We start from the raw sequence: 112,238 nt of genomic DNA, 5'->3' as shown, positions 1-112,238 counted from the left end.
AGCAGGAAATATCTCCTCCACATCCCGGTCCCCCGCCATATAGCGACGGATCATGTTACTTGTCTCCGTAATGGATTCCCGCACTTTTTTCGCTGACTGGTAGCGCGCCGTCAGATGAACGGCGACGATGCAGATGAGGACCACCAGGATCAGCGCCTGCAGAAGAAGAACCTTGACACTGCCCCAGTCTGGCTGGTAGATATAAAAATCATCCTTCGTCATATAGGGGGTCGTATAATTCGCGGTAAACCAATCTATAAACATACCGTTAAAAAATACATCCACCATATTGTAGAGCCACAGGCAACCCACTACCGCCGCAATCGCGATCAATATTATTTTTGGCGTCCGTATCTTTTTATCCTTCAATTTTATAACCGCACCCCCAGACTGTTTTTATGTACTTCGGATTTTCAAAGGAATCTCCCATCTTTTCCCGCAGGTGACGGATATGGACCGTGATCGTGTTGCTGCTTTTCGTGAAGTATTCCTCCTTCCAGATCTGGCGGAACAGCTCCTCCGAGCTTACAACCTTTCCCCGGTTCTGACAGAGGATCTGCAAAATGGAAAACTCGGTCGGCGTCAGCTCCAGCGGCTTCTCATTCAGCCTGCACTCATGCGTCGTCACATTCAGCACCAGTCCGCCGTACTCAAACACGTCTGCCTCCGGCTGCGCGCCCACATTGTAGCGCTTATAGCGACGGAGCTGCGCCTTCACGCGCGCGACAAGCTCCAGCGGCAGAAACGGCTTTGTGATATAATCGTCCGCGCCGAGCGTCAGACCAGTGATCTTATCGACCTCTTCGCCCTTCGCCGTCAGCATGATGACAGGATAATTGTATTTTTCGCGAATTTTCCGGCAGAGCGAGAAACCGTCCATATCCGGAAGCATCACGTCCAGGATCGCCAGATCGAGCTTCTCCTTCTCAATACATTGCAGCGCATCCGCCGCACAATAGTATTTGTACACATGGAAATTTTCATTCCCAAGATATAATCCCACCAGATCCGCAATTTCCCGCTCGTCGTCCACGATCAAAATGTTCTCACTCATAGCTGTCCTCTCTGTTTTCACGGGAAGTACAAAATGACTCCCCTGTTTGATTTCTATTTGTTATTACTAAAATACAGGCTCAATATCCTCCTAAAAAATTACTCCGCTTCTCTCTAAATAAAATCTAAGTGAAATAACATTTCCAGTATAACATCCTCCGGCAAGGTTGTAAACCTACGGGAGCTGCCACAAGCAGCTCCCTTCGGATGCATGGCAACGCAAACAGGCGCAGAGCTTTTTCGTCTCTGCGCCTGCTGTATGAACTTTTTTTGTTTTATCGCCATTCTTCCAGGCTCTTAGCCCTCGATCGTGATGTATTTGCTATTCTCCACTGCCGGTTTTTCTTCCTGCTTCGGAACAAAGAGCTTCAGGGTGCCATCCTCAAATTTCGCCTTGATTTCCTCCTGCTTTACTTCCTCGCCTACGTAGAAGCTTCTGCTGCAGGTGCCGAAATGACGCTCTCTGCGGATGTATCTGCCGTTGCTGTCCTTTTCATCATTGCTGGTATTGGCGCTTGCCTGAATGGTAAGGTAGCCGTCCTTCAGCTCTGCCTTTACATCTTCTTTCTTCACACCCGGAATGTTCATCGTGATCTCATAGCCGTGCTCCAGCTCTTTGATATCAGTCTGCATCATGCTTGCTTTTACCACCTCATGCGGTCTCACTGCCTCAAACGGATATCCAAAAAAGTCATCAAACATATCTCTTCCAAAAATACTCGGCATCATCATAAGTCATCTCTCCTTTTCACAAAATATTGTGTCCATTTTTCTATTTTTAAAACATCTGGAAAGGATTCTTGTTTTATTCCGTCCTCTCTATCTGTTCTATATGTAATATAGCACACATTTTAGCACTCGTCAAGTGAGAGTGCTAATAATTTTGTGAAAATTTTGTGAACAAAAAGCTCTTCCGGTTTCCCAGAGGAGCTTTCCAAACCAATTCTTTATTTTCCAACCGCTTCCTTCACCGCGCAGGCAATGGAAGTGTCTACTCTGTGATACGGGATCAGCATGGACTGCAGTGCGTGGTAAATGTCGGATTTGCCCGGCCAGACAGTTCCGAGAAGCTGGTTGTGCTCATCGAGCTGATGGAACCAGGAGCCGTTTACATGATCCAGCACAGTCTCATCAAGATACTGCATAAATTCTGCATAGTTGTCCGCATATTGCTGCTTTCCGGTAACACGGTACAAAACAGCGGAGGTGTTGATCGCTTCCGCCAGCGTCCAGTGCATTCTGTCGTGTACGCATGGCTTGCCGTTCCAGTCTGTCGTGTAAACGATGCCCGGCGCGCCGTCCACATTCCATGCATCCGCGATCGCGCGGTTGAAAAGATTTTCTGCTGCTTCCACATACGGCTGTGCCTTTTCCTTCTCATTTTTATAGGTAGACAGCGCCCAGTGCGTGATCAGACGCGCCCACTCAATGCCGTGTCCTGGCGTTGCGCCGTACGGCTTAAACGGATCATCCGGCTTTTCCTTATTTTTTTCCAGATCCAGATCCCAGTCCTTCGTGAAGTGCTCCGGGATTCTCCATTCGTTGTCCTTCGCCCATGTAATTACATGCTCGACGATGCGTCTCGCACGCTCGCGGTAATTTTCTCTGCCAGTCGCATCAGCAACCGCAAGGAATGCCTCCACCGTGTGCATATTTGCGTTTACACCGCGGTAATCATCCAGCACCGTAAATTCTGTGTTCCAGGTATCGCAGGAAAGCCCTTCCGCCTCGTTCCAGAAACGCTTATCGTATAATTCCAGCGCTTCCTCCAAAAGCTTTTCTGCACCCGGTCTGTTTGCCAGCATGGAGGAGGTCGCCGCCAGGATTACAAATGCGTGCGCATAGCACTGCTTGTCCGGCAAAATTCCGCCCTCCGGCGTGCGACCCGGATACCAGCCGCCGTTTTCCGTATCCTTCAGCTCTCCGTTTAAGCCCTTCAGCGCAGCGTCAACAAGCTTCTCGCTTCCCTCATGTCCGAGCAGGCAGCCGATGCTGTATACATGCGCCATACGACAGGTGATCCATGTCTCGCGGTTGCGGTCCGTCCACGGCGTGCCGTCGTCTCCCAGATACCAGGAGCTTCCCTCCGGCGACGGGAATCTGTGCCCGAAGCGGAGCAGATCGTCTGCAAGCTCCTGTAAAAATGCCTTGTTTTCCTCTGTGTCGATCTGATACTTTTTGATCATGTCCTCCATCCCTTTCTGACTGCTCTTTTGCAGTCCGCTTTTCCTCGTTTAATGGTATATTTAATTTACTATTATTATAGCAAGTATAGAAGAGATGTCAAGACTGCTTTTACAAAATATAACTGCTCAGCTCTCCCTTAAACATCTGATTCACCACGTTGCACGCCGCCCCGATAAGCTGCGCCTCTTTCCCGAAATAAGCCTTTTTCACCGGCAGGGGACTCTGGTCGTGCACCACCTTCCGCTCATTTACCAGTTCCTCCAGCCTGCGGACATGACGCTCATCCCAGTCGATGCAGTCATGTCCGAGCACGATCATTTCCGGGTGCAGGATATTCACGCTGGTGACAAGGACGGCGCTGACGTCCTGAAGCATTTCCTCAAAGACCGCCTCTGTTCCTGTGGTCGGCGGCATACGGCAGAAGTCAGCGAAAGAGGCGGTTTCCGGCGTTCCTGAAGGATCGTCCGCGCCTGCTCCCTCCCCGGCTGCCGCCCGCAGTTTCTTTAAAACAATATGTGTATTTGCGTACAGCTCCAGGCATCCCCGGTTGCCGCAGACACACAGAGGCCCTCTGCGATCAATACTGATGTGACCGATCTCCGGCGCGATTCCACGATGGCTGTGGTAAAGCTCGCCGCCGCTGACGATTCCGGAGCCGATACCGTTTGAGATACCGAGAAACAGAAAATCCTGCACATTTCTTCCAATACCGAACAGCCGCTCCGCAAGCGCCGCGCTGTTGTTATCGTGATCAAAAAAAACAGGATACGCATATCTTTCCTTCAGCACCTCTAAAATCGGTACATTGCGGATGCCGTAAAACCGCGGCGGATTCAGGATCACGCCCTTCCAGATATCCACCGGACCGATCGCCGCCACGCCGATACCAAGAATATATTTCTCCTTTTCGAGCAGCCGGTCGATCACCGCAAAGCAGTGTTCATATAGCTGCTCCTTTGTCAGCGAATCAAACTGAATACTCTCCGTTGCCAGCGTCTTCATGGAGATGGTGCACAGCACGGCCTCTATGCGGTCGCGGAAAATCAAAAGCCCGATCACCTTCGGCGCTTTCGGCGAAATCTCCAGCAGGATCGGATTTCTGCCGCATACTTCCGTCTGCTCTTCCTCGCACTCTGCGACCAGATTCTGCTGCATAAACTCCGAAATAATATTCGTCACGGTCATCTTCGTCAGCCCGGTGGCTTTCGAAAGCTCGATGCGCGTCCGGCAGACCTTTGTCGCGATCAGCTTCAGCAGAAGTCCCCGGTTAAACTGCTTCGAGGTAATGTTATTTTTTCCTGTCATACGGGACATCCGTCCGCCTCCTTCCGATACTGCAGATAATCAGGAAATCACTCCACCGCCAGTGACGCCGTCTTTGGGCTGCGCAGGGCAGCACCGACACCAGGCCATCACAGCGTTCGGACAGCCCGGATTACAATACCCGCCGCAGCGTCTCCATATCCGCATCTGTCGTGGACCAGCTCGTTACAAAACGGACAACAGTGTGCGTGTCGTCGAGATTTTCCCAAAAGCTGAATTTTATCTCCTTCTTCAGCTCCTCCATTCGTTTATTTTCCAGAATGATAAACTGCTGGTTTGTGGGAGAGGCCAGATAAATATCAAGATTCTTGCTGCGGAAAATCTCTTTCAGCTCCTCCGCCTTCCCGATCGCATAGCGTCCGATCTCAAAATACAGATTGTCGGTAAACAGCGCGTCAAACTGCACGCCAAGCAGGCGTCCCTTCGCAAGCAGCGCGCCCCGCTTTTTCACAGACGTCAGAAAATGCTTCGGCTTGTTTCCCTTCGTAAAAACCACCGCTTCGCCGCAGAGCGCGCCCACCTTGGTGCCTCCAATGTAAAAGACATCGCAAAGCTCTGCCAGTTCCGGCAGAGTGACGTCCGTCTCATGACTCATCAGCCCGTAGCCAAGGCGCGCGCCATCCACAAAAAGCGGCATCTGATATTTATGACACACCTCTGCGATATCCTGCAGTTCCTTCTTAGAATAAAGCGTGCCATACTCCGTGGGGTGCGAAATATAAACCATGCCCGGAAATACCATATGCTCAAAATTTTCATCAGCATAATACATTTCCATATACTTTTGCAGCGTTTCCGCCTGAATCTTTCCCTCTTTCTGCGAAATTTCCAGCACCTTGTGCCCGGTATACTCGATCGCGCCCGCCTCATGCACGCTCACGTGACCGGTTTTCGCTGCAACCACGCCCTCGTAATCCTTCAGCATAGAAGCGATCACAACGGCATTCGTCTGCGTGCCGCCCACCAGAAATTCTACCTCTGCCTGCGGACATCCGCACGCCTCGCGGATCTTTTTCTTTGCTCTTTCGCAGTATGGATCTGTCCCGTAGCCGGAAAGCGGCTCCAGATTCGTCTCCATCAGTCTTTTCAATACCCTAGGATGCGCCCCGGCAATATAATCGCTCTCAAATGAAACCATAATTTTCCCTCTCTGCGTATTTTCTGAACGGGCGGTATCCGTCCGCTTTTTCTATCAAATCATTCTATCTTATTTTTCTAAGATCCGCAACATTGCGTTCAATCAATTTTAAAACGCTTGTTGAAATTTCCGGCAGGCAATGCTAGAATAAGCCTTAGGATCCCAGATTATCTCCGGCATCCATAAATTTTGAAAAGAGAGGTGAGATTATGGACGGCAGCAGCGGTGGACGAAGTAGCGACAGGGCAGTTATCCGGCGGAAAGTTTTCAGACGCACGCCGTCTGTTTTCTGACCGTTTTTATAGCTGCCATTGTCTGTTTGAAAACTGCGCTACATCATCAGCAGAGCCGGGTGTAGAGCATATTACTGACGGCAATGGTTTTTTTGTGCTCTTTTTGCCGGTCGGTATCTCAGCGCCTGTCTTTGCTCAGTCAATATGACAATTCTTGAGTAAGGGAGGATACAGACAATGACGACAAGAAAAAATATTTCAGGCGGCGCCGCAGCCGCAATGCAGCACCCGGATTATGACCGTGAAATTATTACCGTGATCCGAAGCGGGCTGACGCCGAAGCTTCTGCGGGAACGCCTGCATGAATATCACGAAAAGGATCTCGCGGAAGCGCTGGAGCTTCTGCGCAGGGATGAGCGCCACAGGCTTTACAGTATTCTGGATACGCAGACGCTTGCAGATATGCTGGAGTATTCGCCGCAGCGCAATCTTTATCTGGAAGAAATAAGCATGCGCAGGCGCGTCGCGGTTCTCTCCGCCTTTGACGTCACATCGACAGTGGAATATCTGCAGCAGCTCGATAAAGACCAGCGCGACACGATAATCGATCTGATGGAGGACGATCTGAAAAAGGAAATCGCACTCTCCAGTTCCTTCGGCAAAGAAGAAATCGGCAGTCGGATGACCACCAACTATATTTCTGTTGTCGAGGGCGCCGGCGTGCGCCAGGCAATGAAGGAGCTGATAGAGCAGGCGTCAGAAAATGATAATATTTCCACTATTTACGTACTGGACGGGGACGGCGTCCTGGTGGGCGCGGTGGATTTAAAGGATCTTATCATCGCCCGCGAATCGACGCCGCTGGAGACGATCACTACCACCTCGTACCCCTATGTCTACGCGAGCGAGCTGATTGAAGACTGTGCGGACCGCATCCGCGACTATTCCGAGGATTCCATTCCGGTTCTTGACGAAAACAATCGTCTCGCGGGCGTACTGACCTCGCAGGATATGATAGACATCGTCGACGATATTCTGGGCGACGATTATGCGAAGTTCGGCGGTCTTTCCTCGGAGGAGGATCTGCAGGAGCCGGTGAAAAAAAGTATCACCAAACGCCTTCCATGGCTGATCATCCTGCTCGGGCTTGGCATGGTAGTGTCCGGCACCGTCAGCCTGTTTGAGTTTGTTGTCGTACAGCTTCCTCTGCTCGTGAGCTTCCAGTCGCTCGTGCTCGACATGGCCGGAAACGTCGGAACGCAGTCGCTTGCTGTAACGATCCGTGTGCTGATGGACGAGCAGCTCACTGCAAAGCAAAAGCTCTTTCTTATAACCAAGGAAGCACGCATCGGCTTTCTGAACGGCGCCATCCTGGGCGCACTCTCCTTTGTGTGCATCGGCGGCTATCTGATGCTATTTAAAGGGCAGACAGCACTGCACGCGTTTTCCATCTCACTTTGCACCGGAATCGCACTGCTGACAGCCATGGTGCTCTCCAGCATCGCCGGAACCGGGATTCCAATCCTGCTGAAAAAAATAAAGGTCGATCCTGCGGTGGCTTCCGGTCCGCTTATCACTACCATCAACGACCTCGTCGCCGTGGTCACATATTATGGACTTGCCTCTGTTTTACTGTTAAAGCTTGTGCCTGGGATGGTCGGATAATGCCAGACGGACGCCGGATTTTCCGACGCCCGTCTGTTTTTCATTTCACCGGATCGCACTCACCACGGCATCCGCGGCGATCACCGCCAGCCCGGTCGTCGCGGCAATGTCCGCCGGTTTTCTGTGATCCATGTAAAACTGTCGGATGCGCGGCTCCGCTTCCTTCAGCATCAGCACTCCGAAGAAGCCCCATATAAGGGAAAACAGCGGACTTACACGCGTGCCGATGCTGAAAGGTATCATAGAGTAGTCCCACAGCAGCCTGTGGAATATGGTTTCAAACGCAAAGGATACAACATATTCCAGCACCGACGCCAGCACGAAGATTTCCAGAAAAGAAACCCATTTCTTTTTATGATTGCAGAAAAGCGTGACGGCGACCACACCGAAGCCATAGATCGGGCAGTACGGACCGTACAAAAATCCCGGAATCACTAATTTTCTGCAGAACAGCGAACGGAACGGAACCTCGATGCACCACCCGGCAACGCTGATCGTCACAAACAAAAACACCAAATAAAGCACCATCATCCTGTCATGTGTTCTCATTTTCTCATCTCCCCTTTTTCGGCAGCAATTTTTTTGCTGCCGGAGCGCCATGCTCATTTCCCCTTGCGCACGCACCCACAGCCTTTTTATATTCCCTGATACTTTTCTGCCGTCATATTTCCAAACGGCTACGACTTGCTTATTTTGAACCACCTGCGCAGCATTCAAGCTGCACGGCGGTTTCTACGTGAACGCTCATTGGAAACTGGTCGACCGCCCGGCAGCGCTTCAGCGTGTAGCCGTTATCGCACAGAATCCGCAGATCACGCGCCAGCGTAGCGCTGTCGCAGCTCACATACACTACGCGCTCCGGCCGCATCTCAATAATGGTAGAGAGCAGCGAATCGTCGCAGCCCTTGCGCGGCGGGTCGACCACGATCACCTCCGCGTGAATGCGGTGCTTCCGATAGACCTCCGGCAGGATTTCCTCCGCTCTGCCCACAAAGAACTGCGCGTTTGCAATGCCGTTGATCTTCGCGTTGCGGCAGGCGTCGTCGATCGCCTGCGGAATGATCTCAACGCCGTACACCTGACGCGCCTTCTGCGCCAGAAACAGCGAGATCGTTCCGATGCCGCAGTACAGATCCCACACCGTCTCATTTCCGGTCAGCCCCGCGTATTCCAAAGCCAGCGAATACAGCTTTTCCGTCTGCACCGGATTCACCTGGAAAAACGAGAGCGGCGATATCTGGTAGCGGATGTTTCCAATATAATCTTCGATGTACGGTTTTCCCCAGAGGACCCGCACATCCTTTCCCATGATGACGTTCGTCTTTTCGCGGTTCGTGTTGATGGAAATACTGGTCATGTTCGGTATCTTTGTCAACGCCTCCACCAGCTTTTCCTCCTTCGGGAGCGTGCGTCCATTAACCACGATGCACACCATCACTTCCTTCGTCGTAAAGCCGCAGCGGATCAGCACATGGCGCACCAGCCCGCGCCCGGTCGTCTCGTCATACGGACTGACAAGCTCTTTTTCCATGTAGGAAATGATGATATTTAAAATTTCCTCGTTTACCTCTGCTCCAAGGAAACACTTGCGGTTGTCAACGATGGAATGCGTGCGTCCCGCATAAAATCCGGCAACGATGCGTCCGTTTTTGTCCCTCCCGATAGGAAACTGTGCTTTGTTGCGGTAGTAAAACGGCTGCTCCATGCCGATGATCGGCTCCATCGGGATATCCGTGAATTTTCCGATACGCTCCAGATTTTCACGCACCTTTTTCTCCTTGAACCGAAGCTGCTCCTGATAATTCATCTCCTGGATCTGACAGCCGCCGCACTGCCTTGCCACCGGGCACACCGCCGGTACCCGGAAGGGCGAGGGAGTAAGAAGCTTCATCAGACGGGCGTAGCCATACGTCTTTTTCAGCTTCATGACCTTTGCCTCAATCTCATCACCCGGTATCGTATCCTTCACAAAGAGAACCATATCCTCCGCGCGTCCGATGCCGAAGCCCTCGGCGCTGATATCTTCGATTGTCAGTTGTACCATATCGTCTTTCTTCATAGATCCTTCAAAATCCTCCCTCAACCATGCACGCTGTCCTCTCCGATCAAATCCAGCGCTATATTAAACACTCAGCCGCCGCTCCATAATCCAGCCGGCCGCCAGATACATCACAACAATTTCAATAAATAATGCTCCGATCGTCAGACCGTACTGCAGCATCTCATTTGCCATGGATGCCGGAATGCATTTGTCTACAATCCAGCCGCACACCCATCCGAGCAGCAGATAAAGGATAAAACTCACTACGCCGCTGAAGCGTCTGCCCGCCAGAACCGTAGCGGAGAGGGTGATTGCCAGATAGCCCGTCACCACCAGCATCAGCCAGGAGACCAGGATGGAGAAAAATCCCATCGCAAGACTCTGTGCGGAAATATTGATTTCCAACTGGAGGTTAATCATCAGATCATGCAGCATATCCAGAAACTGTTTTACGCCGCCGATGTAAATGACGCCGACGGTAAAGTCGAGCGCTGCAAGCGCGGCAAAGCAGGCGCCGGTAAGCAGAATGGATATGCCGTTTTCGAGCACCTTTGCGCCGAGCACCTGGTAGCTGTTCGTCGGCGTGAGAAACAGCATATAACTCTGCTTGGTATTCAGGTCGCGGTGAAACACCAGCAGGCTTTCGATACCGATATAAAGGATGCCGAACATAGCGCAGCACAACAGACCAATAATCCCAATCACAAGCCCTTTGTCCCAGTCGAAGAATACGCCGATGAGATAGGCGATTTCCACAACTGCCGTTATAATCAGAAGAATAAATTTTGAAAACATCGTTTTGCGCAGTTCGTATTTCATTAATTTCAGCATGTTGTTTCCCCTCCATGTCCATAAATTTCCCGGTACAGATCTACCACAGATTTTCCGCGCTCCTCGCGCAGCTCCTCCACGCCGACCATTTCCACCAAGTGACTTTCTTTCATAAAGATAGCGCAGTCTACCACCTTTTCCAGTTCATCGACCAGGTGGCTTGAGATCACCAGCGTGGTGTCCTCGCCCGCCGACTCCAGCACGCTGCGGATAATCTCATCGCGCGCCAGCAGGTCGATGCCGTTTAGCGGCTCATCCAGCAAGTATACCTTTGCTTTTCTCGCCATGGTGACGGCTATTTTCAGCTTCGCCATCATGCCGGAGGAAAGGCTCTTCGTCTTCATCTCCGGCGAAAGCTCCATCCGTCCGATCAGACGCTCGTAGTGTTCCATGGAAAAGTCCTCGAAAAAGTCGTCGTAATATTTGCCAACGTCCTTAATCGTCATCCAGTTGTAAAAATACGGCTCCGTGGACATGTAAGCGACCTCCCGGCGGCTCTTCGGACCGACCGGCTCTCCATTGTAGAAGAAGCCGCCGCTGCTCGGCTTTACCAGCCCGACCGCCATTTTCATCAGCGTGGTCTTTCCGCTTCCGTTCGGACCGAGCATCGCGTAGATCCTGCCCGGCTCCAGCTTAAAGGAAACATTGTCCACCGCTGCTTTTCTTCCGTAAAGCTTTGTGATTTCCCTGCATTCTAACATATTTATTCTCTCCTTCTTTTAATTGTTGTCTACTGCGCTTTGTCGCCCGCCGCTTCCGTTTTTGCCTGGTAGCGCCCGAGCAGCTCCACCGCCTCTTCCCCGGAGATGCCAAGACGCTTCATCCCCCCCAGAAATTGGCTGATAAGGTCACCTGCCATTTCTTCTTTCATCTGTGCCGCCTTTTCCTTATCCTCCGTCACAAAGGTTCCCATGCCGCGTTTTGTAAAGCATACCCCCTCGCTCTCCAGCTCCTTGTACACTCTGCCTGCCGTATTGGGGTTGATGGTATACTGGATCGCAAGATCGCGGACAGACGGCATCTTCTCGCCAAGCGCGAGCCTTCCGGCGACAATATCATGCTTGATAGCCGTCATCACCTGTAAATAAATAGGGAGTGCCGGATTGTAGTCCATAATTTCCTCCTTCTTTTAAGTGTATCTGTGTACTAGATATATAGTACACTAAGTTGCTAGATATGTCAATAGTCTTTTTTAATATTCTAAACAAAAAAAGAGACATGCGGATAAAAATCTGCATATCTCTCATTTGACTTTCTGCTATTTTTCGTGCTCAGATTTTACAGCAGCAGGCTCCCGCATCAGTCCTTGCAGTTTCCCTGCCACGCCTGTCAGCGGCTTGTCCTGCGCACGTTTGAATCAAAAATGCGGTTAAATCCAAGCCAGCCATTATTGTCGCCCGCGCCTTTGATGATCTCCTTAAAAGATTCCAGCTTGGCGTCGGTGTTGTCCGCCATGGTCAGCGCCACCGCCTCGATCAGCGCCGGCTTTTTGGGCGAACCGTACTCCAGCTCCCCGTGGTGAGCGAGGATGCAGTGGCACAACTCCGCGGAAAGGCGCTTCGGGAAATTCGGGATGCGGCGGATGCTCGCGCGCACCAGCTCGGTTCCCATGTAAATATGTCCGAGAAGCTGCCCGTCGTCCGTGTAGTCATTTTCCGGGAACACGGAAAGCTCCTTCATTTTCCCGATGTCATGAAATGCCGCCGCTGTCAGCAGAAGGTCGCGGTTCAGATCAGGGTACTGTCTGCAGTAAAAGTCGCAGAGCTTCACCACTCCGAGCGTATGCTCCAAAAGCCCTCCCACAAAGCCGTGATGCACCGCTTTTGCAGCGGAGTGGAACTTAAACGCCTTCTCAAACGCCTCGTTATTCTCAAAATACATGGCGAGAAGCTGCTCCAGATACGGATTCTGCACCGTGCCAAGGATCTGCTTCAGCTCGCCGTACATTTCGTCCACGTCTTTTTCGGAAACCGGAAGGTAATCCTGCGGTTCGTACTCGCCCTCCTGCGCTCTGCGGACGCGCTTGATGGAAAGCTGCAGCGCACCCTGGAAGTTGCTCACATCTCCCACGACGTCCACGTAATCCATCGCCTCAAATTCCTCTATGCCGCCCGAATTCGGCTCCCATATTTTCGCATCGATGGTGCCGGTCTTATCCTGCAGGATCACGTTTTCATACGGCTTGCCGTTCTTCGTCATTGCCGCCTGCTTGTACTTGCACAGATAAATATCGCTGATACGGTCTCCCTCTTTAAAATTGCCGATAAATTTCATATAAATTGCTCCTCATTCTATCTTCACAAAATCACAGTTTCTGTTTTATGTACGGTTCCTCCGCAGCACGCGGAGGCTCCTTCGGAGCTATTATACTAAAACCGCCCGCCAATAACAAGATAAATTTGCAGATTGCCTTATTATGTGATAAACTAATGTTACTGTGCACTCCGTTCACAGCAAACCAGAGTTTCACTGTTTATACGCAATAAGGAGGTTTTCATGAACACAAAAGTGCTGAAAACATTAGAATATCATAAAATCATCGACCGTCTGACGGAGCTTGCCGGTTCCGTGCTCGGAAAGGAGCTTTGCAAAAATCTGCTGCCCTCCTCCGACATCGAAGAGATCCGTATGCTGCAGGCGGAGACCAGCCTGGCGCTGGCCATGCTCTACCAGAAGGGACATGTCTCCTTCTCCGGTATCACCGACATCCGCGGCTCGCTGAAGCGTCTGGAGGTCGGAAGCATTCTCGGTCCGTCCGAGCTGCTTGCCATTTGCCATCTTCTTGAGGTCTGCAGCCGCGTAAAGGCTTACTCCCGCAAGGAAAACACCGACGCAGAGCCAAGCACCCTGGACGTGATGTTTGACGCGCTGCAGCCGCTCACACCGGTTGCAAATGAGATCCGCCGCTGCCTGCCCTCCGAGGAGGAGGTCAGCGACGACGCAAGCCCCACGCTTCGCAGCATCCGCCGCGCAATGCGCCAGATGAACGACAAGGTACACGCCCAGCTCAATTCCATGGTAAACGGTTCCTCGCGCACCTATCTGCAGGACGCCGTCATCACCATGCGAAACGGGCGCTACTGCCTGCCGGTAAAAGCAGAATACCGCGGACAGGTGCAGGGCATGATCCACGACCAGTCCTCCACCGGCTCCACGCTGTTCATCGAACCGATGGCAGTCATTAAATTGAATAACGAGCTGCGCGAGCTGGAAATCAGGGAAGAAAAAGAAATTGAAGTGATCCTCGCAAATTTAAGCGGGCAGGCAGGCGCCGAGCTGGAAGCCCTGGAGAGCGATCTTACGCTGCTCACAAAGCTGGATTTTATTTTTGCACGCGCACAGCTTTCCAAATCCTATAACGGCAGCGAGCCGGTCTTAAACGACAAAGGCATCATCAACATCAAGAAGGGACGTCACCCGCTGCTCGATAAAAAGAAGGTCGTTCCCATCGACATCCGTCTTGGAAAAGAATTCGACCAGCTTATCATCACCGGCCCGAACACCGGCGGAAAAACGGTTTCTCTGAAAACCGTAGGGCTGTTCACACTGATGGGGCAGTCCGGTCTGCACATTCCGGCGTTCGACCAGTCGGAGCTTGCTGTTTTTGAGGAGGTATTCGCGGATATCGGCGACGAGCAGAGCATCGAGCAGAGCCTCAGTACCTTCTCGGCGCATATGACAAATATTGTATCTATTTTAAATGAAGCAAACGAGCGCTCGCTGGTGCTCTTCGACGAGCTGTGCGCCGGGACCGATCCGACGGAGGGCGCCGCGCTTGCTATCTCTGTGCTTTCAAACCTGCACCGCGCGGGCATCCGCACAATGGCAACCACGCACTACAGTGAGCTGAAGGTTTATGCGCTCTCCACCCCCGGCGTAGAAAATGGCTGCTGCGAATTTAATGTCGAAACTCTGTGCCCCACCTATCGCCTTCTGATCGGCATTCCCGGCAAGAGCAACGCATTTGCCATCTCCGCAAAGCTCGGATTGTCGGAATATATTATTGAAGAAGCGCGCGGGCAGCTCTCCCAACAGGATGAGGATTTCGAATCGCTCATCAGCGACCTGGAGACAAGCCGCGTGACGATCGAGCGCGAGCGCGAAGAGATCAATCATTATAAAGACGAGATCGAGCGGCTGAAAAAACGGCTGGAGCAGAAGCAGGAAACGCTGGATGCAAGCCGCGAGCGCATTCTGCGCGAGGCAAACGAGCAGGCGCACGCGATTCTGCGCGAGGCGAAGGAATACGCCGACACGACCATCAAAAACTTCAACAAATTCGGGAAACAGGGCATTGACTCCAGAGCGATGGAGCAGGAGCGCTCCCGTCTGCGCGAGAAAATGTCCTCCGTAGAAAAAAATATGACGCTGAAAGCACAGCGCGCACCGTCGAAGGAGCTTCAGCCAAAAGATCTGCACCTCGGCGACAGCGTGCGTGTGCTGAGCATGAACTTAAAGGGAATCGTCAGCACGCTTCCGGACGCAAAGGGAAATCTCTTCGTACAGATGGGCATTCTGCGCTCGCAGGTAAATATTAAGGATCTGGAAAAAATCGCCGACATCGAGGCAGCGACGCCCTACAAGCGTCAGACTGGCAGCGGAAAAATCAGAATGTCGAAATCCGCTTCCGTTGGCATCGAGATCAATCTGCTCGGAAAGACTACCGACGAGGCGATCGCTGAGCTGGACAAATACCTGGACGACGCCTACCTCTCCCACATGCCGAGCGTGCGCATCGTACACGGAAAGGGAACAGGGGCGCTTCGAAAAGCGGTACACAATTATCTGCGCCGCCAGAAGCATGTGGAATCCTACCGGCTCGGAGAATTTGGGGAAGGAGACGCCGGGGTGACAATTGTGACTTTCAAAAATTAACAGGAGGTAAGCATGAACAGCCCACAAAAACTGATGCTTGTGGAACAGGATATACAAACTGCCCGCACGCTGCGGGATGCTTTAAAAACCGGATTTTCAGAGGTGCAGGTGGCTTTTGACGGAGCCACCGCCGCCAGAGAGCTTGCCGCACGGCAGGCAGATTTTATCGTGGTGGACAAGGACACCGTACCGCGCATTGATTATGCCGATCTTTTCCGGGAGCTGCGCCCGGCCAGGAGCACGCCGCTGCTGGTTCTTTCCAGCAGCAGGGATGTGCTGGAAAGGGTGCGGGCGCTGGACGCCGGAGCGGATGATTTTCTGGAAAAGCCGATTGACACGCGCGAGCTGATTTCCAGAATCCACGCCATCTGGCGCCGCACGCTGACGCCGCCGCCCACCGCTGCGAAGCGGTCGCTCCCGAAATATGTGGAATATCCGCAGCTTATCATCAGCCTTTCCAATTATAGCGTGACCTGCGATGGCGAGACAGTGGACATGCCGCCCAAAGAGCTGGAGCTGCTTTACTTCCTGGCATCAGCTCCCAATCAGGTGTTCACGCGCGAACAGCTCCTCGACCATGTCTGGGGCTACGATTACATCGGGGACGCCCGGACGATCGACGTACATATCAAACGCATCCGCGAAAAAATAAAAGACCATGAAACATGGTCTTTGGATACGGTATGGGGCGTCGGCTATAAATTCCGCGCGGCAGAAGCGCTGTAAAATATGCATTCCCTGCGTCAGTATCCTTTCGCGCCGGTCTGTGCAAAACTCTGCCGCCCATTTTACCTCCAGTCGTATTTTGTGAGGTGCCCAGTCAGCTCCATCTGAGCGAACCGGTTCTGACGCAGAGCCTCGTAGAGTACGATCGCCACCGCATTGCTTAAATTTAAAGAGCGCGTCTCCCCGATCATCGGAATGCGCACTGCCGTCTCCTGATGCTCCAGAAGGATTTCCTCCGGAATGCCGGCGCTCTCTTTCCCAAACATCAGATAACAGTCCGGCTCATAATGCACCTCTGTGTAGGTCTGCGGCGCTTTCGTCGTTGCCATGTAGATTTTCGCTCCCGGATTTTTCTCCAGAAATTCCTCGAAATCAAGATAACGCGTGACATCAAGCTCCTTCCAGTAATCCATCCCTGCCCGTTTGATCGCCTTTTCACTCAGGCTGAAGCCAAGCGGCTCGATCAGATGCAGCCGCGCTCCGGTCGCCGCGCAGGTTCTGCCGATATTCCCTGTGTTTGACGGAATTTCCGGCTCAAATAATACAATATTCAACCTGCTCATAACATGCCTCTCTCCTTCCAGATCTCATCCTGCGCGGGACGATCGAGAAAACGCCGCTCCTCGCCGTTTATCAGTATCCGGTCGTTGGACTCTGTCAGCTTTCCAATAATTGCCGCCGGAATACCGTGCCCCGCAAGCTCCATTTCCACCCGCCGTCCGTCCGGTGCCGCGATCAGAAGCGCGCCGCCCGAAAGCAGGCAGTAGGGATGACAGCCAAAATATTCACAGATCTCAATCGTCTCCTGGCGGATAGGGATTTTTCGAAGCTCCGCTGTCAGGCCGCACTTTGCGCCCTCACACAACTCCCACAGTGCTCCAAAAATGCCGCCCTGCGAAGCGTCGTGCAGCGCCGCCGCGCCGCAGTCCTTTGCAATGCGCGCCGCCTGCAGAATGCTGATGCTTTTCCCGAAGCTCTTCGCCTGCTCCACAAATGTCACTGGGAACCGCTTCTTTAATTCCTCTTCGTGCGCCCATGCAAGCAGCGCCGTCCCCTCGCGCCCGATCGTGCCTGCCACCAGAAGATCCATGCCGGGCAAAGCATTTTTCGCACAAAGTACAGCGTCCGCATCAGTCCCGGCATCTGCCGCACGCCCGGCGTCTACGGTTCCAAGCGCCGTCACCGTCAGCACGGGAAGCTTCACTGCCGGATTTACCTCCGTATGCCCGCCGGCGATCTGTATTTTTAATTCTTTGCAGACGGCTTCCGCCTCCCGCATGATTTCTTTTAAAAGCGCTTCCTCCGCTTCCCTGGGCAGCAGCACAGTCAGAAGCGCCGCCGTCGGCTCCGCGCCGGAGCACCCCAGATTATTTACCGCATGTTCCACGGCAAAACGCACCTTTTTTATGGTATCCAGCATCGCAGGATGCACAGAACAGGAAACGGCAGATTTCTCTGCCGTTAAAATGACTGCGCAATCACCGCCGCTTTCGGCGCCCTGCAACACTGCCGGATGCGTGCCTGTACATTGCTTCAAAACGGAACGCTTTAAAACTGATTCCGAAATTTTTCCTGTTTTCATACTTTTTCTCTCTTTAATCTGAATTTCCTACTCCCAGATCACAACTCCGTCTCCCGCGCCCGTATCATATCCGGCGTTGGGATCGACATAATCCGTTGCCAGTGTTTCCGTAGCAACCGTATCGGTCGCCGGTGTTTCTGTGGTAACTGTATCGGTAGCCGGCGTCTCCGTCGCAACCGTATCCGTTTCTGTGGTCTCCGTCTGCGTGGTAACTCCCGCTGCCGCCGCCTGCGCCGCCGCCAGATCGTTTAACGCGATCGCATTCAGCAATGCGTCCGAGGCTCCACTCGTTCCAACCTCCCAGCTCGCCGGTGTTGCCTGGTAGTAGCTGGTGTTCACAAGCTCTGTCGTCGTCTCACCGTTGTACGTTATCTCTTTCCAGCACTCCGCGCTCACACCGCTCATCGCCGACTGCACCTGGTTAAAGTATCCGACCGGCTGATCCGGCGCCGCATAAAGCGCTACGCCTTCCGGGTACGTTTCACTGATCGTATTGCTGTAATAATAGATAAAGCGGTCTGCCGGACGCGTCTCCTTGCCCCAGATACTAAAAGTCAGCTCGCCGCCGTAGGCATAGCCGGAGATCAGGATCGGCGTATCCAGATTATTGCGGAACACCAGATCCATGCTGCCCTCAGCGATCGCCGCATCCATCGAATACGGAACGTAGGACACCGTCATTGTGTGATTATGCCGCTCGACAATTTCAAGCTCCGCCAGCAGCAATGCGTTGTACAGCGTTGTGGACACCTGGCAGATACCGCCGCCGTAGCCCTGTACAACACGCCCCATCGCATATTCCGGCGCCAGCTCGTAGCCGTTTTCCGCCGTAAACGGTACCAGATGATCGCATACGGAGAAGGTCTCACCCGGATAAACAATATGATTATTGATCAGCTCCGCACCGCGCTCTACATTCATATTTCGCCCGGCGGTGGAACCATAAGGCGTCGTATACGTGCCAAGGCAGTCTGTAATGGATTCCAGATCCTCCTCGCTTCCGCGCGGCTCATCCAGCTCGACAGCCAGCGCAACCGTCCCCTCTCCGCCCTGCCATTCGTTTGCAATGTAGTCCTGCACCGCTTTTACCGATTCGTCTACGTTGATAACCTGACCGGTAACGCCCGGCTGTATATTGATTCCGCCGCTGCCGTCGGCGCTGACGGATACCTCCTGCGCTTCCTTCTCAAACTGCTTGCATTTTTCTTCGATAAAATCTCTCACCGCATTTGCGTTCGCACTGAATTTCAGCGGGAGCACCTGTGTTTCCTGTCCAAGATTTTTCCTGTCCTTGTAGCGCTTTATCGGATTGCCGGAATTGCCAAGATCGATGGCGTCCTGCACCACGTTTCTGTTATCCCACTGCAGCCCAAGCTCGCTTGCCGTCGCTTCAACGCTGTCCTCTCCCACCTGGACAGTGATCACCGCCGAGCGTGCCTGCGCGATCCGCTGCTCCACCAACGTATCCGCCTCGCTGTATGTCATGCCGGACACATTGATATCGCTAATATAGATACCATCGCCAACGCGCACCTGCTCCTCTGCAGATGCACAAAAGACGCCCATCGCCGCAAATGCGAAAATAAGCGTAATCAGAAACCTCTTTTTTAATTTCATTTTATACCCCCGGTCTTTCTTATAAAAACGCGCCGATAATCGTCGTGACCACCATCGCCAGGATCAGCAGAATTGCGATCACTGCGGCAATTACACGTCTTCTATCGTCCTTCTTTTTCATGTTCGCCATATTTATCACCTCTTATCCTCAGCCTGTTAATAGCTATCCGATGCTATGTCTATTCTATGCTATTTTGCCAAATCTATCAAGTAAATTTTATGTGAACAGTAATGCTGCTTCCTTTCTCTTACAATACCACCTCGCAGGCAGCCGCTTCCTGTGTCAGCGGACTGCGCTTCTGATAATCAAACAGGATCCAGCGTGTCCCCTCCCGGCAGTCCCCGCATACATTGTAATGAAACCGCTCCAGATGCGTCATGTTCATCATCTGCTTCGCACTGCGCCCCTCATAGCCCGCGAGCAGACTGCGTTTTTCCTCCTCCCTTCGGAAAAACGCCAGCATCTCCGGTTTGTCGGCGTTCTGATCCCCCGCCCATGCCGGGCGGCTCTTGCTGTTTTCGCGCAGATACAGATCAAAAATCAGCAGCTCATCATAAAGCGCAGCGTCCGTTTTTGTGCGGATAAAATCGCGTAAAATATCAAAGCGCGCCATCCGCGTGTGCTTCTTTCCGGCATTCCCGCTGCGCTCGTAATACTCTGCCAGCTCCAGATACATTGCGAACGGATGCGCAAATTCCCCCTCCAGACGGCCCATGGTGTGCGCAAACTGTCCGCTGTTGTAGTAGACCTCCACCATCTCCTCGACCATTTTCAGCTTCAGAAGCTCGCCGTAGGAAACCCAGCGGGTATGCAGCACCTCGTAAACCGGCTGCCTTCGGTAGCAAAGCCCGTAATCCGCCGCCCTCCGGTGCATCTTCGATCCCTTTAAGACCTTCAGAAAGCCAAGCTGAAGCTGCTCCGGGTGCAGTCCGTACACATCATTAAAAGAACGCACAAAGCTTTCATAATCCTCACAGGGCAGCCCGGCGATCAGGTCGAGATGCAGGTGGATATTTTCGCCGCTCTGCAGCCTTCGCACGATCGCAGACAGTTTTTCAAAATCAGAAATCCGATTGATTTCCGCCAGTGTCTTCGGATTCGTCGACTGCACTCCGATCTCCATCTGTGCCAGCCCCGGACGGAAGGTATTTAAAAGCGCCAGTTCCTCTTCACTCAGCAGCTCAGCTGCGATTTCGAAATGAAAATTTGTCACACCGTTGTCATGTTCTCTGATAAACCGCCAGATTTCCATTGCGTGGCTGTGACGGCAGTTAAACGTCCGGTCCACAAACTTCACCTGCGGAACCTTCTGCTCCAGAAAAAAAGCCAGTTCGCGCTTCACCTTTTCCGTACTGCGGAAGCGCACACTTTTATCTATAGAAGAAAGACAGTAGCTGCACGAAAACGGACAGCCGCGGCTGCTCTCATAGTAAATGATGCGGTTTTCAAAATCTTCCAGGGAATCGTACAGAAACGGCAGTTTATCCATATCAAGACACGGACGCGGCGCAGTGGTATGGACCGCTCCCATTGTATCCCGAAACACGATTCCACGGATATCCGGCTGCCCGCTCTCACGGCAGGAATACCAGGCGGCAAGTTCCGCAAAGGTTTCCTCTCCCTCGCCCACCATGACGCCGCGCACCTGCGGATGGTTCGCAAGAAACGCCTCCGCATCATAGGATGCCTCCGGTCCGCCAAGCCATAACTCCGTCTCCGGCAGGATATGCGGCAGATCATCAAGAAGCTCTTCCACCTTCCTGAGATTCCAGATGTAGCAGGAAAACGCCAGTACATCCGGCTTCTTTTTGTAAATCCCGCGCAGGATTTCGTCCGTCTCCTGGTTAATTGTAAATTCTGCGATTTCTATCCCGCAAAAAGCAGGCGTTCCTTTCCCGCCGCTTTGCCGCGGCGCCGCCGTATCTTCACAGGCTGCGTGCCCGCCCTTTTCCTTCAGGAAACGCTCCGCGTATGCTTTCAGACTATACACCGCCGGATTGGAATGTATATATTTTGCGTTGATGGCCGCCAGTAAAATCTTCATGATGTTCCTCTACATTAATTCTTTCATCAGGTATCCGTAAATCTGCTGGCTCTTCTTTTTCCAGTTATCGCAGAGAACGATCGCCTGCTGCTCCAGAGGCACCGTAAGCGCCACCTCCACCAGAATATTCTCCTTCTCCTTCACCTGGAGCTTCGCCGTAAATTCATTTCCACTTGTCCGGTAATAATCTGCGATCACCGCGTTGTCATTTCGCATCTGCAGCTTATTCTTGCGGAAATACGTTTCAATATCGGCTTTTATCCCGTCGGAAACATCATTTCCAAAATAAGCAAGCGTCTCCTTCCCGCTCTCGGTCATCACATAGCGCGTGCTGTTGCGGATCGTTTTTGCCTCCAAAAGACCGGATTCTATCATGTCCGCCAGCGTCTCCTGCACGGTAAAGTAATCCGTGTACTGCTCTTCCAGTATAAACGCCGTGATCTGGCTGTTCGTAAGCTCAAATTCCACCTTGTCCAGCATAGATAAGATAATCAATTTGTAAAGTGTATGCACATCCTGCATGTGCGATCCCCCTCTCACGTATTGCCGGAGTCTGCTGCCCCTTCTATCATTGCTCTGAAAAATATTTCCCCTGCCAGATTGCCTCTTCCCTCATCCGGCTGTGAATGGTGTTCAGCACCGTCCGCTTTTTGCTGCTCCAGAGCGGAGCTAAAAGAAGCTCTTTCGGGCCGTCCCCTGTCAGCCGATGGATCGTGATATCCGGCGACAAATGCACCACACAATCCAGGATCAGGTCAATGTAAGCGTCCATAGACAGAACCTGTATCGCAGGCTGCTCCGCCGCATCGTTTGCATCCGGTATTTCATCGCAGCCGCGCGCGCCGTGCATCTGCCGCAGGTACAGTTCCCCGAGATCCGTGCCGCGCAGAATGTGCAATAGCTGCAGCTTGATGCCCTGGATGTCTGCCCGATTCAGATAGTCTATCGTCTCCAGTATTTCTTTTCGTCCCTCTCCCGGAAGCCCCAGAATGGTGTGTACGATCACTTCAATATTGCGGCTGCGCAGCCCGCGCACCGCCTCCTCAAAGCAGGAAAGCTCATAGCCTCTGCGGATAAAGCGCGCCGTCTGCGGATGTATCGTCTGCAGCCCCAGCTCTACCCACACGGGCTTTTTGTGATTCAGTCGCCCAAGAAGCTCCAGCACTTCTTCGGGCAGGCAGTCTGGTCTTGTGGCTACCGAGAGCACCGCCACCTCGTCATCCCCGATTGCTTCCGTAAAGATTTTTTCCAGATATGCCGCAGGCGCGTACGTGTTTGTGTATGCCTGAAAATAGGCGATGTATTTTCTCGCCGGCTTCTTTTTACGCAATGCTTCCTTCTGCCAACGAATCTGCTCTGTAATCGACAGACTGCGGTCGGCGGCAAATTCCCCGCTCCCGCCCGCGCTGCAGAAAATACAGCCGCCCGTTCCCACGGTTCCATCGCGGTTCGGGCAGGTCATTCCTCCGTTCAGAGAAAGCTTATACACTTTTTCGCCAAACTGCTCCCGCAGTCGGAAATCCAGAGAGCGGTACGGCTTTTCACCCCACATGCGTCTCTGCGTTTCTGCCTGGTCCTGCATTTTTCCTCCGCTCCCTTTTCCAAATTACCTATTTATAGATTATAGCTTCCGCTGCATTTCCTGTCAACAAGGCGCGGCTACCTCTTCCCCTTTTTCCTTCTGTGTGGTATACTGGTGGAAAATAAAAACTCATTTATTCAAAAAGGAGTACATAATGAATTTAACCCAGGATCAACAGGAAAAGCTTACGCTCGCTATCCAGGCGGCGATCGGCGTACTTGTTATCGGGCTGTCCGTGAGAAACACCGCCCGGATACAAACCGCCGAGATGAAAAAGCTTGCCAGAAAGGACACGAAGCAGCAGGCACGTATGCAGAAAAATGAGTATGCTATGAAAAATAAGCTGCTGAAGCAAAAGTACCGCGCAAAGCTCAGACGCGCCAGAAATTCCGGCAGACGCAGCCCGCTTTTTACTGCGGGCAGAAAGCCGCGGTCCGGCAAGGAAGCCCTTTTCTCACGCCTCATGTAACCAGTCCATATATTTCCGGATCTGCTTTTCGTATCCATTTTCGGATGGATGATAGAATACCTGGTCTTTGATCTCATCGGGCAGATACTGTTGCCGCGAAAAGTGTTTCGGGAAGTCGTGCGCATACTCATAGCCAACGCCGTGGCCGAGCTTTGCCGCTCCTTTATAATGGGAATCCTGCAGATGCACCGGCACGGTCGCCTTGAAATTTTTCACTGCCTCCGCCGCCGAGAACACCGCGTTGCAGGCGGCATTGCTCTTTGGCGCCGTGGCAACGTACAGGACCGCCTGTGAAAGAATGATCTGCGCCTCCGGCATTCCGACGCGCTCTACCGCCTGCGCCGCGGCAACCGCCACCTGCAGAGCCTGCGGGTCTGCGTTTCCCACATCCTCCGATGCGCAGATCATGATACGGCGCGCAATAAACGTCACGCTCTCACCCGCATACAGCATCCTCGCAAGATAATAGACCGCCGCGTCGGGATCAGAGCCGCGCATACTCTTGATGAACGCCGAGATCGTATCGTAATGATTGTCCCCTGTTTTGTCATAACGCACCGCCCGTTTCTGAATGCACTCTGACGCTACGTCAAGCGTCAGATGAATTTTCCCATCACTGCCGCGCTCTGTTGTGAGAACGCCAAGCTCCACTGCGTTCAGCGCTGCCCGGGCGTCTCCGCCCGCCACATCCGCCAGAAAATTCTTTGCATCCTCATCGATCACCGCGCCGTAATTGCCCATCCCGCGCTCTTTATCGTACACCGCGCGGTCAATTAACTTGCAGATGTCCTCCTTCGCGAGCGGCTTCAGCTCAAACACGACGGAGCGGGAAATGAGCGCGCTGTTCACCTCAAAATACGGATTCTCCGTCGTCGCTCCGATGAGGATCAGTGTGCCGTCCTCCACAAACGGCAGAAGATAATCCTGCTGCCCCTTGTTGAAGCGGTGAATCTCATCCACGAAAAGAATCGTCTTTCTTCCATACATGCCAAGGCTGTCCTTCGCCGCCCTCACCACGTCCTCCATGTCTTTTTTCCCGGCAACCGTCGCATTGATCTGCTTAAAATCGGCGCTGGTCGTGTTGGCGATCACCTTCGCAAGCGTTGTTTTCCCCGTGCCGGGCGGTCCGTAAAAAATCAGCGAGCTCAGCTTATCCGCCTTGATCGCACGGTACAAAAGCTTTCCCTCCCCGATGATCTCCTGCTGCCCGACCACCTCCTCCAGTGTGCGCGGGCGCAGGCGCGAAGCAAGCGGCGCTTCACGCTCCATGGTATTTTGTCTCATATAATCAAATAAATCCATCGTATTTCCTTCCTGTTCTTCCTTTGCCGGTTACTGTTCACGTCGTTCACAGTAACATTCGCAAATCCATTTAAAATTCGCTCCGCGAATGGGATTTGCTCACACCTGTATCACTTTCTTACGGACTTTGCCCACAGGACTAGCTGCGCGTCGCAGTGAATGCAAAGTCCTGACCTGAACAGTAACCTTTGCCGGACCATTGCCGTTCACACCATTCACAGTTTGAGACCGGCGTCAACGGTAACGCTGCGCCCCTGTTTATTCCAGCAGCAGCTCCTCCACCGTCACGAACACAAAACCGCGCGCCTGCAGGATATCCACGATCTGCAGCGCCGCTTCTACAGAAGATTCGTAGTAGTCGTGCAGCAGAATGATGTCGTTGTCGGATGCCTTTGTCACTACTTTGTCGACAATCTGTGCGGTGTTTGCCGTCGTCCAGTCTAAGGGATCGATCGTCCAGCGCACAGGGATCATCGAGATGAGGCAGTCCAGATTATCGTCCCAGTTGCCGAACGGCGGGCGCACGTAGGGCGTCGCCTCCCCGGTGATTTCTTCCACAAGGTCACTGGTTTTCTGCAGCTCCTCGCACACCTTTTCACTGCTCATTTTGCTGACGTCCGCATGGTCATAGGTGTGATTTCCGATTAAATGTCCGTCCTCCGCCATCTGCCGTATCAGCTCCTCCCGCCCCGGGATGTTCTCTCCAACTACAAAAAACGTGGCTTTCACGCCACGCTGCCGCAGCCCCTCCAGGAGCTTCTGCGTGTACACCGGATGGGGACCGTCGTCAAAGGTGAGCGCAATTTTCTGCGGCATACTATCTTCTTCTATATCTGACTGCGCGGCTGCATCTTGGGAATCCGGCTGTACATTTTCCGCTCCCGCATCCGGCTGCGCGCCGACCGCCTGTGTTTCCTGCTGCTTTTGTACGTAAATGCTGAAAAAAATCATAAATGCGAACAGCACGAACATCCACCGTCCGCCGCGGATCATCGTTTCCTTCATAGGCACACTCTGCTGATTTCTTGTTCCTATCGTATGCGTGCGTCCGCGGATTTATTCCCGCGCGCAACGAGCCCGGCATATGCCCGCACATCCATTTGGCAATTGCCGCGAGGGTCAGATCCCCGTCCCTTTTGGCGGAAAGAACAAGCCAGGTCATCCCCGCGGCCTCCTGCGGGGCATTTGACTTCCTGCGCTCTATGCCTCTCCGTCGCTTTCCTGCTGCTCCGTCACCATTTGACCTGCTGTCTGGTCGTCTGCCCGCTCCGGCGCTGTTTGACCTGCTGTCTGGTCGTCTGCCCGCTCCGGCGCTGTTTCGCCTGCCGCTTCGTCTTTCCCCGCCGCTTCGTCTGTCTCCTCTGATATCTCCGGTTCCGTTTCCTTCACACCGTGATAAAAAACGTCCTGGCTGTCACGCTTTGGCTTCATGGTGATCACGTAGATCATCGCGCCCACAATACCGTTTCCGCCTGCATTTCCCATACTGTACAGGAAATATGCGATTCCGGCAAGTCCGGCAAAATCAAGCGCAATAAACTTCATATAAGCCGTTTTCTGCTCCTGCGTGATCCCTGCGAACCGCTTCATCACGACTGGCTCGACAATATCCGTTAAAATCCAGAAGATCAGCAGCGAAGCCGTGATCAGAATATCCGACTGCCGCCCCGTCAGCTTTTTGGAAAATGTGCCGTATGTCATGATCGCCACCGCGATCGCGAGCTGAGCGAGCGCCAGATACGTCACCCATGGTCTTTTTTTCTTGTCTTTCTCCATAAATCTTTCCTCCGCACAGGATTTCTTTCGCTTAGTATACTGCGATCTGCGCTGTTCATGCAAATACGAGCACGCAGATCATTTTCAGTATAAACGATTTTTCCCTCTTTTGCAAAACATTTGTAGACAAACAATATTTACCCTGCTATACTTAGAAATTACTTAGCCACGATATCTTCAGATTGAGTGGCTACTTATACGTAAGGAAGAAAGGAAGAAACACATGCAACAAACCCAGGTAAAAGAAAACAAAATGGGCGTCATGCCTATCCCGAAGCTGCTGATCTCCATGTCGCTGCCGATCATGCTCTCGATGCTGGTGCAGGCGCTCTACAATATCGTAGACAGCATTTTTGTATCCAGAATCGACGAGTATGCGCTGACCGCCGTTTCGCTGGCGTTCCCCGTGCAGAATCTGATGACAGCGGTTGCATCCGGCACCTGCGTCGGCATAAATGCGCTGCTTTCGCGCAGTCTTGGCGCAAAGAACGAGCGCGACGCCAGCCTTGCAGCCAACAACGGCATTTTTCTCGGCATTCTCAGCTATATCGTGTTTGCGCTGATGGGGATTTTCGGCTCCCGGTTTTTCTTCGCCGTCCAGATAAAAAAAGCGTCCGAGGCACTTATTATCGAATACGGTACGCAGTACCTCACCATCATTCTCACCTGCTCGTTCGGCGTTTTTATGCAGTTTACCTTCGAGCGTCTCCTGCAGGCGACCGGAAAAACCTTTTACACCATGATCACCCAGGGACTCGGCGCGATCATTAACATTATCCTCGATCCGATCATGATCTTCGGTCTCTTTGGAATGCCGAAAATGGGCGTTGCGGGAGCGGCAGTCGCCACCGTCATCGGACAGATCATTGCCATGCTGCTCGCCCTGTTTTTTAATCTGAAGAAAAATTCTGAAATCCATATCACGCTGAAGAGATTTCGCCCCAACGGACGCATTATCCGCACCATTTACGCGGTCGGCGTTCCCTCCATTATCATGATCGCGATCGGCTCGGTAATGAATTTCTGCTTCAATAAAATTCTGCTGATGTTTACCTCGACGGCAACCGCGGTATTCGGCGTTTATTTCAAGCTGAACAGCTTCGCGTTCATGCCGGTGTTTGGTCTGAACAACGGCATGATCCCGATCATTGCCTACAACTATGGTGCCGCAAATAAAAACCGCATCAAGGATACTATAAAGCTGAGCGTCTTCATTGCCGTCGCTATCATGATCCTTGGTCTGCTGGTGTTCCAGCTCATACCGGATAAGCTTCTGCTGCTCTTTAACGCATCGGAAAATATGCTGGAGATCGGCGTGCCCGCGCTGCGCATCATCAGCCTGAGCTTCTTGTTTGCCGGATACTGCATTGTGATCAGTTCCGTGTTCCAGGCGCTCGGCAACGGCGTTTACAGTCTGATCGTATCGGTGGCTCGTCAGCTCCTGGTGCTTGTGCCGGCGGCATATCTGCTCGCCGTCACGGTCGGTCTAAACGCGGTATGGTGGAGCTTCAATATTGCCGAAATCGTTTCGCTGATCTTAAGTACCATACTTCTCAAAAAAATCTACAAAGAAAAGGTACAGCCGCTTACGGCTCAATGATACATAATATAAGGGCAGATTTCTCTGCCCCCGTCTTATAAAAACTTATTCAGTTGGGCGTCGTATTCATAGCCGACGCCCTTTAATTTTTCCACCAGCTCATCTTTATCCAGCTCCAGCCCCTCCGCGAGCGCGTCCAGGCTGGGATAGAAATCGCGAAGCTGTGTATTGACATAGCTTAACAGCATCATCGGATCCTTCGGTATCATGCGCGCACCTCCGCCGTCAGCCTGCCGTCCTTTACGTCAAGCGTGATCACATCGCCGCCGCGCACATCGCCGGAAAGGATCTCCCGCGCCGCCATCGTCTCCACATTTTTCTGCAGGAACCGCTTCAGCGGTCTCGCGCCGTACATCGGATCGTAGCCGCCGTCAATGATGAATGCCTTCGCCGCGTCCGTGAGCTGCAGAGAAATATCCTGGGCTTCCAGACGTTTATTGAGATCCGCCATCATCAGATCTACGATATGTCCGATGTTTTCCTTCGTCAGCGGCTTGAACATAATGATCTCGTCAAGACGGTTCAGAAACTCCGGACGGAAATGTGCCCGCAGATCGTTCATCACCAGCTCCTCGCATTCCGGTCTGATCGTGCCGTCGTCCTCGATGCCCTCCAGCAGATAAGAGGAACCGATGTTGGACGTCATGATCAGAATGGTATTCTTAAAGTCGACCGTTCTGCCCTGGGAATCGGTGATGCGCCCGTCGTCCAGCACCTGCAGAAGCACGTTGAACACATCCGGGTGCGCCTTCTCGATCTCGTCAAACAGTACGACCGAATACGGCTTTCTGCGCACCGCCTCCGTAAGCTGACCGCCCTCCTCGTAGCCGACATATCCGGGAGGCGCTCCGATCAGACGCGATACGGAGTATTTCTCCATGTATTCACTCATGTCGATACGCACCATATTCTGCTCGTCGTCGAACAGGCTCTGTGCCAGTGCCTTCGCCAGCTCCGTTTTGCCGACACCGGTCGGTCCCATAAACAGGAAGGAGCCGATAGGCTTGGTCGGATCCTTGATACCCGCCTTGGATCGCAGTATTGCGTCCGTCACCTTCTGCACGCCGTCATCCTGTCCGACCACGCGCTTGTGCAGCTCGCCGCTTAAATTCAGAATCTTACTCCGCTCGCTCTCGGTAAGCTTTGCCACCGGAATACCCGTCCAGCGGGAAATAATCCGGCTGATCTCCTCCTCGGTAACGCTCTCGTGTACCAGGGACAGATCTTTATTTTTCACCTTTTCTTCCTCGATTGCAAGCTGCTGCTGCAATTTCGGCAGCTCGCCGTACTGAAGCTGAGCCGCCCGGTTCAGATCGTACTCACGCTGTGCCTTCTCGATTTCTTTATTCATCGCCTCGATCTGCTCACGCAGCTTCGACAGGTTTTCCACAGCGCTCTTCTCGTTATCCCACTTTGCCTTCATGTTGGCAAATTCGTCCTTCAGCTCCGCCAGTTCCTTCTGCAGATTTGCCAGACGATCCTGACTGAGCTTATCGGTCTCCTTCTTCAGCGCCGCTTCCTCGATTTCCATCTGCATGACGCGGCGGCGCAGCTCATCCAGCTCTGTCGGCATGGAATCCATTTCCGTCTTGATCAGCGCGCACGCTTCATCTACAAGGTCGATCGCCTTATCCGGAAGGAACCGGTCGGAAATATAGCGGTCAGACAGCGTTGCCGCCGCCACCAGAGCACTGTCGGTGATCTTGACGCCATGGTAAACCTCGTAGCGGTCCTTCAGACCACGCAGAATGGAAATGGTATCCTCCACGGTCGGCTCATCCACCAGCACCGGCTGGAAACGACGCTCCAGCGCCGCGTCCTTCTCAATGTACTGGCGGTACTCGTCAAGCGTGGTCGCACCGATACAGTGCAGCTCGCCGCGCGCCAGCATCGGCTTTAACATATTTCCGGCGTCCATCGCGCCATCCGTCTTACCTGCGCCAACGATCAGATGCAGCTCATCAATGAACAGGATCATCTCTCCGTCGCTCTTGCGCACGTCCTCCAGCACCGCCTTCAGACGTTCCTCAAACTCGCCGCGGTACTTGGCGCCTGCCACCAGCGCGCCCATATCCAGTGAGAAAATCTTTTTATTTTTCAGTCCCTCCGGGACATCGCCGCGCACGATACGCTGCGCCAGCCCCTCCACGACCGCCGTCTTGCCGACGCCCGGCTCTCCGATGAGCACCGGATTGTTTTTCGTCTTTCGGGACAGGATACGGATGACGTTCCGGATCTCGGTATCACGCCCGATGACCGGATCAAGCTTCTGCTGGCGCGCCTTTTCCACCAGCTCCTGCCCATATTTTTTCAGCGTATCGTAGGTTGCCTCCGGGTTGTCCGAGGTGACGCGCTGGTTGCCGCGCACGGTGGACAGTGCCTGCAGGAAACGCTCCCGGGTAATGCCGAACTCCTTGAAAAGCTCCTTCACAGCCTTGTTCGGATGGCGGATCAGCGCCAGGAACAGGTGCTCAACAGAAATGTATTCATCACCCATCGCCTTCGCCTCGTCCTCCGCAGACACCAGCACCTGGTTCAGGTCGTTTCCGATATATACCTTGCCGCCCGAAACCTTTGTCCGTTTTTCCAGCGCCGACATAATCGCGTTTGCAAAATACTGCGGCTGAATCTCCATCTTTTCGATCAGCTTCATGATCAGACTGTCGTCCTGGTTCATGAGCGCATACAAAAGATGCTCCTGTTCGATTTCCTGGTTTCCGTATTCATAAGCGATCTTTTCCAGGTCGTTGATCGCCTGCAAAGATTTTTGCGTAAATTTATTGATATTCATAACATTCCCCTCCTCTTCTCAGAGAATTTTGCAACAAATGGATTTTTCGTTTTCATTTGTTCTATAACTACTATAACACAGCTTTTTAAAAAAGCAAGTACTTTTTTCAAAATCCGAGGAAATTTTTTGTATGATACCCGCTTCTCATTTTCGCAGGCGTCTGGCGACGGGCACAGACATTTTTGTTTTTCCGTTTCCGGCATTGCAGGAAACGCGGCATGAAGCTGTTCTCTTTTCGGGATTGATTAGCAGATTTCTCTTAGCGGCATATGATAGTAAAAAAGGATAGGAGAGACACCATGAGCACACAAAGCAACGATTGTGAAAGACAGCAGCATGTCCATGAGATCACGGGCATTACCGAGGTCGTCAGAAACTGCCACGACTGTCATAATCATAGATTTGCCACGGTTTCCGGCGAAGCGATGCCGATTCCGGGCAAGCAGGATCATTACCATGAGGTAAAGTTCCGCACTGATTTTGCTGACGGTCATTACCATGAATTCTGCGGTAAATCCTCCGGTGCGATTAACGTGGGCGGCGGCAAGCATGTGCATTTCGCAAAAGCCTGCACCGAAGAGGCCGACGGTCACAGACACGAGTTCCAGGTTGCATCGCTGATCGACAGCCCGACTGATTTCGAATGCAAATAAGCACACAAAAATGTGCAAAGGCGCTCCGGCATCTGCCGGGGCGTCTGCCTAAACAAGTGCTTTCCACTCCTCTTTTGTGATGCAGTTCACATGTTCCACTCTGTTCTCACCCAGCTGCCCCACCCATATTGACTTGTTTGTGTGATGATACTGTCGGTAATTCCTCCGCAATAATGTCCGCCACATATACGCCGCTTGCCGATGCGTGGGACAGGGAGTGCGTAACGCCACTGCCGTCGCCGATCACATACAGGCCTTTGTGTATCGTTTCCAGACGGTCGTTCAGCGCTACTTCCATGTTATAGAATTTCACTTCCACACCGTAGAGCAGCGTGTCGTCGTTGGCTGTGCCAGGCGCGATCTTATCAAGCGCATAGATCATCTCGATGATGCCGTCCAGGATCCGCTTCGGAAGCACAAGGCTTAAATCGCCAGGCGTAGCGGCAAGCGTCGGCTGCACCAGCCCCTCTTCGATCCTGGATCTCGTGCTTCTGCGTCCGCGCTCCAGATCGCCGAAACGCTGCACGATCACACCGCCGCCCAGCATATTTGACAGTCTCGCGATGCTCTCGCCATAACCATTGCTATCCTTAAACGGCTCGGAAAAATGCTTTGCAACCAGCAGCGCAAAGTTTGTGTTTTCTGTCTTTTTAGACGGATCTTCGAAGCTGTGCCCGTTCACCGTCACGATCCCGTTGGTGTTTTCGTTCACGACGATACCGTTCGGATTCATGCAGAAGGTACGCACATTATCCTCAAATTTTTCAGTGCGATACACGATCTTGCTCTCATAGAGCTGGTCTGTCAGATGGGAGAAGATCACCGCCGGCAATTCCACCCGGACGCCGATATCCACACGGTTCGACTTTGTAGGAATCTTCAGCTCCCCGCAGATTTTTTCCATCCATTTACTTCCGCTCCTGCCCACGGAAATAATGCACTGACGGCATATAGCCGTCTCATCTCCCGCAAATACCCGATAGCCGCCTTCTTCTGTCATCTCAATCCGGTCCACCGGCGTGCGGAATCTAAAATCTGCCTTATCCTTCAGCTCGGCGTACAGATTTTCAAGCACCACATAATTAATATCTGTCCCCAGATGACGCACAGAAGCATCCAGAAGCTTTAATTTGTTTTGCATGCATAGCTTCTTAAATTCGCTCCCGGCAGTGGAGTACATCTTCGTCTGTGCGCCGCCGTAAGACACATTGATCGCGTCCACATACTCCATCAGTTCAAGCGCTTTTTCTTTCCCAATATACTCATACAGCGTACCACCGAAATCATTTGTGATATTGTACTTTCCGTCAGAGAAAGCGCCTGCTCCGCCAAAGCCGTTCATGATCGCGCACGGCTTGCATTTTATGCAGCTTTTTACCTTTTTTCCGTCGATCGGACACTTCCGTTTTTCCAGCGAATTGCCGCTCTCGAACACCGCGATTTTCAGATCCGGTCTTTTTTTCACCAGCTGATACGCTGAAAATATACCGCCCGGTCCTGCTCCGATAATAATCACATCATATTGTGTATCCTGCATTTTGCCCATTGTAATACCTCCCCATAAAAAACACTCCGATCACTCGGTACTCTGCAGATATGCCAGCGCCTTCTGATATTTTTTACATCGCTTATAATCCCGCTCCCCCGGATTCGGGATCCTCGAAAGATCGAGATTATGCATGATGTCTGATATTTTCACCGCGCGCGCAATCGGATTCTTTTTTACCGAAAAAATATAATCCCGATATGACATTTCGTCCTCTTTGTTATGTGTCAGCACGCAGATTGCTTCCACCAGCTCCGGCGGAAAACCTTCCGCAAGCAGATCCTGCGCCGTCACACTGCTGTCCTCCAGAACATCGTGCAGCAGCGCCACAATTTTCAGTTCGTATCCCTGCACGCCCGCCGCTACCGCAAGCGGATGATTGATATAAGGATTTCCGCCCTTGTCCACCTGCCCTGCATGCGCACGGATCGCTATCTCTTCTGCCCGTCTGTATAATGCCTCAAGATTCTTCATAGCTCCTGTAAATCTCCCACAATGCTTTCCCATTCTCCGCTGCCAGTTTTACCGCACTTTCATATTCCGGATAGACGCGTTCCTCTTCTCCCAGATAAACCCTCTTTGCATCCATTTCCCCGCACGGTGTGTTTACCCGCACCTGTTCTCTTTTTAATATGCTGCGTGCTTCTATGCGCCTGCGAATGCCGATCGTTGTAGTGTGCCGGAATATCAGCCGCTCCATGTGCGCCCTGTCCTGCGGCTTTGCAAGAACTGTCAGCCGGTACGCCGGGCGGTTTTTCTTCATAAAAACGGGAGTGTAAAACACATCCAGCGCGCCTGCCGCCAGGAGCGTTTCCATCGCAGCTCCAAGCATTTCCCCGGTGCAGTCGTCCAGATTCGCTTCCAGAACCATGATCTCATCCTGCATATATGGCGTATCGAATCCACGACTGCCGCCTTTTTCTGCAGCAGATGTTGGCTCAAAATCGGTACCCGCGTAAACCCGCAGCACATTCGGTATCGACAGATTTTTTGTACCGGCTCCCCAGCCGATTTTTTCTATCCGCATTTGCGGCATTGTGCCAAACGTTTCTGCCAGCTCTGCAATGATCGCCGCGCCCGTCGGGGTGACAAGCTCTCCTTCAATATCAATCTGCATAAGCGGCGCGTCTGCTGCTGCCAGTACTTCCGAAGTCGCCGGTACCGGAACAGAAAGCAGGCCATGCTGGCATCTCACAAAGCCGTTCCCCTCGTGGAGCACCGACGCGCAGACTGCATCCGGCTTTATCATATCGATCAGGATAGCACAGCCCACGATATCAATAATAGAATCCACCGCGCCGACCTCATGGAAGTGTACTTCCTCAATGGATTTTCCATGTACCTTCGCCTCCGCTGCCGCTACGCGCCCGAAGATCCGCAGAGCCAGGTCCTTCACGTTTTCGTTGAGGCCGCTCTGTCCGATTATCCGGCGGATGTCCGCAAAATTGCGATGCGGATGCATGTGCTCATGCGTATGGGCTTCGCCATGCATATGACCGTGCTCATGTGTGTGGACTTCGCCATGTATGTGACCTTCATCATGTGTATGGATCTGGCCGTGCATGTGGCCATCATCATGTGTATGGACTTGGCCGTGCATGTGGCCATCATCATGTGTGTCGGTTTCGCCATGCATATGACCATGCTCATGTGTATGTACTTCGCTGTGCATATGACCGTATTCATGCAGACTCACATTTTCACTTATCTCCGGCACACCGTCCACACATACTGTTACGTGTTTTGCGCGGATGCCGTTTTTCTCTGTTTCTTCTATTGCAATGTGATATCCTTCCAGATGCAGCTTCTCCAGTTCCCGTAAAAACTGCTGCTCATCCGTCCCCAGATCCAGCAGGGCGCCGAGCGTCATGTCTCCGCTGATGCCGGATGCACAATCGAAATATAAGATTTTCCTTGCCAAATTATTTCCTCCCTTTTCCGTCAATACCCAGGCAATATCTTTCTGCCAGCGTGCTCTCACATTGTTGCTGTTCACTCCGTTCACAGCAGCTTTCGCAAATCCATTTAAAATTCACTCCGCTTTCCCGCCAGGCAATTAATACTGTGCGCCATATAGCCAGCGCCGAAGCCATTGTCAATATTCACCACGCTTGTTCCGCTCGCGCAGCTGTTCAGCATGGCCAAAAGCGCCGCAAGACCGTTAAAGCTTGCACCGTATCCAACGGACGTTGGCACCGCGATCACCGGCTTGTCCGTCAGACCGCCGATCACCGACGCCAGAGCGCCCTCCATGCCCGCCACCGCGATCACAACATTTGCGCGGGCGATCACGTCCACCTTTGCAAGCAGGCGGTGAATCCCGGCAACGCCCACATCGTAGACCTCTTCCACTTCATTTCCAAGGAAACGCGCGGTCAGCGCCGCTTCCCTTGCCACTGGCAAATCTGAAGTCCCGGCGCATGCAACCAGGATCATGCCGTTGTTCAGCGGCTGCGCAGGCCTGCCGCGGCTGATGATCCGCGCCGTCTCATCGTACTCCATATCCGGACACACGTTAAGAACCGCCTCGTATTTCTCACGGCTGCATCGTGTCCCGAAAATGTGCTCCGCCCCGTGCGCCAGCATATTTTTCACAATTCCGCAGATCTGTTCTTTTGTTTTCCCAGCACAGTAAATAATTTCCGGCACGCCGGTGCGTACCTCGCGGTGATAATCCACCTTGGCATAGCCAAGCTCCTCAAACGGCTCTATTTTAAGCATTCTCTCCGCTTCCTGCGCATCGATCTGCCCTGCTTCCAGCTGCTTTAAAATTTCCAATGTATTCACAAAACAAGTCTCCTTTCAATCGAACACGCCGCTGCGGATCCCTTCCAGATCAAGCGTCACAAACGAAAATCCCAATTCTTTTATTTTCTGAATCTGCCCGGTAAGCGCCACGATTTTTTCCATATCCTCCCGCGGCACTTCAATGCGCGCAATTTCACCATGTACACGCACACGGCACGCCGGAAATCCGGCATCATGCAGGATTTTTTCCGACGCCCCCACTTTCTGCAGCTTTTCTGCCGTCAGATGCGTATTGTATGGGAAACGGGACGCCAGACACGCCTGCGACGGCTTATTCCAGATGGCGATCCCCCACTCCTTTGCGCATACACGGATGTCTGCTTTTGTAAAACCGCACGCAAAAAGCGGCGAGACAATGCCAATCTCCTCCGCTGCCTGCGCTCCCGGACGATACACCCTCGCATCGTCCGCGTTTTTTCCGTCCGCCACTGTCTGAAATCCATTTTCTGCAGCGCACTTCTGTATCCTGCTCATCAGATGCTTTTTGCAGAAATAGCAGCGCCGCTTATCGTTCGCTGCAAACTCCGGAATCGCAAGTACATCCACATCAAGGATACGGTAATCCGCTCCCATCTCTTTTAAAAGCGCTTCCGCCTCACACACCTCCGCCTCCGGCATCATCAGCCCCCGGCAAAGCACTGCCAGCACGCTGTCTCTTCCAAGCGCACGCAGTGCCGCCGCCAGCAAAAAATGCGAATCAATTCCTCCGGAATACGCAACCGCAAGTCTGCCTTTTTCCTGCAGAAGCCGCTGCAGTTTTTCTGTCTTTTCTGTCATATCCACTGCTCCTTCAAATTAATGGCCCAGCACTTTCTGCGCCATCCGCTTACTCGATTATGCGAAATTCTTCACATGTCATAGCCGCCCGCTTACTCCTTGTCAGATTACCCGAGATTTCCACATACAGCCCCTTTTCATGCGCTTCAATTGCTTTATCATAATCGCTTTTCTCAAGCTGAACTGTCGTAATCCGTTTTTTATCATTTTCATCAAGGTAAACGACCGTAATCTTCCCCTCTTTTCTTTTTGTAACATCCGGGGATGACTCTAATTTATTTATCCTTCCAACAATTTTAGTTGAAGTTTTCTTCTTTTCCTTCAATTTTTCCGCTGCAATCGCTATCGGTTGACAGTAATCATGTGTAAGCAATATCCTGCCTGGCACATCACGTTTATTTTTCACTGCCGGAGACCACTCAGCGATAAACTCCACATTAGCTCCCTCCGAATCAAGGTTTAGACCATTTAGCGCCTCGTAGAAATTGGCGCTTATGACATTCTCCCCGCTTTTCGAAAGCAGTCCTTCTAAATTGTCCTCATCTATATACATTTTAATCTGACAGATATTTTCCATAACACGATTTGTAACCTGTCTGGTCAAAGAAGATGCGCATTGCTCCTCACCGGAAAAAATACTCAATTGTCTATAGCTTTCTTTCTCATCCAATTCAGCAAATGGGCAGACAACAGAAACCACATAGCTTCCGATTTCTGTCTGACCAAAGCGACATCCCGCCAAAAAATGTGAAACAACATCATCTGTGCATCCCTGGTGATATTTTCTCGGATGCAGTATATCCAGTGCTGCTGCCGCCAGTAATTTTTTTGCATTCTCATATATCCGGATAGCATCGTCAAACAGAATGCTCCCCGCTTCTATATTCTTTCTCTCCAGTCTGATCTTCAAAATATCTGTATTCGGATTCAGCAAATAAAGCATTACCTGCTCGACCGCCTTATTCTCTGCCTCTGCAACAGTCATGATCGCCTTATACATCGCCTCTTTGTAATCTGACAGATGCTTTTCCATAGGTATTACCACCTGATAAAAATTACCCTGCTTCTCATACTGATAAATTCTCACATATGTTTTTTTGCTGGGATATAACCTCCACCCCATATCTTTTAAATACTTTGCAAAGGCAAGGGGATTAATCTTTTCTGTCAAATTCAAAAAGTCCACTGAATAAATCACGGCCATTCCTCCCTTGCAACCTTTTCTAAAATAAGAAGCAGCATTTCCGTATTCAGTACATTCTTTTTTTCTATTCGGACGCTTACCGTACCAATCTTAGATGATTCCTGCTCCCCGGAAAATTCTGCCCAATACATACATCCTTTTAAGAGCAATTCTTCCCGGCTCCAGGACAACCACTCCTCATCCTTTTCCGGCAGCACCAGTAGCCCAAGAATAATCGGCGATGTAGCCGGCAGGCATAAATCATTATAATTCTTTACCTTTAGCTTATATGTTATGGCGTCATCCTTTTCTGCATACTGGCTGACGGATGATGTACATTTTAGCTGTATTCTCAATTCAGCATTATATTTTCTCTGACCATCCAAAGTAATTGTCTTTTTAAGTATCCCATCTGTACTGTCCGCATCATGCCGGGTGATCTCATATGCTATGCCAGCATGTGCGCACAATGCAGAAATATAACTGATACTAATGTCTTCTTTTCTCTTTGTTATCTGCATAGCATACCTCCTTTTGCATCATTATATCTCATATGCTATGATTATGTCCACATAAAATTTATGAATTAAGTGTGAATTTCAAAGAGAAAGGTGTTTGAGGCTGGCGTGAACAGCAACAAGAAAATCTCAATGTTCATACCGGCTGCGGAGCAGCGCGATCTCCCGCGTATAGCCCTCGTCATCGTTCGGCGTCTCCAGAATAAACGGGAGATGGCAGAGCTTCGGATGATTGATCACGCGCACCAGCGCCTCCAGCCCGATCTGCCCTTCGCCGATCCTCGCATGGCGGTCTTTGTGACTGCCGAGCGGGTTCATGCTGTCGTTTAAGTGGATCGCACAGAGATGCTCAAGACCGATGATGCGGTCAAACTCCTCCAGAACGCCGTCCAGATTTTCAGCAATATCATAGCCGCCGTCCCACACATGGCAGGTGTCCAGGCAGACGCCCATCTTTTCCTGCAGCTCCACCTTATCCAGAATGGCGCGCAGCTCCTCAAAATTCCGCCCGATCTCGCTGCCCTTGCCTGACATCGTCTCCAGCAGGACCGTCGTGCTCTGCTCCTTTGTGAGCGTTTCGTTTAACATCTGCGCCGTATAGGCAATTCCAACTTCTGCCCCCTGTTTCACATGACTGCCCGGATGAAAATTGTAGTAATTTCCCGGCGTGTATTCCAGCCTTTTCAGATCGTCTGCAAAGGTATTTTTCGCAAATTCCCGCAGATGCGCGTCCGCCGAGCAGGGATTTAAGGTATAAGGCGCATGCGCCACCAGCTTTGCAAAGCCCTGTTCCTTCGCAAGCTCAAGAAACGCCGCCGCGTCCGCCGGATCGATCTCCTTTGCCTTTCCGCCGCGCGGATTTCTGGTAAAAAACGCGAAAGTATTCGCGCCCAGCTTTATCGCCGTTTTCCCCATCGCAAGATACCCCTTCGAGAAGGACAGATGATTTCCTATTTTCAGCATAACAATTCCTCTCTATCACAAAATACTGTGCTTCAGAAAAGCAGGTTCACAAAGCCGATCACCGCACCGAGCAGACCGCCGATCCACACCAGCGCGTTCAGCTCTTTGCGTGAGATCTCCATGATCAGCGCCTCCAGCTCCTTTATATCAAACTCGTTGATCTTATCCTCGACAATACCAGAAACATCCAGCCGCTCGATAAAGCGCCCGGATTTCTTTTCCAGTATCTCCAGATACAGATTCCATATCTTTTCCTTGAACATATCTTTTTTCTGCCAGAGCCAGATGGCGGCCTCCTTTATCGGCTTGTCCATCCATTTCCGGTATTCATCGTCGATATAGCCCTTAATGATTTCCGGACACTGCTCCCCGATCACCTCGTCGATCCGCTGCGCAATCGTCTCCTGTGACTTGCGGATCGCCGGCTCCGCTACCATTGCCACCATGGTGTTTAAATTCGACAGAACCTCCTCGATCGCGTACTCCAGAATAGTATCCCCGATCTTCTGGGATACGAGCCGCTCCGTCACATAAGCAGACACATTATCTCCCACATATTCCACGGCGGAATCAACCGGAAGATACAGCCCTTTCTGTTCCAGAAATTCATGCACCGTCCCCTCTTCGTGACCGAGCTTTTCTATCACGCTGTCCACCTTTTTGTCAAAAGCGCCGTGCAGTGTATCCGACGCGAGCGCTTTCTGCAGCGTGTCTTTATCAAGCAGTTTATCCCCGATTACCTTGCCGATCGCTTTTGCGATGCGGGGCTGCTCCTTTGGGATCAGTCCCGGCGTAAACGGCAGGGTAAATTTGCCGATTTTCACCGGATGGAACGGGCGGAACAGCATTTTGATCGCAATCCCGTTCGTGATAAGACCGATCAGGCCGCCGATCACCGGCGCGGCAATTATTTTTAAATCTATCATTCCAACCACTCTTTTTCTATTGTTTCCTTTAGCGTTCCAGACATCTGATAAAAGTGTTCCTTCGTTTCCATAAAGCACCTCTGTTAGCTATCATACCATATTTCACAGGCTGCTGTCCATGAAATTATCCCCGTCCGGACAGCATTCAACGAATACGATAATTTCAGACTTCTTTTCTGGTTTCCCGCATGAATTTTCCGACTCTGCACACACTATTTTTTGAAAAATCAAATGCCTCGCGGGAGTCGCCAAATGGATACCTGGGCCCGTTGCCCGCGGGACTAATTATGATGTTGGGGCCAAAATCCCCGACTATGATGCGTTTACACGAAAGGAGACGTTACGTATGAAGAGAAAAGAAACGAACGAGACGATTATCGAGTCCTACGATTACCTTGGAAAGTCCGCTTCCCGGACAGACTGCACCGGCCTGATCCCCTCAGCGCTGCAGAGCGATTACGAATTGGAATCTTATGAAAGTATCTATCCGTTCCGTCCGCCGCACATCGCTGGCGAGACGGAATCAGATGCCGTTTCCGGCAGAGCAGAGCCAAACGCAAAGTCAGCTGCTATTCACTCCGTTCACAGCGACCTTCGCAAATCCATTTAACCAAAGTGAGACTTTTGTAAAGAGTAATACAAAATCCACTTGTACGAACCACCTCCTGTGATATATAATAAACTACGAGTAAAAATTATTCACAGGAGGTACATAATGGAAAAGTCAAAGGTTTATTTTACCAACCTGCGCACAGACGGAAACCACACTCTGCAGCAGAAGCTTGCGCATCTGATTAAAAAAGCGGGCATCGCCAACATTGATTTTGAGAATAAATATACGGCAATTAAAATCCACTTTGGCGAGCCGGGCAACCTTGCCTACCTGCGCCCGAATTACGCAAAGACGGTGGTCGACATCGTGAAGGAGCTGGGCGGCAAACCGTTTCTGACGGACTGCAACACGCTCTATGTCGGCGGACGCAAAAATGCGCTGGATCATATCGAGAGCGCTTATGTGAACGGATTCTCCCCGTTTTCCACAGGTTGTCACATTCTGATCGCCGACGGTCTGAAGGGCACGGACGACGTGCTGGTCCCGGTAGAAGGCGGCGATTATGTAAAGGAAGCGAAGATCGGACGCGCCGTGATGGACGCCGATATCGTCATCAGCCTGAGTCATTTTAAAGGACATGAGGCGACCGGCTTCGGCGGCGCTCTGAAGAATCTCGGCATGGGCTGCGGTTCCCGCGCCGGAAAAATGGAAATGCACAGCGCCGGAAAGCCGTCTGTAAATGCGGACGCCTGCGTGGGCTGCGGAGCCTGCACACGGATCTGCGCGCACGGAGCCGCTGTTGTGACAGACAGAAAGGCTTCCATCGATCACAATAAATGCGTAGGCTGCGGCAGATGCATCGGCGTCTGTCCGAAGGATGCGGTAGAAGCGGCAAGCGACGAGGCAAATGATATCTTAAACTGCAAGATTGCCGAATATTCCAAGGCAGTCATCGACGGCAGGCCGAATTTCCACATCAGCCTAGTGATCGATGTTTCCCCGAACTGCGACTGTCACGCGGAAAACGATCTCCCGATCGTGCCGGACGTGGGCATGTTCGCCTCCTTCGACCCGGTAGCGCTCGACGTGGCATGTGCGGACGCGGTGAATGCGCAGCCTGTCATCCACGGAAGTATCCTCGATGAAGCGCGCCAGAAGCACGATCACACCGGACACGATCATTTCCACATGAATCATCCGGATACAAACTGGAAATCCTGCATCGAACATGCAAAGAAGATCGGCATCGGAACCGATGAATACGAATTGATTGAAGTGTAAAAAATGTTTTTCTTCAGAAAATCAGCAGCCGTTTCACCGGCTGCTGATTTTCTGAGTCATCCAGGTCACCGCCATGACCACCAACACAGCATACATTGTAGAAACCAGCCGGAACACGCCATACCAGATGCGGGCTGTTCCAGGCAGGGTACATGCAACCAGCACAAACGTAACGCCGCCAATTCTGGCATTTATATAAGGTACCCCCGCCGCCTTGCACAGATACAGTGTCAGTAATACACCTGCCGCCACCATAAGCGGCATTAGCCATTCATTGGCTGCCGCCTGATCAATAAGAATTACCGCCAACGCCGTCAGCCCGCCGATCGCTGTAATAATCAAACGGTTAATGCTGGCTTTCCTGCTGGCTGGCAAATTTTCCTGGCAGCAGAGCAGGCAGGCAATGCATGACGTCATTTTCTGTACAATTTCCAGCTTCATAGTTCCAAAAGAAAAATTTACGCCAAAATGATCCAGAACCGTCGCCGTTAATCCGCAGATCAGTACCGAAACCGCAATCCGCATATCCAGAGCGGTAATTCTTTTTTCTTCTGCTCCCATCCGCTTCTCCTCTTTTCAAGATATTATGTAATCACACCTTAAAATCCTGTCTTTTCCAGCCAGTCTGCCGCAAAATCAAAGCAGTTTTTTACTGTATCGCCAAACTCGCCCGGATACTTTTGCGCATCCTCCTGTGGCGTAAAGTTATGGGAAGCCCCCCGTACAAAGGCAATCGTCTTGTCTTTGCTGGCAATATTTTCGTAAATCTGCTCCGAAGCTAAAAATTCATAGCTCCCGGTCATTCCCATAATCAATGCAGGAACCGTCACTCCCATTACATTTCCCGGCGTGCAGCAATAACTGGATTTCCATTCTATTCCGTAAATACGGCTTTCATCGTAGTAGAACCCATTTGTCCGCACCGCCGAATTTGTCAGATAGGTTCTTACCGTAGAAACGTTCGTCGCCATTTCGTTTACCGTTACCATATTTTTTGTAAAATGCGGTTTTCTAAGAGAATAAATTACTTCCGTTTTTATTGTCCCATCCGCATAAATCTGCGGCCATTCATGAATGGTGTGGCTCAGAAGGCGGATATCCTGCGGAAACAGTTTGTTATTTGGTGCCATCTGGGAACCGCCCGCCACCACAAAGGGTTCATCATCTTCAAAATTACCATTTTTTTCATCAATTGCACGCAGTCGGTCCAGCGCGGCGTCAATAAGAGCTTCATTTCTCTTTTCCTGCGCTTTCTGGTATTTGCGGATAAATTCTTCTGAATAGTGCGCACCATTTTCCGAAAATCCATTTGCCGGATCAAACAGATCAAAACCCGGTCTTAAATTACGGCTGCTGAGGTTGTCAGAAATCCCCGGCTCCAGACTAAGCAGTGTCATTACGCCGTTTCCCCAGTTTGAATCCAACAGCATAATAGCATCTGCCGCCGGAAGCTCTCCGATATCTGAAAGCTTGATAATTTTTTCTTCGTCCTGAAAGGTTTTTACTCCGTTTTCCGCCACATTCTGATATGCACTCATGAGCGTGGCGCCGCCGCTATGTCCAAGCAGAACCACCTTTTCCACTGAGTCCAGATTTTTCAGATAAGTCATCGCCCGCGCTGCATCCAGCAGCTTCCGGTCCAGTGTCTCACACGATTTTTCCACTCTGGAAGCCAGCACAGTAAACCCGCGCTTTGCCAGCTCAGGTGCCGGAACAAAGCCGTAATAAGTATCATCCGAATGCATCAGCAGGATACCGGTTCCCCGTCTCTGCTCCGGCGATACCGGCTCATATAGAATGCCGCCCTGTTCCCGTCCAAGTGGTATATAAGTATTTTTAATCTCGCAATATGTTCTTTCCATATCGATAAACTCCTTCATCATATTCCCGGCTGATAAAAAGACATATACGACGCTCCCGGCTGTTTCGGTCCCTGCCGGTGAACACGCAGTCTTCCGTCTTTCTCTATCCGGTAGACTGTCAGCTCGCCGCCTACCAGACAGGAAGACAGGATATATTTCCCATTTGGAAAAATTGCCAGACCGCGCGGTCGTACACCGGGAACCGGAAGGTTCTGCAGAACCTCCAGGCTGCCGTCCTCCTGATCTACCCGCAGTACGCCGATCACATCAGCCGCATTGATCAGTGTATACAGATATGTTCCCGTCCTGTCCATCACGAACCCCTGCTGTTCCAGCCTCGTATCCGTCTTTACCGGCAGCGACTGATCCAGTGCATTGACCACGCAGATGCGCTCTAACTGCCCATCCTCCCGATACCGGAAAGCAGTCACATAGCATTTACCATCATAAGATGCTTCATGATTCACAAACAAAAAGGGCTTTTCCGGATGAAACAATACATAGCGCGGCGAAGCGCCTTCCCGGTCTGTCAGCATCTTATTCAGCAGAATCATCTGCTTTTTTTCATAGTCAAACGTATATAAATACAGATAACCCGTTCCCTTGTCTGCTACCGCCAGCAGTCTTCCGGAAGGCGAAACGACCGCAGAATGCGGATGTGCCTCACAATCGTGTGCATGATCAATATTTTCTACCAGTTCAGCAGGCATTCCATCCTTATCCAGGCGATACACCTGCACATCCGCCTCCGGCCATGCACAGGACGTTTCCACGATTCCATCTGTCCCCCGTGAATGCCTTGCCATTGAAAAAGACAGGGAATGATGCGCCTCAAATAAATATTGTCCTGTGGAATCAATACTCAGATAAGCGGGATTCGGACATTCCGTCACCAGCCGCCCGGCTTCCTTCGCCCGCCCTGTATGCGGGTCGAGATCATATATAAAAATCCTTCCCGATGCATAGGGTGCACCCGGGAAACACGGTACTTCATTGTTTACATAAAGCTTTCCCCGCACATCATCTACCAGTGATGCATTAAACGACTCTGTCTCACTGATCATTTCCAGAAAGGTAATCTCACCTCTTTCCTGATCCACTGTATATCTGCCAAGCCCCGGAACACCGCCATGCTCATTCCACGAGCTGACATACATAAAAACTTCTCTGTTACCCATGTGTTTTTCCTCTTCTAGTTAATTTCCTTTACCCTGCAGCAGGAAACGAAATGCCCTGGCTCCACCTCTGTCAGCTCCTGCGGCTGCCGGCAGGCTTCTGTTGCATACGGGCAGCGCGCTGCAAACCGGCATCCCGGTCTGGGATTAATCGGCGAAGTAATCTCGCCTTTCAGCTGCAGACGCTGCATCGGGTGAAAAATATCCGTGGACGGGATCGCCGACAAAAGCGCTTTTGTATAAGGATGCAGCGTATTGGAAAACAGTTCTTCCGTAGGCGCTTTTTCTACAAGCTGTCCGAGGTACATCACGCAGATGTGATTTGAAATATGACGCACCACGGAAAGATCATGTGTGACAAACATATACGCAACACCCATCTGCTCCTGCAGATCCATCAAAAGATTCAGTACCTGTGCCTGAATAGAAACGTCCAGTGCAGATACCGGCTCATCACATACAATAAATTCCGGATCCAGCGCAAGCGCACGCGCGATGCCCACCCTCTGGCGTCTTCCGCCGTCAAGTTCATGCGGATAAGACTGCCGCAGGCGTTCGTCTATACCTACCAGTTCCATCAGCTTTTCCGCCTGCCGCTGTATTTCTGCTTTTCCATGATATTTTCCGGAATGCTTCAGCGGCTCTTTGATTATGGATTCAATACGGATACGCGGATTCAGACTGGAATAGGGATCCTGGAATACGATCTGCATTTTATCGCGGATCTCATTCAGCTTTTTCCCCTTTACATGAGTGATATCCTCTCCATTCAGAAAAATCTGTCCGTCTGTTGCTTCCTGCAGATGGATAATCGTCCGCCCAAGTGTACTTTTTCCGCATCCGGATTCTCCAACCACTCCCAGCGTCTCTCCCTTTTCAATCGTAAAAGACACATCATCTACAGCATGGTTTATACCTGTCGGCACTTTAAAATATTTTTTCAGATTACGTACTTCAATTAACGACATTCCACTATTCCTCCTGCTTCAGATTACAGCAACAGCATGTATGTCCCGGTTCTACCTCTATCATCGGAACCGTCCCTTTACGGCAGGCATCTGTCGCCCGCTCACAGCGCGGTGCAAATGCACAGCCCTGCGGCAGATCCGTCGGATCCGGCAGCGTCCCCGGAATCGGTTTTAGTCGCTTCTCCCCGGTATTCATACTTGGCAGGGAAGCAAACAACCCTTTCGTATACGGATGAGACGGATTCAGAAACACAGATTTTTTATCTCCGTATTCCACGATCTTTCCGGCGTAAACTACCGCCACGTAATCACTCGTCTCGGCAACTACGCCAAGATCATGCGTAATCAGGATCATGGAAGTATTATATTTTTTCTTTAAATCTTTGATCAAATCCAGCACCTGCGCCTGGATCGTAACATCCAGTGCAGTAGTCGGTTCGTCCGCCAGAAGCAGCAATGGATTACAGGCGAGTGCCATTGCTATCACTACGCGCTGTTTCATTCCGCCGGAAAACTCAAAGGGATATTCCACACTTCTCTGCGCCGGAATCCCAACCATTTCCAGCATCTCTTTGGCTTTTTTCTCTGCTTCTTTCCTGTCATAATCATTGTGCAGAAGCAGTCCTTCCATAATCTGCTCTCCAACTGTCATCAAAGGATTTAATGCTGTCATCGGATCCTGGAAGATCATAGCGATCTTCCCTCCCCTTATATCAAGCATTTTTTCTTCCGGCATGGAAAGCAGTTCTTCCCCATCCAGCCAGATTTTTCCGCCCAATACCTTTGCCGGCGGATCTGGAAGAATGCCAAGGATCGCCTTTGCAATCGTCGTCTTCCCGGCGCCCGTTTCACCGACCAACGCCAGAGTCTCGCCCTTGTTCATTTCAAAAGACACCTTATTTACTGCCTGTACAACTTTTTTTCTGGAGGTATAGATGACTTCCAGATCACGTACTGTGAGAAATGCTTTCTGTTTTTCGATCATCGTACTTTCCTCCTATTTACGCAGTTTCGGATCCATCGCGTCACGCAGTCCATCACCGATCAGATTGATCGCGAGAACCGTAAACGCAATAATCAGACCCGGAAACATGATCAGATACGGATAATTCAAAATGTGGGATCTTGCATCTGCAAGCATAGCTCCCCATTCCGGTGTAGGCGGCTGGACGCCAAGCCCGATATAAGAAAGAGCTGCTGCCATTGTGATCGTCATACCGATTCCCATCGTCGCATCAACAATTACCGGAGAAATGACATTCGGAAGCAGATGCCGGAACATAATGCTGATCTTGGAACACTTGATTGATTCCGCTGCCTCCAGATATTCTTTCGAACGTTCCGCCAGAATCTGTCCGCGGATCAGCCGCACGCCAACCGGCACATTTCCTACCGAAAGGGCAAGTACGGTATTAAAAAACCCGCTTCCGAGCACAGCAGAGATCAGAATACACAGCAGTATACTCGGCAGGGAAGACCAGATATCCATGATACGCATAATGATCGTCTCCACCTTTCCGCCGAAATATCCGGCAATACTTCCGATAATCGTTCCTACCACAGAGCCAAACACGGCTGCGCAGAGTCCAAGCGCCAGAGAATAGCGTCCCCCATAAAGAAGTCTGGTAAAAACATCTCTTCCCATACCGTCAGTACCACAGATATGACTGGCAGACGGACCTTTAAACATATTTGCCACATCCATCTCATTTACACCGTAAGGCGCGATCACCGGAGCAAAAATACAGGCAAGACAAATGATTGCCAGCATGACAAGACCGACCCGTGCGCCGGGGTTCTCCCAGAGACGCTGCATGGTTTCCGCAAACATGGAAGTTTTGCCCGATTTCATGTACCGATGGTACATTCCGTCTTTTTTCTTCATTTCTTTTTTGCCCCCTTCCGCGCACTGGAGTACTGCGCCTTAATTCTGGGATCCACAAAAGCGTACACCAGATCAACTGCCAGCATTGCCAGCGATGTAAATACCGCAAAAAACAGCACGCACGATCTTACTACCGGATAATCTCTGGAATTAATCGCTGTCAGCAAATACAGACCAATGCCCGGCACGGAAAATACACTTTCAATAACAGCAGAACCTGCTACGATACGCGCAAAACCGTTTCCGATCGAAGTGATGATCGGCATTAGCGCATTGGGCAGCATATGCCGGAATACCACGACTTTTTCACGCTGTCCCTTTGCCCTTGCCGTTGTAATATAATCCTCACGGAATACGCCCAGCATACTCGCTCTTGTCTGCCTGGCGTTTACTGCAATTCCGCCAAGTGCGCTGCATATGATCGGCATGATGTAGTACTGTGGTCCGCCGATCCCATATGCAGGAAGAATACCAAGTTTTGCGGAAAACAGCAGGATCAGCATCAGCGCCACCCAGAAATCCGGGCAGGAAATGAATATCATAGCAATTCCCATCGTCAGGGAATCCTGCCATTTTCCCTCATGCGTCGCCGCAAAAATTCCCATCAGAAGACCTATGATCAGATTCAGGATCATCGCGGAAAGACCAATAATAATGGTCCTCGGCAGTCTCACCAGCATCTCTTCAATTACCGGCTTATTGTAGACCCACGAGGTTCCGAGATCAAAATGAATGAATGTATCTACAAAATAATTTTTCAGCTGTTCAAAATAGGACTGATCCAACCCCATAATGTGCCGCAGGTTTTCTACTTCCGCAGCAGTTGCACTTCCGCCCGCGATCATTTTCGCCGGATCTCCGGGGGTAAAGTAGAGAATTGTAAAAATAATAAACGATGTACCGAGAATTATTACAATCATCCACAGCAATCTTTTTAATATATATTTTCCCATAGTCTAACTCCAATAATATAAGCGGGGCGGTACTCACCGAAGCCGCCCCTTTTCCTGTCAGTCGAGATAATAGTCGCAGGAACCTGCACGCAGGAATTCGCTCTCGCGGTAAACAAGTGATGCAAAGTCTTCACTATACACTGCATTCATTGCACTTGTAGTTAATGCGCAGTAATATCCGTTTTCCAGAATATAGTCATGCATTGCATTCATATTTTCTGTAGTATGTCCCTCCAGTGTAGTACATGTTACCAGATAATCCTGCAGCGTTTCATCGTGAATATATGCCATATTGTAGTCTGTTCCAAATTCCGTGTAATTGGTGAAACGGTTCCACTCGCCGATCTGACAGCCGCCGCCTGCATTGGTAATCAGCATATCCCACTTTGTCGGATCAAGAGAATCGGACTGCACCAGCGCTTCGTCCTCTGCGACGATCTCCGTATTGATGCCAACGTTCAGAAGAAGCGCCTGGATCATGGTCATCATGTTCTTGTCGATCTCTGTGCTGGAGCCAAGGATTCTCAGTGTCTCCCCGTTGTAGGAGGACTGCTCCAGATATTCTTTTGCCTTCTGCTCGTCATAAACAGCCATATAATTATTTTCTGCAGCTTCCCACTCCGGATTATAATCTGCGAAGAACGATGTACCAAGCGCTTTTGCCGGAAGGACAGCGCCGCCAACCGTTGATACCGCTTCATTATTGATTGCATAATATACAGCTTTCCGCAGATTCACATCACTCATCGGACTGTTTTCTGCATTATTGCCCATCAGCACACGCAGACCGCTTCCCTGCGTAATATAAACATCGTTTCCATCGGCATACTGACCGCCCTCCTGGAAATCAGCAATATTCTCTGACGGAACGTACTCGGAATACTGGATCTGTCCGGTGCTGAGCGCAATTACATGCTGCGCTGTCTCAGAAATAATGTCATATTCAATTGTCTGCACATTTGCCTCGTGCTCCGGATCTCTCAGTTCATCTGTCTGCCAGTAATCGTCATTTGCTTCCAGTACAACCTTGCTGCCTACTGTATACTCCGCCACCTTATACGGGCCGGTCGCAACCGGTGCTTCGTGAAAATTGCCTTCCTCGTACGCCTTCTGGGAGAAAATCGGGGTACGGCACCACGGCCATTCCAGATCCCCGATTCCGTCGATCGGAGAAGTCCAGGTAAATTCTACTGTATAGTCATCAATCGCCTCGACGCTTTCAAATTTATCATATTTCAATGCTTTTCCGGCATCTACCAGCGTATAGATAGAATACACTACATCACTTGCTGTAATATTGTTGCCGTCCGTATCCGTGATATAATCGTAAAGCTCTACCTGCCAGTGCAGATCGTCCACCTCGGTATACCCTTTTGCAAGAATCGGAACATATTCATTGTCACGATAATCAAACAGTGTCTCATAAAAATTGTAGTTAACGTACAGCAGGCTGTTATCACCACCTGTATTTTCCGGTGCCAGATCTTTTGGATCGCTTACCAGACCAATTGCGATCTTATCATACCGCTCGTCACTATTTGCCGTTGTTTTTCTGGATTCGTCCAGTTGTGGTCCCGCATTCTCTTCCGCCATTGCAGCAGCCGGAAAACTGCCCGCCAGCATAGCTGCCGTCAGCGAAATGCCCAATACCCGATACATTCTTCCTGTTCTCATTCTTTTTCCTCCTTTGTTGAATCTTACAATTATTTTTTGTACCCAAGCGCGCTCATGGTTTTAATTAAACAAAAAAATCTGTTTTTCCCGTGTTTTTTTGTTGATGTTATTATAATTTCTTTTGTTCCAGGAAGCAAATCATATTCCGCCCTTATTACGTCCAAAACAGAAATAAAAAAGCTATAAACTGGCATTTTACCAAATTTACAGCTTTCTTTTTTGTTAGATATTCACAAATAAACAGACGTACATTTTCCATCTAAAACACAAGGCCCATTTCTCATCATCACTCAAAAACAGGTTCGCCATGCTCTGACCGTTCTCTCACAAACTCTATAAACAGCTTTTCTTCTTTCGAAAGACTATGATTTTTCATATAACACAGAGAAATTTCAATTTCTTTTACCGGTTCCACCTCTATCACCGCAATTTCCTCACGCATGATATAGCGGAGCGCCTTTTTCCACAAAAGCGCAATGCCCATGTTCTGTGCAACGGCCACAACAATATTGCTTCCAACCGAACCGGTAAATGCCACCTTCGGTTCGAACCCTGCTTCTCTCACAGTGTTGTAGATAATCTTGCTGATACGGTTTTTATCGCTGTCGGGAAACATCACAAAATCTTCATCCCGCAATTCTGCAAGAGAAACCTTTTTTCTTCCTGCAAGCGGATGTGAGCGATTGCAGATCATTACAAGCGAGTCCTTCATATAGGGAATTTTCACCATATCCCCTGTCGGATTTTCCTCATTCACCATAAAGCCAAGATCACACTCTCCGCTATGCAGCAGCTGCGATCCCTCATAGCTTTCATTGATATCCAGATTGATATGATATTTTTTCCGGAACTCCACCGCAAGCTCAATAATCCGGTATCCGGCGCTGATATTAATCGTCCGGCTGTTGGAAAGTGCTTTCTTCTCTAATTTCTTTTCTATTTCCCTATGGAGCTGTACTATTTTTTCGGCATAGGGAATCAGCATCTGTCCATACTCATTCGGCAGGATATTACGTTTGCTCCGGTCAAACAGCGCAACACCATACTCCGTCTCCAGCGCCCGTATATGCTTCGACAGCGAGGATGAGGTCGTGTATAACCGTTCTGCCGCCTCGCCCAGACGTCCTTCCTCTACAATTACCAGAAATTCCTCCAGATAATCTATATCCATATGCTATGCCTGTTCCCCTCCTCTCCATCTTTTCCTTTTTTATTAAGCGTCAACACTTCCGGTCAGGCTGCGCACCATGGATTCCTTCTGGTTGTCGATATGCGTGCGCATCGCGCTTCCCGCCTTCGCCGCATCCCTCTTCTTTAAAGCGCGGCGGATGGTATCGTGCTCCTCCACCAGCAGGCGATGCATCCGCTTATCCTTCAGATATTCCAGACGATAACGGTACATCTGCTCGCGGATATTCTGGAGCATCTGCTGCAGACGGCGGTTATTTGCCGCGCTGTAAATGATCTCGTGGAATGCCATATCTGTCTCCACACAGGCAAGCAGATTGTCATCCTCCAGACTGCGTTTGAAGTCATTCGCCGCCTTTTTCAGATCGCGCAGCTGATCCTCGGTAATGTTTTCGCACGCCTTCTGTACGGCAAGCTCCTCCAGCACGGCGCGCACCTCCAGCACATCCTCCAGATCCTGCAGGGTGATCTCTGCCACCACAGCGCCGCGCCGCGGCATCATATTTACCAGCCCCTCCAGCTCCAGCTTGCGGATCGCCTCCCGCACCGGTGTGCGGCTCACTCCAAGACGCTGTGCAAGCTGAATTTCCATCAGGCGCTCGCCCGGCTTTAATTCTCCTTTTAAAATTGCTCTTCGCAATGTATTAAATACCACATCCCGCAGCGGAAGGTATTCGTTCATATCCACCTGGAAATTATCGTTCATTTTCTCCTCCGTACATTATCGTTTTGTCCTTATAAAATCAGCTAAATCACGAAAAACATTCGAAATCCGCTCATACAAGATACACCTGCTTCGCGTCCTCTCCCCCGCTGAGCACGCGGTAAGCCTCCTTTGCCGCCTCTTCGTCCTCAAAAAGTCCAAAAACAGTCGGACCGCTTCCGCTCATCATTGCATTCAGCGCGCCGCATTCTATCATGGTTTCTTTGATCCGGCGGATGACCGGATACTCCGGGATAGTGACGGTTTCCAGTACATTTCCCATAAGGCGTGCAAGCTCATAAAGGTCGCCGCGCTTTAACGCCCCGATCTGTCCGTCGATATCCGGATGCTCCTTCAATTCATTCGCCCGCAGATTTCCGTACACAAATTTTGTCGATACATGGATGCCCGGCTTTGCGATCAGTATATGACATTTCGGCATGGGCGGCAGCGGCGTAAGCTTCTCGCCGATCCCCTCCGCCAGCGCGGTCCCGCGCATAACGCAGAACGGCACATCCGCCCCGATCTTCACACCGCGCGCCATCAGCTCCTCCGTGGACAGCCCCAGCTCAAACAATTTATTCACACCCACCAGCGTGGCTGCGGCGTCGGAACTGCCGCCCGCCATACCAGCTGCCACCGGAATATATTTAGCAAGCTCTATCTCCACGCCCTGCTTTATCTGAAACTCGTCCATCAGCAGCTTTGCCGCCCTATACGCCAGATTGTCCTCCCCGACCGGCAGAAAATGCAGGTTCGTCTGAACACGAATCTGCGCATCCTCCGCCGTACGGATCGTCAGCTTATCGTACAGCGGAATCGTCTGCATAATCATTCGTACTTCGTGATAGCCGTCTTCTCTTTTTCGCAGTACATCAAGACCAAGATTGATCTTCGCCTTTGCTTTCAGTTTAATTTCCTTCATCTTGTACCCCACTCGTATTTTGTATACAATTCTATTAAAATTGTATCATGTTCCGTACAGGATTGCAACCACTGTCAGCTCACTGTTTTCAAAATAATCAGCTGCGTTCCCGGCCGGACGTCCTTTTCTTCCACTTTATTCAGCGCACATATCCGCTGCGGCGTCGTAAAATAATGCTTGGAGATCTCCCACAGGGTATCCCCCGGCTGCACAATGTATCCGACAATGCCCGGAAGCTCCTGCAGCTTCTTCAGATCCATTTCTTTTTCTTCAATGTCCACAATGCACTGCTCATGGTGAACGCGCACCACAAAGGCGTTCAGGTTCACAATGATCTTCGCCTCGATTTCTTCGCTGTCGATCATGGTCGTGGATAGCTGCTCCAGATCAGTCTGCAAGGTAAACCGGCACTCCGGCGTAATATTCTTCACTTCGATGAGCTGCGTAAACGGCACTGCGCCCTCCATGACCGCATAGGGCGCCCGGTCGTCCGAGGAAACATACAAAATGGTGACAAAGACCGCGCCCTCCACTTCGATTCCCTTTTCTGTAATTGCGGTATTATCAATGCGCACCTCCCCGCGGCTGCTGCAGGTCTGCAGCACACGCGGCTGTTTCCCGTCCAGACGGATGCGCTCGCTCGCGCGGATCTTAGAAAAATTCTTCACCAGAAGACTCTCATAAACCTGCTGCTGTGTGACCGGCTGCAGATTGCGCACCGGGGAATAGATATCTTCCAGAATCCGCACCTGCTCCTCTACGTACAGCTTGATATCCAGATCCAGCACTGCCTCTATGGAAAGCAGGCGGCGCTCGCCGTCGTAATCCTCCAGAACCTCCAGGCTGCTTTGCGAGAGCACAATGTCGATCTGCGGAATCATATCCGCCGTGCATTCCTTGCACTCAATCGTTCCCTGGAACGGCAGCGCCGTCTCCAGCCACTGCTTCGTGCGGTTTTCGTCATCTCCTTCATACAGCACGAACACAAACAGCTCGCCCTTGATATCAAGCTGTCCGTCCAGCACACGGCTGTCGGTCCCGCGAAGCTGAATGCTCTCCCACAGAACGTTTGCAATGTTGGGTTTATTGGAGGAAACGGTCGCCTCGTCTTTGATGCGCAGGATATCCTTTTTCTGGACGACAAGCTGCAGCAGCTCCAGATCCTTCGTCAGCGTGCTCACCTCGGAAACGCCGTGCAGCTCCACCGCCGCCTGCGCGTCGTAGATTTCCTCCGTCGAGGCGGTAAAGGCAAGCAGCGCCTTCAGGCTCAGCTTTCGGGAATTGATCAGCGATACATTGATGTCCTCCACGTCCCATTTCAGATGCACATTCTCCCCCGGAACGGCTCCCGGCAGGTTCTGCTTCTCCTTAAAGGACAGCTTTGCATCCAGCCTGCCAAGCGGATGCTCCGGCGTGTCCGCAATATACAGCACGCAAACCTGCAGAACGCCCGTAATGGTAATCTGGTCGACGTCCACCTGCACGTCCTCGATCTTTACCTCCGCCTTGTTCTGAATGATGCGCTCGGCATCCGCCTGGGAGTCCGGCACATTGCAGTCCTCCTCCAGTGTGATCCGGTTGACGGTTCTCCCCTTCTCGCGCATCATATGTATATTTTTCTTCAATAATTCCACAAAAAATCCCTCCCTGCATAGTCTCTTAGCAGTCTATGCAGAGAGGGGCTGAAATAGACCTTATCCGGACGCCTGCGCGTCCCGCTCATATCAGGTCATGTTCATAATCCTCTTTTCCAAAACGGTGATAGGTAAGCCCAAATTCATTTTCCTCCACGCAGTACACATAGCAGTCATCCGCGCCTTCCCCGAAGTAAAAAACGTGTCCCATACCATCGTGTGCCCCGTCCTTTTCCACAAAGCCAACCTGCTGCCCGGCGGCGTGATCAGCAAAACACTGCCGCACATCATCAAGCGTTTTCCCCGGCGCTGTGATCACCGCCAGAAGCTTCTTTAAAAACGCCGGTTCCGGCACTTCATTTGCAATGTAAGCACACCCCTTCGACGGAATATCCAGACAATAGCGCTCGCCATTGTGAGAAATTTTCAGCTCGCCCAGCAGCGGACGCACTTCCCTGGAAAAAGCGGTAAGCGCCTCTTCCAGCTCTTCCGCGGAAATTCCTTCTGAAAGTCCCAGCAGGGATTTCAGGGACTGCGCCGGATAATAAAGCTTCATATCCTCATCCAGAAAACCGATTTTCAGCTGCCACTCCTTTACCGTATCAAAAATATGCTTCTTTAATGCCTCTGCATTCATTGATATCACATCTTTCTTTTTATTTTTCCCGGAAAACCTCTGCTTCCGGGACGTCGTTTTCATGTTCTTTCGACATCCTCATTTCCCTGCCGGCACGATCTCCAGCCAGTAACCGTCGGGATCGGCGATAAAGTAAATGCCCATCTCCGGGTTTTCAAAACAGATACAGCCCATCTCCTTATGAAGCTGATGCGCCGCGTCAAAATCGTCCACGCGAAACGCCAGATGAAACTCGCATTCGCCCAGGTCATATTTCTGCGGATGCTCCTCCAGACAGGTAAGCTCCAGTTCAAAATCGGACTGCTCATTGCCGAGATAGGCGATCACAAATCCCTCGCCGTTAATACGGCGCTTCTCTGTAAGACCAAGTGCCTTTTCATAAAATTTCTCAGATACCTCCAGATCCGCAACATTGTAATTTTCGTGAATCATTTTGAAATTCATTACCGTTTCCTCCTCGTTTTTCGTCAGATCCCCCGCCGCAGGCTGCGGGACATAACCTGCCTGTAATCTCATTGCTCACCGCGGAGCAACCGCAGGCTCCCGTAACCCGTTTCCTGCACGCTGCTCTCAAAGAATACCTTCGCCGCTTTCACAAGGTATGCGGTGTCGCGGATACCCGCCGTCTCGTAAGGCGAGTGCATCGCGAGCTGTGCAAGCCCGATATCTACCGTGGCAACCGCCACCTGCGTGCCGGAGATATTGCCGAGCGTCGAGCCGCCCAGAATATCCGAGCGATTTACATAATTCTGGTAAGGCACCTCTGCGATGCGGCAGATTTCCTTAAACACCGCCGCCGCAATGCCGTCCGTGGTGTATTTCTGGTTCGCGCTGTATTTGAGCACGATACCGCCGTTTAAGTACGGGCGGTTGGTCGGGCACGCCTTTTCCCCGTAATTGGGATGCACGCCCTGCGCATTATCCGCCGAGAGCATAAAGCTGGACGCCAGCATCCTGCGGTACTCCATCATCGTCTTTCCCAGCGCCTCGCAGATATTTGCAAGCGTGTCATATAAAAAGGTTGACGCTGCGCCCTGCCGGGTGCCGCTGCCCACTTCCTCGTTGTCAAAAACACAGTGCACCGGAATACTCCCGCCTTCCCCGGCCTCCAGGAATCCCTTCAGCGAAGAAAACGCGCACTGCAGATCGTCCAGCTTTCCGATGGAAATATATTCCCGGTTCGCACCCCAGATGCTGCCCGGCATACGGTTGTATAAAAACAGGTCGCTTCCGATCACCGCCTCCGGCGATACCCCGGCGCTCTCTGCGATCAGCGCCGCAAAGCTGCCCTTCGCCTTCTCATCCCCATAGAGCGGCAGCAGATCCTTCTGCACATTGTATTTCATACCGTCATTTGCTTCCCGGTTCATGTGGATGGCAAGATTGGGGATCATCAGAAGATCGCGGTCTACATTGACAAGCTTTGCCTTAATCTGCCCGTCCTCACGCACCATCAGACGACCAGCTACCGAGAGCGGGCGGTCGAACCAGGGCGACATCAGCATACCGCCGTACTTTTCCACATTCAGCTTTACATAATGCCCTTCCGCCTCCATCTCCGGATTTTCCTTAATCTTAAAGCTCGGAGAATCGCTGTGGCTCGCCATAATCTGAAAGCCGCAGATTTCCTTCTCCGGGATACGGAACGCAATCAGAGAGGAACCATTGCGCACCACATAATATTTTCCGCCGGGCACAAGGCTCCACGGTCTGCTTTCCAGAAGCTGTGTATAACCCGCACCGTCAAGCTGTTTGCGCGTGGATTCCACCGCATGAAAACAGCTTGGGCTTTCTTCTATAAAATCAAATAGTTCTCTTGTGAGCTGTTCGCTCATGTCGCTTCCACTCCTTTACTTCTTCTAAATGTTTTTTTACTTTCTCTTCCGCTCCCTGCGTGGTCGGGCGGTAGTATTCGCGATCCGCCAGGGATTCGGGCAGACACTGCATCGCCGTCAGCTTCTCCTCGGTGTCGTGCGCATACTGATACCCTTCCCCGTAATGCAAATCTTTCATCAACCCTGTGGGAGCGTTGCGCAGCCAGAGCGGAACCGGCTCCGCCCGGCGCTCCTTCACATCGCGCTTGCATTCCTCGCACGCCGCGTAAAGCGCATTTGATTTCGGCGCCATCGCAAGATAGGTGACTGCATGCGTCAGATGGACGTCGCACTCCGGCATCCCCAGAAAGTGGCACGCCTGGTACGCCGCCACCGCCACCTGCAGCGCCTGACTGTCCGCCATACCGACGTCCTCGCTGGCAAAACGGATAAGCCTGCGGGCAATATACAGCGGATTTTCGCCGCCCTCCAGCATCCGGCACATCCAGTAGATCGCCGCGTCCGGATCGCTGTTGCGCATGGATTTATGCAGTGCGGAGATAAGATTGTAATGCTCCTCGCCGCTTTTATCATATAAAAGAGACTTCCGGCTGATACACTGCTCCAGACCTTCATCCGTGACGGTGATTCCCTCCGCGCTGATCTCGCCGTTTGTGACCGCCATCTCCAGCGTGTTGAGCGCTGTGCGCGCGTCGCCGTTTGCAAACGCTGCGATCGCCGCGATCTGCCGCTCACTCATTTTTACGTTGGAATTTAAAAAGCCGGACGGACTTGACAATGCATTTTTGAGAAGCTGTACAAGATCCTTTTCCTCCAGCGCCTTCAGCACAAACACCCGGCAGCGCGACAGAAGCGCCGCGTTTACCTCAAAGGACGGGTTTTCCGTGGTAGCACCGATCAGTATGATGCTGCCCTTTTCTACAAACGGAAGAAAAGCGTCCTGCTGCGCCTTGTTGAAGCGATGGATCTCGTCCACAAAAAGCACGGTTCTCTGCCCCATCCGGCGGCTGTTTTCCGCCTGCTGCATCACTTCTTTGATCTCCTTGATGCCGCTCGTGACCGCACTGAAATTAATAAAATCTGCCCGCGTGTGCGCCGCAATGATCCCGGCAAGCGTCGTCTTTCCGACACCCGGCGGTCCCCAGAAGATCATCGAGGAGATCTGATCGCTTTCGATCAGCCTGCGCAGCATCTTTCCCGGACCGAGCAGATGCTCCTGCCCCACAAAATCCTCCAGCCGCGTCGGGCGCAGACGGCTGGCAAGCGGCACCGTTTTTTCTCTGTCGTCAAATAAGGTCATCTGCTCCATGGCATGTCCTCCAAAAATGTTACTGTTCACAGTAACATTCGCAAATCCATTTAAAATTCGCTCCGCGAATGGGATTTGCTCACACCTGTATCACTTTCTTACGGACTTTGCAGTGAATGCAAAGTCCTAACCTAAACAGTAACCCAAAAATCACTCTGAGCATAGTATAGCAGACAAATCAAAAAAAGTACAGTACATTTTTCGAACTTTTGTTCTGTTTTTGTAATCTGTCGTAACACCTTCATCCATCGTATAAGATTTTTTCTTTTTTTGCTCCGGTCTGGCGCAAAGTATGTTAAACTGAATTCTGCACGGGTTTGTGGCTGTGAGCAGATGAAGCAGCAACACAGTTTTTCCTGCACGAACGCGGCGAACATTTATACAGACAGAAAGGAAGATGGCACAATATGAATCATTATGTAGATTATATTCTTGAACAGGCGCAGAAGCTTCTCGCCATTGACAGCCCCTCTGGCTTTACCGGGGCAGTCTCCGATTATCTGATGGAGGAATACCGGCGTCTCGGATATTCCCCGCAGAAAACCGTGAAGGGCGGCGTTCTTGCCGACCTCGGAGGCGACGGCAACGCGCTGATGCTGCTGGCACACGTGGATACGCTGGGTGCAATGGTCGCGGAGATAAAAAGCGACGGCCGTCTGCGCCTCACGCCCATCGGAGGCTTAAACGCCAACAATGTCGAGGCGGAAAACTGCACCGTCTACGCGATGGACGGAAAAACATACGAGGGAACCATCCAGCTCGCGGACGCCTCTATCCATGTAAACAAATCCTACAATGATACCGCCCGCACCTTCGACAGCGTGGAGCTGGTGCTCGACGAACCGGTGTCCTCCAAAGATGATGTGAAAAAGCTTGGCATTATGACCGGGTGCTATGTCTGCCCGCAGCCGCGCACACGCATCACGGCTTCCGGCTACATCAAGAGCCGCTATCTTGACGATAAGCTCAGCACCGCGATCCTGCTCGGCTACGCAAAATACGTGAAAGAGGAAAACGTCGTGCTTCCGCGAAAGGTCTGGCAGCACGCCACAGTCTTTGAGGAGGTCGGGCACGGCGGCTGCGCCTCGATCCCATCTGACGTAACGGAGCTTCTCTCCGTCGATATGGGCTGCGTGGGCAGTGGTCTGGAATGCACGGAGCGCCAGGTGTCCATCTGTGTGAAGGACAGCCGCGGTCCCTATCATCACGATGTGGTAAAGGCATTAATAAAAGCAGCGCAGGATCACGGGATCGACTACGCTGCTGATGTGTATCCGTTTTATGGTTCCGACGCCGACGCAGCGCTCGCTGCCGGAATCGACGCCAGACACGGTCTGATCGGTCCTGGCGTCTACGCCTCTCACGGCTATGAGCGCTCCCACCGCGACGGCGCAGAAAATACGCTCCGGCTGCTGCAGGCATATGTCGGGTGAGGCAGCTTAATCACATAGTACGCCCGGCGTTCTCCGTGTATCATACCTATGAAATAGAAATTACTTTGTAATCCTGGTCCTCGACCGTCTTTTTGAGCAGCTCGTCAGCTACCGGCGCATTCAGGGTAACGACTGCCGTGCCCTCCTGGTGGCTGACCGCCGCCTGCTCTACCTCCGGCAGCGCTTCCAGCACCTTCTTCACTCTCGCCTCGCAGTGTCCGCACATCATTCCTTCAATTTTCATTGTCTTTTCCATCGTCTTACTCTCCTTCTCTTTTTTCTTTCTGATTTTTTTATCTCTGCCTGCATCATATATTTTGAACAGATTCAAACGCAGTGCATTTGTCACCACGCAGAAGCTGGACAGGCTCATCGCCGCCGCTCCGAACATCGGGTTTAGTTTCCATCCGTTCAGCGGGATCCACAGTCCCATCGCGAGCGGGATTCCTACCGCGTTATAGAAAAACGCCCAGAACAGGTTTTCGTGAATGTTCCGCAGAGTAGCCCGGCTTAATCGGATCGCCGCCGGAACGTCGCTTAACCGGCTCTTCATCAGCACGATATCCGCCGCGTCGATGGCAACATCCGTGCCCGCTCCGATCGCGATCCCGATATCCGCACGCGTCAGAGCCGGAGCATCGTTGATGCCGTCGCCGACCATCGCAACCTTTCCCTTCTGTTTCAGGCTGCGGATCACGCTCTCCTTTCCGTCCGGCAGCACGCCCGCGATCACCTCGTCGACGCCCGCCTGCCGTCCGATTGCACGCGCTGTCCGCTCATTGTCTCCGGTCAGCATCACCACATGAACGCCCATGTTCTGCAGCTCTTTAATTGCCTGCGGGCTGTCTTCCTTAATGACGTCCGCCACCGCGATAATGCCCGCAAGTTTCTCGTCCTTTGCAAAGTACAGCGGCGTTTTTCCTTCCTCCGCCAGACGTTCTCCCTGCGCCTTCACATCCTCCGGTATCTGCACCTTTGCGCCGATAAACTGCGCATTGCCGCCGGTTAAGGTGCTGCCCTCCAGAACCGCTGTCAGTCCGTTTCCGGGAAGCGCCGCAAAATCAGATACCTCCTGTGCTGTCATCCCCTCCGCCTCTGCACGCGCAAGCACGGCGCGCGCCAGCGGATGCTCGCTTTTCTGCTCCAACGCACAGGCAAGTGTGAGCAATTCTTCCTCCGTAAAGCCCTTCGCCGGCAGCATATCTGTCACACGCGGTTCACCGAGCGTGATGGTACCCGTTTTGTCCAGCGCCACGATTTCCGTCTTGCCGGTTTCCTCCAGGGAAACTGCTGTTTTAAACAAAATACCGTTCTTCGCGCCCATGCCGTTTCCAACCATAATCGCTACCGGCGTCGCAAGCCCCAGCGCGCACGGACAACTGATCACCAGTACGGAAATACCGCGCGCCAGCGCGAATCCGACACTCTCCCCGGCAAGCAGCCAGCCAATGATCGTTACAACCGCGATCGTGATGACCGCCGGGACGAACACGCCGGACACCTTGTCCGCCACCTTTGCGATCGGCGCCTTAGTCGCCGCCGCGTCGCTTACCATCTGGATGATCTGCGAGAGCGTGGTATCCTCTCCCACACGCGTTGCCTCACATTTTAAGAACCCCGACTGGTTGATGGTCGCCGCTGATACTGCGTCCCCCGCCGCTTTGTCCACCGGGATGCTCTCGCCGGTCAGCGCCGACTCGTTGACCGCGCTGATGCCCTCAATTACCACACCGTCCACCGGGATATTTTCTCCGGGACGGACGACAAACATATCACCCTTTCGCACCTGCTCGATGGAAACTTCCGTCTCAACGCCGTCGCGCAGAACCGTCGCTTTTTTCGGTGCCAGCTTCATCAGCCCCTTCAGGGCATCCGTCGTTTTGCCCTTTGAGCGCGCCTCCAGCATCTTACCCACCGTGATCAGTGTGAGGATCATCGCCGCCGACTCGAAATAAAATTCATGCATATACGACATGACGCCCGCCATATCTCCCTTTACCTGCGCATCCGTCATCGCAAACAGCGCGTAGGTGCTATATACGAAGGACGCCCCGGAGCCGAGCGCCACCAGCGTGTCCATATTGGGCGCGCCGTGCAGCAGCCCGCGAAAACCGCTGATGAAAAATTTCTGGTTGATCACCATGATGATCACAGTGAGAAGAAGCTGCAGAAGCCCCATCGCCACATGATTATTTTCAAAAAAGGACGGCACCGGCCAGCCCCACATCATATGCCCCATCGAAAAATACATCAGAACGATCAGAAAACCGACGGATGCCCACAGACGCTTTTTCAGAACCGGCGTCTCCCTGTCCTTTAAAAGCTCCTCATCATTCGCGGCTGAGGCTGCTTTTCCGTTGTCGTGCGCTCCCTTCACAGATGCGCCGTATCCCGCTTCCGTGACCGCCGCTATGACAGCGCTATCGGAAGCGGTGCCCTCCACCCCCATGGAATTCGTCAGCAGGCTGACCGAGCACGCCTCCACCCCCGGCACCTTCGATACCGCTTTTTCCACGCGCGCGCTGCACGCCGCGCAGCTCATACCGGTTACTGTATACTGTTTCATGGATTATCACTCCCATCTTCTACTTCATTAATTTCTGCAGCACTGCCACCAGCTCGTCCACCGTCTCTTCTCTGCCCTCATGCAGGTCGCGGACGACGCAGGTGCGGATATGATTGGCGAGCAGCACCTTATTGAAGCTGTTTAATGCAGCGTTTGCCGCCGCCACCTGCACCAGAATATCCGGGCAGTAGGCATTTTTCTCCACCATTCCTTTGATGCCGCGTATCTGCCCCTCAATGCGGTTCAGGCGATGGATCAGATCCTTATATTCCTTCTCACTGCGCTCTTTTGTCCTGGCGCAGCAGCACTCCTTTGCTTCCTTTTCGTTATAGGTTGCCTCATTTTGTTCTTTCATATGCGCCTCCTTATACCCTTATGGGGTATATTTGCATTATATACCCTCACGGGGTATATTGCAAGTGAATTTTTCAAAAAAATTCGCCCATATGCGCTGTAAAGGCACATATAGGCGAATTTCTTTCCGTCACTCAAACATAATCGTCTCGTCCAGTCCCTCCGTTTTGATGACAATATACGGATAGGAGGCTTCCTCCTTAATCTCCGTTCCGCTCTGCGGACCGATCAGCTCAAATTTCACATGGATACCGTCCTCAGCAAGATAAAACTGCGGTACGGAAATGCTGTACCCGCCGGTTTTCTGCTCTCCAAAGCCCCGCGCTATGTAAAGATAGCCTTCGTTCTGGTAGCTCAGCTTCATCTCTTTTTGTTTGTTCTCCTCAATCACCTCGGCAAGCGCCTTCGGTATGTCGCTCTCCTCAAGAACCGTAAATTCCAGATCACGGATCTTTCCCTCCGGCTCTGTCTCCCCGCATCCGGCAAGCAGCGCAGTCACTCCCAGCAAAAGCAGACAGAAACACACTCTTTTCCACAAATACTTCATGGCTTCCCACATTTCTTTTTTATATGCTTATGAAGCAGTTTCGCCGCATATGCTTCTTCACAGTTAATTCATAAAAATGAATTTGCTTTTCCTTTGCTAATCCATTACAATGAGAGCAGATTCAGACATTTAAAGAAATGGAAAGCGAGGTTGTATTATGTTAAAGAAAAAATTTGCCGCGGCGCTGTCCTGCGCTGCCGTTCTCTTCACCCTCTCCGGGTTTTCCGCCGGAGCAATGCTCTGGGACAGCGACAAGCTTCCGACAGAGGTTCCCGCGTTCACCACGCAGGATATCGAAGGCAACAAGGTGACAGAGGATATTTTTGCAGATAAGGATATTACGATGGTGAATGTCTGGGGCACCTTCTGCTCTCCCTGCATCGCCGAGATGCCGGAGCTTGGCGAACTTGCGCAGGAGCTTCCGGAGAACATGCAGATGATCGGACTTGTCATCGACATTATGGATCAGAAGAATGAGGTTTCGCAGACGAATCTTGATCTTGCCGGTCAGATCACGGAAAAGGCGGACGCCGGATTTACGCATCTGATCGCCAATGAAGATTTTACAGAGTTTCTTTCTTCCGTGACCGGCGTGCCCAGCACCTTCTTTGTTGATAAGGACGGCAAAATCCTCGGACAATGGATCGAGGGCGCAGACGTGGACGCTTACCGTGAGCGCATTGAAGAATATAAGGCAGAATACCCGGATACAGATGCAAATCAGGCAGCGCCGGCAGACGCAGAGCAGGCAGAATCGGCAAAGACAGACTCTACGGAGCAGGCAGATGCGTAGCCGCACAAGGCATCTGCTGCAGGCGGGCGCGCTTGCTGCCGCTGTGCTGTTTCTTATTTACGGCGTCTCGCGCGGCGAGGTGGCGCTCGTTCTGAACAAGGCAATCTATATCTGCATGGAATGCATCGGACTGGGGTAACTACATATGAAATTTACAAATGCTGTAAAACGAAAGCTGATCCAGATCGCCGCGTTTGGATTCTCCAACATTCACCTTGGAAATTTTAAAAGCGGCAGCCTGTACACCGGCTCCTGGAAGCAGTTCTGCAATCCGGGGCTGAATTGCTATTCCTGCCCGGCGGCGACGCTCGCCTGCCCCATCGGTGCGCTGCAGGCAGTCAGCGGCTCCATGAATTTTAAATTCAGCTTTTACGTGGTTGGGTTTTTACTTGCAGTCGGCGTGCTCTTTGGGCGCGCGATCTGCGGCTTTCTCTGTCCTTTCGGACTGCTGCAGGAGCTGCTGCACAAAATCCCGTTCCCAAAGCGAAAGCTGCCAAAGCCTCTGCGCTATCTGAAATACGCGATACTGGTGATTTTTGTCATTTTGCTGCCGATCGTGGCCACCGATTATATGGGCATGGGAAAACCAGCATTCTGCGAATTTATCTGCCCTGCCGGGACACTGGAGGGCGGTATTCCGCTGCTTCTTTCCAATCCGCGGCTCCGGGCCGTTATCGGGGAGCTGTTCAGTCTGAAAGCGGCGATCCTGGTTCTGACGATCGTCGGCTGTATGTCCATTTACCGCTTTTTCTGCAAGGCAATGTGTCCGCTTGGCGCAATTTACGGACTGCTGAATAAGATCAGTATTTATCATCTGGAGGTAGACGAAAAAAAATGCGTGGGCTGCCAGAAATGCGCCCACGTCTGTAAAATGGATGTTGATCCGGTAAAGCATCCCGATTCTGCGGAATGCATCCGCTGCGGCGAGTGCCGCGATGCCTGCCCTGCGCAGGCGATTTATCTCGGATTCCGGCATCCTGCAAAAGCTGGCGAAAACAGTGCGCCTTCTAAAAAATAAACTGCACGAGCAGCATATAGAGAACCGTTCCGCCGGCGATCGAGAGAAGCATCTGCCGTTTCCACAGATGCAGCGCGATCACTGCCGCAATCGAGATCAGCTCCGGCAGGGCATGACTTCCGGAAAAAACGGAAACATTTTTCAGGCAGTAGATGATCAGCATTCCAAATACTGCCGCCGGAAGCACCTTGCCGAGATACTGTATATATTTAGGCGTCGGTTTCCCTGCCGGAAAGAGCAGAAACGGCAGGAACCGCGTCAGCATCGTTCCCAGGACAACTACACCGATCGTTATGATCTGCTGCGTGAGCGTCATAGCTGCACCGCCTCCTCTCTCTCAAATTTCCCACGCAAAAGCGTCAGTACGCCGAGTATTCCCAGCATGGACGGGATGATAAAATTGTCAGCCCCGAAAGCGACCAGGCACAGAAGCGATATCGCAATTCCCAGGAGCGCGCTGGTGTGATCTTTATCCTTCAGCCATTGCTCCATAAAGATCACCACAAACATTGCCGTCATTACAAAATCCAGTCCCTCCGTGTTGAAGGTCAGAAAAGAGCCGAAAATCCCGCCAAGCGTCGCTCCCAGAAACCAGTAGCACTGGTTGAGAAGGGTGACGGCGGTCATAAACCAGCCGCGGTCCACGTCCTCCGGTATCTTCGCGGTATAATTGATGGAAAATGTCTCATCACACATTCCAAAGATCAGATAAAACTTTTTCCAGCCTGTCCCCTTAAATTTGTCCAACATAGAGATGCCGTAAAACAGGTGGCGCGCATTGATCATCAGCGTCATCACAAACGCCTGCAGCGGATCGAATGCCCCGAGAAGCATATTGCAGGTAACAAATTCCATGGAACCGGCGAAAATCGTGATACTCATCACCATCGGATACCAGAAGCTAAACCCCGATACATTCATATAGATCCCGTAGGTCAGACCGAGAAACCAGAACCCGGCAAAAATCGGAATGGTATGCGGAAACGCCGTAATAAACGCCTTTTTTATCTTTTCCACTCTCGACCCCTCACTCCATCTGCAATTCTACATAGTCTTCCGGGATTTCCAGATTAAGCTTTTCACAAATTTCCTTATTGTATTCCTTCGTTACCTCCGGCGCATATTCGATCGGCATCCCAGAGATATCCTCTCCGTCCGCAAGAATGCGGATCGCCATCTGCCCGGTGGTATAACCGAGATCATAATAGTCAATGGAAAGCGTCGCCACCCCACAGCTCCGGCAGATGCCTTCCTCCCCGGCAACTACCGGGATCCCCGCCGGAATGCACACGTTGGCGATCAGCTCCGCATTCGCCGCCGCAGTATTGTCCGTCGGGACAAAGATCACATCGCATTCCTGTGTCGCGCTTGTGGTCACGGAAGCAAGATCATTGGAATCCGCAAAGCCAAATTCTTTGCAGGTATAGCCGCGCGCCTGCAGCTCGTCCGTCATCACGCCAATCTGATACTCGGAGTTCGGCTCTGCCGAGCAGTAGAGAAGCCCCACCGTCTCTGCCTCCGGAAACAGCTCCTGGATCATTGCCGCCTGCTGGTCGAGCGGGGCAAGATCGGAGGTGCCTGAAATGTTTCCGCCTACCGTGCCGTCAAAATCATCCAGCTGCAGCGCCGCCTCATATTTTGTGACCGATGTTCCCAGTATCGGGATCTGATTGGTAGCGGTGGCTGCCGTCTGCAGGGAAGCCGTGGCGTTTGCCAGGATCAGATCCACATTTCCCGCCACAAAATTATTTATAATCGTAGAGCACAGATAGAAATCGCCCTGCGCATTCTGCTCCTCAATGATAACACTATCGCCGAATTTCTCCGTCAGCGCATCCTTAAAGCCCTGTGTCGCACTGTCCAGCGCTTCATGCTGTATCAGCTGACAAATGCCGACATGAAATGTCTCCTCCGCCTGTACCGCACCTCCGATGCATCCTGCCATTGCCGCCGCAGCGGCTGCCGTCATCCAGAATCTTTTTTTCATCCTCTCAATCCTCCCAGTCAAGTTCTTCCTGCCGCCGTATCAAAGAGTCCTGATGCCTCCTGTCCGGCAACATTACAATCTATAAGGATAGTATAATGCGGTTTTAGCAATTTGTAAAATTATTTCTGATTACATCTGATATAACCCAACGCTTCCTCCCGGCTCAGCGAAAAATATTTCTGTAGTTTGTCTGCAATTGATTCCGTTGTTTTTCCCTCCTCCTGATTTTCCCGTATCATCGCCCCGATTCCCCGACTGAGTCCCTGGCTTATTCCCTGACTTATTCCCTGGCTTATTCCAATAATTTTTCCTTCTTCTACTCCAGATTTATAATGGTCCTCAAACGCTTTGCACATAATTGCCCGCTCTCCTTTCCTTTTTAAATCATTATAGTAATCCAGATGTCCTGTCAATGCAAAAATCAGACGATTGGTATCCTCCGGCAATGCTTCGTATATATCCCGTTTTTCCTGTAGATAACGCTGCATTTCTTTTTCGTCATTCCGCCTTTGCAGAATTTCAAATACCTCTCGCCAGCCTCCCGAAAACCATGCCGCATCCACATTTTCCGGCGTAACCAGAAGCATGGCATATGGTCTGACATACTTTTTCAACCACTTAAACTCCTCCGGTATCTTCACCATATCAGCCAAATCTGTCGGTCCGCTCCAGATTTGTGCTCCATAATAAAACACGATAGTGATTACCGGTGCCAGCACACCGTTTACAAAGTCACAGAAATGCCGGCTGTTTTCCTGATACTCTTTTAAAATAATATCTTTTTCCTGCAAATAAGCTCCTCCATGCATTCATTTTGATTTTTCTGAAATGTGCAGCCGAACGGCTTTGAATTGTAATCCAGAAACTACAGATAACACATTTTCAATGAGCTTATCATATCACAGATCCTTCCATTTTGCAATATTTATTTTAATGTTGTATATTAATTATAATATGTTATTGTTTATAATGCAAGTAGAAAATAAATTCCTTTTTCCAAAATACTTGCCACCAGACCGGTTTTTCTGTATACTAAACACAGCACAAACGACCGGGCACCGGGAGCAGACGCAAAAGTGCGTCATTGCCCGGCGCCGTGTATGTTTCAAGGGAGGCTTTGTATATCATGATACGTTTTCTCATTGTTGCAGTTACTGTTATCGGTTTTCTGATTCTTTCCATTCCAATTCTGATTGTGGAATGGATCATCGGAAAATTCAATCCGCGCGCGCGGGATATTTCTTCCCTGCGGATCATTCAGGCCGTGTTCCGGTTTATTCTCTGGGAAACCGGGGCGAAAATCACGGTAATCGGTTACGAAAATGTTCCAAAGGACGAAGCGGTTCTCTATGTTGGAAACCACAGAAGCTATTTTGATATTCTGATGACCTACTGCCGTTGTCCGGGACTGACCGGCTACGTGGCAAAGGACAGCATGGAAAAGATCCCGCTGCTCTCCACCTGGATGAAGCGTCTGCACTGCCTGTTTCTGAACCGGACGGATATTAAACAGGGATTAAAAACAATCCTCACCGGTATCCAGAAAATCAAAGACGGAATTTCCATCTGCATCTTTCCGGAGGGCACCAGAAACCATGAGCCGGAGCTGCTTCCATTTAAAGAAGGCAGTCTGAAGATGGCGGAGAAAACAGGCTGTGCGATCATTCCGATGGCGATCACAAATTCCGACAATATTTTTGAAAATCACATTCCAAAAATCAAACCGGTGCATGTCACCCTGGAATATGGCAAGCCAATTTATCCGAAAGAGCTGAGCAAGGAAGAGAAAAAATTTCTTGGCGCCTATACCCGCAGTGTGATCCAGGACATGCTAAACAATCATACAGTTTCCTGACAAATTTATCAAAAAACCAAGGAGCCGCGGCATTTCTGCCGCAGCTCCTTTTTAACGTCTCCAAGCCATAATCCTGTTATCCAAAAGCTTCTCCTGGAAATTTCCCATCTCTTCCTAGAAATTTCCCATCTCTTCCTCGAAATCCGCAAATTCATCGAGCACTTCCGCGTCAGGATCTTCCGCGCTGCTCTCATCAAATTCAAGCTCTGCTCCATCCGCCGCATCCGGCTCATCCAGGCTCTCCGCGTCTGCAGCTTCCTGCTCAGCCCCGGTATCCTCTACTTTATAAGCATCCTCCAGAACTCCCATGATGCGATCGTAAAGAACCACCTTATCCGCGTCCTCCAGATAGCTGTCTGCAAGGAAGTTTTCGGAATCCATAAAGATCAGTCTTCTCACGTATTTATCGAGCTGCACCATCTCCTCATCCTCATAGGATTTATCCGGCGCCTGTGCTTCGGTATCTGCGATAATCGTCTGGCTGATCGTCGGATCTACTGCTTCTTCCATCTCTACGGAATCCACGCCCAGCGTCAGCACCTTTATGAGATACTGCTCTACCTTCTTCGGAAGAACCTGCGCCGCTGTTTCCGTAAGATATACCTGCGACGTGCCGTCCTCGCTGCTGATCGTCGTGCTGCTAAACGCAAGATCCAGATCCGCCTTCACTTCATCATAAAGTGCACGGTCCTCACCCTGCAGATTTTCCTCTGCCACAACGACCGGCTCCTCAAACAGCTCTGTTTCCGTTGCTTCCGTCTCCAGCGCTGCCGGTTCTGTTTCCTGTGCCTCCGTCTCCAGCGCTGCCGGTTCCGTTTCCTGCACTGCCGGGTCGGTCTCCTGCGGCGCCTCCGTCTCAGACGCACCGTCGATATTATCCAGGATCAGCACATCGTCACCCTGCTGTGTCTCGGTCTCTTCCGGAAGCGTCTCTTCTGCTTCCGTTTCGTCTGTCGTAAATACCGGATCTTCTATGTTGATCGTTCCGTCATCGGTTGCTTCCGGGATGCCGAATTCATTTTCCGTCTCCTGCTCAGACTGCTCCTGCACAGTCTGCGTGGTGTCCTCCTCGGAAACAACATTTCCGTCGCCCTCCAGTGCCGAAGGATCGGTATTATCCAGAATATTGTCTTCCTCTGTATCGTCAACCACGATCACTGCGCCGTCATCATCCTCTTCCAGATCCGCCTTCGCAGCTTCCTCCGCAGCCGCTTCCGCTTCCTGTGCGCGCTGCTCAGCCTCCTGCTGCTTTTCCTCAGAAGCGCCCGCGTCGCCGGCTACGTTTGCCTGTACGCGCTCCAGCGTTGCCTGCAGCTGGATGATATCGTACTCCTGCTCCGCGATCTGCTGCATCAGCTCTGCGATCTCTTCGCTCTGATCGTCATTAATGGTGATGTCGTAATCATTTGACACCTCATTGACGATATTCGTGATTTCTTCAATATTTGTAACATTCTTTTCAATAACCTGGATCTTCGTCTCGTTGATCACCGCAGTCGCCTTGCTCTGTCCGACCTCGTTCGCCAGGTTTCCGGTCGTCACCAGCTCCTGGTTTGCAAGCTCTACTTTAACGGGATCAAGCGTCTGTTTGCTCGCCTGCTCGTAAGCCATGATAACGCCGGTGAGCGCTCCGGTGCCGGATACCTTAAACGGGCATGCCGCAACCACCTGGCAGTTTGTCACGCCGGAGGTTGACAGGGTGGACGCGATCATGTTGCATGTTACCCACTCCAGATTTGCCGTCTTTACCTGGATGCCGCCCGAGCTGGTCGGCGCTACCAGCGCACAGCTGTATGTATAGTTTCCGATCTGCTCCAGCGGAACATAAGAGCCAAGATGGTTTCTCTCATCGGTATTGTTGATGTAAATAACATCTACGCCATCATAGGTCACGCCGAAATACCGCATCATGGTGTCCTTCTGATCCTGCGACAGATCCGCGCCCAGCGTAACTACCTTGCGGCTGTCCGCCATCGCCGGAACCGCACTGACAAGCACAGTCGCCAGTGCAAGAATCATACTGCTGACAAGTTTCTTCTTCATATCCATATCCTCCTTATAAATTATCTTTTTGTAAGTGCCTCCACAATTTTTTCAAAATGCATTGCATGGGACGCCTTCACCAGCACGGTGTCGCCAGCCCGGATAACTCCTTTCATCGCTTCCAGAGCTTCGTCTACCGTATCCACCGTGATCACCTGCTTTCCCGGATCGAGCTGCCGGATCGTCTCCGCCATACAGCGGCACAGCGCTCCAACACAGAAAAATACCGGTATATCCAGCTCAGCGGCAAATCTTCCGACCTCCTCATGAAGCTGCCGCTCTTCGCCGCCAAGCTCCCCCATGTCTCCGAGAATCGCCACCTTCCTGCCCGCGGCGTCCGCAAGCACGCCCAGAGACGCCTTCATCGACATCGGATTGGCATTGTAGCAGTCGTCCACTATCGTGATGCCATTTTCTTCGATAATGTGGAATCTGCCGTCAAGCGCCTGCAGCTTTTCGATACCGCGCCGGATCTCCTCATAACTCATGCCAAGCGCCCTGCCAACTGCCGTTGCAGCCAGCGCGTTCAGCACCATGTGATATCCGGGAATGGGAATCGTCACAGCAAAGCTTTCTGTCCCGTCATGAATTTTGCACTTTACTCCCTTTAAGCCCACATTTTCGATGTCTGTTGCACGGATGCCGCGCTCACTCTCAATGCCGAAAAACTGCGGCACGATTTCTTTGACCTCCTTTAATGTGGACAATTTATCATCATCCCCGTTCAGAACGATTTTTCCGTCGGGGGCAATGAAATCAAATATTTCCGACTTCGCCCGCAGCACGCCGTCGCGGTCGCCCAGAAACTCCAGATGACAGGTGCCGATGTTCGTGATCACGCAGATATCCGGTCGGGCAATCTTACTTAAACGGTGCATTTCTCCGAAATGGTTGATACCCATCTCCAGAACCGCCACCTCATCCTCCTCGCGCAGTCCGAAAACAGTGAGCGGCAAACCAAGCTCATTGTTGAAATTGCCGGGCGTTTTCAGTACCCGGTATCTTTCCGAGAGTACACTGGCGATCATCTCCTTCGTGCTGGTCTTTCCGACGCTGCCGGTGATCCCGACCACCTTTACAGCAAGCTGCTTCCGGTAAAACTCTGCGATCGCCATCAGCGCCTTTAAGGTGGATCCCACGCGGATATACGCGCCTTTTTCCTCCTCCGGCTCCTTTTCACAGAGCACGCAGAGCGCTCCCTGCGCATAGACCTGCGGAATGAACCTGTGACCGTCCACATGCTCTCCGGGAATCGCTGCAAACAGACTGCCCTCCTTCGCCTTCCGGCTGTCGGTGACGATGTCGGCCACCTCCCGGGTGCGGTCAGCGTCGCTTCCGACATATATGCCGCCGCAGGCTTTTGCAATATTTTCCAATGTGAGATTTTTCATAAAATTACCTCGACACCTCAATCAGTTTTTCGCACAGATCCGCAAAGCTCATGCCGACTGCCGCTGCCTCCTGCGGAAGCAGGCTGGTCGGCGTCATGCCCGGAAGAGTGTTTGCTTCCAGACAGTACATGCCGCCGTTTTCATCCATCATAAAATCCATGCGCGCGTAGCTTTCCAGGCGAAGCGTATGATACGCCTTTACAGCGATCTCCTGCATCTTTTTTGTAAGTTCTTCACCAAGCGGCGCCGGACACGTCTCGATCGTACTCCCTGCCTGATATTTGTTTTTGTAATCGTAGAAACCGGAAATCGGGGCGATCTCCACGATCGGATACGCCTCGCCGTCGATCACGCCTACCGTATATTCCTTTCCGCTGATGTACTGCTCCACGATCAGCTTATCCTCGTAGGTAAAGCCGTTTCTGACTGCCTCTTCAAATTCCTCTTCTGTATTTACAATGTAAACGCCCACGCTGGAACCGCCGCACGCCGTCTTTACCACGCACGGAAGTCCTGCGCCAAGCTCCTCTGCGCTCTTCGGCGCATCCGTTTTTTCAATGATCACGCCTGCCGGAGTCGGCACGCCGTTTTCACGGAACATCTGCTTCGTGATGGTCTTATCCATCGCAAGCGCGCTGCCGAGATAGCCGCTTCCGGTATAGGCGATGCCAAGCAGGTCAAACGCCGCCTGGATCCTTCCGTCCTCGCCGCACGCTCCATGCAGCGCCAGAAATACCATATCTGCCGCCCTGCACACATCAAGCACGTTCGGACCAAAAAATCCCCTTTGCGCCGCCTTTATCTTCCCGATTGAATCGTTAAAGCTTCTTATGTACGCCGCCTCGCGCTCAACGTCATATTCCTGCGCAAATGCGGTTTCCGCCTGCAGACCTTCCTTTCCGCAGAACACGTCAAGCAGGATCGCCTGGTGCCCTTTGCTGCGCAGCGCCTCGCACACCTTGGTGCCGGACACAATAGAAACGTCGCGCTCCGTGCTGGTTCCTCCTGCCAGAACTACAATTTTCATTCCTTCCATCTCGCCTCCCTCTTTATAGGAAACGACAAAACGATTCTCGTTTTCCTCGTTTGCTATAAGTATACCTAAAAGGAAGTCACAATACAAGTGTATCATCACTTCCTTTATCTTAAATATTTATTAGTTTTTTATTTATTTTCTAAAATCTTATCAATGCTTACCAGCTTGACGCTGAGGACGAAAATCTCCGCCGCGACCGCCAGCTCTTCCGGCGTCGGGTAGGACGGCGCGATACGGATATTGCTGTCCTGCGGGTCCTTTCCATACGGGTAGGTAGCGCCCGCTTCCGTCATGACAAGCCCTGCCTCCTTTGCCTTCTGCACGATCGCTTTTGCGCAGCCCGGCAGCGCATCGAAGGAGATGAAATAGCCGCCGCGCGGACGGATCCAGCTTCCGATCTCCAGACCGCTCAGCTCTGTATCCAGCACGTTCAGCACCGCCTCGAATTTCGGGCGCATGATGTCGGCGTGTTTCTTCATGTGGTTCACCATTCCGTGAATATCCTTGAAGAAACGCACGTGACGAAGCTGGTTCAGCTTATCATGTCCGATCGTCTGGATGCGCATCTGCTTGCGGATGTACTCCAGGTTTGCCGGGGACGCCGCGATCGCCGCCACGCCGGAACCCGGGAAGCTTACCTTGGAGGTGGAGCAGAATTTAAATACCATATCCGGGTTGCCCTCTTTTTTACATTCCATCAGGATCTCGATCAGATGATCCTGCTTGTCGTCATACAGATGGTGGATGCCGTATGCGTTATCCCAGTAAATACGGAAATCCTTCGCCGCCGGCTTCAGGCGTGCAAAACGGCGCACCGTCTCGTCAGAGTAGGTGATACCCTGCGGGTTGGAATATTTCGGCACGCACCAGATGCCCTTTACCGCTTCATCGTTGTTGACGTATTCCTCGACCATATCCATATCCGGTCCGTCCTGCGTCATCGGTATATTGATCATCTCGATGCCAAAATATTCCGTGATAGCAAAATGACGGTCGTATCCCGGCACCGGGCAGAGGAATTTTACCTTATCCAGCTTGCACCACGGCGTGCTTCCCATTACTCCGTGTGTCATGGAGCGTGCAACGGTGTCAAACATGATGTTCAGACTGGAGTTTCCGTAGATGATGATCTGATTAGCGGGAACCTCCGTCATATCTGCAAGAAGCTGCTGCGCCTCCGGGATACCATCCAGAACGCCGTAATTTCTGCAGTCTACGCCTGTTTCACATTTTAAGTTGGAAGTACTGTTCAAAACATCCATCATACCCATCGCAAGGTCGAGCTGCGCTGCCGAGGGTTTTCCTCTGGACATATCCAGGTGCAGGTTCTGCGCCTTGATCTGGTCATATTTCTTTTCAAGCTGTTTCTTCTCTTTCAGTAATTCTTCCTTGCTTAAATCCTTGTACGCTGCCATTTTTTCATTCTCCTCCTGTGATTTTATAATATAATGATGCCGCGCATCATTACTGCCTTAAATAGATCCCCTGTGACTCGATCCAGTCGTCGATATCCTCGATGCATTCCTGCGCCCAGGTCGGACTGAGTTCCTTCGCCGCAGTCTCCTTTAACGCCTCTTTTTCCTGTTCCTGTTTTTTCTTTTCTTCACTCATGCGTAAGCCCCCTTTTCCTGCAGACGGCTGCGCACACAGAAACGTCTGCATATTAATCTTTTTCTTTTCGGTTGAAGAAGCCCTCCTGTCCAAGCTCCTGCGTCTGCACGCTTCCGCGCACCTTAAACTGAAGCTCCGGGTTCTTGATGCTCACCCTCGTGTGCTCCGGCACCGAGGAGGTGATAAATGCGTTACTTCCGATGACCGCCCCTTCTCCGATAATGGTCTCTCCTCCCAGAATGGATGCCCCGGAGTAAACGGTCACATTGTCCATGAGCGTCGGATGACGCTTCGCGCCGCGCAGCGACTGTCCGCCTCTCGTGGAAAGCGCACCCAGAGTCACGCCCTGGTACAGCTTTACATTTTTGCCGATGACGGTAGTCTCGCCGACGACCACGCCGGTACCGTGGTCGATAAAGAAATACTCGCCGATCGTCGCCCCCGGATGGATGTCGATACCGGTGAGGTTGTGCGCGTACTCCGTCATGATCCGCGGGATCATCGGTACTCCCAGGATATGAAGCTCGTGCGCGATGCGGTTGACGCTGATCGCGAATACGCCCGGATAGGAAAAAATAACCTCATCCGTGTTGAACGCCGCCGGGTCGCCGTCATATGCCGCCTGCACGTCCTTCGCAAGCATCCCGCGCAGCCACGGCAGACGCTGCAGAAATTGCTGCACGATCTCCCCCGCCCGGCAGCGGCACTTTCCCTCCGCCTTTTCTCCCGCACATTCCAGCGCTTTCGCCACCTGCTTCGTCAGCTCGTACTCGATGTTTTCCAGAAGCTCGCCGACATGGTAGCGCACCGTCTCGCTTTTCAGTTTCTTGTACTCAAAATATCCCGGGAACAGTATCTGACGCACCATATCGCATATTTTGATGATCATCTCCCTGTTCAGCCGGTTGTCAGAGTCAATGTTGCTGATAACAGAATATTCCCGGTAGCTGTCCAGCAGAGAATCAACCAGCGCTTCCATCTGCGCTGCCTGTAGATTATTCATGTGCTGCTCTCCTAAAATCATTTTGCGGATAGTATAGCACATTTTAAAAAAAAGAGCAAACCATATCTCAGATTTGCCCCCTTGCACATATTTATTCTATAGCAGGTCGCCTTTCCTGTCAAACATTTTCATTATCCGTCATTATCCGGGCCGTAAAAACATTTATTTTTTTACCGGGCCGTAAAAACATTTATTTTTTCCTTGACATCCCGGTGAAGATACTATATAATTTCTGTTGTTGCAGGAATGCAAATGTTATTTGCGCATCTTTCCTGTATGCCCAGATAGCTCAGTTGGTAGAGCAGAGGACTGAAAATCCTCGTGTCACTGGTTCGATTCCGGTTCTGGGCATTTTCAGTTAAATATTTTCTGCGGGTGTAGTTCAATGGTAGAACACCAGCCTTCCAAGCTGGATACGTGGGTTCGATTCCCATCACCCGCTTTTTTGCTGCAGAAAATGCCGCCCGCAGGGTTTGTCCCCACGGACGGCTTTTTTTTTTGCATATGCATACGTTTATGCGCACAGTCATGCGGCTCACAGAACCGTCGAAGCCAGACTTTTATTCCAGATATAAGAACGGATCGACCGGCTTACCTTCCTTCTGCATCTGGAAATACAGGTTGCTTCCTTCCTCACAATAATATTTGGTCGGCTCGCTCACATATCCGAGAAGCTGTCCCTGTTCCACCACGTCGCCCTCGGATACTGCCAGTTCTTTGAGCTGCCCGTAGATCAGGCTGTAATTGTTTCCCAGATTCAGTTTCAGTGTCGTTCCGGTTTCCTCATTGACACCGATGGATTCCACGATTCCCTTTGCAGATGCAACGACCGGATTGCCCGCCTCACTGCTGATGATCACCGCTGGATTGTATTTGTACTGGTTGAGCGTCTCAAAATAAACCGTATTATTCATATTGTAGTCCATCAGTACGGTACCGGCTGCGGGCCACGCAAGCATTGAGTCGTCCTGAAAATTGACGGTCGGCTGCAGGATTGCCGTTGCCGAGGAGGAGCTGACATCCGCCGTTTCCGTCGCTTCCTCCGTCACTTCCAAAGACGCCGGGTCAACGTCTTTTTCATTCGCCGCCGTGTAGTCGTTCACCTGCGGCAGCTCCGCTACCACGTCCGCGCCGGCCGCCTCCAGATCCTGCTCCGGTGCTTCGCTCTCCTGCGTTGCCGTCGTGTTGGGGGACGCCTCCTGAAAGCTGTCGCCGCTTGTCCGATATGTTGCAAACGCAACCGCGCCTACAAGGCAGAGCGTCATCACACCCAGGGTTCCCTTACTTTTTAAAATACTTAATACCTTTTCTTTTCGCATATCTGTCACCTCATATTATGTTCATTATGGTTCTACACATATGTTTTCCATAAATGAGGAATTTATGCAAAAGATTTTTAATACTTCACCAGCTCCGTGCCCGGATAGAAGTAGCCGAGGATTTCTTTATAATTTTTGCCGGCAAGCGCCATCTGCTGCGCGGTGTACTGGCTCATGCCAAGGCCATGCCCACTGCCATGCACCGTCAGATATGTACCGTCCTCCCCTGCGCTCACCTCGAAGTTTGCGGAAGGCAGCCCCAGCAGATTGCGAAACTCCTCTCCGGAGATCGTCTCATTCCCAAGGGAAATCTGCAGCACATATCCGGCGCTGTCGCGCGCCGTCACCTGCATCTGCGCCCAGGAATCATCTATCTGAATGGTAGTCTGCGCGTCCGCCGACTTCTCGTCTGACGGACAGAGCTTTGAAACGAGATAGGGATAGCTCTCCGACTGAAACACCTCCTGCGCATCCCGCGTGCTCCCGGCGCTGCACGCATGAAAGGACGCCAGGATCGGCTTATCCTCCCATACAAGGACCTGTCCGTCTGTCTCCCGCTGTGCCAGCAGAAATTTTTCCGCGGCGCCCATACGCTCCAGCTCCGTCATGGTCAGATACGCCTCATTTTCCACCTTTCCGTTCTCTTCGATCTGCCGGTACAGATTCGTCCGGACCGCGATCATTTGTGCCTTTACCGCCTCCGGATCGTATCCGGCAGGAATCTGTGCTGCTGTCGCACCGATAACATATTCTTCCAGCTCCATCTCCGCGATCCCGCTGCTTGTCTTTACCGCAATATAGTCCGTCTCATTTTTTATCGAGCGATAAATTTCACTCATCCGGCTGTCCAGAAGAAGCATCAGCGCGCACGGAAGCACCAGTATCACCAGAATACCGGTTAAAATATATTCTACACGTCTTTTCATAAATGTCTGCTCCGCATTTTCCGGGATAAAAAATCCCTCTCATATTATCCTATGAAAGGGATTGCATTTTTATGCCTAATAATTTTCCGGTTTAATCTGAAAAAATGCTTTTTCATGCCCGCAGACCGGACACCTTTCCGGCGCTTTCCTGCCGAAATGGATAAAACCGCATTTTCTGCACTGCCACATCATGTCCCCGTCCCTGGAGAATACGATTCCTCCCTCCACGTTTGCAAGCAGTCTGCGGTAGCGCTCTTCGTGCTCTTTTTCCACCGCCGCCACCAGTTCAAACTTCCGGGCAATTTCCGTAAAACCCTCCTCATACGCTTCTACCGCCATACGGCTGTACATCTCGGTCCACTCAAAATTTTCCCCGTTGGCCGCCGCCAGCAGATTTTCCTTCGTACCGTCAATCTCACCGCCGCAGATGTATCGAAACCACTGTTTTGCGTGTGCCATTTCATTTCCCGCGGTCTCCTCAAAAATTGCCGCGATCTGCTGATAGCCATCCTTGCGCGCCTTGTTTGCATAATACGTATACTTACTGTGCGCCATGCTTTCTCCCGCAAACGCCTCCAGCAGGTTTTTTTCTGTCTTGCTGCCCTTTAGTTCCATAAAAGCGTCCTCCTTTTCTCTTTGCTAAAAAGGATATCCGGATTTTAAAAACTTATGCAAATCCCCCGGCCGCTGCTTTATATAAATATTTAGCACGGCAGCTTATGCATCCTCCTTATGCGTTCCTATGTAATTCAGGATCCCGCTGCACACCGCCTCCGCCACTGTCTCCTGGTATGCGTCCGTCACCAGCTTTTCCGCTTCCTCCGGGTTGCTCAAAAAGCCGCACTCCACGATCACCGTCGGACTTTTGGTCTTTCGCAGCAGATAATAGCTGTCATTTGCCTTAATCTCCCGCGGCCGCTCAATTTCCAGCATCTCATTTAAGGCTTCCTGCAATGCGGCGGCAAGCTCCCTTCCCTGCGCGGAGCTTTCATAAAAGAATACCTGCGGTCCCTTTACCGAGCTTTCCGTATAGCTATTCTGATGGATGCTGACAGCAAGAAACGGCTCCATTTCATCGATTGCCGCACAGCGCCGCTTCATATCCTGCTGTTTTTTATTCGCCTCTCCCTCATCGTAAAGACCACTGTCCTCCTCCCGCGTAAGCACCGCCGTAATGCCGTTTTCTTCAAGCCGGGCGGCAAGCTTTTTTGCGATGGAAAGATTAACCTCCTTCTCCAGCGCACCGTTTACACCGACCTTCCCCGAATCAATTCCGCCGTGACCGGCGTCTACGACCACAGTAATTTTGTCGTAAACCACAGTGCCCAATTCCTGCTTCACCTCGCCTGACGCCGCATCACTGTCGGTTTCAGACCGCACGCCGCCGGATGCCGCGATGCCGGCTCCAAGCCTGCCGGCATAAAATGCGCATACCAGAATCAACGCCGTCATTACCAGCTCCAGTATTTTTTTATTTTTATTCATACAAATACCCCTGCCGTATACTTTATTACAAGTATATGCGGCAGGGGCAGTAAGTTTTCCAACCTACTCAGCCATGCGCCAGATCAGCTTACATACTTCAGAATGATATCCCAGACAGAATCAGTCTCCAGCCCGAGCCTCCATCCGGCAACTCCGGCAAGCCCATAATCTTTCACCAGGTTCATCTTTTCCTCAATAGATTTATCATCCTCCAGCCAGATCTGGTAAAGCGAACCGTCATCGCCTTCAAACTGGGCATAATTCTGACCGGTCGTCTCATCCCAAGAAGCTTCCACATTGTTGTTTTCCAGAACCTGCTGGCCGCCCTCCATACCGTATACCTCGCTGGTAACGGTGGTGGTGCCGTCCGCGTTTGTCTTTGTATTCCAGAGCCTCGTGTAGAACGGGATTCCGCTGATCAGCTTCTCTGCCGGAACATCCTTTCGCATATCGAGAATGCCCTGGTTTTCAAAGGCGAGGCTTGCCACGGAGCCTGCCTCCTCCGAGCCGTCGTAATGTTCGTCGTAACCCATCACGATAACGTAATCGCAGACAGTCCCAAGTTCGGCCCGGTTGTAATGCTCATTAAACGACATCGGCACCGGCACATCCACGGAAAGCACCAGACCGTTCTTGCGGCATTTTACAGACAGCTCGCGGATAAACTGGATGTATCCGTCTGCAGCCTCCTCCGGAATACTTTCAAAATCTACATTAATGCCGTCAAAGCCGTACTCGATCGCAGACGCGATCAGCGAATTCTCCATCTTCGTGCGTGATTCCGTAGATTTCAGCACCGTCGTCGTGTCGATCTCAGAGCTGAAATTGTCAACAAGCGCCCACACCTCCATATCATTGCGGTGCGCAGTGTCCACATAATCCGCGTCGGCAAGGCTGCTTAAGGTTCCATCGTTTGATACGATGGAAAACCATGTCGGCGAAATGGTATTGACGCCCTTTATCGAAGCAATATCGTAAATAATATTGTAGTTCGCGTCCGTATTGCTTATCACATGCCATACCAGATTAATCTTGTAGTCCTTGGCCACACTGGTGTACTCCGGCTCCTCAAACTCCCGCTGCACCGTCTCGGTGCGCTCATCCACAAGCCTGTCGTTTTTGATATAGCCGAAATATCCGTCCTGCGTCAGCACACCTGTCCAGTCCTCCATCGGTTCTATCACCGTGACGACCTCATTCTTCTCAAGCTCCCGCAGGATCGGGCTCTTGATGCCTCCCTGATAGCGCAGCTTTCCTTTTTTGCGGATCGTCGCCAGCGTCTTTTCGCCCCATTCGTTTGTGATGACGATGCGCTCCGGGTCGTGGAACAGCTCGTACTCCAGGTTTGTATACCTCTGGACAAAATCGAGCGCCAGATACGTTTTCGTGCCGTCAACCTTTACGATATCATAAGGCAGTGTCTCGGATTTTCCGGTGGCAGTGTATTTCTGTCCATTCGCCGGGATCTCGATAATATCGGTGGGCGTGGTGTACAGCATCAGATTTGCCTCGGAATCCCAGTAAAAGCGATCGTTTAACTGCTCTTTTACTGCCTGAAAGTCCACATAGCAGACGTCGTCCGATACCATTCCTTTGTATTCAGAAATTTCCCTCCCTATTACAATAGCCGCCTCATCCTCCGAGGACAGGCCAAAATACGCTTTTCCATCCATCACTTCCGATGTCGGGGTGTACTTCTTCACCAGATTTGTTATAAAGACGATTGCTGCCACAACCACCACCAGAACCACGGCAGCCAGCAGCGGTGCCGCTTTCTTTTTCATACATTGCACCTCCCAGGTAGTATACTCTGAATACAGTATATCATACCTTACTGCTTACTTCTAACAGTTTTCGACTTTTTCAGAAAATATTCACATTTATTTAAGTTTTTTGCACAAGGGGACTGTACTGTCTGTTGATTATCTTTTCTGATACGGTCAAATCCTATCCCGCATACATGATTCTGACGATCCACATAGTAATCACGCATATAATTTGTTCTCTCGCAAAGGCAGCTTGCGATCTGATAGGAAGTGCTTGGCTCTCCATCCAGCCAGAGCTGGATACCTGCTTCCTGATACTTTTTCAGCTCCCGGTACAGTCTGCTGTTTTTCACCTGCCTGCTTCTGGACAGATGCGCCTGACTGATTGTTCCTTTTTTCTGTTCGATGGTACTCACTCACTTTCCGTTTTCTTTTGCCGGTTCCTTCCATATGGTGCATTCGTGATATATTTCCGCGCAAAAAGAAAACTTTTGCTCCAGAGAAGATTTGTTGTTACTGTGAACGGAGTGACCAGTAACGATTTGTTTCCCTCCTTCCATGTGTTATTTTGTCTTTGTCTCTTCTCTTATTGGTTATTATATATAATTTGTGTTATTTTTGCAAGTATTTTTTGCATTTTTAATTTATAATTTTTTAATACCACAAACCATGCTTTTCCTTTGCATTTTCCAGCAAAGTAGGTTATACTGTGTTTGTAAATACGTATTTTGATTTAGTGAGGAGTGGTTTTATGAAACTGGAAAAGCTTAACGACAACCAGATACGCTGCACACTCACGCGCGAGGATCTGGCGTCGCGCCATCTGAATTTGCTTGAGCTTGTCTACGGCGGTGAAAAGGCAAAATCGCTGTTCCGCGAGATGATGCAGCAGGCTGCTTATGAATTTGGTTTTGAAGCGAACGACATTCCTATTATGATAGAAGCAATTCCCATGTCTTCGGAATCTCTGATTTTGATCATCACCAAAGTGGAGGATCCGGATGAGCTGGATACCCGCTTTGCAAAGTTCGCTCCCGGCGGCGATGCGCCCGATGCGGAAAGCACCTTCTCTGGTCTGAAGATGGAGGGAGCGGACGATATTCTGAATCTGGTCCGCAAGCTTCGTGAGGCACATAAAAATATGCTGCAGAAGACAGCGGAAAGCGGGCAGCAGGCGGAAGCTCCTGCCGAAGATACCGAGCTGGCGGCGGACATCACCCGGCTTTACTGCTTTTGCTCTCTGGATGACGTTATTCACGCAGCCCACGCGCTCGGCGGCAGCTACCATGGAGAAAATTCGCTGTACAAACACCCGGAAACATCGGAATACTACCTGTTTCTCGACAGTTCTTCGCATACGCCGGAGGAATTCAACCGCATCTGCAATACGCTGTCGGAGTATGGCGCGAGCGTCAGATTTTCCGAGGGCGCTATGGGATACCTGTCCGAACACGGTGTCTCTATCATACTGAAGGAAGCCGTGCAGCGGCTGGCTGATATTTAAACCCCTGCAGGACCTGCCCCTGGCAGCTCCCTTCGGATGCATGGCAACTAAAAAATCCCGCAGGTGCTTCCTGCGGGATAAAAAATACCCGGACGATTCCTCGTCCGGGCATTCTTTTTATCTTTTCACATCTTTTCGGAGCTTTTTGCTTCCGCCTCCACAGCCGCCGCAGGTACTGCAGTTTCCTGTGCAGTGAGAACCCTCCTTACCGGATTTCACCATAAAGCGGATTACCAAAAATACCACCGCTGCAAGTATCACAATTACAATCAGATTTCCAAGAAATGCGGGCATATTAACCCCTCCTTTTTATTGCCCTCATGATACCTTTTGCTGCCGGCATTACCTTGCATTCACTGACATTTTGGCGTTGATGCTGTAATGCCCTTTCTCCGGCTCATAGCCCTTGCGGAACAGCAGGTAGATCAGACCGATCAGTGCTGCAGCCGCCACGATCGTGAAAATGTTGAAGCTCACCTCGCCGGTAATCAGACCGCCAAGCTGGTATACGATCATCGCGATCACATATGCAAATCCGCACATATAACCGATCGCGCCGAGCGTCCACTTCGTGTTGTTCATCTCACGCTTGATCGCGCCCATTGCTGCAAAGCACGGTGCGCAGAGCAGGTTGAAGATCATAAAGCTGTATGCGCTGAGTGCAGTGAAGTCTGCCGCGATCAGATTCCACACTTCGTCTCCCGCCTCGGAAAGCTCTCCCGAATAATGATACAGGATACCGAAGGTATTTACAACCTCTTCTTTTGCGATCAGACCGGTAACGGTTGCAACCGTTGCCTTCCATGCCATGTCGCCAACCCATCCAAGCGGTGCGAAGATCCATGCCACTGCTCTTCCGATGGTAGCCAGCAGAGAAGTATTGTTGTCCTCTACCATGCCGAACGCACCGTCTGTGAAGCCGAAGCCCTGCAGGAACCACAGCACGATGGAGCTGAGAAGGATAACGGTACCTGCTCTCTTGATGAAGGACCAGCCGCGCTCCCAGGTTGCACGAAGCACGTTGCCGACCGACGGAAGATGATATGCCGGGAGCTCCATAACGAACGGAGCCGGTTCACCGGCAAATGCCTTAAATTTCTTCAGCATGATACCGGAAATAACAACTGCTGCAATACCGATAAAGAATGCGGAGGTTGCCACCAGGGAGGATCCTCCGAAGATCGCGCCTGCAAAGAGACCGATGATCGGCATCTTTGCGCCGCACGGGATAAATCCGGTCGTCATGATCGTCATTTTACGATCACGGTCCTGCTCAATCGTACGGGATGCCATGATACCCGGAACGCCGCAGCCGGTTGCCACCAGCATCGGGATGAAGCTCTTACCGGACAGACCAAAACGGCGGAAAATACGGTCCATGATGAACGCAACACGCGCCATATAACCGATATCCTCAAGGATTGCCAGGAACAGGAACAGTACCAGGATCTGCGGAACAAATCCAAGCACCGCGCCGACGCCGGCAACGATACCATCCTGGATCAGGGAGTACAGCACACCCTCCACATGCAGAGCGCCGAGGATACTGTCAAAAAATCCCGGAACGATCTCACCGAACAGCACATCGTTTACCCAGTCGGTTCCCATGGTTCCGATAGAGAACGGATAGCCGCCCATCGCAATCGCATAAATCACAAACATAATTACTGCAAAAATCGGAAGCGCCAGAATCCGGTTCGTCACGATCTGGTCGATCTTATCAGATACCGTCATGCTGTGCTTTGCGCGTTTTTTCTTCACAGCCTTTGCAACGATGCCGCTGATAAAGGTATATCTCTGATTTGTGATGATGCTCTCCGCGTCATCATCCAGCTCGTTTTCACACGCCTTAATTGCATTTTCCACATCCTGCGCCGCAGAACCGGAAAGCTTCAGATCCTCCATGACCCTTTCGTCCCGCTCAAACACCTTTACCGCATACCAGCGAAGATACTGCGCGTCCACCTTGCCGGAGATCGCCGTCTCGATCTGGCTGATTGCATCCTCCACGCATCCGGTGTACATCTGAAGAGGTCTGCTTTCTTTCTTTGCCTTTGCAGCAGCCACGGCTTTATTTGCCGCCTCCATGCTTCCCTGCGATTTCAGAGCGCTCATCTCGACCGCCTCGCAGCCAAGTGCCTTTCCAAGCTTATTTAAATCGATCTGGTCGCCGTTCTTGCGTACAAGATCCATCATGTTGACTGCAATAACAGTCGGCAGGCCAAGCTCCAGAAGCTGTGTCGTAAGATACAGATTTCGCTCGATATTGGTTCCATCCACAATATTTAAGATAGCGTCCGGCTTCTGTGTTACCAGATAGGTTCTGGACACGACCTCCTCCAGTGTGTACGGTGACAGGGAATAAATTCCCGGGAGGTCCTGGATGACCACGTCCTTGTTCCCTTTGAGGTGTCCCTCTTTCTTTTCCACAGTAACGCCCGGCCAGTTTCCAACATACTGGTTGGAACCCGTCAGGCTGTTGAACAGAGTAGTTTTACCGCTGTTCGGGTTACCTGCAAGTGCGATTTTTAATTCCATTGCTTTTCTCCCTTCCAAAGTTAGATTTTTCTAACCCATTTGCCCAAAAAAGGCACTTTCCTTATTGTATTTCCACCATCTCTGCGTCCGCTTTGCGGATGGATAATTCATATCCACGGATATTCAGCTCCATCGGATCGCCCAGCGGCGCAACCTTGCGCACCTGAATCTCCACACCTTTCGTAATGCCCATATCCATGATCCGGCGCTTTACCGGACCTTCCCCGTGCAGTTTTGCTACTACAACAGTCGAGCCCACTCCTGCATCTCTCAGCGTTTTCATAGTTCTCCTCCTCAAATCATGATACGATTGGCCATGGAACGATCCAATGCCACTCTGCCGTCTTTTACCTGCAAGATCAGATTTCCGCCGATCTGGCTGACCACCGTGATCTCTCCGTCAACAAGAAAGCCGAGCTCCGCCAGATGCTGTCTCACCTCATCCTTTCCGGTAATTCCCTGGATCGTGACCGTTTCTCCTTTTCTTGCCATTGTCAGGGGCATCATACGCTTTTCCCTCCTTATGTACACGCAAACCCAGGCGGAAATCATCCCGCCAATCATTGTTAGCTTTTTCTAACTGCATATAGGTTAGCACTTGCTAACCTTTTTGTCAAGAACTACTTTGATAATTTTTCCCTTTTCTTTTTGCCAAATTTACGTTATACTATACATATCAGAAAGCCCGGGTTCGGAAATGCGTCTGGTTACAGAAGCGCAGGGTATCGGAACCCCGGCATTATTACCGCAATATTCAGCAAACACAGAAAGGATTTTATACATTGTCATGAAAATACTGGAATCCGCAGAAAATTATTTAGAGACCATACTGATTCTGCAAAACCGCATCGGAAATGTGCGCTCGATCGACATTGTGGCGGAGATGGGCTTCTCCAAACCGAGCGTCAGTGTTGCAATGAAAAACCTGCGCGAAAACGGCTATATCCATGTAGATGAAAACGGTTTTATCACCCTGCAGGATTCCGGCAGGGCGATCGCCGAGAAAATCTATGAGCGCCATACACTCTTCACCGAGTGGCTGATAAGCCTGGGCGTTTCCCCGAAAACCGCCGCGGAGGACGCCTGCCGCATTGAGCACGTCATCAGCGACGAGAGCTTCCAGGCTATGAAAAAACACGTGCAAAAAGGACAATAATTTAAAACTGCGTCGGCTTTGTACCGGCGCAGTTTTCTTATCCTATCTGAATATTCCGGAAGCCCTCTCCATGGACCTCGTTTGATTCTATAATAATAATGAACGCATGCGGATCCGCCCGCTTCACCGCCTGCCGCACACTGTACATTTCCTTGTTGCTGCAGGCGCACAGCACAAGCTGACGCTCGTCTCCCCGGTAGCCTCCGGCTGCGTCAATCCGCGTCGTGCCGCGCTGACAGGTCTCGTCGATCACGTCGCAGATATACTGCCCGTGGTCCGTCACGATCAGCGCCAGCTTTCCGGCATTCACGCCGTACATCAGCTTATCCACCACCGTGGACAGCAGGAAGGTCACGATAATGCCGTAAATAATCCCGTCTATGTCCTGCAGGATAATGCCGCCGATGAGCACCACCGCCAGATCGGAAAAGAAAATGATCCGTCCGACCGGCAGATAGGGCTTTTTCTTTTTCACCGCCATAATGATAAAATCCATACCGCCCGTGGAGGAATTCTGCATATAGATGACCGCATAGCCAAGCCCCGCGATCACGCCCGTGCAGAGCGCCGCCAGCAGCCTGCTGCCGGTGTAAACCGGAAAAAGCGGCGCGACGTAATCGATCAGAACGGACGAAATCACCATGCAGCGCATGGAGCTGATAAAAAAGCGCTTTCCCAGAAGCCGGAAGCACAGGATGCTCACCGGAATATTTAAAAGGATAGTCGACAGACCGATCGGCACATTCCAGAGCTGATATAATATAAGGGAAATGCCGGAAAATCCGCTCATCGGAAATTCCGCCTGCGCCGCAAAATTGCAGATACCTGCCGCAATGCAGATGCTGCCGACGATCTCCCAGAACAGTTGTTTAAACAGCCCGTCTTTCTTCCACCAGTTCATATCCGTATTCCTCCCTGCCAGACATTGTTATCTCTAAATCATAGCATATTTTTTCATTCTTTTCAAATGCCGGAGAAGGGCAGAAAAGCCGGGCAAATCCCATTCGCGAAGCGAATTTTTAATTGATTTGTGAAGGTTGCTGTAAACGAAGTGAGCAGCAACCTTTAATGTCCCCCGGCATGACATTTTCTGCTGAAAGTCTTTTTCTGACGCTCCGGATGCTCGATCCGGCTTATGGTGATGTAGTAAGCGGCTCCAAGCGGCACACAGGCGCCAACCCACGCCAGCGGGTTCGCCGCAACCACACCGGCAAATCCGAACGGACCTGCCAGGAACAGCGCTGCGCCCACGCGCATGATCAGCTCCATCACACCCGACACCGTCGGAACCACGCTGTTCCCCAGCCCCTGCAGAGTGAACCGATAAATAAACAGCAGAGCCAGCACCCAGTACATGATCCCATTCATACTGAGATAGACCTTTGCATAGCGGATAACCCCGATTTCCTCACGCCCAACAAAAATTGCCGCGAGATTATCGCCTGCGAAGAAATTAACCGCTCCCATGACGATGCTGACGCTGACCGAGATCAGAATGCACTGGAAAACGCCCTGCCGGATGCGATCCGGGCGCTTCGCACCGTAATTCTGCGCCGAGTAGGTCGCCATCGCCGCTCCAAGGGAATTCAGCGGCATTGTGGCAATGGAATCAATCTTCTGCGCAGCAGCCGCTGCCGCCACCGCCGTCGCTCCCAGGCCGTTGAGCGCAAACTGCACCGTCAGGGAACCGATCGCAATGATGGACATCTGGAAGCCCATTGGCAGGCCAAGCGCGATATGCTCCTTCACCTCCCCGGCAAACGCCTGGAAGTGACGCTTCTCCACCCACAGCGCCGGCATTTTTTTGCGGATATAGATAAAGCAGCAGATACCGGACAGAAGCTGGGAGGCGATCGTCGCAACTGCCGCGCCGCTCACTCCCATGTGAAATATACGGATAAAAACCAGATCCAGCACAATATTTACCAGACATGCCAGCACCAGAAAATACAGCGGCGTGCGGCTGTCTCCAAGCGCACGGATCATATTTGAGGTCAGATTAAAGAATACCGTCGCCGCCAGCCCGCCAAAAATAATCCGGATATACGCAGCCGCTTCATCCAGGATCTCCTCCGGCGTCTGCAGGAGCCGCAAAGCCGGGCGCACCAGAAAAAGCGCCAGCACCGTAAGCACAACTGCCAGTCCGATGCTCAGAAGAATACTGGCTGCAAAGCTTCTCTTCACGCCCTCTTCATCCTCTGCTCCAAATCGCTGGGCCGTTAAGATCGCCAGTCCGTTTGCAAATCCCATGATAAAGCCAAGTACAAAAAAGTTCATGCTTCCGGTACAGCCAACCGCTGCCAGCGCATTTACACCGATCGTCCTTCCCACGATCAGCGTATCCACCAGGCTGTAGAGCTGCTGAAAAATATTTCCTACAATCAGCGGAAGCGCAAACAGCAAAATGAGCTTCGCCGGTTTTCCTTCTGTCATGCTTTTTGTCATACGTGTTTTCGCCTCCATTTTTACAAAAAGTTCAGGTACATTATAAAGAATCTGTAAAAAAATAGAATGTACTTTCTTGTAATCCGGATGTCTTATGTTGTATACTTATGCTGCCAAAACAGATAGCATTTTTTGAAAGGAGTGTTCTGATGCAGCAGACCAATTACGATTTTACCTGCACCGACCTGAATCCGAAATTTCTTTTTTCCTCGATCGAACCGCGCATCCAGGAAGTGAGCTATCACCAGCACGATTTTATTGAGCTTGTTATTATTTTAGACGGAAAGGGCTGTTTTTATGCAGAAGATACGGAGTACGCCATCCAGGCTGGTGACGTCATCATCTTAAATCCGGGGACGCGTCACAAAAGCCTGCCATCCGGGGATGCGAAGCACGCTGCCCTGGAGTGTTACCTTGCCTTCACGGATGTGGAATACATAGGCTGTCTGAAAAACACCATGCCGCTCTTTCCCGGTCGCTCTCTGATCGCCAGCCTGCCGCTGGAGCCGCAAAAAGAACTCTTCCGCCTGTGCCGGGCAATCGAGCAGGAAAACAGATCCTGCAATACCGGACGTTATTTTATGCTGAAAGCATATTTGATCCAGGTGCTCTGCCTGCTCGAACGCTTTCAGAAGCTGGAGCGTGAAAGCGCCCGCGATCGTCACGCGCATACGCAGTACGAATTTAAATCCATCAATAAAAAATACGTGGTCAGCCAGATTACAAAATATATGGAAGAGCATTACCGCGAGAAAATTTCTCTCGACCAGATCGCTGCGAATATTTATTTAAGCTCTTTTTATATCTCCAAGATTTTTAAGAGCGAAACCGGCGATACGCCTATCAATTATCTGATCAGTCTGCGCATGAACAAGGCGCGGCAGCTTCTGGATGAAAACCCGGAATGCTCCATTCAGTCGGTCGCTTCCGCGGTCGGCTATGAGGACACCTATCATTTCAGTAAGCTGTTTAAGAAATACTACGGGTTGTCCCCGCTCCACTACAAGGCACGGAAAGAGCTGTGATAATTTCTTATCATTCCCATTGACATGCGATGAATCTTTCCTTATAATTAAGAACAGGAATCATTATTGTTTTGGAGGAATTATGGCAAATATTAAATACAGCCGTCAGCGGGAATCCATCAAGCACTTTCTCGCCGGACGCAAGGACCACCCAACAGCAGATACCGTTTATCAGAATCTCAGGCAGGTTTATCCCAATATCAGCCTCGGCACCGTCTACCGCAACCTCGGTCTTCTCTCCGAGCTTGGAGAGATCAACCGTATTCATACCGGCGACGGCGCAGAGCGCTTCGACTACAACACGCAGCCGCATAATCATTTTGTCTGCCGCTGCTGTCACAGTGTGTCTGACCTTGAGATGGAAAATATCGACCATATCATGGAGACAGCGCAGAAAAACTTCTGCGGACAGATCGAGGGGTATACGGCTATGTTCGTCGGTGTCTGCGAAAGCTGCCGGCAAAATGGTCAGGATGGGCAGGATGTTCAGGATATTAAGAGAAAATAAAATATTGCTGACCGCTTGACAAGCCTGCTTTCTTATGCTATATTATAAAAAACAGTAATCATTACTGATTTTAAAAATTCAAATTATAAAGGAGAGACAATATCATGGCTAAATTTGTATGTAATGTATGTGGTTATGTTTATGAAGGAGATGCTGCTCCGGCTGAATGTCCGGTATGTCACGCTCCGGCTTCAAAGTTTACAAAGCAGGAAGGCGAAATGAGCTGGGCTGCTGAGCATGTAGTAGGCGTTGCTCAGGGTGCACCGGAAGATATTATGGAGGACTTAAGAGCAAACTTCGCAGGAGAGTGCTCTGAGGTTGGTATGTACCTTGCAATGGCAAGAGTTGCTCACAGAGAAGGTTATCCGGAAATCGGTCTCTACTGGGAGAAGGCTGCTTACGAAGAGGCTGAGCACGCTGCAAAATTCGCAGAGCTGCTTGGTGAAGTTGTAACAGACAGCACAAAGAAGAACCTTGAAATGAGAGTTGAGGCTGAAAACGGCGCAACCGCTGGTAAATTCGATCTTGCAAAGCGTGCAAAGGCTGCAAACCTTGACGCGATCCATGACACCGTTCATGAGATGGCTCGCGACGAGGCCCGCCATGGAAAAGCATTTGCAGGTCTTTTAAAGAGATACTTCGGTTAAATTATAAGCCGGGTAAATATGTGATAATAAGGCTCCGTGAGTTCACTCACAGGAGCCTTTATTACTGCACTTTTATCGGACGCCGGAGCGCCGCCCTTTTTATTCATATCTTAACGCATAAATCGGCTTCAGCTTCGCCGCCTTATTTGCCGGATAGATTCCAAAAATCAATCCCACCGCCACAGAAAAACCGAGCGCCAGTGCTCCGACAGAGAGCGATATGGAAAAGCTCACGTCCGCGATCGCAAGATTCAGGATCGATAGGATCACCTGGCTGAGAACCATCCCGATCACGCCGCCAAGCAGCGAGATCACAACGGACTCGATCATAAACTGAATGGTAATATCGCTGCGCTGCGCGCCGATCGCCTTGCGGATACCAATTTCCTTTGTACGCTCCGTCACAGACACCAGCATAATATTCATGATGCCGATTCCGCCGACCAGCAAAGATATTCCGGCAATTCCGCCAAGCATCAGAGATAAGGTTTCAAGCACCGTATCCATCATGTCCGCAACATCTGACATATTGATAATAGTATAACTATCGTCCGAGCCAAATTTGTCATATAAATAATCGTCCACCGCCGTCTGGGCCTCATGCAGCACATTCTCATTCTCCGCAAGCACATAGAAGGAAGTAACCGACGACTGCTTCAGCATTCGCTGCGCATTCGTCAGCGGCACATAAATGCTGTCATTGCTGCTCCCCATCGCCGAGTCGTCCTCTTCCTCCAGCACACCCACCACGCGGTAATCATATCCCATAATGCGCACCTCGCGATCCAACGCCTGCGCCGTTCCGAATAGCTCCCCGGCAGCGCCTGCCCCGATCACGCAGACCTGCAGACGGTTTTTCCTGTCAAATTCCGTGAGGTTCCTTCCCTCCGCCAGGTTCATGTCCTGCGCATACTGATAGCCCTCCGTAATGCCAAGGAGCGAAATGTCCGCGGAGTTACCCCCGGCTGTCGCAGTGCCCTGCCCGGAGAGGTACGGCACTACCGCCGAAATCCCCTCAATTTCTTCCAGCCCCTGCAGCTCTGCGTATGTCAGCTTTTTGTTCTGCGCTCTCACAGAAACCGTAAGCCGGTTTCCGCCCAGGCTTTCCATCGAATCCGTGATCACGCTCGTTCCTCCCTGTACAATAGAAATCAGCAGCGTAACCGCCATTACGCCGATGATGATTCCAAGCATGGTGAGAAAAGAGCGCATTTTATTTGAGGCTACCGCTGACATCGCCATCTTAATGGATTGTCTGAGTTTCATTCTCCGCCGCCTCCTTTCGGTTTCTGCTGTCCGATACAATTTTTCCGTCCATGATCCGCACCTGCCGCTGCGCCTCCTGCGCGATATCGTCGTCATGCGTGATCAGTACAATGGTGTTGCCCTGCCGGTGCAGCTCATGGATCAGCTCCATAATGTCTCTCGTTGATTTTGAGTCCAGATTTCCGGTCGGCTCATCCGCGAGAATCAGCGAGGGATGCGTGGCAAGCGCCCTCGCTACCGCCACCCTCTGCTGCTGCCCACCCGAGAGCTGGTTCGGTCGGTGCTTCATGCGGTTCGCCAGACCGACGCGCGAAAGGGCTTCCTCCACGCGCGCGTGACGCTCCTTTCCCGGCAGCCCCTGGTAGATCAGCGGCAGTTCCACATTTTCATAGGCTGTCAGCTTCGGCAGCAGATTAAACTGTTGGAAAATAAAGCCGATTTTGCGGTTCCGCATCGTCGAAAGCTCCCGCTCGCTCATCTCCGTCACGTTCTGACCGTCTATGTAATACTCGCCCTCGTCGGGCGTATCGAGACAGCCGATCATGTTCATCAACGTGGACTTGCCGGAGCCGGAAGCGCCGACGATCGCGACAAACTCCCGCTCCTGCACCTTCAGACTGACACCGTCAAGCGCACGCACCTCTTCATCTCCGAGATTATAGATTTTTCTGATATTCTGAAGTTCAATCATAGCCCGTCCTCTCCTATTGCCCGTTTTGCATGCCCATCATGCCGCCGTTCATTCGCTGCTGCATTATAAACGACATCGTCCCTTCGCTCTCTTTTCCGGCAACAAGCACCTGCTCGCCCTGTGTCAGTCCGTCAAGCACCTCCGCATATTCATTATTCATCAGCCCAAGCTCCACCTCGCGCCTCTCTGTGCCGGAGCCTGTGAGCACCTGGACATAATCTGTGCCATCCGTCGTCTCCACCGCATCGACCGGCACCAGCAGTACGTTATCCTTCGCATCCATCACGATCTTTGCGGTCGCGCTCATCGCATCCTTCAGGTGCTGGTTTCCGTCCATGGAAATCGTCACCGTATAGGTAGTCACGCCGCCGCTGTTCGTTCCGACACCGGAAATCTTTTCAACAACGCCCTCGTACTCCTCGTCCTCGAAAGCGTCAAACGTAACCGTCGCCGTCTGCCCCGGCTGCACGCCGTCGATATCCAGCTCATCGATCTCCACCTTTAAATGCAGGCTCTGCGTATCCGCGATCGTGCAGAACTGCTGGCCTTTTTCATAGGGCATCCCTTCCAGCACATCGAGCGACGCTATGTAACCGTCATATTCCGATACCACCACCGGATTCTTCTGGTACGCCTTCAGATCATGCAGCTCCTCCACCAGCTCTTCGCGATCAGAGAGCAAATCCAGATAGGCGTCGTTGTACTGCACGTCCGTCAGCTCAAACATGGTATCGCCCGCAGATACAAGCGTTTCTTTTGTGACATTCACCTCGTCAATAGTCCCGTAATCGAAGGTCACAAGATACGGATGGTTGCTCTGCAGCTTTCCGGAGCCGAGCCGCGTTCCCGACCGCCCGTAAACGACGGCTTCCGTATCCACTTTATATTCCGTGTCGTCAGCGATCGTCACACATACTTTGCCGTCGCCGCTGCTCACAACGGTGCCGCTCACAGACCACGAATCAAACTCTACCGTTACCGGATCGCCCTCGGATACATTGCCCTCCGCGCAGTCAAATTCCACCTTCAGCTTTGCGTCCGCGGAAATTTCCGCAACACCGCCGTAATTTTCCATCACCTGCGATACCAGATCGCCCTCAGATGCGTAGATTCGCTTTACCCTTCCGCCGACCGGCGCGGAAATAACAGATGTTCCCGTATCATCCAGCTCTGCAATTGAGCTGTTAATCTGCGCAAGCTCGCTTTCCTTTGTCTCTATGACGCTATCCAGCGCATCCCGGTCATATAGCGCCAGCGTCTGTCCGACTGTCACCTCATCTCCCTTTTCCACGTAAATCGTCTCCAGCTTCCCATCATATTCCAACGCCAGCGCCCGCGTCGACGCCGCCTCCACATAACCGCTTCCCTCTGTCGTCACGGAAATAGAACCGGTCGATACCGTCGCCTCGCTCTGCCCTGCGGCGCTCTGTTCGCTTCTTCCCCGAAAGCTTCCCAACATAAAAAGAAAAGCCGCCAGAAGAACCAGGAGCACAACCAGCACAATCAGCCACCTCTTTTTCCCTTTCTTCCCTTTTTTCTGCTTTTTTGTCTGTTCACTCATCGTCCTTTACCTCCAGGCTGTTTATAATTTTCTTATCCCCGTAAGTATACGCATAGAAAATAAACTGAACGTCAACTGTCCCTGGAAATAAATATAAAAAAAGCGTAAATTACTTTCCCGCGCCGGAGTACATAACCGCACAATATTGACTCCCCGGCACTTTTACGGTAAGATGTATCTACGTATAGAAAAAAGAAAACGCTGAAATACTACTTTTACAGCAAACCCAAAGGAGTTTCCCATGAAAAAACTGCTTTTGATCGCCACCGGCGGAACCATCGCCTCCAAATATACCGAGAGCGGGCTGTCTCCGCAGATTTCTGCCAGTGAGCTGCTCTCCTATGTTCCTTCCGTGACCGAATTCTGCGAGATCGATGCGATACAGCCGTTCAGCCTGGACAGCACAAATGTCTGCGCCGCCCAATGGCTGGAGCTTGCCGCGCTGATTGAAGAAAAATACGATTTCTATGATGGTTTTGTAATCTGCCACGGCACCGACACCATGGCGTATACCGCGGCGGCACTGTCTTATCTGATCCAGAATAATTTAAAGCCGGTCGTCATCACCGGCTCGCAGAAGCCGATCGACCTTGCGATCACGGACGCACGCGCAAATCTGACGGACAGCCTGCGCTTTGCCGCAGACGACCGCGCTCATGGCGTCAATATCGTTTTCGGCGGCAATGTGATCGCCGGAACGCGTGCAAAAAAAGAACGCTCAAAAAGCTACAACGCCTTTTCGAGTATCAACTACCCGCCGATCGCCGTCATCCAGGAAAACCGCATCATTTTCTACATCGACGACAAGGACCGCATCGCCAGAGAGCCTGTTTTTTATCGCTCTTTAAATGACAATGTATTTCTTTTAAAGCTGATCCCCGGCTGCAGCGGTCAGATCCTGGAAACCCTGTTCGACCGCTTTGACGCCGTGATCATCGAATCCTTCGGCGTGGGCGGTCTTCCCAACTATGGGAACGACAGCTTTTACCACGCGATCCGCCGCCTCGTGTCCTCCGGAAAAATCGTCGTGATGGCAACCCAGGTCACACACGAGGGAAGCGATATGTCTGTCTACCAGGTGGGCAAGGTGATGAAGGACGCATTTGCTCTGCCCGAGTCCTATGACATGACACTGGAGGCGACCGTCGCCAAGACCATGTGGGCGCTTGCGCAGAGTACGGATGCAGAAGCCTTCAAAAAGCTTTTCTACCAGACTGTAAACCATGACCTGTTGTTTTGCTGAAAGGCATTGTGCTGCAGGCATCCGTATCCTTTACAGTGTGAGCGTCATCTCATGCCACTGCTCGCCGCCCCATGCAGAGTTTGCGATTCCCTTATCGAGGTAGCCCATTTTTTTATACATCGGAAGCTTATCCGGCAGGCAGGTCAGTATCAGCATCTGTCTGCCGTTTTCACGCTCCCTGCTGGCATACTGACGCATGATCTCGCGCGCAAGCCCCTGCCTGCGGTACTCCGGGCGCACATCCAGTCCAAGAAGCATCACTATTTTTCCATCCGGATCATGCAAATCTGCATCTGTAAAAAATTCATCCCGGAAAGCGGCCTCATTTGTGGCAAGTCCGTTCAGAAACCCGGCGATCCTGCCGTTTTCCTTATCCACCGCCACCAGACACAGCTCCGGCGCCTTTGCAATGCGCTCCAGCATCATCCTGCGCGAACACGCCTCATTTGGCGGGAAGCAAATGTACTCGATCTCTGACGCTTCCTCTGCCTCCTCCTGGCGGATACTGCGAAACTCATATCTTTCATTCAATTTCAATTCCATTTTCATTCTCCATTCATTCCATATTTTATTTATTGTTCTTCTTTGTTCTAACAAAAATGCAGAATCCCTGTGAAATTCACAAGGTTCTGCATTCTTTTTCAAGTCAGATCCCCGCAGCAGGCACATTTGCCTGGCTCGTTGCCCTCGGGAATCCTATTGCCCGTTTACTCCGTCTGCACCAGCAGCCCTGCTTTCGCCAGCGCCGGTCGCAGCACATTATAGATGACCGCAACCAGGATCACGGACACTACCGCGTTTACAAAGGTGGTCATGGTGCTCCATTTTGCCAGCACGGATGCCATTTCCTGCGGCTGTCCGAGAACGATCTGCTTGTAGAAATAGCCTACCAGCGGATCGAAAATGACGTTAAAGCCAAGCCCGCAGATGGAGGCGATCACGCTCCATTTGAAGATATATTTCTGATCGGTGCTCTGTCCGATTTTTGCGATCTTATGTGCGACCAGACCGGTGATCAGACCGATGCAGAGCTTCAGCACAAAGGTTTTCGGCGCGCTCACAATGTAGACCGGATCCAGAATATCCGCGATCGTCATGCCGACCGCGCCAGCCAGACCGCCGTAACCGCCGCCAAGCAGCAGCGCTGCCAGCACACAGAACGCGTTTCCGATATGCAGAGAAGTGGCGTCGCCGCCCGGCATCGGAATTTTAATCTGCAAAAATGTAAAGGTTACAAAGCACAGCGCTGCCAGAAGCGCCGTCTGCGCCCATTTTAATACGGTTTCATTTCTATTTTCCATACTCCTCACTCCTTCATCTTCATTCGCGGGAAAGCTTTTCCAGTTCTTATGATCATGGAGCTATCTTACCACCCATCCGGATGTATGGAAATATCCAATTTAATACTTTTCGACCAGTCCAGTTCGATTTTATTTGCGGATCTCCAGAAGCTTTGCCTTCAGCTCGTTCTCCATGCGAAGCATCTCCGCCTCCGCCGCCTGGCGTTTCTGGCGTCCCTCCGCCTGAATCTGCAGCACCTCGTCGAAGGTCTGCACAAGCTTTGCATTCGTCTGTGTGAGCGTTTCGATATCTACGATACCCCGCTCGCTTTCCTTCGCCGTCGCCACCGTCGCCGTGTGCAGGGCTTCCGCATTGCGCTTCAGCAGCTCGTTTGTCATCTCGGAAACTGCATTCTGCGCCTTCGCCGCCTCGGAAGCATGCTCCAGCCCAAGTGCGATCACCATCTGATTTTTCCAGAGCGGTATAGTATTCACCAGTGTAGACTGGATTTTCTCGATCATCATGGTGTTGTTGTTCTGGATCAGCCGCAGCTGCGGCGCCGTCTGCAGGGAAACCATACGGCTCAGCTCCAGATCATGCAGCTTTTTCTCGAAACGGTCACAGTAGGAAGCCAGATCCTTCGCCGCCTGCGTATCCTCCGGCAGGCTACTCCTCTTCGCCTTCTCCGTCAGCTCCACAAGCTCCGTGCTGCGCACCTGCTCCAGCTTCTTTTTACCTGCAGCGATATACATGGAAAGCTCTTTAAAATAAGATGTATTCAGCTCGTACATCTGGTCGAGTGTCGCCGTGTCCTTTAAAAGACGCACCTGGTGCTCCTCCAGCGCATCGCAGATTTTCTCCACGTTGACTTCCGTCTTGTCAAACTTCGCCTTCATCGTCTCCAGCTTATTCTCATTCTTTTTCAAAAATCCAAAGAACCCTTTCGGCTGCTCGTCCGCATTAAAGTTTTTCAGCTCCGTTACTACGCTCGCCAGCATGTCGCCGACCTCTCCGAGATCCTGCGTCTTTACATTTTCCAGCGCTTTTTCAGAAAAATCGGCGAGCTTCTGCTGCGCCGCCGCTCCGTACTGCAGGATCACATTGCTGTTCTGTATATCAATTTTTTCCGCAAACGCGGCAATCTGCGCCTGCTCCGCCTCGCTGAACATGCTCTCATCCACCGCGTTCTCTTCCTTTTTCTCCGCCGGAACCTGCGGCTTTTCCTGCATCTGCAGAATCGGCGTCTCTGCCGCCGTCTTTACCTCCGCGGTCACCGCCTGCGCCGTCTGGCTCACCGCATCCGCCGTCTTCTCCGCCTCCGCAAATGGATCAAGCGTGAGTGTCGGTGCCTCTCCGGCAAGTTTTGCAAATTCGTCATTCATGTTTTTATTCTCCTTCATATAATATAATTTTCTCTCCTGTTAAAGCTTTTCTCCGGTAAGTCCCTCCTGTGCCAGCAAAGTATTCAGCACGGAAATATCCGACTTGATATCCATCGAGGTATCCTGATAGAGATTGTCAAACAGCCTTGCAAACGCCTGATTAAGCGTATCCAGCGTATCTTCGATCTCCTTTTTCGACTTGAAAATATTCGGTCCCTGCACCGGCTGATCGTTCAGCTTCTGATACGATTCCAGCAGCTTGATGGTCGTCGGCAGATAATATTTCATCAGCTTTTTCGTCTCCGGCGCGCTCTCCGGGTGCTGCTCCACATACTCAAAGATTTTTGTGATCACCGTCTCCAGCCCGTCGAGCTTCTGTGATACGATCTCGTCCTTAATCGCCTCGTTGATTTCATGAATGCGGTTGATGTAAGCCTGTCCCTCCGCTATCATTTTCTTTACGTCGTCCGACAGCGCTTCATTGTTCTTATACGCCTCTTTCGCCTTCGCCTGCGCGATAGACTCCGTCCTGCGCTGCTCCATCTTCTGCTGCGTATCCAGATACGCCTCGTAGCCCTGATCCGTCACAAAAAGATTTTTCCCGCCCAGGTCCAGATGTCCCTGGCGGAACATGCCGTCCTCGATCATTTTGCGGACATCTTTTTGCACCGCATTTTCACCTTTTCCAACGCTTGCCGCCAGTTCTTTGATGCTGATGCAGGTACGCGTGCCAAGCGCGCGCACATAGTTTTTAAAGCGCCGGATTTTCCCGAGCATGGACGTACCCTTCCAGACCCCAACAATACTCAGAAGCAAAAACGGGAGCTGCACCACCAATGGAATGGTTGCGTTAAAATCCAGCGCAACAGACACGATCCACGGGACAAGCATTCCAATACCGAAGCCAAAGCAGCCGATGCCGCCCAGAACTGTGAGCGTATAGCCTGCTATCCTCGTCGCGCCGCCGTTTGAATACAGCTCGTTGTCCGGCAGGTCCTTTGTACGCATATACGTTACCGCTTTTTTTTCATACTGTCTGCCGCTGCGCCACGGATTCTGCGGGCTGCTCTTTGTTCTCCCCGCCATCTTATCGGCTGCGCGGTTAAGCGAATCGCCAAGACTGCTCATGCCGCGGCTGAGACTGTCCGCCGCACTGTTCATTCCGCGTCCAACTCCGTCCGCCGCACTGTTCATTCCGCGGCTGAATCCGTCTGCCGCACTGTTCATTCCACGGCTGAATCCGTCTGCCGCACTGTTCATTCCACGGCTGAACCCATCCGCCGCGCTGTTCATTCTGCGGCCAAATCCGTCTGCCGCTCCGTTCATTCCCTCTGCGACGCCCTCCGCCACGCTGTTGACCGCTGACGTCACCGCTTTTTCTATTGTCTGGCTCAGTTTACTGTAATCACCGGAGTCAATTGCCTGCTGCACCATATCGCTGATATTATTTCCGATATTTGACCAGTCCTGGTTTCCCATGCCTGCCTTCTCCTTCACAAATTTTTATATGTTTTCATCATACCGCAAAAACGGAGGCTTGTACATAAGAAAAGTTCATTAAATTTCTTAATATCCCTTGCAATCTTCTTTTTCACGTGCTATGATCTCTATATCGCAAGACGTAGTTTTTAAAACTACGTGCAATAGTTTCCTATAAAGGAGGTATTTTTATGACTAACCAGACACAACAGCATCGCCACCTGAAGGATCCCGGAAGCGCTATCACGCATTTTATCGGTATGCTGATGGCGATCTTCGCTGCGACGCCGCTGCTCATCCGTGCGTACAGCCACCGGGAGCCCGTTTACGTTATCTCCATGGCAGTTTTCATCGTGAGCATGATTCTGCTCTACGCCGCAAGCACGGTCTATCATTCCTTCGATATCTCGGAGCGCACGAACCGCATTCTGCGCAAGATCGACCATATGATGATCTTTGTACTGATCGCCGGAAGCTACACTCCGGTGTGTCTGCTCGTGCTCAGGGGCAAAACCGGCACGATGCTCTGCGCGCTCGTCTGGACGATCGCGATTATCGGCATTCTTGTAAAAGCCTTCTGGATCACCTGCCCGAAATGGTTTTCCTCTGTGCTTTACATCGGGATGGGCTGGCTGTGTGTGCTCACTTTCACGCAGCTCATTAATTCGCTCTCTCCTGCGGCATTTGGCTGGCTGCTCGCAGGCGGCATCATTTACACCATCGGCGGCATTATCTATGCGCTGAAGCTGCCGCTGTTCAACGCGCGCCACAAAAATTTCGGCTCCCATGAGATCTTCCATCTGTTTGTCATGGGCGGAAGCGCCTGCCATTTTATCGTGATGTACTTCTTCCTGGCAGCGCCTGCGTTTTAAAACCGCTTCATCGTAAAATCGAAATGTCAGGACCGTTTTATAAAATCTGATTGCACAAAAAGCCCGGAGGCGCGTATACTGTAGGTATACACCTCCGGGTGTTTTTTATAAGGAAGGGCGCTGCCGCACGTTTTGCCGGTGCCCTTGCGTACATACCAATGGAGCCGGATGCAACATGAATTATACTTATATTATAAAATGCAGCGATAACACCCTTTATACCGGATGGACTACCGATCTTAAAAAGCGCCTTCTCGCCCACAACCAGGGAAAAGGCGCCAAATACACACGCAGCCGCACGCCGGTAACACTCGTGTATTTTGAAGAATTTGCAGATAAGCAGGCGGCGATGCGCCGTGAATATGCGATCAAGCAGCTCTCCAGAAAGGAAAAGGAGCGGCTGATCGCAGGAAAGAGATGAGTGTATTCCACTATAAATACTCCTCAAATCTCTCATCAATCGCATTTTCAAACACGATCCCAAGGATCCCCGGGCCGGTATGCGCTCCGATCGCGCAGCCGACCTGCGTTTTTAAGATTTCTTTTACGTGGAATTCTTCTCGCAGCGCGCGCTCCGCATCCTCGCAGATGGACTCATCCGCGCCGTAGCAGATTCCCACCGTCTGGCGCGAAAGCTCTGCGCCCTTTTCTTTTACCAGCTCCAGGCAGCGCTTTACCGCCTTTTTCATGCCGCGCACCTTCTCGCTTGCCACCAGCGCGCCCTTCTCGTCCACAATGATGATGGGCTTGATGTCAAGCACGCTCCCGATTGCCGCCGAAGAACGGCTCAGCCTGCCGCCGCGCGCCAGGTATTCCAGCGTTGTCACCGTTACGACGTGCTCCATATGCTCACAGTAAAACTTGGCCGCCTCGATGAGAAGCTCCCTGGGCGCTCCGTTTTTCTGCATTTTCAGCAGCTTATACACCACAAGTCCGAATCCGATGGACGCACATTTGGAATCGATGATCGTTATCTTAAAGTCCGGATATCTTTCCAGAATCTCGTCCTTCGCCAGATTCGCTGCCTGGAATGTCCCGGCGATCCCAGTGGAAAAACAGATGTACAGCACCTCGTCTCCCCGCTTTGCAAACGGCTCAAAATGCTGTTCAAACATATACTGGCTGATATGATAGGTCTTTATCTCAGATTTATTCTCCTTCTGAATCCGGTAAAACTCCTCCGGAAAAATCGTATCTCCGTCAAAATAGTCCTTTTCATCAATCGTAACCGGAGTCGGAATCACATGCAGCCCGTATTCCTTAATTACAGACTGCGGAATATCCGACGCCGAATCCGTAATAATGCAAAATGCCATATATCCTTATCCTTCCCGCCTGCTTTTGCAGGCAACATCTCCGCGTGCCGTCACAATGCGGTATCCGGCAGACGCAACGCGCCTCTCCAGACAGCCGCGGCACTCAGCGGACTCTTCCCCTGTGCAGATTTTGTTGTCATATAATTCATAGAGTTTGCGCACCTTCACCGGCGACAGATTTGGCATCACCACATTTGCCCCCGCTTTCAGCCCCAGTTCCCGTCCCTGCGGATGGATCGTGCCAAGCGCCGTGGTCGCCGGGATCAGCGCATAGGGAAACATCAGCCGCAGAATCGCCACCATCCGAAGACTCAGCGCAAGCGTACCGCCCGCGCACGTTGCAAACGGTGTCTGATGATGCGGGATAAACGGACCGATACCGATCATTGCCGGCATCAGCTCCTGCAGGAAGCGCAGATCCGCGATCAGATTTTCTGTCGTCTGATACGGAGAGCCTACCATAAACCCGGAGCCGACCTGATAGCCGATTTTTTTCAGGTCCCACAGACATTGTTTGCGCACAGACAACTTCTGTGCGGACGGATGCAGCTTCTGATAATGCTCCTCGTCCGCTGTCTCATGGCGCAGAAGGTAGCGGTCGGCGCCCGCCTCAAAGAAAGCAAGATAGCTTTCACGGTTTTTTTCTCCCAGCGACAGCGTAATCGCGCAGTCCGGATAATTTTCGCGGATAGCGCTCACGATATCACAGACGATTTTATCCGTATAGAAGCCGTCCTCCCCGCCCTGCAGCACAAAGGTGCGAAAGCCGAGCGCATACCCTTCCCGGCAGCACTCCAGAATATCCTCTTTATTCAGCCGGTAGCGCACCGCCTGCGCATTGCTCCTGCGGATGCCGCAGTAATAGCAGTCATTTTTACAATAGTTCGTCAGTTCGATCAGCCCGCGGATATACACGTCCGTGCCGTAATATTCCCGCCTCACTTCATCTGCATGGTGAAACAGCCCTTCGTCATAATCTGCGCACTCTATCAATTTTCTCAGTGCTGCATCCGGCAGGTTCCGGTCACGGCGCAGCTCTTCTATCATAGCAGACACAGCCTACTCCTTTACCAGAACCTTCAATATCTCTGCAATATACATGGTATGATAGTCCCTCTGTGGATACCACCTGTCGTCGATCTCTGCTTCGATGAATTTTTCCGGCTTAATCTCGTCGTGATACATTTTTTTGCAGACCATGATCATGTCCGCCTCCGCAAATGCCGGTACGCCGTCCACAAAATACGGCGTCAGCCCCGCCTGGCTGATTTTATCCGTATCCTTTCCGGAAACCGTTCCGCAGAGGTTCAATGCTTTGCGATATTTTTCGTCGTAAAAGGAAATCGTAAATGCCTCCTCACGGTCCACAAATTCCTTCGTATAGCGCTGCGGACGAATGTATGCAGTCACTGCATTTTTGCCCCACATCACGCCGACGCCGCCCCAGCTTGCCGTCATCGTATTACACTTTTCTTCATTTCCCGCGGTGATAAGCATCCATTCTTTTCCGATCTTTGTAAACGGATTGAAGGAAAGCTCTTCTATCTTCACTTCTTTAAATGCCACTCTTATATCCTCCTGTCCTTCTTATTTCTGTCCACTGCTCTATCATACCACTATCCGGCAGGTATCTGCAAGCCAAAAACACAACTCATATTTTTTCCATCATACCATATCCAAAGACATTTTAATGCTGGCTGCATATTCTGTCTCCGATATTTTTCCTAAAAGAAAAATCCGCAGGTCATACGTTTTCTCCCCGATGTTTACTTTTTTCTCTGCAAAATTTCTCAGACGAACGTTTTCATTCCGGTATGCCATAAGATTCTTTTTCAGTTTTAATTCTATCAGCTTCGGAATAGAAGAATCCGTATGCTCAAAAAGTAATTCCAATAAATCTGCTGCCCTGATGAATTTGCTGCTCTCAAAATTCCCGGTAACAAGCCCTAATATCTCACGTTCCTCAAATCCCTCATCCTTGTAATACAGCATAAACGATTCTTTATGTAATATTTCATCATGAAGCTGTTTTGTAAAATCCCGCACCTCTTTTATTGCATCTAACATTGCACCATCCTTCAGCAAATCATCGCTGAATGCGGATATATTACTTTTTACGTCAAATATCACCGTCAGGATTTTTTTACGCTCTTCGTCTATAGTACATGCCAGCACATCTGCTGTCTTACAATCCTGTTTTCCTGCAATCGGATTTCTGAATTCCTGCGCAAAGATGCCGTACTGTCCTTTTTCCAGATAATATTCTATCTTTACTTTCTCGCTTTTATCTGCATGTCGTTCTGTAAAACAAACTTCGTCTGATGCTTCTATCTGATACAAAACATTTCTTAAAAAAGCTTCCTGCCCTGTGTATTTTTTAAAACTAGGTCTTATCATCTTTTTGCACTTCCCCCAGCTTCAGCGCTTCCTCATATAACTGCATCGCAGATTCCGTAAATAAATCAAACTGAAATCCTGTCTGACTATCTCCGATTATTTCTTTTACAACGCTTTTTCCATTGCTCTGACTTACAAATTCATATACATGCAGCTTCTCCGGGTCAATAAGTTCCTCCTGTTCCAACCGAAGCTTTCTTATACTGTTTGTCCTGCCGTTGTCCTTAACCATCCGCGAAAGAATATACAGATTATTCACTTTTGATACAAACGTATCGCTATGAGTACTCAGAATTAATTTCATTCCTTTATTGCTAAGTCTGTTTAAGAAACGCGCCAGCTCCATCTGTTTTTCCGGATGAAGACTCGCTTCGACTTCATCTATAATAAGGCATTCATATTCTTCAGAACCCGTCAATACAAGCTCCAGGGGAGCAATCTCATTAATCATGGAGGATGCCAGATACATAGGAATGTCCTCTGTATCCTTTCCGGAGCTATAGGAAAGCAGTCCATTCTGATTGACCTGGATTTTCCCCTCAATCAGCTTCTCTTCAAAAAAAGACAATTCCGTGTGATATTTTTCTATCCTTCTGCTGTCTTCCCGATAAGTCTGTAAAAAACGCAGAAACTTATACATTGGTTGAGTCAGGCCACGGTAATCCGGTTTATTTTCAATCACTTTACTGTCTTCAATTCTATAAGAAACGGCACTATCTGCTTTATTGGCAAAATATTCACGATATAACAGCATTAATCCGGCGCGTGATGCCGGCAGAAACAGGCTGTATATATCTATAATACGACTCAGGGTCTGTTTTACCAGTTCTCCCTTCGACTCCGAAAAAGAAACCGTCAATGATAGCATTTCGCTTCTTTTATTCATAAGAACTCTTTTGATAAGAATACTCATCTCTGCCCGCTCCGGCAGCTTTTCCAGAAATTCCGGAACTGACTTCGTCATTCCTTTTAAAAATTCAATCATTTTTTCTCTTGCGTCTGCATCATTACCCGGTACTAAAATTTCGTAAACCGTATCTTCTTCCATAAAGATATCAACATACAATCTTTCAATCGGAATATCCCTTCCGAATATTTCTTTGACAATATGCTCTTTTTCCGCTTCCAGTTTTTTGTTCATATATTCCGTAAATTGCGAAATATTGTCAGAGGACAATTCAAACTTCTGCATTTCTGCTGACTCCGTGGAACGCAAAACGTCCATAACGTCCTCATCCAGGAGATTCACAAATTTTTCGTTTATTCCCTGCACAAGCTGCATTAAAAATGTTTTTCCGCTATTATTCGGTCCTACCAGAAGCGTATAGCTGCTGATATTAATTTTAGCACTTTCAATTTTCGCAAAATTTTCTACGCCCAACCAAATCTGCATATATCTTCTCTCCCTGGCTGCATTTCATATATCTTCTTGTATTATATCCTATTTTCCCTGATTTGTATTGTCTATCTTTCCTTTTATATTATAATATTTTACCCCTTCGCTTTCAAGCTCTTTTTGTATTTATTTTGCACTTAATGTATATAATCAAGTTTTTAAAAGAACCTTCTCCCAGAATTTTTTTGCTTGCCACATTCCCCAGAGCGTCTCAGCAAGAGATATGAGTTTATCAATCGGACAGAATGAATCTTATATTAACAGAATAGAAAATAGAAAGATGATGCCCTCAATGACTGCTTTTTTTTACATCTGTGATTATTTCGGCATTACTCCGGGAGAATTTTTCCAGACAGAAGAAATCGCCAGTAAAGAAATACTGGACGCCGCAAAAAAACTGCAGAACATGGAAGAAGACAAAAAGAGACTAATCTTAGAGCTAATCGAGAAATTTTAAAAGAGCCACCGCCAGGGTGACTCTTTTTTAGCAGCAAAGCTGCGACATTCCTCTTACTCCGCAACGCGCGCTGCGCCCTGTCGGAGTATTTTATTGAATCGTGTCATAAATACTGTCGTTGTGACGGTCGCCGCCAGAATGTCACTGACCGGCTCTGCAAGAAAGACCGCAAATACCTTATCCTGCAACAGCATCGGCAGGATAAAGATAAGCGGGATCAGCAAAATGAGCTTTCGCAGGCAGGCAAGCAGCAGACTGATCTTTGCCTGTCCAAGCGCCATAAAGCTCTGCTGGCAGCACATCTGAAAGCCGTTGGAGAAAATCCCCGCCATGTAAATGCGCATCGCCCAGGTGGCATAGGAAACCAGCTCTGCATCCCCGGTAAATATTCCGGCAAAAATCTGCGGCGCCAGCATCAGCGCTGCCCAGAACAAAATCGTGAAGGTTATGCACACGCGAAACTGCAGATAGAATGCTTTTTTTACCCGCTCCGTCTTTCCGGCCCCGAAATTATAGCTGATGATCGGCTGTCCGCCCTGGCAGATGCCCTGCACCGGCATACTGACAAGCTGGCTCACACTGTTGATGATCGTCATCGCACCAACTGCCAGGTCGCCGCCGTAACGCGACAGGCTGGAGGTAAAGCTGATAGATAAAAGGCTCTCCGTGGACAACATGACAAAGGTAGACACGCCCAGCGCAAGACACGGGCCGATGATCCCCGGAATCAGCTTCAAATTGCGCTTTCTCAAATGAAGGGTGGTCTGACTGCCCGTCAGGAATCGCAGGATCCACACCGCGCCGACCGCCTGGCTGAGAACGGTGGCGAGGGCCGCCCCCTGCACGCCCATTCCAAAAACAAAAATAAAAATCGGATCCAGAATAATATTAATAACAGCGCCGATCACAGTTGTCATCATGCTGATCTTCGCAAAGCCCTGCGTAGTGATGAACGGGTTCATGCCCATCACGATCAGCACAAAAACACTGCCCAATATATAAATCCGCGCATAGGAAACGGCATACGGCAGGGTAACATCGCTGGCGCCGAAAAGGCGCAGCAGCCCCGGCGCGCCCACATAGAATACAGCTGTCAGGACCACGGCAATCGCAATCAGCAGCGCAAAGCAGTTGCCGACGATCTTTTCCGCCGTCTCGTTATCCTTTTGTCCCATAGCGATCGCAGCGCGCGGCGCACCGCCGGAGCCGCAGAGCATTGCAAAAGCGTTAATGAGCATCAGTATCGGCATAAACAGTCCGACCCCTGTGAGCGCAGACGCCCCGATCTCCGGGATATGCCCGATATAAATGCGGTCCACGATGTTATACAGCAGATTGATGATCTGCGCCACCACCGCCGGAACGGCAAGCTGTGCGAGCAGCTTCCCGATGCTGCCGCTGCCCATATCCTGGCTCTGGTTTTCTGTAGTTCCGCCCCTGGATTTCAGGTTCATAATAGCTTCATCTCTCTTTCTATACTGAAACTATTATAAACTTGTGCGGCTCCTTCGTCTACTGCAAAATTGCAGAAAAATATATTGCAAAATTTCTATGCGATTTTCCCGCTCTTACGCAGCCACTCCACCTCATCGTGGATGGTTTCCTGATAGGAACGCGTCGTATAGCCAAGCTCCTGCTGTGCCCGTGAGCAGTCGAAGGCATTGTTGCGCGCCAGATTGTAAACAGAAAAGGTTGTCATCAGCGGGCGCTTTCCGCTGCGCTTCGCCTTCTTCTCCAAAAGCCCCGCCATAAAATTTGCCGCACTGCATGGAAGAAAAAGCTTCATTTTTTTGCAGCCGCTCTCCTCAGATAAAATTCTGGCAAAATCCTTAAAGGTAACCTCCTCGTTGCCAAGAATGTAGCAGCTTCCTTTTCTGCCCTTGTCCGCCGCCAGAATGGTCCCGTGCGCAAGGTCACGCACATCGCAGAGATTAAAGGAACCGTCGATGCCCGCTGGCATTTCTCCGTTGATAATCTGGATCACGGTCTTTGTCGTCTCTCCGACAGCAAAATCCTCCGGTCCGAGAATGCCGCTCGGATGAACGACGCAGGCATTCAGCCCCTGTTTTTCCACAGCATCCAGCACCTTCTGCGTGGCGATCGCCTTCGACTGACTGTAACAGCCAAGCACCTTTTCCGGCTCAAAACGGCTCACCTCTTTAATCCGCAGCCCCTTCGGCAGCTCCGGGATCGCGCCGGTGCTGCTGCAGTACACCAGCTTTCTGCACTCCTTATGCTCCAGACAGAGATCAATGATATTCTGCGTGCCGCCCACATTGACATCCATTACCTTCTGACTGTAATCCGGGTTTACCGTAACAATGCTGGCAATGTGGAGCACGATCGTCTCCGTCCCCTCCGGCACCGTAAAAAACCGCTGAAGCGATTCCCTGTCGCACAGGTCGCCCTCCACGATTTCCGCCTCCACCGGGATGTACACCTTCGCCTTATCATTCGGCAGTACAAACGCCCGCACCCTGTCGCCGCGCGCGATCAGCTCCCTGCAGATGGTTCCGCCCAAAAATCCTGCTGCTCCGGTTACTAAATACATTTTCTCTTTCATTTTCATATACCTTCCTTTTCCTTATTTGCTCCCGGCCCCTGGCCGGTTTCTGCCTTTCTTTTCAACTGACAAACGCATTCTAAACCGGAAAGGTTAAACGAAAGTAAAAATAGCTGCTGTTTTTTAAAAAATATTGTATAATGAAATTAATAAGCTGCCCGATAACTGAATTTTGCAGGAGGTTTTCAATGCTCACCATCTTAATCGTGGAGGATGACGCCGCGGTCCGGCTTCTGACGAAGACCCGGCTTTCCTCAAAATATCATATATTAGAAGCGGAAAACGGCGCGAAAGGTCTGGACGTGCTGGATCACCACCACGTTGATCTGATCATCGCAGATATCATGATGCCGAAAATGGACGGCTACGAATTTGTGCGCGCGCCGCGCGAAAGCTCCATGGACATCCCGGTCATCATGCTCACCGCAATGAATACCTTTGCGCACAAAAAGGAAGGCTACGCCAGCGGCATCGACGATTACATGACGAAGCCGATCCAGTATGAGGAGCTGGAGTGGCACATTGAGGCGCTGCTTCGACGCGCACGGATCGCAAACGACAATAAAATCACCGTCGGCGCTCTGGTGGTCGACCGCGATTCCATGTCTGCCAAATACGAAGGGACGGACATCCCTCTCACGGCCAGGGAATTTGAGCTGCTCTATAAATTTCTCTCCTACCCGGATGTGGTCTTTACCAAGCAGCAGCTTATGGACGAACTGTGGGGCTACGACACCGAGACAGATTACAATACCATCAAAACCTATGTCAGCCGTCTGCGCAGCAAATTCAGTCACTGCCCGGAATTTGAGCTGGTCGCGCTCCGCGGGCTTGGCTACAAGGCAATCATTCACAGGGAGGAAAACTGATATGACAGCGATTTTTACACGCAAAACAACCGCTCCGGCAGCACAGCCGGACGGAGCATCCGGGCAGCCCTATAAAATAAAGCTTCTGCAGGCGCGGTGGATTTTTTATCTGTCCGCTGCGGTCGTGATCGGCAGCATTATGTCCTTCGGTCTGATCACCTTTTTATTTTTCGATCTGAACAGACAATCCTCGATCTTTATGCTCGGTATGATTCTTCCAATGACTTTTTTAGTCATAATATGTCTAAACTTTATTTTAAAGGCAATGGAAAAACGAATTTCCCGGCTGCTGTTCGCGATTAAAGAGGTTTCAAACGGCAATCTGGACGTGGTCATCGACACAAAAGGCGCTGAGGAATATAAAGAAATTTATGAGAGCTTCAACCTTATGGTGAAGGAGCTGCGTATTACAAAAGAAGAAATGCAGAGCTTTGTCAATGAGCTGGCGCATGAATTCAAAACGCCGATCACCTCCATCAGCGGCTTTGCCGACTACCTGTATCAGACCGGCGATACGATTGAGACAGCGGAGCGGATGCAGTTTTTGAAGCTGATCTCCGACCAGTCCCAGCGCCTTGCCAGCCTCTCCCAGAATACATTGCTGCTCTCTAAGCTGGAAGCGTGCCAGATCGTCACCGAAAAGGAAACCTTTGCGCTCGGCGAACAGATCAAGCAGTGTGTCATTCTTCTGCTGCGTCCGTTTGAGCAGAAGCACATCACCGTGGACATCCCGGAGGATTTCGACTTCGATTACTGCGGAAATAAAGAACTGATGGAGCAGATCTGGATCAATCTGCTGAATAATGCGCTGAAATTTACACCGGAGGGCGGCACCGTCACTGTCGGCTGTAAAAAAACCGCCTCCGCGCTGGAAATTTCCGTGGCAGACACGGGCGTTGGAATGGATGAAGAAACACAGGAAAAAATATTTGATAAATACTATCAGAACGACACCACCAGCCTCACAAAAGGAAACGGCATCGGTCTGTCTATCGTGCGCCGGATCGTGGAGCTCTGCTGCGGCAGCATCGCTGTGGAAAGCCAGCCCGGATACGGGAGTACCTTCACGGTAACACTGCCCTGTTAGATACTCTGTCAAGTATCATGCCGACAAACATATGGCTTCAAAAGATATACAAAAAGCACCGTACTTACGGTGCTTTTTTGAGAGGCGCAGACCGGATTTGAACCGGTGAGTCGAGGTGTTGCAGACCTATGCCTTACCACTTGGCTACTGCGCCATATTTTATTTTAGTATATGCAGCGACTGTCTTATTGATACGCATTCTTAAAACTGCCACCTTATATATTCTAACAAAACATTTTGATTTTGTCAATCGTTTTGTAATGACTCCAAGGGGATTTGAACCCCTGTTACCGCCGTGAAAGGGCGGTGTCTTAACCGCTTGACCATGGAGCCTTCTCTTCTTTTTAAAAAAGAAACACCTCATGACAGCTCCGCGCCTTACGGCTGACATTTGGTGTTTAACTCCCCGAGTTGGGCTCGAACCAACAACCCTTCGGTTAACAGCCGAATGCTCTACCATTGAGCTATCGAGGACCATCTTCTGATGATACTTCCCTTTCCTGGGCCATGTACCTTCAAAACCGCACAGGAACCACAATCCATATCTTTTACATTCCGTCTTTACCCGTAACCTTCCGCCTTTCGGCTTTTTGGTCAAGCTCTCGACCTATTAGTGACAGTCAGCTCCAT

At 51.2% G+C, this 112,238-nt stretch carries 111 protein-coding genes and 5 tRNA genes (1 of these 116 running past the window's edge); 26 read left to right on the top strand and 90 right to left on the bottom strand.

Translation table 11 applies throughout. The features are described 5' to 3' along the window. From ACLU9Q_RS14770 to ACLU9Q_RS14745, 6 genes are all read right to left on the bottom strand, one after another. Positions 1 to 369, bottom strand: the 5' end (the start) of a protein-coding gene (locus tag ACLU9Q_RS14770) for a sensor histidine kinase (RefSeq protein ID WP_412625522.1). 756 nt of this gene lie to the left of the window's left edge; the window shows 369 of its 1,125 coding nt (coding positions 1–369); its start codon is at positions 367 to 369; its stop codon lies beyond the left edge, outside the window. Then, positions 359 to 1,054, bottom strand: coding sequence for a VanR-ABDEGLN family response regulator transcription factor (gene vanR / locus ACLU9Q_RS14765; RefSeq protein ID WP_296831379.1), 696 nt, complete (start codon positions 1,052 to 1,054; stop codon positions 359 to 361). The genes ACLU9Q_RS14770 and vanR overlap by 11 nt, the downstream gene beginning before the upstream one ends. Positions 1,055 to 1,350: 296 nt before the next feature. Then, positions 1,351 to 1,785, bottom strand: a complete 435-nt coding sequence (locus tag ACLU9Q_RS14760; protein WP_296831380.1) for an Hsp20/alpha crystallin family protein — start codon at positions 1,783 to 1,785, stop codon at positions 1,351 to 1,353. Between the two features lie 215 nt (positions 1,786 to 2,000). After that, entirely contained in the window at positions 2,001 to 3,239 is a 1,239-nt protein-coding gene (locus tag ACLU9Q_RS14755) for an AGE family epimerase/isomerase (protein ID WP_296831381.1), read from the bottom strand. Positions 3,240 to 3,348: 109 nt separating this feature from the next. Next, a complete protein-coding gene (locus ACLU9Q_RS14750) occupies positions 3,349 to 4,554 on the bottom strand; it encodes an ROK family transcriptional regulator (RefSeq protein WP_296831382.1) in 1,206 nt (401 codons plus the stop codon). Between the two features lie 121 nt (positions 4,555 to 4,675). After that, complete coding sequence (locus tag ACLU9Q_RS14745) at positions 4,676 to 5,701, bottom strand: threonine aldolase family protein (RefSeq protein WP_296831383.1); 1,026 nt, start codon at positions 5,699 to 5,701, stop codon at positions 4,676 to 4,678. A gap of 470 nt (positions 5,702 to 6,171) precedes the next feature. On the opposite strand from ACLU9Q_RS14745, the gene mgtE reads away from it, so the two are divergent. Continuing rightward, a complete protein-coding gene (mgtE, locus tag ACLU9Q_RS14740; RefSeq protein WP_296831385.1) occupies positions 6,172 to 7,599 on the top strand; it encodes a magnesium transporter in 1,428 nt (475 codons plus the stop codon). 45 nt (positions 7,600 to 7,644) lie between these two features. Here mgtE and ACLU9Q_RS14735 read toward each other — a convergent pair whose 3' ends face one another. The 6 genes from ACLU9Q_RS14735 to ACLU9Q_RS14710 form a co-directional block, all read right to left on the bottom strand. Then, entirely contained in the window at positions 7,645 to 8,148 is a 504-nt protein-coding gene (locus tag ACLU9Q_RS14735; protein ID WP_412625521.1) for a putative ABC transporter permease, read from the bottom strand. A 139-nt stretch (positions 8,149 to 8,287) separates the two neighbouring features. Beyond that, complete coding sequence (gene rlmD / locus ACLU9Q_RS14730; RefSeq protein WP_412625519.1) at positions 8,288 to 9,658, bottom strand: 23S rRNA (uracil(1939)-C(5))-methyltransferase RlmD; 1,371 nt, start codon at positions 9,656 to 9,658, stop codon at positions 8,288 to 8,290. Between the two features lie 63 nt (positions 9,659 to 9,721). After that, on the bottom strand, positions 9,722 to 10,471 hold the full coding sequence (locus ACLU9Q_RS14725) for a hypothetical protein (RefSeq protein WP_412625518.1): 750 nt from the start codon (positions 10,469 to 10,471) through the stop codon (positions 9,722 to 9,724). Next, positions 10,465 to 11,172: an ATP-binding cassette domain-containing protein gene (locus ACLU9Q_RS14720; protein ID WP_412625517.1), complete on the bottom strand. Its 708-nt coding sequence runs from the start codon at positions 11,170 to 11,172 to the stop codon at positions 10,465 to 10,467. The genes ACLU9Q_RS14725 and ACLU9Q_RS14720 overlap by 7 nt, the downstream gene beginning before the upstream one ends. A gap of 29 nt (positions 11,173 to 11,201) precedes the next feature. After that, on the bottom strand, positions 11,202 to 11,585 hold the full coding sequence (locus ACLU9Q_RS14715; RefSeq protein ID WP_412625516.1) for a GntR family transcriptional regulator: 384 nt from the start codon (positions 11,583 to 11,585) through the stop codon (positions 11,202 to 11,204). Positions 11,586 to 11,800: 215 nt separating this feature from the next. After that, entirely contained in the window at positions 11,801 to 12,745 is a 945-nt protein-coding gene (locus ACLU9Q_RS14710) for a 3'-5' exoribonuclease YhaM family protein (RefSeq protein ID WP_296831391.1), read from the bottom strand. Between the two features lie 222 nt (positions 12,746 to 12,967). Between ACLU9Q_RS14710 and ACLU9Q_RS14705 the strand changes: the two genes are divergently transcribed. Together ACLU9Q_RS14705 and ACLU9Q_RS14700 are read left to right on the top strand one after the other, a co-directional pair. Continuing rightward, positions 12,968 to 15,346 carry an endonuclease MutS2 gene (locus tag ACLU9Q_RS14705; RefSeq protein ID WP_296906337.1) on the top strand — a complete coding sequence of 793 codons (2,379 nt, stop codon included), beginning with the start codon at positions 12,968 to 12,970 and terminating at the stop codon, positions 15,344 to 15,346. A gap of 12 nt (positions 15,347 to 15,358) precedes the next feature. Then, positions 15,359 to 16,072, top strand: coding sequence for a response regulator transcription factor (locus ACLU9Q_RS14700; protein ID WP_412625515.1), 714 nt, complete (start codon positions 15,359 to 15,361; stop codon positions 16,070 to 16,072). Between the two features lie 62 nt (positions 16,073 to 16,134). Here the strand turns inward: ACLU9Q_RS14700 and ACLU9Q_RS14695 are convergent, their stop codons facing one another. From ACLU9Q_RS14695 to ACLU9Q_RS14670, 6 genes are all read right to left on the bottom strand, one after another. Further along, on the bottom strand, positions 16,135 to 16,635 hold the full coding sequence (locus tag ACLU9Q_RS14695; RefSeq protein WP_296831394.1) for a tRNA (cytidine(34)-2'-O)-methyltransferase: 501 nt from the start codon (positions 16,633 to 16,635) through the stop codon (positions 16,135 to 16,137). Next, positions 16,632 to 17,654: an AIR synthase related protein gene (locus ACLU9Q_RS14690; protein ID WP_296831395.1), complete on the bottom strand. Its 1,023-nt coding sequence runs from the start codon at positions 17,652 to 17,654 to the stop codon at positions 16,632 to 16,634. Before ACLU9Q_RS14690 ends, ACLU9Q_RS14695 begins: the two co-directional genes overlap by 4 nt. Positions 17,655 to 17,681: 27 nt before the next feature. Then, positions 17,682 to 19,271: a VanW family protein gene (locus tag ACLU9Q_RS14685; protein ID WP_296831396.1), complete on the bottom strand. Its 1,590-nt coding sequence runs from the start codon at positions 19,269 to 19,271 to the stop codon at positions 17,682 to 17,684. Between the two features lie 248 nt (positions 19,272 to 19,519). Next, positions 19,520 to 21,316, bottom strand: coding sequence for a B12-binding domain-containing radical SAM protein (locus ACLU9Q_RS14680; protein WP_296906331.1), 1,797 nt, complete (start codon positions 21,314 to 21,316; stop codon positions 19,520 to 19,522). 9 nt (positions 21,317 to 21,325) lie between these two features. Further along, the gene (locus ACLU9Q_RS14675; RefSeq protein WP_296831399.1) at positions 21,326 to 21,838 is read right to left on the bottom strand and encodes a DUF4364 family protein; all 513 of its coding nucleotides are present in this window, start codon (positions 21,836 to 21,838) and stop codon (positions 21,326 to 21,328) included. A 46-nt stretch (positions 21,839 to 21,884) separates the two neighbouring features. Then, complete coding sequence (locus ACLU9Q_RS14670; protein ID WP_296831400.1) at positions 21,885 to 22,898, bottom strand: TIGR01212 family radical SAM protein; 1,014 nt, start codon at positions 22,896 to 22,898, stop codon at positions 21,885 to 21,887. A gap of 154 nt (positions 22,899 to 23,052) precedes the next feature. Between ACLU9Q_RS14670 and ACLU9Q_RS14665 the strand changes: the two genes are divergently transcribed. Beyond that, positions 23,053 to 23,367, top strand: a complete 315-nt coding sequence (locus tag ACLU9Q_RS14665; protein WP_296831402.1) for a hypothetical protein — start codon at positions 23,053 to 23,055, stop codon at positions 23,365 to 23,367. On the opposite strand, the gene ACLU9Q_RS14660 is transcribed toward ACLU9Q_RS14665, so the two are convergent. The 3 genes from ACLU9Q_RS14660 to ACLU9Q_RS14650 all read right to left on the bottom strand — a co-directional run bounded on the left by ACLU9Q_RS14660 (position 23,353) and on the right by ACLU9Q_RS14650 (position 26,445). Next, a complete protein-coding gene (locus ACLU9Q_RS14660) occupies positions 23,353 to 24,669 on the bottom strand; it encodes a replication-associated recombination protein A (RefSeq protein ID WP_296906328.1) in 1,317 nt (438 codons plus the stop codon). The two genes, ACLU9Q_RS14665 and ACLU9Q_RS14660, sit on opposite strands and share 15 nt — an antisense overlap. A gap of 258 nt (positions 24,670 to 24,927) precedes the next feature. Continuing rightward, positions 24,928 to 25,674, bottom strand: coding sequence for a polysaccharide deacetylase family protein (locus ACLU9Q_RS14655; protein WP_296831406.1), 747 nt, complete (start codon positions 25,672 to 25,674; stop codon positions 24,928 to 24,930). A gap of 195 nt (positions 25,675 to 25,869) precedes the next feature. Next, on the bottom strand, positions 25,870 to 26,445 hold the full coding sequence (locus tag ACLU9Q_RS14650; RefSeq protein WP_296831408.1) for a hypothetical protein: 576 nt from the start codon (positions 26,443 to 26,445) through the stop codon (positions 25,870 to 25,872). A 223-nt stretch (positions 26,446 to 26,668) separates the two neighbouring features. Here ACLU9Q_RS14650 and ACLU9Q_RS14645 point away from each other — a divergent pair, with 223 nt between their 5' ends. Then, positions 26,669 to 28,045 carry an MATE family efflux transporter gene (locus tag ACLU9Q_RS14645; RefSeq protein ID WP_296831409.1) on the top strand — a complete coding sequence of 459 codons (1,377 nt, stop codon included), beginning with the start codon at positions 26,669 to 26,671 and terminating at the stop codon, positions 28,043 to 28,045. A 35-nt stretch (positions 28,046 to 28,080) separates the two neighbouring features. On the opposite strand, the gene ACLU9Q_RS14640 is transcribed toward ACLU9Q_RS14645, so the two are convergent. Further along, positions 28,081 to 28,254, bottom strand: coding sequence for a DUF4250 domain-containing protein (locus ACLU9Q_RS14640; RefSeq protein WP_296831411.1), 174 nt, complete (start codon positions 28,252 to 28,254; stop codon positions 28,081 to 28,083). Then, positions 28,251 to 30,836: an ATP-dependent chaperone ClpB gene (gene clpB / locus ACLU9Q_RS14635; protein WP_296831413.1), complete on the bottom strand. Its 2,586-nt coding sequence runs from the start codon at positions 30,834 to 30,836 to the stop codon at positions 28,251 to 28,253. The genes ACLU9Q_RS14640 and clpB overlap by 4 nt, the downstream gene beginning before the upstream one ends. A 299-nt stretch (positions 30,837 to 31,135) precedes the next feature. Here clpB and ACLU9Q_RS14630 point away from each other — a divergent pair, with 299 nt between their 5' ends. Next, on the top strand, positions 31,136 to 31,489 hold the full coding sequence (locus tag ACLU9Q_RS14630) for a YmaF family protein (protein WP_296831415.1): 354 nt from the start codon (positions 31,136 to 31,138) through the stop codon (positions 31,487 to 31,489). Between the two features lie 106 nt (positions 31,490 to 31,595). On the opposite strand, the gene ACLU9Q_RS14625 is transcribed toward ACLU9Q_RS14630, so the two are convergent. The 9 genes from ACLU9Q_RS14625 to ACLU9Q_RS14585 form a co-directional block, all read right to left on the bottom strand. Then, positions 31,596 to 33,035, bottom strand: a complete 1,440-nt coding sequence (locus ACLU9Q_RS14625; RefSeq protein ID WP_296831417.1) for an NAD(P)/FAD-dependent oxidoreductase — start codon at positions 33,033 to 33,035, stop codon at positions 31,596 to 31,598. A 30-nt stretch (positions 33,036 to 33,065) separates the two neighbouring features. Beyond that, positions 33,066 to 33,509 carry a GTP pyrophosphokinase gene (locus ACLU9Q_RS14620; protein ID WP_296831419.1) on the bottom strand — a complete coding sequence of 148 codons (444 nt, stop codon included), beginning with the start codon at positions 33,507 to 33,509 and terminating at the stop codon, positions 33,066 to 33,068. After that, a complete protein-coding gene (gene larC / locus ACLU9Q_RS14615; protein WP_296831421.1) occupies positions 33,496 to 34,956 on the bottom strand; it encodes a nickel pincer cofactor biosynthesis protein LarC in 1,461 nt (486 codons plus the stop codon). The genes ACLU9Q_RS14620 and larC overlap by 14 nt, the downstream gene beginning before the upstream one ends. Positions 34,957 to 35,060: 104 nt before the next feature. Continuing rightward, the gene (larB, locus tag ACLU9Q_RS14610) at positions 35,061 to 35,822 is read right to left on the bottom strand and encodes a nickel pincer cofactor biosynthesis protein LarB (protein WP_296831423.1); all 762 of its coding nucleotides are present in this window, start codon (positions 35,820 to 35,822) and stop codon (positions 35,061 to 35,063) included. Positions 35,823 to 35,837: 15 nt separating this feature from the next. Then, the gene (larE, locus tag ACLU9Q_RS14605; RefSeq protein WP_296831425.1) at positions 35,838 to 36,620 is read right to left on the bottom strand and encodes an ATP-dependent sacrificial sulfur transferase LarE; all 783 of its coding nucleotides are present in this window, start codon (positions 36,618 to 36,620) and stop codon (positions 35,838 to 35,840) included. A gap of 49 nt (positions 36,621 to 36,669) precedes the next feature. Further along, entirely contained in the window at positions 36,670 to 37,824 is a 1,155-nt protein-coding gene (locus ACLU9Q_RS14600) for a hypothetical protein (protein ID WP_298512757.1), read from the bottom strand. Next, complete coding sequence (locus ACLU9Q_RS14595; protein ID WP_296831429.1) at positions 37,815 to 38,324, bottom strand: DUF4365 domain-containing protein; 510 nt, start codon at positions 38,322 to 38,324, stop codon at positions 37,815 to 37,817. The genes ACLU9Q_RS14600 and ACLU9Q_RS14595 overlap by 10 nt, the downstream gene beginning before the upstream one ends. A gap of 126 nt (positions 38,325 to 38,450) precedes the next feature. Continuing rightward, a complete protein-coding gene (locus tag ACLU9Q_RS14590) occupies positions 38,451 to 39,284 on the bottom strand; it encodes a deoxyribonuclease IV (RefSeq protein WP_296831430.1) in 834 nt (277 codons plus the stop codon). 32 nt (positions 39,285 to 39,316) lie between these two features. Next, on the bottom strand, positions 39,317 to 40,210 hold the full coding sequence (locus ACLU9Q_RS14585) for a DUF445 domain-containing protein (RefSeq protein ID WP_296831432.1): 894 nt from the start codon (positions 40,208 to 40,210) through the stop codon (positions 39,317 to 39,319). Positions 40,211 to 40,556: 346 nt separating this feature from the next. On the opposite strand from ACLU9Q_RS14585, the gene ACLU9Q_RS14580 reads away from it, so the two are divergent. Continuing rightward, positions 40,557 to 40,820 (top strand): hypothetical protein, encoded by a 264-nt coding sequence (locus ACLU9Q_RS14580; RefSeq protein ID WP_296831434.1) that lies wholly within the window; start codon positions 40,557 to 40,559, stop codon positions 40,818 to 40,820. Positions 40,821 to 40,925: 105 nt separating this feature from the next. Next, positions 40,926 to 42,044 carry a DUF362 domain-containing protein gene (locus ACLU9Q_RS14575; protein WP_296831436.1) on the top strand — a complete coding sequence of 373 codons (1,119 nt, stop codon included), beginning with the start codon at positions 40,926 to 40,928 and terminating at the stop codon, positions 42,042 to 42,044. A 33-nt stretch (positions 42,045 to 42,077) separates the two neighbouring features. On the opposite strand, the gene ACLU9Q_RS14570 is transcribed toward ACLU9Q_RS14575, so the two are convergent. From ACLU9Q_RS14570 to ACLU9Q_RS14495, 16 genes are all read right to left on the bottom strand, one after another. Next, positions 42,078 to 42,605 carry a hypothetical protein gene (locus ACLU9Q_RS14570; protein ID WP_296831438.1) on the bottom strand — a complete coding sequence of 176 codons (528 nt, stop codon included), beginning with the start codon at positions 42,603 to 42,605 and terminating at the stop codon, positions 42,078 to 42,080. A gap of 38 nt (positions 42,606 to 42,643) precedes the next feature. Next, the gene (locus ACLU9Q_RS14565) at positions 42,644 to 43,906 is read right to left on the bottom strand and encodes an alpha/beta hydrolase (RefSeq protein WP_296831440.1); all 1,263 of its coding nucleotides are present in this window, start codon (positions 43,904 to 43,906) and stop codon (positions 42,644 to 42,646) included. 17 nt (positions 43,907 to 43,923) lie between these two features. Continuing rightward, a complete protein-coding gene (locus ACLU9Q_RS14560; RefSeq protein ID WP_296831441.1) occupies positions 43,924 to 45,084 on the bottom strand; it encodes a lactonase family protein in 1,161 nt (386 codons plus the stop codon). A gap of 14 nt (positions 45,085 to 45,098) precedes the next feature. Next, complete coding sequence (locus ACLU9Q_RS14555; protein WP_296831444.1) at positions 45,099 to 46,049, bottom strand: ABC transporter ATP-binding protein; 951 nt, start codon at positions 46,047 to 46,049, stop codon at positions 45,099 to 45,101. Positions 46,050 to 46,053: 4 nt separating this feature from the next. Continuing rightward, positions 46,054 to 47,034 carry an ABC transporter ATP-binding protein gene (locus tag ACLU9Q_RS14550; RefSeq protein WP_296831445.1) on the bottom strand — a complete coding sequence of 327 codons (981 nt, stop codon included), beginning with the start codon at positions 47,032 to 47,034 and terminating at the stop codon, positions 46,054 to 46,056. Positions 47,035 to 47,046: 12 nt separating this feature from the next. Continuing rightward, on the bottom strand, positions 47,047 to 47,934 hold the full coding sequence (locus ACLU9Q_RS14545) for an ABC transporter permease (RefSeq protein WP_296831447.1): 888 nt from the start codon (positions 47,932 to 47,934) through the stop codon (positions 47,047 to 47,049). Then, on the bottom strand, positions 47,931 to 48,887 hold the full coding sequence (locus ACLU9Q_RS14540) for an ABC transporter permease (RefSeq protein WP_296831449.1): 957 nt from the start codon (positions 48,885 to 48,887) through the stop codon (positions 47,931 to 47,933). The genes ACLU9Q_RS14545 and ACLU9Q_RS14540 overlap by 4 nt, the downstream gene beginning before the upstream one ends. 57 nt (positions 48,888 to 48,944) lie before the next feature. Next, entirely contained in the window at positions 48,945 to 50,561 is a 1,617-nt protein-coding gene (locus tag ACLU9Q_RS14535) for an ABC transporter substrate-binding protein (RefSeq protein WP_296831452.1), read from the bottom strand. A gap of 286 nt (positions 50,562 to 50,847) precedes the next feature. Further along, positions 50,848 to 51,732 carry a LysR family transcriptional regulator gene (locus ACLU9Q_RS14530; protein WP_296831454.1) on the bottom strand — a complete coding sequence of 295 codons (885 nt, stop codon included), beginning with the start codon at positions 51,730 to 51,732 and terminating at the stop codon, positions 50,848 to 50,850. 42 nt (positions 51,733 to 51,774) lie between these two features. After that, a complete protein-coding gene (locus ACLU9Q_RS14525; protein ID WP_296831456.1) occupies positions 51,775 to 52,455 on the bottom strand; it encodes a GntR family transcriptional regulator in 681 nt (226 codons plus the stop codon). Between the two features lie 70 nt (positions 52,456 to 52,525). Then, on the bottom strand, positions 52,526 to 53,377 hold the full coding sequence (gene ispE, locus ACLU9Q_RS14520; protein ID WP_296831458.1) for a 4-(cytidine 5'-diphospho)-2-C-methyl-D-erythritol kinase: 852 nt from the start codon (positions 53,375 to 53,377) through the stop codon (positions 52,526 to 52,528). Between the two features lie 74 nt (positions 53,378 to 53,451). Next, on the bottom strand, positions 53,452 to 55,011 hold the full coding sequence (locus tag ACLU9Q_RS14515; protein ID WP_296831460.1) for a DUF3794 and LysM peptidoglycan-binding domain-containing protein: 1,560 nt from the start codon (positions 55,009 to 55,011) through the stop codon (positions 53,452 to 53,454). Positions 55,012 to 55,096: 85 nt separating this feature from the next. Further along, entirely contained in the window at positions 55,097 to 55,711 is a 615-nt protein-coding gene (locus ACLU9Q_RS14510; protein WP_296831462.1) for a DUF3877 family protein, read from the bottom strand. Between the two features lie 15 nt (positions 55,712 to 55,726). Next, positions 55,727 to 56,092: a VOC family protein gene (locus ACLU9Q_RS14505; protein WP_296831468.1), complete on the bottom strand. Its 366-nt coding sequence runs from the start codon at positions 56,090 to 56,092 to the stop codon at positions 55,727 to 55,729. Positions 56,093 to 56,160: 68 nt separating this feature from the next. Continuing rightward, positions 56,161 to 57,483, bottom strand: a complete 1,323-nt coding sequence (locus ACLU9Q_RS14500) for a M18 family aminopeptidase (protein ID WP_296831464.1) — start codon at positions 57,481 to 57,483, stop codon at positions 56,161 to 56,163. Then, positions 57,452 to 58,792 (bottom strand): replication-associated recombination protein A, encoded by a 1,341-nt coding sequence (locus tag ACLU9Q_RS14495; protein WP_296831469.1) that lies wholly within the window; start codon positions 58,790 to 58,792, stop codon positions 57,452 to 57,454. Before ACLU9Q_RS14495 ends, ACLU9Q_RS14500 begins: the two co-directional genes overlap by 32 nt. A gap of 407 nt (positions 58,793 to 59,199) precedes the next feature. On the opposite strand from ACLU9Q_RS14495, the gene ACLU9Q_RS14490 reads away from it, so the two are divergent. After that, the gene (locus tag ACLU9Q_RS14490) at positions 59,200 to 60,225 is read left to right on the top strand and encodes a M42 family metallopeptidase (RefSeq protein ID WP_296837086.1); all 1,026 of its coding nucleotides are present in this window, start codon (positions 59,200 to 59,202) and stop codon (positions 60,223 to 60,225) included. Between the two features lie 46 nt (positions 60,226 to 60,271). Here the strand turns inward: ACLU9Q_RS14490 and ACLU9Q_RS14485 are convergent, their stop codons facing one another. The 3 genes from ACLU9Q_RS14485 to ACLU9Q_RS14475 form a co-directional block, all read right to left on the bottom strand. Further along, complete coding sequence (locus ACLU9Q_RS14485; RefSeq protein ID WP_296837089.1) at positions 60,272 to 62,791, bottom strand: heavy metal translocating P-type ATPase; 2,520 nt, start codon at positions 62,789 to 62,791, stop codon at positions 60,272 to 60,274. Positions 62,792 to 62,810: 19 nt separating this feature from the next. Continuing rightward, the gene (locus tag ACLU9Q_RS14480) at positions 62,811 to 63,146 is read right to left on the bottom strand and encodes a metal-sensing transcriptional repressor (protein WP_296837092.1); all 336 of its coding nucleotides are present in this window, start codon (positions 63,144 to 63,146) and stop codon (positions 62,811 to 62,813) included. A 129-nt stretch (positions 63,147 to 63,275) separates the two neighbouring features. Further along, positions 63,276 to 63,692: a protease complex subunit PrcB family protein gene (locus ACLU9Q_RS14475; RefSeq protein ID WP_296837096.1), complete on the bottom strand. Its 417-nt coding sequence runs from the start codon at positions 63,690 to 63,692 to the stop codon at positions 63,276 to 63,278. 157 nt (positions 63,693 to 63,849) lie between these two features. Between ACLU9Q_RS14475 and ACLU9Q_RS14470 the strand changes: the two genes are divergently transcribed. Genes ACLU9Q_RS14470 through ACLU9Q_RS14460 form a run of 3 tightly spaced genes read left to right on the top strand, consistent with a single transcriptional unit; the run spans position 63,850 to position 65,503 of the window. After that, positions 63,850 to 64,485 carry a TlpA family protein disulfide reductase gene (locus ACLU9Q_RS14470; RefSeq protein ID WP_296906612.1) on the top strand — a complete coding sequence of 212 codons (636 nt, stop codon included), beginning with the start codon at positions 63,850 to 63,852 and terminating at the stop codon, positions 64,483 to 64,485. Next, complete coding sequence (locus tag ACLU9Q_RS14465) at positions 64,478 to 64,624, top strand: CD1871A family CXXC motif-containing protein (RefSeq protein WP_296906609.1); 147 nt, start codon at positions 64,478 to 64,480, stop codon at positions 64,622 to 64,624. Before ACLU9Q_RS14470 ends, ACLU9Q_RS14465 begins: the two co-directional genes overlap by 8 nt. A gap of 6 nt (positions 64,625 to 64,630) precedes the next feature. Continuing rightward, a complete protein-coding gene (locus tag ACLU9Q_RS14460) occupies positions 64,631 to 65,503 on the top strand; it encodes a 4Fe-4S binding protein (protein WP_296906606.1) in 873 nt (290 codons plus the stop codon). Here the strand turns inward: ACLU9Q_RS14460 and ACLU9Q_RS14455 are convergent. From ACLU9Q_RS14455 to ACLU9Q_RS14440, 4 genes are all read right to left on the bottom strand, one after another. Continuing rightward, complete coding sequence (locus tag ACLU9Q_RS14455) at positions 65,493 to 65,819, bottom strand: branched-chain amino acid transporter permease (protein WP_296837108.1); 327 nt, start codon at positions 65,817 to 65,819, stop codon at positions 65,493 to 65,495. The two genes, ACLU9Q_RS14460 and ACLU9Q_RS14455, sit on opposite strands and share 11 nt — an antisense overlap. Beyond that, the gene (locus tag ACLU9Q_RS14450; RefSeq protein WP_296906603.1) at positions 65,816 to 66,520 is read right to left on the bottom strand and encodes an AzlC family ABC transporter permease; all 705 of its coding nucleotides are present in this window, start codon (positions 66,518 to 66,520) and stop codon (positions 65,816 to 65,818) included. The genes ACLU9Q_RS14455 and ACLU9Q_RS14450 overlap by 4 nt, the downstream gene beginning before the upstream one ends. A 10-nt stretch (positions 66,521 to 66,530) precedes the next feature. After that, a complete protein-coding gene (locus ACLU9Q_RS14445) occupies positions 66,531 to 67,490 on the bottom strand; it encodes an ABC transporter substrate-binding protein (RefSeq protein ID WP_296906601.1) in 960 nt (319 codons plus the stop codon). 119 nt (positions 67,491 to 67,609) lie between these two features. Continuing rightward, a complete protein-coding gene (locus tag ACLU9Q_RS14440; protein ID WP_296906599.1) occupies positions 67,610 to 68,281 on the bottom strand; it encodes a hypothetical protein in 672 nt (223 codons plus the stop codon). 335 nt (positions 68,282 to 68,616) lie between these two features. On the opposite strand from ACLU9Q_RS14440, the gene ACLU9Q_RS14435 reads away from it, so the two are divergent. Beyond that, positions 68,617 to 69,345 (top strand): lysophospholipid acyltransferase family protein, encoded by a 729-nt coding sequence (locus ACLU9Q_RS14435; protein ID WP_296837120.1) that lies wholly within the window; start codon positions 68,617 to 68,619, stop codon positions 69,343 to 69,345. A gap of 114 nt (positions 69,346 to 69,459) precedes the next feature. Here the strand turns inward: ACLU9Q_RS14435 and ACLU9Q_RS14430 are convergent, their stop codons facing one another. The 6 genes from ACLU9Q_RS14430 to ACLU9Q_RS14405 form a co-directional block, all read right to left on the bottom strand. Continuing rightward, the gene (locus tag ACLU9Q_RS14430; RefSeq protein WP_296906597.1) at positions 69,460 to 71,388 is read right to left on the bottom strand and encodes a DUF1002 domain-containing protein; all 1,929 of its coding nucleotides are present in this window, start codon (positions 71,386 to 71,388) and stop codon (positions 69,460 to 69,462) included. 20 nt (positions 71,389 to 71,408) lie between these two features. After that, positions 71,409 to 72,779: a UDP-N-acetylmuramoyl-tripeptide--D-alanyl-D-alanine ligase gene (locus ACLU9Q_RS14425; protein WP_296906594.1), complete on the bottom strand. Its 1,371-nt coding sequence runs from the start codon at positions 72,777 to 72,779 to the stop codon at positions 71,409 to 71,411. Positions 72,780 to 72,783: 4 nt separating this feature from the next. Then, a complete protein-coding gene (locus ACLU9Q_RS14420) occupies positions 72,784 to 73,806 on the bottom strand; it encodes a D-alanine--D-alanine ligase (RefSeq protein ID WP_296906615.1) in 1,023 nt (340 codons plus the stop codon). A 137-nt stretch (positions 73,807 to 73,943) separates the two neighbouring features. Further along, positions 73,944 to 75,230 (bottom strand): aminotransferase, encoded by a 1,287-nt coding sequence (locus ACLU9Q_RS14415; RefSeq protein WP_296906592.1) that lies wholly within the window; start codon positions 75,228 to 75,230, stop codon positions 73,944 to 73,946. Positions 75,231 to 75,279: 49 nt separating this feature from the next. Next, positions 75,280 to 75,426 carry a hypothetical protein gene (locus ACLU9Q_RS14410; protein ID WP_296837133.1) on the bottom strand — a complete coding sequence of 49 codons (147 nt, stop codon included), beginning with the start codon at positions 75,424 to 75,426 and terminating at the stop codon, positions 75,280 to 75,282. A 52-nt stretch (positions 75,427 to 75,478) separates the two neighbouring features. After that, complete coding sequence (locus ACLU9Q_RS14405) at positions 75,479 to 76,429, bottom strand: serine O-acetyltransferase (RefSeq protein WP_296906589.1); 951 nt, start codon at positions 76,427 to 76,429, stop codon at positions 75,479 to 75,481. 278 nt (positions 76,430 to 76,707) lie between these two features. Here ACLU9Q_RS14405 and ACLU9Q_RS14400 point away from each other — a divergent pair. Together ACLU9Q_RS14400 and ACLU9Q_RS14395 are read left to right on the top strand one after the other, a co-directional pair. Next, positions 76,708 to 76,780: transfer RNA gene (locus tag ACLU9Q_RS14400), tRNA-Phe, on the top strand. Positions 76,781 to 76,800: 20 nt separating this feature from the next. Next, positions 76,801 to 76,871 (top strand) — tRNA-Gly (locus ACLU9Q_RS14395). Between the two features lie 118 nt (positions 76,872 to 76,989). Here the strand turns inward: ACLU9Q_RS14395 and ACLU9Q_RS14390 are convergent. The 6 genes from ACLU9Q_RS14390 to ACLU9Q_RS14365 form a co-directional block, all read right to left on the bottom strand. After that, positions 76,990 to 77,748 (bottom strand): M23 family metallopeptidase, encoded by a 759-nt coding sequence (locus tag ACLU9Q_RS14390; RefSeq protein ID WP_296906586.1) that lies wholly within the window; start codon positions 77,746 to 77,748, stop codon positions 76,990 to 76,992. Positions 77,749 to 77,825: 77 nt separating this feature from the next. Further along, a complete protein-coding gene (locus tag ACLU9Q_RS14385) occupies positions 77,826 to 78,674 on the bottom strand; it encodes a SpoIID/LytB domain-containing protein (protein WP_296906582.1) in 849 nt (282 codons plus the stop codon). A 75-nt stretch (positions 78,675 to 78,749) separates the two neighbouring features. After that, positions 78,750 to 79,289: a rubrerythrin gene (gene rbr / locus ACLU9Q_RS14380; RefSeq protein ID WP_296838243.1), complete on the bottom strand. Its 540-nt coding sequence runs from the start codon at positions 79,287 to 79,289 to the stop codon at positions 78,750 to 78,752. A 102-nt stretch (positions 79,290 to 79,391) separates the two neighbouring features. Beyond that, positions 79,392 to 80,159: an N-acetylmuramoyl-L-alanine amidase gene (locus tag ACLU9Q_RS14375; RefSeq protein ID WP_296838240.1), complete on the bottom strand. Its 768-nt coding sequence runs from the start codon at positions 80,157 to 80,159 to the stop codon at positions 79,392 to 79,394. An 83-nt stretch (positions 80,160 to 80,242) separates the two neighbouring features. After that, entirely contained in the window at positions 80,243 to 81,943 is a 1,701-nt protein-coding gene (locus tag ACLU9Q_RS14370; protein WP_296838237.1) for a glycosyl hydrolase family 18 protein, read from the bottom strand. Positions 81,944 to 81,990: 47 nt separating this feature from the next. Next, positions 81,991 to 82,341, bottom strand: a complete 351-nt coding sequence (locus ACLU9Q_RS14365; RefSeq protein WP_296838234.1) for a hypothetical protein — start codon at positions 82,339 to 82,341, stop codon at positions 81,991 to 81,993. Positions 82,342 to 82,676: 335 nt separating this feature from the next. On the opposite strand from ACLU9Q_RS14365, the gene ACLU9Q_RS14360 reads away from it, so the two are divergent. Then, on the top strand, positions 82,677 to 83,429 hold the full coding sequence (locus ACLU9Q_RS14360; protein WP_296838231.1) for an adaptor protein MecA: 753 nt from the start codon (positions 82,677 to 82,679) through the stop codon (positions 83,427 to 83,429). A 117-nt stretch (positions 83,430 to 83,546) separates the two neighbouring features. Here ACLU9Q_RS14360 and ACLU9Q_RS14355 read toward each other — a convergent pair whose 3' ends face one another. From ACLU9Q_RS14355 to ACLU9Q_RS14340, 4 genes are all read right to left on the bottom strand, one after another. Further along, on the bottom strand, positions 83,547 to 83,723 hold the full coding sequence (locus ACLU9Q_RS14355; protein WP_296838229.1) for a FeoB-associated Cys-rich membrane protein: 177 nt from the start codon (positions 83,721 to 83,723) through the stop codon (positions 83,547 to 83,549). A gap of 48 nt (positions 83,724 to 83,771) precedes the next feature. Continuing rightward, positions 83,772 to 85,967 carry a ferrous iron transport protein B gene (gene feoB, locus ACLU9Q_RS14350; RefSeq protein ID WP_296906579.1) on the bottom strand — a complete coding sequence of 732 codons (2,196 nt, stop codon included), beginning with the start codon at positions 85,965 to 85,967 and terminating at the stop codon, positions 83,772 to 83,774. Positions 85,968 to 86,028: 61 nt separating this feature from the next. Continuing rightward, positions 86,029 to 86,250, bottom strand: a complete 222-nt coding sequence (locus ACLU9Q_RS14345) for a FeoA family protein (protein WP_296838223.1) — start codon at positions 86,248 to 86,250, stop codon at positions 86,029 to 86,031. A gap of 11 nt (positions 86,251 to 86,261) precedes the next feature. Continuing rightward, positions 86,262 to 86,474: a FeoA family protein gene (locus ACLU9Q_RS14340; RefSeq protein ID WP_296838220.1), complete on the bottom strand. Its 213-nt coding sequence runs from the start codon at positions 86,472 to 86,474 to the stop codon at positions 86,262 to 86,264. Between the two features lie 280 nt (positions 86,475 to 86,754). On the opposite strand from ACLU9Q_RS14340, the gene ACLU9Q_RS14335 reads away from it, so the two are divergent. Next, positions 86,755 to 87,123 (top strand): metal-dependent transcriptional regulator, encoded by a 369-nt coding sequence (locus ACLU9Q_RS14335; RefSeq protein ID WP_296838217.1) that lies wholly within the window; start codon positions 86,755 to 86,757, stop codon positions 87,121 to 87,123. Between the two features lie 37 nt (positions 87,124 to 87,160). Here the strand turns inward: ACLU9Q_RS14335 and ACLU9Q_RS14330 are convergent, their stop codons facing one another. Both ACLU9Q_RS14330 and ACLU9Q_RS14325 read right to left on the bottom strand, forming a co-directional pair. Next, the gene (locus ACLU9Q_RS14330; protein ID WP_296838215.1) at positions 87,161 to 88,024 is read right to left on the bottom strand and encodes a YitT family protein; all 864 of its coding nucleotides are present in this window, start codon (positions 88,022 to 88,024) and stop codon (positions 87,161 to 87,163) included. Positions 88,025 to 88,188: 164 nt separating this feature from the next. Next, positions 88,189 to 89,568: an MATE family efflux transporter gene (locus ACLU9Q_RS14325; protein ID WP_296838213.1), complete on the bottom strand. Its 1,380-nt coding sequence runs from the start codon at positions 89,566 to 89,568 to the stop codon at positions 88,189 to 88,191. Positions 89,569 to 89,717: 149 nt separating this feature from the next. Here ACLU9Q_RS14325 and ACLU9Q_RS14320 point away from each other — a divergent pair, with 149 nt between their 5' ends. From ACLU9Q_RS14320 to ACLU9Q_RS14310, 3 genes are all read left to right on the top strand, one after another. Continuing rightward, a complete protein-coding gene (locus ACLU9Q_RS14320) occupies positions 89,718 to 90,593 on the top strand; it encodes an AraC family transcriptional regulator (protein WP_296838210.1) in 876 nt (291 codons plus the stop codon). An 82-nt stretch (positions 90,594 to 90,675) separates the two neighbouring features. Further along, entirely contained in the window at positions 90,676 to 91,101 is a 426-nt protein-coding gene (locus ACLU9Q_RS14315; protein WP_296838206.1) for a transcriptional repressor, read from the top strand. 104 nt (positions 91,102 to 91,205) lie between these two features. Beyond that, entirely contained in the window at positions 91,206 to 91,748 is a 543-nt protein-coding gene (locus tag ACLU9Q_RS14310) for an NADH peroxidase (RefSeq protein ID WP_040784386.1), read from the top strand. Positions 91,749 to 91,847: 99 nt separating this feature from the next. Here ACLU9Q_RS14310 and ACLU9Q_RS14305 read toward each other — a convergent pair whose 3' ends face one another. The 3 genes from ACLU9Q_RS14305 to ACLU9Q_RS14295 are packed head-to-tail and all read right to left on the bottom strand — an operon-like array spanning position 91,848 to position 95,266. Then, the gene (locus tag ACLU9Q_RS14305; protein WP_296835951.1) at positions 91,848 to 93,014 is read right to left on the bottom strand and encodes an ABC transporter permease; all 1,167 of its coding nucleotides are present in this window, start codon (positions 93,012 to 93,014) and stop codon (positions 91,848 to 91,850) included. Then, positions 92,992 to 93,705, bottom strand: a complete 714-nt coding sequence (locus ACLU9Q_RS14300; RefSeq protein ID WP_296835954.1) for an ABC transporter ATP-binding protein — start codon at positions 93,703 to 93,705, stop codon at positions 92,992 to 92,994. Before ACLU9Q_RS14300 ends, ACLU9Q_RS14305 begins: the two co-directional genes overlap by 23 nt. Positions 93,706 to 93,718: 13 nt before the next feature. After that, positions 93,719 to 95,266 (bottom strand): efflux RND transporter periplasmic adaptor subunit, encoded by a 1,548-nt coding sequence (locus tag ACLU9Q_RS14295; RefSeq protein ID WP_296835956.1) that lies wholly within the window; start codon positions 95,264 to 95,266, stop codon positions 93,719 to 93,721. A gap of 241 nt (positions 95,267 to 95,507) precedes the next feature. On the opposite strand from ACLU9Q_RS14295, the gene ACLU9Q_RS14290 reads away from it, so the two are divergent. Then, positions 95,508 to 96,509 (top strand): asparaginase, encoded by a 1,002-nt coding sequence (locus ACLU9Q_RS14290; RefSeq protein WP_296835959.1) that lies wholly within the window; start codon positions 95,508 to 95,510, stop codon positions 96,507 to 96,509. A 30-nt stretch (positions 96,510 to 96,539) separates the two neighbouring features. Here the strand turns inward: ACLU9Q_RS14290 and ACLU9Q_RS14285 are convergent, their stop codons facing one another. From ACLU9Q_RS14285 to ACLU9Q_RS14270, 4 genes are all read right to left on the bottom strand, one after another. Further along, a complete protein-coding gene (locus tag ACLU9Q_RS14285) occupies positions 96,540 to 97,052 on the bottom strand; it encodes a GNAT family N-acetyltransferase (protein ID WP_296835961.1) in 513 nt (170 codons plus the stop codon). 164 nt (positions 97,053 to 97,216) lie between these two features. Then, entirely contained in the window at positions 97,217 to 97,810 is a 594-nt protein-coding gene (locus tag ACLU9Q_RS14280; protein ID WP_296835965.1) for an ECF transporter S component, read from the bottom strand. A 129-nt stretch (positions 97,811 to 97,939) separates the two neighbouring features. Further along, complete coding sequence (locus ACLU9Q_RS14275; protein WP_296835968.1) at positions 97,940 to 99,172, bottom strand: toxic anion resistance protein; 1,233 nt, start codon at positions 99,170 to 99,172, stop codon at positions 97,940 to 97,942. Positions 99,173 to 99,211: 39 nt separating this feature from the next. Continuing rightward, positions 99,212 to 100,651 (bottom strand): 5-bromo-4-chloroindolyl phosphate hydrolysis family protein, encoded by a 1,440-nt coding sequence (locus tag ACLU9Q_RS14270; protein WP_296835970.1) that lies wholly within the window; start codon positions 100,649 to 100,651, stop codon positions 99,212 to 99,214. Positions 100,652 to 100,842: 191 nt separating this feature from the next. Between ACLU9Q_RS14270 and trhA the strand changes: the two genes are divergently transcribed. Both trhA and ACLU9Q_RS14260 read left to right on the top strand, forming a co-directional pair. Further along, on the top strand, positions 100,843 to 101,523 hold the full coding sequence (gene trhA, locus ACLU9Q_RS14265; RefSeq protein ID WP_296835973.1) for a PAQR family membrane homeostasis protein TrhA: 681 nt from the start codon (positions 100,843 to 100,845) through the stop codon (positions 101,521 to 101,523). Positions 101,524 to 101,698: 175 nt separating this feature from the next. Then, positions 101,699 to 101,944, top strand: a complete 246-nt coding sequence (locus tag ACLU9Q_RS14260; protein ID WP_296835977.1) for a GIY-YIG nuclease family protein — start codon at positions 101,699 to 101,701, stop codon at positions 101,942 to 101,944. A 10-nt stretch (positions 101,945 to 101,954) separates the two neighbouring features. Here ACLU9Q_RS14260 and ACLU9Q_RS14255 read toward each other — a convergent pair whose 3' ends face one another. The 5 genes from ACLU9Q_RS14255 to ACLU9Q_RS14235 all read right to left on the bottom strand — a co-directional run bounded on the left by ACLU9Q_RS14255 (position 101,955) and on the right by ACLU9Q_RS14235 (position 106,629). Continuing rightward, entirely contained in the window at positions 101,955 to 102,839 is an 885-nt protein-coding gene (locus ACLU9Q_RS14255) for a DegV family protein (protein ID WP_296835980.1), read from the bottom strand. Between the two features lie 6 nt (positions 102,840 to 102,845). After that, positions 102,846 to 103,886: a [FeFe] hydrogenase H-cluster radical SAM maturase HydE gene (gene hydE, locus ACLU9Q_RS14250; RefSeq protein ID WP_296835982.1), complete on the bottom strand. Its 1,041-nt coding sequence runs from the start codon at positions 103,884 to 103,886 to the stop codon at positions 102,846 to 102,848. 12 nt (positions 103,887 to 103,898) lie between these two features. After that, complete coding sequence (locus ACLU9Q_RS14245) at positions 103,899 to 104,405, bottom strand: flavin reductase family protein (protein WP_296835985.1); 507 nt, start codon at positions 104,403 to 104,405, stop codon at positions 103,899 to 103,901. Positions 104,406 to 104,504: 99 nt separating this feature from the next. Further along, on the bottom strand, positions 104,505 to 105,236 hold the full coding sequence (locus ACLU9Q_RS14240; protein ID WP_296835987.1) for a hypothetical protein: 732 nt from the start codon (positions 105,234 to 105,236) through the stop codon (positions 104,505 to 104,507). After that, positions 105,223 to 106,629: an AAA family ATPase gene (locus ACLU9Q_RS14235; protein ID WP_296835990.1), complete on the bottom strand. Its 1,407-nt coding sequence runs from the start codon at positions 106,627 to 106,629 to the stop codon at positions 105,223 to 105,225. Before ACLU9Q_RS14235 ends, ACLU9Q_RS14240 begins: the two co-directional genes overlap by 14 nt. A 199-nt stretch (positions 106,630 to 106,828) precedes the next feature. Between ACLU9Q_RS14235 and ACLU9Q_RS14230 the strand changes: the two genes are divergently transcribed. Then, positions 106,829 to 107,089: a helix-turn-helix domain-containing protein gene (locus ACLU9Q_RS14230; protein ID WP_296836002.1), complete on the top strand. Its 261-nt coding sequence runs from the start codon at positions 106,829 to 106,831 to the stop codon at positions 107,087 to 107,089. A 53-nt stretch (positions 107,090 to 107,142) separates the two neighbouring features. On the opposite strand, the gene ACLU9Q_RS14225 is transcribed toward ACLU9Q_RS14230, so the two are convergent. Both ACLU9Q_RS14225 and ACLU9Q_RS14220 read right to left on the bottom strand, forming a co-directional pair. Beyond that, on the bottom strand, positions 107,143 to 108,543 hold the full coding sequence (locus ACLU9Q_RS14225; protein ID WP_298515634.1) for an MATE family efflux transporter: 1,401 nt from the start codon (positions 108,541 to 108,543) through the stop codon (positions 107,143 to 107,145). Positions 108,544 to 108,638: 95 nt separating this feature from the next. Next, on the bottom strand, positions 108,639 to 109,652 hold the full coding sequence (locus tag ACLU9Q_RS14220) for an NAD-dependent epimerase/dehydratase family protein (RefSeq protein WP_298515631.1): 1,014 nt from the start codon (positions 109,650 to 109,652) through the stop codon (positions 108,639 to 108,641). A 188-nt stretch (positions 109,653 to 109,840) separates the two neighbouring features. On the opposite strand from ACLU9Q_RS14220, the gene ACLU9Q_RS14215 reads away from it, so the two are divergent. Beyond that, positions 109,841 to 110,521: a response regulator transcription factor gene (locus ACLU9Q_RS14215; protein ID WP_298515628.1), complete on the top strand. Its 681-nt coding sequence runs from the start codon at positions 109,841 to 109,843 to the stop codon at positions 110,519 to 110,521. Position 110,522: 1 nt separating this feature from the next. Beyond that, complete coding sequence (locus ACLU9Q_RS14210) at positions 110,523 to 111,608, top strand: sensor histidine kinase (protein WP_298515625.1); 1,086 nt, start codon at positions 110,523 to 110,525, stop codon at positions 111,606 to 111,608. Between the two features lie 82 nt (positions 111,609 to 111,690). Here ACLU9Q_RS14210 and ACLU9Q_RS14205 read toward each other — a convergent pair. From ACLU9Q_RS14205 to ACLU9Q_RS14195, 3 genes are all read right to left on the bottom strand, one after another. After that, a tRNA-Cys gene (locus ACLU9Q_RS14205) sits at positions 111,691 to 111,762 on the bottom strand. A gap of 107 nt (positions 111,763 to 111,869) precedes the next feature. Beyond that, a tRNA-Glu gene (locus tag ACLU9Q_RS14200) sits at positions 111,870 to 111,941 on the bottom strand. A gap of 69 nt (positions 111,942 to 112,010) precedes the next feature. After that, positions 112,011 to 112,082 (bottom strand) — tRNA-Asn (locus ACLU9Q_RS14195). Positions 112,083 to 112,238 lie beyond the last annotated feature (156 nt).

Source organism: Marvinbryantia sp., assembly GCF_047017445.1.
In the GTDB taxonomy this organism is placed as follows: Bacteria; Bacillota; Clostridia; order Lachnospirales; family Lachnospiraceae; genus Marvinbryantia.
Note: the sequence above shows the minus strand (reverse complement) of the source record. Positions and strands in the feature narration are given on the sequence as shown.

What these genes read in the sequence shown, in the direction of transcription:
- ACLU9Q_RS14625 (WP_296831417.1), bottom strand. Translation starts at nt 33,035, where the DNA reads ATGGGCAAAATGCAGGATACACAATATGATGTGATTATTATCGGAGCA.
- ACLU9Q_RS14460 (WP_296906606.1), top strand. Translation starts at nt 64,631, where the DNA reads ATGAAATTTACAAATGCTGTAAAACGAAAGCTGATCCAGATCGCCGCG.
- ACLU9Q_RS14660 (WP_296906328.1), bottom strand. Translation starts at nt 24,669, where the DNA reads ATGGATTTATTTGATTATATGAGACAAAATACCATGGAGCGTGAAGCG.
- ACLU9Q_RS14555 (WP_296831444.1), bottom strand. Translation starts at nt 46,049, where the DNA reads ATGTCGTTAATTGAAGTACGTAATCTGAAAAAATATTTTAAAGTGCCG.
- ACLU9Q_RS14675 (WP_296831399.1), bottom strand. Translation starts at nt 21,838, where the DNA reads ATGCAGGATGTGCATACACTTTACAAATTGATTATCTTATCTATGCTG.
- ACLU9Q_RS14590 (WP_296831430.1), bottom strand. Translation starts at nt 39,284, where the DNA reads ATGCTGAAAATAGGAAATCATCTGTCCTTCTCGAAGGGGTATCTTGCG.
- ACLU9Q_RS14470 (WP_296906612.1), top strand. Translation starts at nt 63,850, where the DNA reads ATGTTAAAGAAAAAATTTGCCGCGGCGCTGTCCTGCGCTGCCGTTCTC.
- ACLU9Q_RS14665 (WP_296831402.1), top strand. Translation starts at nt 23,053, where the DNA reads ATGAATTTAACCCAGGATCAACAGGAAAAGCTTACGCTCGCTATCCAG.
- ACLU9Q_RS14580 (WP_296831434.1), top strand. Translation starts at nt 40,557, where the DNA reads ATGAAGAGAAAAGAAACGAACGAGACGATTATCGAGTCCTACGATTAC.
- ACLU9Q_RS14685 (WP_296831396.1), bottom strand. Translation starts at nt 19,271, where the DNA reads ATGAAATTAAAAAAGAGGTTTCTGATTACGCTTATTTTCGCATTTGCG.
- ACLU9Q_RS14270 (WP_296835970.1), bottom strand. Translation starts at nt 100,651, where the DNA reads ATGGGAAACCAGGACTGGTCAAATATCGGAAATAATATCAGCGATATG.
- ACLU9Q_RS14425 (WP_296906594.1), bottom strand. Translation starts at nt 72,779, where the DNA reads ATGAAAAATCTCACATTGGAAAATATTGCAAAAGCCTGCGGCGGCATA.
- ACLU9Q_RS14535 (WP_296831452.1), bottom strand. Translation starts at nt 50,561, where the DNA reads ATGAGAACAGGAAGAATGTATCGGGTATTGGGCATTTCGCTGACGGCA.
- ACLU9Q_RS14725 (WP_412625518.1), bottom strand. Translation starts at nt 10,471, where the DNA reads ATGCTGAAATTAATGAAATACGAACTGCGCAAAACGATGTTTTCAAAA.
- ACLU9Q_RS14340 (WP_296838220.1), bottom strand. Translation starts at nt 86,474, where the DNA reads ATGATGCCCCTGACAATGGCAAGAAAAGGAGAAACGGTCACGATCCAG.
- ACLU9Q_RS14760 (WP_296831380.1), bottom strand. Translation starts at nt 1,785, where the DNA reads ATGATGATGCCGAGTATTTTTGGAAGAGATATGTTTGATGACTTTTTT.
- ACLU9Q_RS14680 (WP_296906331.1), bottom strand. Translation starts at nt 21,316, where the DNA reads ATGAAGATTTTACTGGCGGCCATCAACGCAAAATATATACATTCCAAT.
- ACLU9Q_RS14550 (WP_296831445.1), bottom strand. Translation starts at nt 47,034, where the DNA reads ATGATCGAAAAACAGAAAGCATTTCTCACAGTACGTGATCTGGAAGTC.
- ACLU9Q_RS14275 (WP_296835968.1), bottom strand. Translation starts at nt 99,172, where the DNA reads ATGAATGACGAATTTGCAAAACTTGCCGGAGAGGCACCGACACTCACG.
- ACLU9Q_RS14630 (WP_296831415.1), top strand. Translation starts at nt 31,136, where the DNA reads ATGAGCACACAAAGCAACGATTGTGAAAGACAGCAGCATGTCCATGAG.
- ACLU9Q_RS14715 (WP_412625516.1), bottom strand. Translation starts at nt 11,585, where the DNA reads ATGGACTACAATCCGGCACTCCCTATTTATTTACAGGTGATGACGGCT.
- ACLU9Q_RS14330 (WP_296838215.1), bottom strand. Translation starts at nt 88,024, where the DNA reads ATGAACTGGTGGAAGAAAGACGGGCTGTTTAAACAACTGTTCTGGGAG.
- ACLU9Q_RS14500 (WP_296831464.1), bottom strand. Translation starts at nt 57,483, where the DNA reads ATGAGCGAACAGCTCACAAGAGAACTATTTGATTTTATAGAAGAAAGC.
- ACLU9Q_RS14360 (WP_296838231.1), top strand. Translation starts at nt 82,677, where the DNA reads ATGAAACTGGAAAAGCTTAACGACAACCAGATACGCTGCACACTCACG.
- ACLU9Q_RS14755 (WP_296831381.1), bottom strand. Translation starts at nt 3,239, where the DNA reads ATGATCAAAAAGTATCAGATCGACACAGAGGAAAACAAGGCATTTTTA.
- ACLU9Q_RS14530 (WP_296831454.1), bottom strand. Translation starts at nt 51,732, where the DNA reads ATGGATATAGATTATCTGGAGGAATTTCTGGTAATTGTAGAGGAAGGA.
- ACLU9Q_RS14595 (WP_296831429.1), bottom strand. Translation starts at nt 38,324, where the DNA reads ATGCAGATAACAAAGAGAAAAGAAGACATTAGTATCAGTTATATTTCT.
- ACLU9Q_RS14405 (WP_296906589.1), bottom strand. Translation starts at nt 76,429, where the DNA reads ATGAATAATCTACAGGCAGCGCAGATGGAAGCGCTGGTTGATTCTCTG.
- ACLU9Q_RS14290 (WP_296835959.1), top strand. Translation starts at nt 95,508, where the DNA reads ATGAAAAAACTGCTTTTGATCGCCACCGGCGGAACCATCGCCTCCAAA.
- ACLU9Q_RS14620 (WP_296831419.1), bottom strand. Translation starts at nt 33,509, where the DNA reads ATGAAGAATCTTGAGGCATTATACAGACGGGCAGAAGAGATAGCGATC.
- ACLU9Q_RS14280 (WP_296835965.1), bottom strand. Translation starts at nt 97,810, where the DNA reads ATGGAAAATAGAAATGAAACCGTATTAAAATGGGCGCAGACGGCGCTT.
- ACLU9Q_RS14445 (WP_296906601.1), bottom strand. Translation starts at nt 67,490, where the DNA reads ATGAAAAAAAGATTCTGGATGACGGCAGCCGCTGCGGCGGCAATGGCA.
- ACLU9Q_RS14410 (WP_296837133.1), bottom strand. Translation starts at nt 75,426, where the DNA reads ATGAGTGAAGAAAAGAAAAAACAGGAACAGGAAAAAGAGGCGTTAAAG.
- ACLU9Q_RS14575 (WP_296831436.1), top strand. Translation starts at nt 40,926, where the DNA reads ATGGAAAAGTCAAAGGTTTATTTTACCAACCTGCGCACAGACGGAAAC.
- ACLU9Q_RS14255 (WP_296835980.1), bottom strand. Translation starts at nt 102,839, where the DNA reads ATGGCATTTTGCATTATTACGGATTCGGCGTCGGATATTCCGCAGTCT.
- ACLU9Q_RS14480 (WP_296837092.1), bottom strand. Translation starts at nt 63,146, where the DNA reads ATGAAAGAACAAAATGAGGCAACCTATAACGAAAAGGAAGCAAAGGAG.
- ACLU9Q_RS14735 (WP_412625521.1), bottom strand. Translation starts at nt 8,148, where the DNA reads ATGAGAACACATGACAGGATGATGGTGCTTTATTTGGTGTTTTTGTTT.
- ACLU9Q_RS14510 (WP_296831462.1), bottom strand. Translation starts at nt 55,711, where the DNA reads ATGAAAACGACGTCCCGGAAGCAGAGGTTTTCCGGGAAAAATAAAAAG.
- ACLU9Q_RS14545 (WP_296831447.1), bottom strand. Translation starts at nt 47,934, where the DNA reads ATGAAGAAAAAAGACGGAATGTACCATCGGTACATGAAATCGGGCAAA.
- ACLU9Q_RS14235 (WP_296835990.1), bottom strand. Translation starts at nt 106,629, where the DNA reads ATGCAGATTTGGTTGGGCGTAGAAAATTTTGCGAAAATTGAAAGTGCT.
- ACLU9Q_RS14385 (WP_296906582.1), bottom strand. Translation starts at nt 78,674, where the DNA reads ATGAAAAGACGTGTAGAATATATTTTAACCGGTATTCTGGTGATACTG.
- ACLU9Q_RS14475 (WP_296837096.1), bottom strand. Translation starts at nt 63,692, where the DNA reads ATGAAGTATTTGTGGAAAAGAGTGTGTTTCTGTCTGCTTTTGCTGGGA.
- vanR (WP_296831379.1), bottom strand. Translation starts at nt 1,054, where the DNA reads ATGAGTGAGAACATTTTGATCGTGGACGACGAGCGGGAAATTGCGGAT.
- clpB (WP_296831413.1), bottom strand. Translation starts at nt 30,836, where the DNA reads ATGAATATCAATAAATTTACGCAAAAATCTTTGCAGGCGATCAACGAC.
- rbr (WP_296838243.1), bottom strand. Translation starts at nt 79,289, where the DNA reads ATGGAACTAAAGGGCAGCAAGACAGAAAAAAACCTGCTGGAGGCGTTT.
- ACLU9Q_RS14260 (WP_296835977.1), top strand. Translation starts at nt 101,699, where the DNA reads ATGAATTATACTTATATTATAAAATGCAGCGATAACACCCTTTATACC.
- ACLU9Q_RS14705 (WP_296906337.1), top strand. Translation starts at nt 12,968, where the DNA reads ATGAACACAAAAGTGCTGAAAACATTAGAATATCATAAAATCATCGAC.
- ACLU9Q_RS14750 (WP_296831382.1), bottom strand. Translation starts at nt 4,554, where the DNA reads ATGTCCCGTATGACAGGAAAAAATAACATTACCTCGAAGCAGTTTAAC.
- ACLU9Q_RS14700 (WP_412625515.1), top strand. Translation starts at nt 15,359, where the DNA reads ATGAACAGCCCACAAAAACTGATGCTTGTGGAACAGGATATACAAACT.
- ACLU9Q_RS14455 (WP_296837108.1), bottom strand. Translation starts at nt 65,819, where the DNA reads ATGACGCTCACGCAGCAGATCATAACGATCGGTGTAGTTGTCCTGGGA.
- ACLU9Q_RS14370 (WP_296838237.1), bottom strand. Translation starts at nt 81,943, where the DNA reads ATGAAAAAGAAAGCGGCACCGCTGCTGGCTGCCGTGGTTCTGGTGGTG.
- ACLU9Q_RS14570 (WP_296831438.1), bottom strand. Translation starts at nt 42,605, where the DNA reads ATGGGAGCAGAAGAAAAAAGAATTACCGCTCTGGATATGCGGATTGCG.
- ACLU9Q_RS14720 (WP_412625517.1), bottom strand. Translation starts at nt 11,172, where the DNA reads ATGTTAGAATGCAGGGAAATCACAAAGCTTTACGGAAGAAAAGCAGCG.
- ACLU9Q_RS14325 (WP_296838213.1), bottom strand. Translation starts at nt 89,568, where the DNA reads ATGACAAAAAGCATGACAGAAGGAAAACCGGCGAAGCTCATTTTGCTG.
- ACLU9Q_RS14655 (WP_296831406.1), bottom strand. Translation starts at nt 25,674, where the DNA reads ATGAAGGAAACGATGATCCGCGGCGGACGGTGGATGTTCGTGCTGTTC.
- ACLU9Q_RS14465 (WP_296906609.1), top strand. Translation starts at nt 64,478, where the DNA reads ATGCGTAGCCGCACAAGGCATCTGCTGCAGGCGGGCGCGCTTGCTGCC.
- ACLU9Q_RS14375 (WP_296838240.1), bottom strand. Translation starts at nt 80,159, where the DNA reads ATGAATAAAAATAAAAAAATACTGGAGCTGGTAATGACGGCGTTGATT.
- ACLU9Q_RS14420 (WP_296906615.1), bottom strand. Translation starts at nt 73,806, where the DNA reads ATGAAAATTGTAGTTCTGGCAGGAGGAACCAGCACGGAGCGCGACGTT.
- ACLU9Q_RS14335 (WP_296838217.1), top strand. Translation starts at nt 86,755, where the DNA reads ATGAAAATACTGGAATCCGCAGAAAATTATTTAGAGACCATACTGATT.
- ACLU9Q_RS14225 (WP_298515634.1), bottom strand. Translation starts at nt 108,543, where the DNA reads ATGAACCTGAAATCCAGGGGCGGAACTACAGAAAACCAGAGCCAGGAT.
- ACLU9Q_RS14585 (WP_296831432.1), bottom strand. Translation starts at nt 40,210, where the DNA reads ATGATAGATTTAAAAATAATTGCCGCGCCGGTGATCGGCGGCCTGATC.
- ACLU9Q_RS14300 (WP_296835954.1), bottom strand. Translation starts at nt 93,705, where the DNA reads ATGATTGAACTTCAGAATATCAGAAAAATCTATAATCTCGGAGATGAA.
- ACLU9Q_RS14525 (WP_296831456.1), bottom strand. Translation starts at nt 52,455, where the DNA reads ATGAACGATAATTTCCAGGTGGATATGAACGAATACCTTCCGCTGCGG.
- ACLU9Q_RS14355 (WP_296838229.1), bottom strand. Translation starts at nt 83,723, where the DNA reads ATGCCCGCATTTCTTGGAAATCTGATTGTAATTGTGATACTTGCAGCG.
- ACLU9Q_RS14540 (WP_296831449.1), bottom strand. Translation starts at nt 48,887, where the DNA reads ATGGGAAAATATATATTAAAAAGATTGCTGTGGATGATTGTAATAATT.
- ACLU9Q_RS14390 (WP_296906586.1), bottom strand. Translation starts at nt 77,748, where the DNA reads ATGCGAAAAGAAAAGGTATTAAGTATTTTAAAAAGTAAGGGAACCCTG.
- ACLU9Q_RS14600 (WP_298512757.1), bottom strand. Translation starts at nt 37,824, where the DNA reads ATGGCCGTGATTTATTCAGTGGACTTTTTGAATTTGACAGAAAAGATT.
- ACLU9Q_RS14310 (WP_040784386.1), top strand. Translation starts at nt 91,206, where the DNA reads ATGGCTAAATTTGTATGTAATGTATGTGGTTATGTTTATGAAGGAGAT.
- mgtE (WP_296831385.1), top strand. Translation starts at nt 6,172, where the DNA reads ATGACGACAAGAAAAAATATTTCAGGCGGCGCCGCAGCCGCAATGCAG.
- ACLU9Q_RS14215 (WP_298515628.1), top strand. Translation starts at nt 109,841, where the DNA reads ATGCTCACCATCTTAATCGTGGAGGATGACGCCGCGGTCCGGCTTCTG.
- ACLU9Q_RS14560 (WP_296831441.1), bottom strand. Translation starts at nt 45,084, where the DNA reads ATGGGTAACAGAGAAGTTTTTATGTATGTCAGCTCGTGGAATGAGCAT.
- ACLU9Q_RS14745 (WP_296831383.1), bottom strand. Translation starts at nt 5,701, where the DNA reads ATGGTTTCATTTGAGAGCGATTATATTGCCGGGGCGCATCCTAGGGTA.
- ACLU9Q_RS14645 (WP_296831409.1), top strand. Translation starts at nt 26,669, where the DNA reads ATGCAACAAACCCAGGTAAAAGAAAACAAAATGGGCGTCATGCCTATC.
- ACLU9Q_RS14485 (WP_296837089.1), bottom strand. Translation starts at nt 62,791, where the DNA reads ATGAAACAGTATACAGTAACCGGTATGAGCTGCGCGGCGTGCAGCGCG.
- ACLU9Q_RS14320 (WP_296838210.1), top strand. Translation starts at nt 89,718, where the DNA reads ATGCAGCAGACCAATTACGATTTTACCTGCACCGACCTGAATCCGAAA.
- ACLU9Q_RS14285 (WP_296835961.1), bottom strand. Translation starts at nt 97,052, where the DNA reads ATGGAATTGAAATTGAATGAAAGATATGAGTTTCGCAGTATCCGCCAG.
- feoB (WP_296906579.1), bottom strand. Translation starts at nt 85,967, where the DNA reads ATGGAATTAAAAATCGCACTTGCAGGTAACCCGAACAGCGGTAAAACT.
- ACLU9Q_RS14690 (WP_296831395.1), bottom strand. Translation starts at nt 17,654, where the DNA reads ATGAAAACAGGAAAAATTTCGGAATCAGTTTTAAAGCGTTCCGTTTTG.
- ACLU9Q_RS14305 (WP_296835951.1), bottom strand. Translation starts at nt 93,014, where the DNA reads ATGAAACTCAGACAATCCATTAAGATGGCGATGTCAGCGGTAGCCTCA.
- rlmD (WP_412625519.1), bottom strand. Translation starts at nt 9,658, where the DNA reads ATGAAGAAAGACGATATGGTACAACTGACAATCGAAGATATCAGCGCC.
- ACLU9Q_RS14435 (WP_296837120.1), top strand. Translation starts at nt 68,617, where the DNA reads ATGATACGTTTTCTCATTGTTGCAGTTACTGTTATCGGTTTTCTGATT.
- ACLU9Q_RS14240 (WP_296835987.1), bottom strand. Translation starts at nt 105,236, where the DNA reads ATGATAAGACCTAGTTTTAAAAAATACACAGGGCAGGAAGCTTTTTTA.
- ACLU9Q_RS14490 (WP_296837086.1), top strand. Translation starts at nt 59,200, where the DNA reads ATGAATCATTATGTAGATTATATTCTTGAACAGGCGCAGAAGCTTCTC.
- ACLU9Q_RS14640 (WP_296831411.1), bottom strand. Translation starts at nt 28,254, where the DNA reads ATGATACCGAAGGATCCGATGATGCTGTTAAGCTATGTCAATACACAG.
- ACLU9Q_RS14695 (WP_296831394.1), bottom strand. Translation starts at nt 16,635, where the DNA reads ATGAGCAGGTTGAATATTGTATTATTTGAGCCGGAAATTCCGTCAAAC.
- ACLU9Q_RS14415 (WP_296906592.1), bottom strand. Translation starts at nt 75,230, where the DNA reads ATGGCAGCGTACAAGGATTTAAGCAAGGAAGAATTACTGAAAGAGAAG.
- ACLU9Q_RS14430 (WP_296906597.1), bottom strand. Translation starts at nt 71,388, where the DNA reads ATGAAGAAGAAACTTGTCAGCAGTATGATTCTTGCACTGGCGACTGTG.
- ACLU9Q_RS14495 (WP_296831469.1), bottom strand. Translation starts at nt 58,792, where the DNA reads ATGGAGCAGATGACCTTATTTGACGACAGAGAAAAAACGGTGCCGCTT.
- ACLU9Q_RS14210 (WP_298515625.1), top strand. Translation starts at nt 110,523, where the DNA reads ATGACAGCGATTTTTACACGCAAAACAACCGCTCCGGCAGCACAGCCG.
- hydE (WP_296835982.1), bottom strand. Translation starts at nt 103,886, where the DNA reads ATGATAGAAGAGCTGCGCCGTGACCGGAACCTGCCGGATGCAGCACTG.
- ACLU9Q_RS14345 (WP_296838223.1), bottom strand. Translation starts at nt 86,250, where the DNA reads ATGAAAACGCTGAGAGATGCAGGAGTGGGCTCGACTGTTGTAGTAGCA.
- ACLU9Q_RS14505 (WP_296831468.1), bottom strand. Translation starts at nt 56,092, where the DNA reads ATGAATTTCAAAATGATTCACGAAAATTACAATGTTGCGGATCTGGAG.
- ACLU9Q_RS14670 (WP_296831400.1), bottom strand. Translation starts at nt 22,898, where the DNA reads ATGCAGGACCAGGCAGAAACGCAGAGACGCATGTGGGGTGAAAAGCCG.
- larE (WP_296831425.1), bottom strand. Translation starts at nt 36,620, where the DNA reads ATGACAGAAAAGACAGAAAAACTGCAGCGGCTTCTGCAGGAAAAAGGC.
- ACLU9Q_RS14565 (WP_296831440.1), bottom strand. Translation starts at nt 43,906, where the DNA reads ATGGAAAGAACATATTGCGAGATTAAAAATACTTATATACCACTTGGA.
- ACLU9Q_RS14650 (WP_296831408.1), bottom strand. Translation starts at nt 26,445, where the DNA reads ATGGAGAAAGACAAGAAAAAAAGACCATGGGTGACGTATCTGGCGCTC.
- ACLU9Q_RS14220 (WP_298515631.1), bottom strand. Translation starts at nt 109,652, where the DNA reads ATGAAAGAGAAAATGTATTTAGTAACCGGAGCAGCAGGATTTTTGGGC.
- ACLU9Q_RS14295 (WP_296835956.1), bottom strand. Translation starts at nt 95,266, where the DNA reads ATGAGTGAACAGACAAAAAAGCAGAAAAAAGGGAAGAAAGGGAAAAAG.
- ACLU9Q_RS14710 (WP_296831391.1), bottom strand. Translation starts at nt 12,745, where the DNA reads ATGAAATTTATCGGCAATTTTAAAGAGGGAGACCGTATCAGCGATATT.
- trhA (WP_296835973.1), top strand. Translation starts at nt 100,843, where the DNA reads ATGACTAACCAGACACAACAGCATCGCCACCTGAAGGATCCCGGAAGC.
- ispE (WP_296831458.1), bottom strand. Translation starts at nt 53,377, where the DNA reads ATGAAGGAAATTAAACTGAAAGCAAAGGCGAAGATCAATCTTGGTCTT.
- ACLU9Q_RS14315 (WP_296838206.1), top strand. Translation starts at nt 90,676, where the DNA reads ATGGCAAATATTAAATACAGCCGTCAGCGGGAATCCATCAAGCACTTT.